General features: G+C 72.7%; 92 protein-coding genes and 3 pseudogenes (2 of these 95 only partly in view). 48 read left to right on the top strand and 47 right to left on the bottom strand.

Annotation, left to right across the window (positions count from 1 at the left end):
- Positions 1-637, top strand: partial view of a response regulator gene (locus ACLJT4_RS14555; protein WP_411122724.1) — the 3' portion only. The gene continues 89 nt to the left of window position 1, outside the view; 637 of the gene's 726 nt are visible here — the last part of the coding sequence; its start codon lies off the left edge, out of view; its stop codon occupies positions 635-637.
- Between the two features lie 142 nt (positions 638-779).
- Here the strand turns inward: ACLJT4_RS14555 and ACLJT4_RS14550 are convergent, their stop codons facing one another.
- Positions 780-2438, bottom strand: a complete 1659-nt coding sequence (locus ACLJT4_RS14550) for a GAF domain-containing protein (RefSeq protein WP_411122815.1) — start codon at positions 2436-2438, stop codon at positions 780-782.
- A 416-nt stretch (positions 2439-2854) separates the two neighbouring features.
- Here ACLJT4_RS14550 and ctaD point away from each other — a divergent pair, with 416 nt between their 5' ends.
- Entirely contained in the window at positions 2855-4504 is a 1650-nt protein-coding gene (gene ctaD, locus ACLJT4_RS14545; RefSeq protein ID WP_411122814.1) for a cytochrome c oxidase subunit I, read from the top strand.
- A 13-nt stretch (positions 4505-4517) separates the two neighbouring features.
- The gene (locus ACLJT4_RS14540) at positions 4518-4964 is read left to right on the top strand and encodes a hypothetical protein (protein WP_411122723.1); all 447 of its coding nucleotides are present in this window, start codon (positions 4518-4520) and stop codon (positions 4962-4964) included.
- Positions 4965-5041: 77 nt separating this feature from the next.
- Here the strand turns inward: ACLJT4_RS14540 and ACLJT4_RS14535 are convergent, their stop codons facing one another.
- Positions 5042-5482 carry a GNAT family N-acetyltransferase gene (locus tag ACLJT4_RS14535; RefSeq protein WP_411122722.1) on the bottom strand — a complete coding sequence of 147 codons (441 nt, stop codon included), beginning with the start codon at positions 5480-5482 and terminating at the stop codon, positions 5042-5044.
- Positions 5483-5638: 156 nt separating this feature from the next.
- Here ACLJT4_RS14535 and ACLJT4_RS14530 point away from each other — a divergent pair, with 156 nt between their 5' ends.
- Positions 5639-6316, top strand: a complete 678-nt coding sequence (locus ACLJT4_RS14530; RefSeq protein ID WP_411122721.1) for a TIGR00266 family protein — start codon at positions 5639-5641, stop codon at positions 6314-6316.
- 94 nt (positions 6317-6410) lie between these two features.
- Here the strand turns inward: ACLJT4_RS14530 and ACLJT4_RS14525 are convergent, their stop codons facing one another.
- Positions 6411-7313 (bottom strand): LysR family transcriptional regulator, encoded by a 903-nt coding sequence (locus ACLJT4_RS14525; protein ID WP_411122720.1) that lies wholly within the window; start codon positions 7311-7313, stop codon positions 6411-6413.
- Between the two features lie 99 nt (positions 7314-7412).
- Here ACLJT4_RS14525 and ACLJT4_RS14520 point away from each other — a divergent pair, with 99 nt between their 5' ends.
- Positions 7413-8156 carry an SDR family oxidoreductase gene (locus tag ACLJT4_RS14520; protein WP_411122719.1) on the top strand — a complete coding sequence of 248 codons (744 nt, stop codon included), beginning with the start codon at positions 7413-7415 and terminating at the stop codon, positions 8154-8156.
- Between the two features lie 76 nt (positions 8157-8232).
- On the opposite strand, the gene ACLJT4_RS14515 is transcribed toward ACLJT4_RS14520, so the two are convergent.
- From ACLJT4_RS14515 to nsrR, 4 genes are all read right to left on the bottom strand, one after another.
- On the bottom strand, positions 8233-9501 hold the full coding sequence (locus ACLJT4_RS14515) for an MFS transporter (RefSeq protein WP_411122813.1): 1269 nt from the start codon (positions 9499-9501) through the stop codon (positions 8233-8235).
- A 274-nt stretch (positions 9502-9775) separates the two neighbouring features.
- Positions 9776-10156: a hypothetical protein gene (locus ACLJT4_RS14510; RefSeq protein WP_411122812.1), complete on the bottom strand. Its 381-nt coding sequence runs from the start codon at positions 10154-10156 to the stop codon at positions 9776-9778.
- A 115-nt stretch (positions 10157-10271) separates the two neighbouring features.
- Positions 10272-11501: a globin domain-containing protein gene (locus ACLJT4_RS14505; RefSeq protein ID WP_411122718.1), complete on the bottom strand. Its 1230-nt coding sequence runs from the start codon at positions 11499-11501 to the stop codon at positions 10272-10274.
- Between the two features lie 105 nt (positions 11502-11606).
- Positions 11607-12059 (bottom strand): nitric oxide-sensing transcriptional repressor NsrR, encoded by a 453-nt coding sequence (gene nsrR / locus ACLJT4_RS14500; RefSeq protein ID WP_411122717.1) that lies wholly within the window; start codon positions 12057-12059, stop codon positions 11607-11609.
- 168 nt (positions 12060-12227) lie between these two features.
- Between nsrR and ACLJT4_RS14495 the strand changes: the two genes are divergently transcribed.
- A complete protein-coding gene (locus ACLJT4_RS14495; RefSeq protein ID WP_411122716.1) occupies positions 12228-12641 on the top strand; it encodes a cupin domain-containing protein in 414 nt (137 codons plus the stop codon).
- 9 nt (positions 12642-12650) lie between these two features.
- On the opposite strand, the gene ACLJT4_RS14490 is transcribed toward ACLJT4_RS14495, so the two are convergent.
- The 4 genes from ACLJT4_RS14490 to ACLJT4_RS14475 all read right to left on the bottom strand — a co-directional run bounded on the left by ACLJT4_RS14490 (position 12651) and on the right by ACLJT4_RS14475 (position 16886).
- Positions 12651-13316, bottom strand: a complete 666-nt coding sequence (locus ACLJT4_RS14490) for a carbonic anhydrase (protein WP_411122715.1) — start codon at positions 13314-13316, stop codon at positions 12651-12653.
- Between the two features lie 48 nt (positions 13317-13364).
- Entirely contained in the window at positions 13365-14858 is a 1494-nt protein-coding gene (locus ACLJT4_RS14485) for a sensor histidine kinase (protein WP_411122714.1), read from the bottom strand.
- A complete protein-coding gene (locus tag ACLJT4_RS14480; RefSeq protein WP_411122713.1) occupies positions 14851-15528 on the bottom strand; it encodes a response regulator in 678 nt (225 codons plus the stop codon). The genes ACLJT4_RS14485 and ACLJT4_RS14480 overlap by 8 nt, the downstream gene beginning before the upstream one ends.
- 176 nt (positions 15529-15704) lie before the next feature.
- Positions 15705-16886: a permease gene (locus ACLJT4_RS14475; RefSeq protein WP_411122712.1), complete on the bottom strand. Its 1182-nt coding sequence runs from the start codon at positions 16884-16886 to the stop codon at positions 15705-15707.
- Between the two features lie 148 nt (positions 16887-17034).
- Between ACLJT4_RS14475 and ACLJT4_RS14470 the strand changes: the two genes are divergently transcribed.
- Entirely contained in the window at positions 17035-17616 is a 582-nt protein-coding gene (locus ACLJT4_RS14470) for a GNAT family N-acetyltransferase (RefSeq protein ID WP_411122711.1), read from the top strand.
- A gap of 107 nt (positions 17617-17723) precedes the next feature.
- Positions 17724-18578, top strand: a complete 855-nt coding sequence (locus ACLJT4_RS14465) for a DUF4344 domain-containing metallopeptidase (RefSeq protein WP_411122710.1) — start codon at positions 17724-17726, stop codon at positions 18576-18578.
- Between the two features lie 77 nt (positions 18579-18655).
- On the opposite strand, the gene ACLJT4_RS14460 is transcribed toward ACLJT4_RS14465, so the two are convergent.
- Positions 18656-19249, bottom strand: a complete 594-nt coding sequence (locus ACLJT4_RS14460; protein ID WP_411122709.1) for a TetR/AcrR family transcriptional regulator — start codon at positions 19247-19249, stop codon at positions 18656-18658.
- An 81-nt stretch (positions 19250-19330) separates the two neighbouring features.
- Here ACLJT4_RS14460 and ACLJT4_RS14455 point away from each other — a divergent pair, with 81 nt between their 5' ends.
- Complete coding sequence (locus ACLJT4_RS14455) at positions 19331-20158, top strand: class I SAM-dependent methyltransferase (RefSeq protein WP_411122708.1); 828 nt, start codon at positions 19331-19333, stop codon at positions 20156-20158.
- Between the two features lie 93 nt (positions 20159-20251).
- Here the strand turns inward: ACLJT4_RS14455 and ACLJT4_RS14450 are convergent, their stop codons facing one another.
- The 4 genes from ACLJT4_RS14450 to ACLJT4_RS14435 all read right to left on the bottom strand — a co-directional run bounded on the left by ACLJT4_RS14450 (position 20252) and on the right by ACLJT4_RS14435 (position 23842).
- Entirely contained in the window at positions 20252-20632 is a 381-nt protein-coding gene (locus ACLJT4_RS14450; RefSeq protein ID WP_411122707.1) for an SH3 domain-containing protein, read from the bottom strand.
- A gap of 170 nt (positions 20633-20802) precedes the next feature.
- Entirely contained in the window at positions 20803-21462 is a 660-nt protein-coding gene (locus ACLJT4_RS14445) for a DUF3558 family protein (protein WP_411122706.1), read from the bottom strand.
- An 11-nt stretch (positions 21463-21473) separates the two neighbouring features.
- On the bottom strand, positions 21474-22097 hold the full coding sequence (locus ACLJT4_RS14440) for a hypothetical protein (protein ID WP_411122705.1): 624 nt from the start codon (positions 22095-22097) through the stop codon (positions 21474-21476).
- Complete coding sequence (locus tag ACLJT4_RS14435; RefSeq protein WP_411122704.1) at positions 22094-23842, bottom strand: hypothetical protein; 1749 nt, start codon at positions 23840-23842, stop codon at positions 22094-22096. The genes ACLJT4_RS14440 and ACLJT4_RS14435 overlap by 4 nt, the downstream gene beginning before the upstream one ends.
- Positions 23843-24378: 536 nt before the next feature.
- Here ACLJT4_RS14435 and ACLJT4_RS14430 point away from each other — a divergent pair.
- The 6 genes from ACLJT4_RS14430 to ACLJT4_RS14405 all read left to right on the top strand — a co-directional run bounded on the left by ACLJT4_RS14430 (position 24379) and on the right by ACLJT4_RS14405 (position 31296).
- Positions 24379-25362, top strand: a complete 984-nt coding sequence (locus ACLJT4_RS14430) for a thiopeptide-type bacteriocin biosynthesis protein (protein ID WP_411122703.1) — start codon at positions 24379-24381, stop codon at positions 25360-25362.
- A complete protein-coding gene (locus tag ACLJT4_RS14425; protein WP_411122702.1) occupies positions 25359-28247 on the top strand; it encodes a lantibiotic dehydratase in 2889 nt (962 codons plus the stop codon). Before ACLJT4_RS14430 ends, ACLJT4_RS14425 begins: the two co-directional genes overlap by 4 nt.
- A complete protein-coding gene (locus ACLJT4_RS14420; protein WP_233656058.1) occupies positions 28226-28396 on the top strand; it encodes a hypothetical protein in 171 nt (56 codons plus the stop codon). Before ACLJT4_RS14425 ends, ACLJT4_RS14420 begins: the two co-directional genes overlap by 22 nt.
- Positions 28397-28527: 131 nt before the next feature.
- Positions 28528-29805, top strand: coding sequence for a lanthionine synthetase LanC family protein (locus ACLJT4_RS14415; protein ID WP_411122701.1), 1278 nt, complete (start codon positions 28528-28530; stop codon positions 29803-29805).
- Positions 29806-29856: 51 nt separating this feature from the next.
- A complete protein-coding gene (locus ACLJT4_RS14410; protein ID WP_233656056.1) occupies positions 29857-30051 on the top strand; it encodes a hypothetical protein in 195 nt (64 codons plus the stop codon).
- A 75-nt stretch (positions 30052-30126) separates the two neighbouring features.
- Positions 30127-31296 carry a macrolide family glycosyltransferase gene (locus ACLJT4_RS14405; RefSeq protein ID WP_411122700.1) on the top strand — a complete coding sequence of 390 codons (1170 nt, stop codon included), beginning with the start codon at positions 30127-30129 and terminating at the stop codon, positions 31294-31296.
- A gap of 53 nt (positions 31297-31349) precedes the next feature.
- Here ACLJT4_RS14405 and ACLJT4_RS14400 read toward each other — a convergent pair whose 3' ends face one another.
- The 6 genes from ACLJT4_RS14400 to ACLJT4_RS14375 form a co-directional block, all read right to left on the bottom strand.
- A complete protein-coding gene (locus tag ACLJT4_RS14400; protein ID WP_411122699.1) occupies positions 31350-32234 on the bottom strand; it encodes an RNA polymerase sigma factor SigF in 885 nt (294 codons plus the stop codon).
- A 131-nt stretch (positions 32235-32365) separates the two neighbouring features.
- A complete protein-coding gene (locus tag ACLJT4_RS14395; protein ID WP_411122698.1) occupies positions 32366-32755 on the bottom strand; it encodes an anti-sigma factor antagonist in 390 nt (129 codons plus the stop codon).
- Between the two features lie 271 nt (positions 32756-33026).
- On the bottom strand, positions 33027-33398 hold the full coding sequence (locus ACLJT4_RS14390; protein ID WP_411122697.1) for an ATP-binding protein: 372 nt from the start codon (positions 33396-33398) through the stop codon (positions 33027-33029).
- A gap of 121 nt (positions 33399-33519) precedes the next feature.
- Complete coding sequence (locus tag ACLJT4_RS14385) at positions 33520-33891, bottom strand: STAS domain-containing protein (RefSeq protein WP_411122696.1); 372 nt, start codon at positions 33889-33891, stop codon at positions 33520-33522.
- A complete protein-coding gene (locus ACLJT4_RS14380) occupies positions 33888-35015 on the bottom strand; it encodes a B12-binding domain-containing protein (protein ID WP_411122695.1) in 1128 nt (375 codons plus the stop codon). The genes ACLJT4_RS14385 and ACLJT4_RS14380 overlap by 4 nt, the downstream gene beginning before the upstream one ends.
- Positions 35012-36655, bottom strand: coding sequence for a PP2C family protein-serine/threonine phosphatase (locus ACLJT4_RS14375; protein ID WP_411122694.1), 1644 nt, complete (start codon positions 36653-36655; stop codon positions 35012-35014). Before ACLJT4_RS14375 ends, ACLJT4_RS14380 begins: the two co-directional genes overlap by 4 nt.
- Before the next feature lie 283 nt (positions 36656-36938).
- Here ACLJT4_RS14375 and ACLJT4_RS14370 point away from each other — a divergent pair, with 283 nt between their 5' ends.
- Positions 36939-37289, top strand: coding sequence for an STAS domain-containing protein (locus ACLJT4_RS14370; protein WP_233656049.1), 351 nt, complete (start codon positions 36939-36941; stop codon positions 37287-37289).
- Positions 37290-37350: 61 nt separating this feature from the next.
- Here the strand turns inward: ACLJT4_RS14370 and ACLJT4_RS14365 are convergent, their stop codons facing one another.
- Positions 37351-38409 (bottom strand): helix-turn-helix transcriptional regulator, encoded by a 1059-nt coding sequence (locus tag ACLJT4_RS14365; protein ID WP_411122693.1) that lies wholly within the window; start codon positions 38407-38409, stop codon positions 37351-37353.
- Positions 38410-38514: 105 nt separating this feature from the next.
- On the opposite strand from ACLJT4_RS14365, the gene ACLJT4_RS14360 reads away from it, so the two are divergent.
- Positions 38515-38913, top strand: coding sequence for a VOC family protein (locus ACLJT4_RS14360; protein ID WP_411122692.1), 399 nt, complete (start codon positions 38515-38517; stop codon positions 38911-38913).
- A gap of 84 nt (positions 38914-38997) precedes the next feature.
- Here ACLJT4_RS14360 and ACLJT4_RS14355 read toward each other — a convergent pair whose 3' ends face one another.
- Positions 38998-39600: a TetR/AcrR family transcriptional regulator gene (locus ACLJT4_RS14355; protein WP_411122690.1), complete on the bottom strand. Its 603-nt coding sequence runs from the start codon at positions 39598-39600 to the stop codon at positions 38998-39000.
- A 67-nt stretch (positions 39601-39667) separates the two neighbouring features.
- Between ACLJT4_RS14355 and ACLJT4_RS14350 the strand changes: the two genes are divergently transcribed.
- The 6 genes and pseudogenes from ACLJT4_RS14350 to ACLJT4_RS14325 all read left to right on the top strand — a co-directional run bounded on the left by ACLJT4_RS14350 (position 39668) and on the right by ACLJT4_RS14325 (position 44274).
- Positions 39668-40576, top strand: coding sequence for a carboxylesterase family protein (locus tag ACLJT4_RS14350; RefSeq protein ID WP_411122689.1), 909 nt, complete (start codon positions 39668-39670; stop codon positions 40574-40576).
- A 208-nt stretch (positions 40577-40784) separates the two neighbouring features.
- Positions 40785-41114, top strand: coding sequence for a hypothetical protein (locus ACLJT4_RS14345; RefSeq protein WP_411122688.1), 330 nt, complete (start codon positions 40785-40787; stop codon positions 41112-41114).
- Positions 41115-41385: 271 nt separating this feature from the next.
- Positions 41386-42030: a TetR/AcrR family transcriptional regulator gene (locus tag ACLJT4_RS14340; protein ID WP_411122687.1), complete on the top strand. Its 645-nt coding sequence runs from the start codon at positions 41386-41388 to the stop codon at positions 42028-42030.
- Positions 42027-42740: a VC0807 family protein gene (locus ACLJT4_RS14335; RefSeq protein ID WP_411122686.1), complete on the top strand. Its 714-nt coding sequence runs from the start codon at positions 42027-42029 to the stop codon at positions 42738-42740. The genes ACLJT4_RS14340 and ACLJT4_RS14335 overlap by 4 nt, the downstream gene beginning before the upstream one ends.
- A pseudogene (locus tag ACLJT4_RS14330) lies at positions 42698-43719 on the top strand (FAD-dependent monooxygenase); the annotation flags it as partial. The gene ACLJT4_RS14335 and the pseudogene ACLJT4_RS14330, both read left to right, overlap by 43 nt.
- 48 nt (positions 43720-43767) lie before the next feature.
- Positions 43768-44274, top strand: a complete 507-nt coding sequence (locus ACLJT4_RS14325; protein ID WP_411122811.1) for a hypothetical protein — start codon at positions 43768-43770, stop codon at positions 44272-44274.
- 41 nt (positions 44275-44315) lie between these two features.
- On the opposite strand, the gene ACLJT4_RS14320 is transcribed toward ACLJT4_RS14325, so the two are convergent.
- Positions 44316-45662 carry a DUF2254 domain-containing protein gene (locus ACLJT4_RS14320; protein WP_411122685.1) on the bottom strand — a complete coding sequence of 449 codons (1347 nt, stop codon included), beginning with the start codon at positions 45660-45662 and terminating at the stop codon, positions 44316-44318.
- A 307-nt stretch (positions 45663-45969) separates the two neighbouring features.
- Positions 45970-47604 (bottom strand): ribosomal protection-like ABC-F family protein, encoded by a 1635-nt coding sequence (gene abc-f, locus ACLJT4_RS14315; protein ID WP_411122684.1) that lies wholly within the window; start codon positions 47602-47604, stop codon positions 45970-45972.
- A gap of 307 nt (positions 47605-47911) precedes the next feature.
- Between abc-f and ACLJT4_RS14310 the strand changes: the two genes are divergently transcribed.
- Positions 47912-48724: a class I SAM-dependent methyltransferase gene (locus tag ACLJT4_RS14310; RefSeq protein ID WP_411122683.1), complete on the top strand. Its 813-nt coding sequence runs from the start codon at positions 47912-47914 to the stop codon at positions 48722-48724.
- Positions 48725-48825: 101 nt separating this feature from the next.
- On the opposite strand, the gene ACLJT4_RS14305 is transcribed toward ACLJT4_RS14310, so the two are convergent.
- Positions 48826-50196 carry an MFS transporter gene (locus tag ACLJT4_RS14305; RefSeq protein WP_411122682.1) on the bottom strand — a complete coding sequence of 457 codons (1371 nt, stop codon included), beginning with the start codon at positions 50194-50196 and terminating at the stop codon, positions 48826-48828.
- 388 nt (positions 50197-50584) lie between these two features.
- On the opposite strand from ACLJT4_RS14305, the gene ACLJT4_RS14300 reads away from it, so the two are divergent.
- A complete protein-coding gene (locus ACLJT4_RS14300) occupies positions 50585-51682 on the top strand; it encodes a PP2C family protein-serine/threonine phosphatase (protein ID WP_411122681.1) in 1098 nt (365 codons plus the stop codon).
- A gap of 462 nt (positions 51683-52144) precedes the next feature.
- Here the strand turns inward: ACLJT4_RS14300 and dmpG are convergent, their stop codons facing one another.
- The 8 genes from dmpG to ACLJT4_RS14260 all read right to left on the bottom strand — a co-directional run bounded on the left by dmpG (position 52145) and on the right by ACLJT4_RS14260 (position 59377).
- Positions 52145-53158, bottom strand: a complete 1014-nt coding sequence (gene dmpG, locus ACLJT4_RS14295) for a 4-hydroxy-2-oxovalerate aldolase (protein ID WP_331246176.1) — start codon at positions 53156-53158, stop codon at positions 52145-52147.
- Positions 53155-54081, bottom strand: a complete 927-nt coding sequence (locus ACLJT4_RS14290; protein ID WP_411122680.1) for an acetaldehyde dehydrogenase (acetylating) — start codon at positions 54079-54081, stop codon at positions 53155-53157. The genes dmpG and ACLJT4_RS14290 overlap by 4 nt, the downstream gene beginning before the upstream one ends.
- Positions 54078-55145: an amidohydrolase family protein gene (locus tag ACLJT4_RS14285; RefSeq protein WP_411122679.1), complete on the bottom strand. Its 1068-nt coding sequence runs from the start codon at positions 55143-55145 to the stop codon at positions 54078-54080. The genes ACLJT4_RS14290 and ACLJT4_RS14285 overlap by 4 nt, the downstream gene beginning before the upstream one ends.
- A 107-nt stretch (positions 55146-55252) precedes the next feature.
- Positions 55253-55831, bottom strand: a complete 579-nt coding sequence (locus tag ACLJT4_RS14280; protein ID WP_411122678.1) for a 3-hydroxyanthranilate 3,4-dioxygenase — start codon at positions 55829-55831, stop codon at positions 55253-55255.
- 51 nt (positions 55832-55882) lie between these two features.
- On the bottom strand, positions 55883-56314 hold the full coding sequence (locus ACLJT4_RS14275; RefSeq protein WP_411122677.1) for a RidA family protein: 432 nt from the start codon (positions 56312-56314) through the stop codon (positions 55883-55885).
- The gene (locus ACLJT4_RS14270) at positions 56311-57066 is read right to left on the bottom strand and encodes a 2-keto-4-pentenoate hydratase (RefSeq protein WP_233655980.1); all 756 of its coding nucleotides are present in this window, start codon (positions 57064-57066) and stop codon (positions 56311-56313) included. The genes ACLJT4_RS14275 and ACLJT4_RS14270 overlap by 4 nt, the downstream gene beginning before the upstream one ends.
- Positions 57063-57914: a 2-keto-4-pentenoate hydratase gene (locus ACLJT4_RS14265; protein ID WP_411122810.1), complete on the bottom strand. Its 852-nt coding sequence runs from the start codon at positions 57912-57914 to the stop codon at positions 57063-57065. Before ACLJT4_RS14265 ends, ACLJT4_RS14270 begins: the two co-directional genes overlap by 4 nt.
- A gap of 5 nt (positions 57915-57919) precedes the next feature.
- Positions 57920-59377: a 2-hydroxymuconic semialdehyde dehydrogenase gene (locus ACLJT4_RS14260; protein ID WP_411122676.1), complete on the bottom strand. Its 1458-nt coding sequence runs from the start codon at positions 59375-59377 to the stop codon at positions 57920-57922.
- A 157-nt stretch (positions 59378-59534) separates the two neighbouring features.
- Between ACLJT4_RS14260 and ACLJT4_RS14255 the strand changes: the two genes are divergently transcribed.
- The 3 genes from ACLJT4_RS14255 (at position 59535) to ACLJT4_RS14245 (ending at position 62485) form a co-directional block, all read left to right on the top strand.
- Positions 59535-60473: a LysR family transcriptional regulator gene (locus ACLJT4_RS14255; protein ID WP_411122675.1), complete on the top strand. Its 939-nt coding sequence runs from the start codon at positions 59535-59537 to the stop codon at positions 60471-60473.
- A 111-nt stretch (positions 60474-60584) separates the two neighbouring features.
- Entirely contained in the window at positions 60585-62069 is a 1485-nt protein-coding gene (locus ACLJT4_RS14250; RefSeq protein ID WP_411122674.1) for a carboxylesterase/lipase family protein, read from the top strand.
- A 146-nt stretch (positions 62070-62215) separates the two neighbouring features.
- On the top strand, positions 62216-62485 hold the full coding sequence (locus ACLJT4_RS14245) for a response regulator transcription factor (RefSeq protein WP_411122673.1): 270 nt from the start codon (positions 62216-62218) through the stop codon (positions 62483-62485).
- Between the two features lie 7 nt (positions 62486-62492).
- On the opposite strand, the gene ACLJT4_RS14240 is transcribed toward ACLJT4_RS14245, so the two are convergent.
- Positions 62493-63764 carry a cytochrome P450 family protein gene (locus ACLJT4_RS14240; protein ID WP_411122672.1) on the bottom strand — a complete coding sequence of 424 codons (1272 nt, stop codon included), beginning with the start codon at positions 63762-63764 and terminating at the stop codon, positions 62493-62495.
- A 74-nt stretch (positions 63765-63838) separates the two neighbouring features.
- On the opposite strand from ACLJT4_RS14240, the gene ACLJT4_RS14235 reads away from it, so the two are divergent.
- From ACLJT4_RS14235 to ACLJT4_RS14220, 4 genes are all read left to right on the top strand, one after another.
- On the top strand, positions 63839-64264 hold the full coding sequence (locus tag ACLJT4_RS14235; RefSeq protein WP_411122671.1) for a hypothetical protein: 426 nt from the start codon (positions 63839-63841) through the stop codon (positions 64262-64264).
- A gap of 131 nt (positions 64265-64395) precedes the next feature.
- Positions 64396-65574: an acyl-CoA dehydrogenase family protein gene (locus ACLJT4_RS14230; RefSeq protein ID WP_411122670.1), complete on the top strand. Its 1179-nt coding sequence runs from the start codon at positions 64396-64398 to the stop codon at positions 65572-65574.
- Positions 65575-65647: 73 nt separating this feature from the next.
- Positions 65648-66232: a short chain dehydrogenase gene (locus ACLJT4_RS14225; protein WP_411122669.1), complete on the top strand. Its 585-nt coding sequence runs from the start codon at positions 65648-65650 to the stop codon at positions 66230-66232.
- 405 nt (positions 66233-66637) lie between these two features.
- Entirely contained in the window at positions 66638-68032 is a 1395-nt protein-coding gene (locus ACLJT4_RS14220) for a M14 family zinc carboxypeptidase (protein ID WP_411122668.1), read from the top strand.
- A 43-nt stretch (positions 68033-68075) separates the two neighbouring features.
- Here the strand turns inward: ACLJT4_RS14220 and ACLJT4_RS14215 are convergent, their stop codons facing one another.
- The 5 genes from ACLJT4_RS14215 to ACLJT4_RS14195 form a co-directional block, all read right to left on the bottom strand.
- A complete protein-coding gene (locus ACLJT4_RS14215) occupies positions 68076-68714 on the bottom strand; it encodes a TetR/AcrR family transcriptional regulator (RefSeq protein WP_411122667.1) in 639 nt (212 codons plus the stop codon).
- Between the two features lie 298 nt (positions 68715-69012).
- Entirely contained in the window at positions 69013-69744 is a 732-nt protein-coding gene (locus ACLJT4_RS14210) for a polysaccharide deacetylase family protein (protein ID WP_411122666.1), read from the bottom strand.
- Complete coding sequence (locus ACLJT4_RS14205; protein ID WP_411122665.1) at positions 69741-71069, bottom strand: MGDG synthase family glycosyltransferase; 1329 nt, start codon at positions 71067-71069, stop codon at positions 69741-69743. Before ACLJT4_RS14205 ends, ACLJT4_RS14210 begins: the two co-directional genes overlap by 4 nt.
- Before the next feature lie 288 nt (positions 71070-71357).
- Positions 71358-72371 carry a M56 family metallopeptidase gene (locus ACLJT4_RS14200; protein WP_411122664.1) on the bottom strand — a complete coding sequence of 338 codons (1014 nt, stop codon included), beginning with the start codon at positions 72369-72371 and terminating at the stop codon, positions 71358-71360.
- 4 nt (positions 72372-72375) lie between these two features.
- Positions 72376-72801, bottom strand: coding sequence for a BlaI/MecI/CopY family transcriptional regulator (locus ACLJT4_RS14195; RefSeq protein ID WP_411122663.1), 426 nt, complete (start codon positions 72799-72801; stop codon positions 72376-72378).
- Positions 72802-73323: 522 nt separating this feature from the next.
- Between ACLJT4_RS14195 and ACLJT4_RS14190 the strand changes: the two genes are divergently transcribed.
- Positions 73324-73557: a cold-shock protein gene (locus ACLJT4_RS14190; RefSeq protein WP_411122662.1), complete on the top strand. Its 234-nt coding sequence runs from the start codon at positions 73324-73326 to the stop codon at positions 73555-73557.
- Between the two features lie 526 nt (positions 73558-74083).
- Positions 74084-74794, top strand: a complete 711-nt coding sequence (locus ACLJT4_RS14185; RefSeq protein ID WP_411122661.1) for a transglycosylase SLT domain-containing protein — start codon at positions 74084-74086, stop codon at positions 74792-74794.
- Between the two features lie 98 nt (positions 74795-74892).
- Here the strand turns inward: ACLJT4_RS14185 and ACLJT4_RS14180 are convergent, their stop codons facing one another.
- Positions 74893-76851 carry a glycoside hydrolase family 5 protein gene (locus tag ACLJT4_RS14180; RefSeq protein ID WP_411122660.1) on the bottom strand — a complete coding sequence of 653 codons (1959 nt, stop codon included), beginning with the start codon at positions 76849-76851 and terminating at the stop codon, positions 74893-74895.
- A 437-nt stretch (positions 76852-77288) separates the two neighbouring features.
- On the opposite strand from ACLJT4_RS14180, the gene ACLJT4_RS14175 reads away from it, so the two are divergent.
- The gene (locus tag ACLJT4_RS14175) at positions 77289-77942 is read left to right on the top strand and encodes a hypothetical protein (protein ID WP_411122659.1); all 654 of its coding nucleotides are present in this window, start codon (positions 77289-77291) and stop codon (positions 77940-77942) included.
- Between the two features lie 27 nt (positions 77943-77969).
- On the opposite strand, the pseudogene ACLJT4_RS14170 reads toward ACLJT4_RS14175, so the two are convergent.
- Both ACLJT4_RS14170 and ACLJT4_RS14165 read right to left on the bottom strand, forming a co-directional pair.
- A pseudogene (locus ACLJT4_RS14170) lies at positions 77970-78406 on the bottom strand (dienelactone hydrolase family protein); the annotation flags it as partial.
- 129 nt (positions 78407-78535) lie between these two features.
- Positions 78536-79213, bottom strand: a complete 678-nt coding sequence (locus tag ACLJT4_RS14165) for a TetR/AcrR family transcriptional regulator (RefSeq protein WP_411122658.1) — start codon at positions 79211-79213, stop codon at positions 78536-78538.
- A gap of 94 nt (positions 79214-79307) precedes the next feature.
- On the opposite strand from ACLJT4_RS14165, the gene ACLJT4_RS14160 reads away from it, so the two are divergent.
- The gene (locus tag ACLJT4_RS14160; RefSeq protein ID WP_411122657.1) at positions 79308-80273 is read left to right on the top strand and encodes an NAD(P)-dependent alcohol dehydrogenase; all 966 of its coding nucleotides are present in this window, start codon (positions 79308-79310) and stop codon (positions 80271-80273) included.
- Positions 80274-80390: 117 nt separating this feature from the next.
- Here the strand turns inward: ACLJT4_RS14160 and ACLJT4_RS14155 are convergent, their stop codons facing one another.
- Both ACLJT4_RS14155 and ACLJT4_RS14150 read right to left on the bottom strand, forming a co-directional pair.
- Positions 80391-80543, bottom strand: a complete 153-nt coding sequence (locus ACLJT4_RS14155; protein WP_411122656.1) for a hypothetical protein — start codon at positions 80541-80543, stop codon at positions 80391-80393.
- Between the two features lie 96 nt (positions 80544-80639).
- Positions 80640-81248: a helix-turn-helix domain-containing protein gene (locus ACLJT4_RS14150; RefSeq protein ID WP_411122655.1), complete on the bottom strand. Its 609-nt coding sequence runs from the start codon at positions 81246-81248 to the stop codon at positions 80640-80642.
- An 87-nt stretch (positions 81249-81335) separates the two neighbouring features.
- Between ACLJT4_RS14150 and ACLJT4_RS14145 the strand changes: the two genes are divergently transcribed.
- The 3 genes and pseudogenes from ACLJT4_RS14145 to ACLJT4_RS14135 all read left to right on the top strand — a co-directional run bounded on the left by ACLJT4_RS14145 (position 81336) and on the right by ACLJT4_RS14135 (position 84111).
- On the top strand, positions 81336-81962 hold the full coding sequence (locus tag ACLJT4_RS14145) for a class I SAM-dependent methyltransferase (RefSeq protein WP_411122654.1): 627 nt from the start codon (positions 81336-81338) through the stop codon (positions 81960-81962).
- Between the two features lie 41 nt (positions 81963-82003).
- Positions 82004-82493 (top strand): annotated as a pseudogene (locus ACLJT4_RS14140) (DinB family protein).
- Positions 82494-82698: 205 nt separating this feature from the next.
- A complete protein-coding gene (locus tag ACLJT4_RS14135) occupies positions 82699-84111 on the top strand; it encodes a DEAD/DEAH box helicase (protein ID WP_411122653.1) in 1413 nt (470 codons plus the stop codon).
- 162 nt (positions 84112-84273) lie between these two features.
- Here ACLJT4_RS14135 and ACLJT4_RS14130 read toward each other — a convergent pair whose 3' ends face one another.
- Positions 84274-86550: a protein kinase domain-containing protein gene (locus tag ACLJT4_RS14130; RefSeq protein WP_411122652.1), complete on the bottom strand. Its 2277-nt coding sequence runs from the start codon at positions 86548-86550 to the stop codon at positions 84274-84276.
- A gap of 871 nt (positions 86551-87421) precedes the next feature.
- Between ACLJT4_RS14130 and ACLJT4_RS14125 the strand changes: the two genes are divergently transcribed.
- The 9 genes from ACLJT4_RS14125 to ACLJT4_RS14085 all read left to right on the top strand — a co-directional run.
- A complete protein-coding gene (locus ACLJT4_RS14125) occupies positions 87422-87952 on the top strand; it encodes a VOC family protein (RefSeq protein WP_411122651.1) in 531 nt (176 codons plus the stop codon).
- Between the two features lie 581 nt (positions 87953-88533).
- The gene (locus ACLJT4_RS14120; protein WP_411122650.1) at positions 88534-88836 is read left to right on the top strand and encodes a hypothetical protein; all 303 of its coding nucleotides are present in this window, start codon (positions 88534-88536) and stop codon (positions 88834-88836) included.
- Between the two features lie 321 nt (positions 88837-89157).
- Positions 89158-89454, top strand: a complete 297-nt coding sequence (locus tag ACLJT4_RS14115; protein WP_411122649.1) for a hypothetical protein — start codon at positions 89158-89160, stop codon at positions 89452-89454.
- Positions 89455-89894: 440 nt separating this feature from the next.
- A complete protein-coding gene (locus tag ACLJT4_RS14110; protein WP_411122648.1) occupies positions 89895-92627 on the top strand; it encodes an AAA family ATPase in 2733 nt (910 codons plus the stop codon).
- Positions 92628-92810: 183 nt separating this feature from the next.
- On the top strand, positions 92811-95531 hold the full coding sequence (locus tag ACLJT4_RS14105) for an ATP-binding protein (protein ID WP_411122647.1): 2721 nt from the start codon (positions 92811-92813) through the stop codon (positions 95529-95531).
- Positions 95532-96097: 566 nt separating this feature from the next.
- Positions 96098-103945, top strand: a complete 7848-nt coding sequence (locus tag ACLJT4_RS14100; RefSeq protein WP_411122646.1) for an amino acid adenylation domain-containing protein — start codon at positions 96098-96100, stop codon at positions 103943-103945.
- Complete coding sequence (locus tag ACLJT4_RS14095; RefSeq protein WP_411122645.1) at positions 103942-114369, top strand: amino acid adenylation domain-containing protein; 10428 nt, start codon at positions 103942-103944, stop codon at positions 114367-114369. Before ACLJT4_RS14100 ends, ACLJT4_RS14095 begins: the two co-directional genes overlap by 4 nt.
- 82 nt (positions 114370-114451) lie before the next feature.
- Positions 114452-114661 (top strand): MbtH family protein, encoded by a 210-nt coding sequence (locus ACLJT4_RS14090; protein WP_411122644.1) that lies wholly within the window; start codon positions 114452-114454, stop codon positions 114659-114661.
- A 106-nt stretch (positions 114662-114767) separates the two neighbouring features.
- Positions 114768-115343: the 5' end (the start) of an MFS transporter gene (locus ACLJT4_RS14085; protein ID WP_411122643.1), read on the top strand. Its footprint extends 708 nt past the window's final position; 576 of the gene's 1284 nt are visible here — the first part of the coding sequence; the start codon lies at positions 114768-114770; its stop codon lies beyond the right edge, outside the window.

Genomic DNA, 115343 nt, shown 5'->3' with positions numbered 1-115343 from the left:
GGTGGTCCGCCGCGGCGTGCGGGACCTCCTGGAGGCGGAGGAGGACATCGAGGTCGTGGGGGAGGCGGGGGACGCCCGGCAGGCCCTCGCCCGGGTGCCGGCGGTCCGGCCCGACGTGGCGATCCTCGACGTCCGGTTGGGCGGCGCCGACGACGACCACGAAGGCATCGAGGTCTGCCGGGAGTTGCGGGCCCGGGTGCCGGAGCTCGGCTGCCTGATGCTGACGTCCTTCGACGACGACGAGGCGCTGTTCGACGCCATCATGGCCGGGGCGGCCGGTTACGTGCTCAAGCAGATCGACGGCACGGCGCTGGTCAACGCGGTGCGCACCGTCGCGGCGGGGCAGTCGACGCTGGACCCGCGCACCGCGACGCGGGTGATGGAGCGGTTGCGCGGCCCCGGCCGGGACGAGGCGGTGGACGAACCGTCCGAACTCGACCGGCTCTCGCCGCGTGAACGCGAGGTGCTGGACCTGATCGGCGAGGGACTGACGAACCGTCAGATCGCGGACCGGTTGTTCCTCGCCGAGAAGACGGTCAAGAACCGGGTGTCCGCGATCCTGGCGAAGCTGGGGGTCGGGCGCCGGGTCCAGGCGGCGATGGTCGTCGAACGCCTCAAGGGGCAGCCGCGGCCGTGAGCGGGACACCGGGCGCACGGCGGGCCTGATCCGCCGCGCCCGGACCGGTCAGCGGGCGCACGGCGCCCCGCGGCCCGGAGCGCCCGACGCCCCCGCGGCCACGCCGCCCCGCACCGGCTCATCGACCCGGGACCGGGCCGGCTCATGCGGGCAGCGGCACGCACCAGACGATGCGCGTGCCGCCGCCCTCCGGCGCCCCGACGGCGAGTCGGCCGCCGAGCATCTCCGCCCGGGCCCGCATGTTGGCCAGGCCCCCGGTGTGCGGTGCGGCCCCGACCCCCACCCCGTCGTCCGCCACCGTCAGCGTCACCGTGTCGGCGGTCACCGACAGCGCCACGTCCAGACGGCGGGCGTCGGCGTGGCGGGCGGCGTTGCTGAGCGCCTCGGCGGTCACCGCCACGAGGTGCTGGGCGACCTCGTCGGGGACCGCGGCGTCCACCGGGCCGTCGATCCGCAGTGCCGGGGCGAAGCCGAGGGAACCGGCCGCCCGTTGCACCGTCTCGGTGAGGTCCCGGCGCAGCCCCCGCCCGTCCTTGCCGTCGCCGGTGGTGCGCAGGCCGAAGATGGTGGACCGGATGATCTTGATGGTGGTGTCCAGGTCGTTGACCGCGCGGCCGACCCGCTCGACGGCCTCCGGGCGCTCGATCAACCGGGTCGCGCTCTGCAACGTGATGCCGGTGGCGAACAGCCGCTGGATGGCGAGGTCGTGCAGGTCCCGGGCAATCCGGTCGCGGTCGTGGAGGACCGTCAGCTCCTCCGACTCGGCCCGCCGACGGGCCAGTTCCAGGGCGATCACCGCCTGGTCGGCGAAGCCCGATATGAGCCGCACCTCGGCGTCGTCGAACGCCGGCCGCCCGGCCAGGCGGATCAACCGCAGCGCACCGCAGCCGGTGTCCACCTGGAGCGGCACGGCCACCGCCGGCCCGTAGACCTCCCCGGCGTCCCCGCCCGGCGCGGCACCGTCCACCGCCTCCCCGGGCACCGCGGCGGCACCGTCCGGTCCGAGCGGATACGCCCGCGGATCGGCCCGCAGGTCGGCGCTGACCACCGGCCGGCCGCTGCGGACGGCCATGCCGGGCAGCGAAGCGTCCGCCGGCACGCGCAACCCGGTGATCCGGCTCGCGCCCGTCCCGCACGCCACCGTCACCGTCAACTGGTCCGGGGACGAGGCCGACGGCAGCAGCACCGCCGCACAGTCCGCGCCGGCCACCTCCCGCGCCCGGTCCGCGATCAGCCGCAGCACCTCCTGCGCGTCCGTCCCCGACAGCAGGCTGCGGGTGATCTCGCCGAGCGCCTCCAGCCAGCGCTCCCGGCGGCGGCTCTCGTGGTACATGCGGGCGTTGTCGATCGCCACGCCCGCCGCGGTGGACAACGTGGTCAGCACCGCCTCGTCGTCCGCGTCGAACGAGCCGCCGCCCCGCTTCTCGGTGAGGTAGAGGTTGCCGAACACCTCGTCGCGGACCCGGACCGGCACCCCCAGGAAGGTCCGCATCGGCGGATGGTTGGCCGGAAAGCCATAGCTGTGCGGATGCCGGGTCAGGTCGGTCAGCCGCAGCGGCTCCGGGTTGCGGATCAGCTCCCCGAGGATGCCGTGGCCGCACGGCGTCCGGCCGATCAGCCCGATCAGCTCGTCGGACATGCCGACGGGCAGGAACTGCGACAACTGCCCGTCGCCGACGACGCCGAGCGCGCCGTACTCCGCGTCGGTGAGGGTGACCGCCGCCTCCACGATGCCCCGCAGCACCTGCGGGAGTTCGAGGTCCCGGCCCAGGCCCATCACCGCGTCGAGCAGGCCGCGCACCCGGTCCGGCTCGTGGAGCTGCGGCCCGTGGACACCGTTCGCGGTCGGTGCGTACTGCTGCGATTCGGACATGACCGTGCTGCTCCCAAAGATCCCGTACGTCTGCTCGGCAGCGTACGTGATCACCGCCCGGACGCCGGCGGGTACCGGTGCCGTCCGGCCATCCGGAACGGGCCGGCGCCGGGCCGGCCGTCCCCGCACGAAGGGGCCGCTCGCGGTCCGGGGAAGGGCTGTTCGGCCCTGCGGACCGCACCTCCCGCCGGCCGACGATGGATGCCGCCGGGAAGGGCCGGTCTCCCCCGTGCCGATGGCTCTTCCCGGTCCTGGCCGCTTCCCGGCCCAGTTCACGTTTCCGAGGTGGAGGACACAGCACCGTGGATGGTTGGGAAGTACGGACAACGGCGGTCAGGGAACCGGTGCGCGGCCGGGCCTCGGCCCGGCCGCCACGCCGCAACAAGGCGGTGCAGTGGCTGACGACCACCGACCACAAACAGATCGGAACGCTCTACCTCGTCTCGGCGTTCGTCTTCTTCCTGATCGGCGGGCTGATGGCCCTGCTGATGCGGGCCGAACTGGCCCGTCCGGGCACGCAGATCCTCTCCAACGAGCAGTTCAACCAGGCGTTCACCATGCACGGCTCGGTGATGCTGCTGCTCTTCGCCATGCCGCTGTTCACCGGCTTCGCCAACTGGTTGATGCCGCTCCAGATCGGCGCCCCCGACGTCGCCTTCCCCCGGCTGAACATGCTCGCCTTCTGGCTGTTCCTGTTCGGCTCGCTGATCGCCGCGGCCGGCTTCCTCACCCCGCAGGGCGCCGCGGACTTCGGCTGGTTCGCCTACGCACCGCTGTCCGACGCCGTCCACTCGCCAGGGGTGGGCGCCGACATGTGGATCATGGGGGTGGCGTTCTCCGGCTTCGGCTCCATCCTGGGCGCCGTCAACTTCATCACCACCATCATCTGCATGCGCGCCCCCGGCCTGACGATGTTCCGGATGCCGATCTTCACCTGGAACGTCCTGCTGACCGCGGTGCTGATCCTCATGGTCTTCCCGGTCCTCGCCGCCGCACTGTTCGCCCTGGAGATGGACCGCAAGTTCGGCTCCCACGTCTTCGACGCGGCCAACGGCGGCGCCCTGCTGTGGCAGCACCTCTTCTGGTTCTTCGGCCACCCCGAGGTGTACGTCCTGGCCCTGCCGTTCTTCGGCATCGTCTCCGAGGTCATCCCGGTCTTCGCCCGCAAGCCGATGTTCGGCTACGTCGGCCTGATCGCCGCGACCATCTCGATCGCCGGCCTCTCGGTGACGGTCTGGGCGCACCACATGTACGTCACCGGCGGCGTGCTGCTGCCGTTCTTCGCCTTCATGACGTTCCTCATCGCGGTGCCCACCGGGGTGAAGTTCTTCAACTGGATCGGCACCATGTGGCGCGGCTCGCTGTCCTTCGAGACCCCGATGCTGTGGGCGACCGGCTTCCTGGTGACCTTCGTCTTCGGCGGTCTGACCGGCGTCATCCTGGCCTCCCCGCCGCTGGACTTCCACGTCTCCGACACGTACTTCGTCGTGGCGCACTTCCACTACACGCTGTTCGGCACCGTGGTCTACGCGATGTTCGCCGGATTCCACTTCTGGTGGCCCAAGTTCACCGGCAAGATGCTCGACGAACGCCTCGGCAAGATCACCTTCTGGACGCTCACCGTGGGCTTCAACCTCACCTTCCTCGTCCAACACTGGCTCGGCGCCGCCGGCATGCCCCGCCGGTACGCCGACTACCTCGCCGCCGACGGCTTCACCACCCTCAACACCCTCTCCACCATCGGCTCCTTCCTCCTCGGCCTCTCCTTCCTCCCGTTCTTCTACAACGTCTGGAAGACCGCCAAATACGGCGCCGAGGTCCGCTGCGACGACCCCTGGGGCTACGGCCGGTCCCTGGAGTGGGCCACCTCCTGCCCGCCGCCGCGCCACAACTTCACCTCGCTGCCCCGGATCCGCAGCGAATCGCCCGCCTTCGACCTCCACCACCCCACGGTCGCCGCCCTCGCCGAGGCCCGGCCCACCGCCGACCACTGAGGAAGGAGCGGTCATGCCGTCTCCCGCCGTCCTCGCCCTCGGGACGACCGCGCTCTGCGCCTCCGGCTGCGTCTGGTACCTGCCCGCCGCGGCCGACCTACGGGCCGGCGCCGACCGCCCCGTCTCCCGACGGCTCGCGGCCGCCGCCTGCCTGACCGTCTGGGCCACGGTGGCGCTGTCGGCCCCGCTGCTGCTGGCCGCCGCCTCCTGGACCACGCTCGGAGCGGTCACCGCCGTCGGCACCGGCACCGCGGCGCTCCTGGCCGCCCTCGCCCGCGCCCGCCGCGGCCGCGAGGAGCGGACGACCCGGCGGACCTGGGTCGCCCTGCGTCTGCGGCCCCCGGCACGGGCCCGGCCGTCGGGCGCCGCCCGCTCGACCCGGGTCTTCCTCTGCTGGTTCCTCCCCGGTTACGCCGTGGCCGCCGGTGCGCTGACAGTGGTGCTGGTCGGGGGACGGTAGGCGGCGGGAGGAAACCGCGCGTGCTCCGGCGCGGGCCGCGGCGCCGCGGCCCGCGCCGGAGCACGCGCAGCCCGTGGTCAGCGCAGCCGCAGGTCGATCCACGGAACGGTCTCGCCGGGCAGCACGTAGCGCTCCCACTCGACGAACCCGCGCCGTTCGGCGAACCGCAGGCCGTCCCCGTTCGACGACAGCACGACCGTCTCGATCACCCGGGCACCCAGCGCGCGGGCCCGGTCCAGCCCGCGGGCGTAGAGCTCGGTCCCGAACCCCTGCCCGCGGTGGGCGGGGAGCACCCGGGCGATCACGGTCGCGGTGCCGGTGTCGTCGACCGGCGGGCGCACGGTGCTGCAACCCACCAGTGCGCCGTCGAGATGGGCGACCTCCAGGTGGTGGCGCCGGGACCGGTCCGCCACGTCCTCCAGGGACAGGACGTGGGTGGGGATGATGGTGTTGTGGACGTGTTGCCAGTCGCCGAGTTCGGCCTCGGTGACCGGCCGGGTGAAGTGCAGGGTGGACATCACCGAAGGAAATCCCGGGCGTCCGCGTTCGTCAATCGTGTTTGCGGGCCGAGGGCCGACACCGCACGCGTGCGGGGACCACCAGGTGCAAGGCCGCGCATCCCGGCCCCCGTAGCATCGACCCGTTGGGAACGGTCCGTCGAGAGAAGGCCGAAGATGCAGATCGAAGTCCGACACGCCCCGTCGTTCGCGGTGGCCCGGGTGCAGTTGGGTGCGGGCGAGGTCGTCCGTGCCGAGTCCGGGGCGATGATGGCCACCTCCGCGGGCATCGGTGTCGAGGCGAAGGCCGAAGGCGGCCTGTTCAAGGGGCTCAAGCGCAGCGTCCTGGGCGGCGAGTCCCTCTTCATCACGCGGTTCAGCGCGGGCCCGGCCGGCGGCTGGGTCGACCTCGCGGCGCAGTTGCCCGGCGATGTGACCGCCATCGACGTCGACGGCGGCGTCAGCCTCGCCCGCGGTGCCTGGCTGTGCTCGTCGGAGGGCATCGACCTGGACACCAAGTGGGGCGGGTTCAAGAACCTGGCCGGCGGCGAGGGCGGCTTCCTGGTGCGGGCCGAGGGCCGGGGCCAGGTGCTCGCCGCCTGTTACGGGGCGCTGGACGAGGTCGAGTTGGCGCCTGGTGAGCAGATGGTCCTCGACTCCGGGCATCTGGTCGCGTTCGGCGACGGGGTCTCCTACACGACCCGCAAGGTGACCAAGGGGCTGATGCAGACCCTCAAGTCCGGCGAGGGCCTCGTCTTCGAGTTCACCGGCCCCGGCCGACTGTGGACCCAGAGCCGCAACCCCAACGAGTTGGTCACCTGGCTGACCGTGAAGCTCCCCTTCAGCCGGGGCTGATCAGTCCCCGTCCTCCCGGTGGCGCACGGCGCGTCCGTGCGGCGTGACGAGGTACGACTGCCGCACCACGCAGAGGCAACGGAGTCAACGGGACTCAGTTGACGGCCCGTTGGTGGTTCTCCCGTCGGGAGGCCGTGCCGAACACCGTACGTGCGATGCCTTCCAGCGATCCGAGCAGCGGGTTGGTGTCGTCGGCGCGCGTGACGAGCACGAGCTCGCAGGGATCGACGTCGATGACGGGGACCAGGGCGATGTCGTCGCGCACGGCAGCGCGGCGATCGCCGGCAGGGAAGAGCGCGACGCAGTGGCCGGTGGCGATGAGCTCCAGCTTGTCCTCGTAACCGTCGTCGACCGTGGGCGGGGGCGGTGCCGGGAGGCCGCCGACCGGCTTGGGCGTGCTCCAGACAACCGGAGTGCTGGCACAGGCCACCCACTCCTCGTCCGACAGGGCCCGCAGGCTGACGGCGTTCTCGTGCGCCAGACGATGACGCGCCGACATGACGAGCACCCGCGATTCCTCATGGAGCTTGGTCACCCGGAGGCCCTCCGTGGGGAACGGCAGGGGCCTGTACACGACGAGGGCGTCGACTCGCCCCTCGGCGAGGGCGCGCGTGTCCCGCCAGTCCAGGTGCCGGGTGCGGACCTGGCCGTCGGGGTGCCGGCGGCGCAGTTCCTGCACACAGGCGGTGATGACCAGTCCTCCGGCGCAGCCGACGGTGACGGCAGGGGGCCGGACGGCGGCTCTGGCCGTGCGAGCGGCTTGCTCGGCCTCTTGCAGCAGTGTCCGGGCCCTGGGAAGGAATGCCTGACCGGCGCCGGTCAGGCTGCTGCCCTGCGGCGAGCGGTCGAAGAGCCGGACACCGAGTTGAGACTCCAGCCGTTGGATCTGGCGGCTCAGTGACGGCTGCGCCAGGTGCAGCCTGGTGGCGGCCCGGCCGAAGTTGCCGTACTCCGCCACGACCGTGAAATAGCGCACGAGCCGCAGATCGACGTCCATCCGCTCAGGGTACGTCGCGTGTCGTCATACGCCTGGGACATGGCGGCATGCGGAACAGGTCTTGGACAGGGGATGCGGGTGGGCATTTGGCTTGAGGGCATGACCACTTATGACGGCAAGAAGATCGTGATCACGGGCGGAAGCCGCGGGATCGGCCTGACGACGGCCCGGTTGTTCGCGGCCGGTGGGGCGCACGTACTGATCACCGGCCGCGACCAATCCGCCCTGGACGCCGCGCTGGAGCAGTTGGGGGACAGGGCCGTCGCCGTCCGCAGCGACGCCGCGTCCCTGAAGGACATCCAGGCACTGGCCGGCACCGTCCAGGAGCGGTTCGGCGCGGTGGACGCGCTGTTCGTCAACGCCGGTGTCACTGCGTCCGCGCCGTTCGACTCGACGACGGAGGAGCTGTACGACGCGCTGTTCGACATCAACGCCAAGGGCCCGTACTTCACGGTGCAGGCGTTGGCGCCGCTGTTGCGCGAGGGCAGCGGCGTGGTCCTCACCACGTCGGTGGTGAACGTCCTGGGCCTGGACGCGCTCAGTGTCTACTCGGCGAGCAAGGCAGCCCTGCGATCGATGACGCGGACCCTGGCCCGCGAACTGCTGCCGCGCAAGGTGCGCGTCAACGCCGTGAGCCCCGGCCCCATCGACACGGGAATCCTGGACCGCTCCTTTCCCGCCGACGCCGTCGAGACGATGAAGGACACCTACCGGAGCACCAACCCTATGCAGCGACTGGGCACTTCCGAGGAGGTGGCCGCCGCGGTGGCGTACTTGGCGTTCGACGCGACCTTCTCGACGGGAACCGAGCTCCCTGTCGACGGAGGGGGTTCGCAACTCTAGGCGTGCTGACCGCATTGGGGCGCCGGGGCGTTGGGGCCGCGGTGGTGAGGGGCGCCCGCCCCGGCAACCGCGGTGCTCAGCGCTCACGACCCGACGCGTGCCCAGGCTCGCGCTCGTGCAGTGCGGCGGTGTCGGGAGCGGGTCGGCGGGGCCGGCGCAGGGCTGTCACCGCGGATGACACGGCCGGGGCCGCGACCAGGGCGAAGCACACCGGCAAGGGGAGGCGGCCCACCAGCAGTCCGGTGGCGGCCGTCGCCCCCACTGAACCGGCGTTGTAGGCCGTGTTGACCCACGCGCCCGCTGTGGTGCGGGTGGCCGGACCGGCGCACTCATCGGCGATCAGGTAGGCGGTGGTGAGGGCCGGGGCGACGAACAGTCCGCCGAGCCCTGCCCACACGACGAGCACGTAGGGATGGGGGGAAAGCCCCGATACGGCCAGGGTCAGTCCCATGACCGCCGCAAGGAACGCCAACCGCAGTCTGCTTGCGGCGCGCCAGGGGACGGCACCGTAGACCAGGCCGCCGATCGCGCTGCCACCGGACAGTGCGGCCAGGATCCAGGCGACCGCCTCCGGCTCGTCGAACGCGTCGGCGAAGGCGATCACGAGGAGATCGAACGCTCCCAGACACATGCCCGCCGCCGCGGAGACGGCGATCGCCTGCCGCAGTCCGGGGGCGCCGTGCAGCAGCCGCCGGCGCAGCGGGGCAGGTGGGAGATCGGAGACGAGTCCCTCTGGCGGCGCCGACCCGGCGGGAGCCTTCCTGCGCCCCACCCAGCCGTGGACCGCCGGAGACGAGACCAGGGCGAGTGAGCCGGTCGACACCAGTGCGGCGCTCGTTGCGATCCCGACCGGTGGTGCGGCGACCTGCACCAGCAGGCCCACCAGCAACGGTCCGGTGACGAAGAGGAGTTCCTCGGCGACCGTGTCCAGACTGTAGGCGCGCTGCAGCAGCCGCCGGTCGGGAACCAGGTCGCTCCACAGCGTCCGCATCACCGGGCCGAGCGGTGGCGTACAGGCGCCGGCGGCCACCGCCAAGACGCCCAGCAGAATCCCTGAGGTGCCTGGCTGCGCGGTCGCGAAGGCCAGTGCGGTCAGCAGCAGCGCGTAGGCGGCGGCCATGGGGAGCAGGGCCCGGCGCGGCCCGTGACGGTCGATCAGACCGGCACGGGTCGGCGAGAGGAGGACACTGGTCAGCCCGAAGAGGGCCATGACGGTGCCGGCCACGGCATAGGAGTGGGTGGTCTCCTTGATCGCCAGCACCAGCGACAAGGAGACCATTCCGTAGGAGAGTCGGCCCAGCAGCGCCGCACCGAACGTGCGGCAGGCGTAGCGGGTGCGCAACACGGCCGCATACGAAGGGGCCATGGAAGACACAGGCATGTTCGTGTTCCTCGGAGACAGCGCCGCGCTGAGGGCGCTCCAACGTGCAGGGGCAGCGAGGGCCGCGCCCGGTGGGCGCGGTCGGCACGGGCTCCTATGCACGAGGGAGGAACATGCGGGCACCGTAGCAGAGCACGAGGTCGGCCGGACCGCGCCCGCCCGGTGATCGGCGCCGACCTGCGTGAGCGCGGCGTCCGACTGCCTGCGCGCGAACCGTGCCCCGATCGGTCGGCGGATCCTAGGCGCCCGACCCCAACACCGTGACGCCGAGCGCGAGCAGGGCGATGACCTTGGCGAGCTCGCAGGCGACGTAGTACAGGTGGGCGCGGGACCGGGGGAGCTGCTCGCCGGCGAGGACGCGCTCGGAGCGGCGGTTCAACACGGGGCGTACGGCGGCGAGTTGGGCGGCCAGGAGGAGTACCGCGAGTACTGTCAGGACGATGACCGGCACGGTGGGGGAGGCGAGCGCGACCGCGGTGACGAGCGCCACGGCCAGCACCGCCTCCACCGCGTTCAGCGCGCGGAAGACGATGCGGCCGATGCCGAGCCCCAGCGGGAGGGTGACGCCCGGGGCGCGAAACTTCAGTGGCGCCTCAAGGAACGAGATCGCCAACACCATCCCGAGCCACACGAAGGTGACGGCGATGGCGGCCGCGGTGCCGGTGCCGTGGAGGTGGTTCACGGGCCTGGGGTCCTTTCGTCGGGTGGTGCGTCCGTGCTGTCCGGGGGGCTGGTCACGACTGCCCGAGCCAGAGGTCGGGGCCGAACACCTCGTAGTGGATCGTCTGCGGCGGCAGGCCGCGGTCGAGCAGCGCTCCGCGGAGCGTGCGCATGAACGGCAGGGGGCCGCAGAGGTAGGTGGTGACGTCGGAGGGGAGCGGGAGCGCGCTGACGTCCGCCCGGCCCGCGGAGACCGTCACCCGTGCGGACGGGGAGGACGGGGCCGGCGTGGGCGCCGCGTGCCCCGGGTCCTCGTACCAGAGGTGGAGCGCGGCCTGCGGCAGTTCGTCGACCAGTGCGCGGAGTTCGCCGCGGTGGGCGTGGTCGGCCGGGGTGCGGTCGGCGTGGACGACGACGACCGGGCGGGACGATCCGCTGGCGACCAGGTGGTTGAGCATGGCGAGCATGGGGGTGCCGCCGATGCCGGCCGAGGCCAGCAGCAGCGGTCCGTCGCCGGCCGGCAGGGTCAGGTCGCCGAACGGGGCGGAGACGGTGAGCACGTCACCGACGCGCGCCTGCTCGTGCAGCCAGGAGGACACCTCGCCCGCCGGTCCGTCGCCCGCGCGGACGCGCTTGACGGTGATCCGCCAGTCGGGGTGGCCGGGCGCGGAGGAGAGGCTGTACTGGCGGATCTGTCGTGCGCCGTCGGGGAGTTCGACCTGCACGCTGACGTACTGGCCGGGGCGGAAGGCGGGGGCGGCGGTGCCGTCGGCCGGGCGCAGGGTGAGCGCGAGGGCGTCGGGGGTCTCCTCGTGCCGGGCGACGACGGTCATCGGCCGCCATGTGCCGCCCTCGGGCGTGCCCTGCTGCTCGTAGAGGCGGGCTTCGATGGCGATCAGGGCGTTGGCCATCAGCCAGTAGACCTCGTCCCAGGCGTCCGCGACCTGCGGGGTGACGGCCTCGCCGAGGACGTCGGAGATCGCCGCGAGGAGGTGCTCGTTGACGATCTTGTACTGGTCCGCGGTGACGCCGAGGGAGGCGTGCTTGTGCGCGATCCGGGCGAGCATCGCGTCGGGGCGGGCGTCGGGGTGGTCCAGCAGCATGCCGGCGAAGGCCGCGATCGAGCCGGCCAGGGCCTGCCGCTGCTGACCGTTGGCCTGGTTGCCGCGGTTGAAGAGGTCGCGCAGGAGGTCCGGGTGGGCGCCGAAGAGCTTGCGGTAGAAGACGGTGGCGATCTCGTCGATGGCGGCGCCCACGGCGGGCAGGGTGGCGCGGACTATGGGTGTGGACTGCTCGGAGAGCACGGATCAGCTCCAATAATTCGTAGATGATCTACCAATTTAAGGATGTGGTGGATCTTCGGGCGGCGCCCCGCCGTGGGTGGGCGAGGTGCCGGGGTGGTCAGTGGGTCAGTCGGGGGTTCGGCTGATCGGGCCGGTGAGGCTGAGCAGTACCGGGCCGGTGGGCGCGGCCACCACGTCGGACACGGTGAGCGGATCGAGCGTGGCGTAGAACGCCTCCTGCGCCTCGCGCAGGGCGCGACGCAGTCGGCAGGCGGCCCGCAGGGGGCAGGGCGGATCGCCTTCGCAGGCGACGACCTCGTCCTCGCCCTCCAGCTCGCGCACCAGCCAGCCGACCGATGCCCGATGCCCCAGTCCGGTCAGTTCGAGTCCGCCGCCACGTCCGCGCCGGGCCTCGACCACGCCGAGGTGCTGGAGCCTGCTGATCGCCTTCGCCATGTGGGTGTACGGCACGTCCATCACCTCGGCCACCTCGCGCGTCGTCAGGGTGGTGCCCTGCTTCGCGACGGCCAGCCGCATGACGGCGCGCAGCGCCAGGTCAGTGAACTTCGTCAACCGCACGCCACGACGGTATCAAATGTGCATGCTAGGTTCGCATTCAGGGGGTGGTTCGGTATTCAAGAGGGCGAGCCCCGAGCCCGGCGGCCGGACACAGGAGTAGGAATGGACCCGCAAGGCCCAGCACGACCCGCAACAACCGCGTGAACACGCATCGGACGGTGACCCTTGATGGCTGACACCCCGCACACCGGGGGCGCCGGCGCCCCCGAGCCCGCCGCCGACCCGGTTCCGCGGCTGCTCTGCGACGCCCGGGAGCTCGCCGCGGACGACCCGGCCCGGGCCGGAGCGCTGTGGCGGCTGGCCGAGGCCGGCCGGCAGCTCGACGCCAACCTGATCCGACTGCCGCCTGAGGGACGCGTCGAGGAGCACGTCGAGCCCGACCTCGACGTGCTCCTGTACGTCGTGTTCGGCGACGGTGTCGTGGACACCGCGCAGGAGCGACGGCCGCTCACCGAGGGCGGCGTGCTGTGGCTGCCCCGCGGGTCCCGCCGGAGCCTGACCGCGGGCCGGAGCGGCCTGGCGTACCTCACGGTCCACCGTCGCCGCCCCGGACTGCAGATCAAGAGCCGCCGCGACTCCTGACCCGGTGCGTCAGGCGGTCGACGCCAGTGCCGCCGGCAGGGCGGGACGGAGCGGGCGGAAGGTGCGGGACGCGGCGTCCCAGCCGAGCGTCTGACCGCTGCGGTCGTCGTACTGCCAGGCGTGCACGCGCAGCCGGCGGGTGGCCAGGCGCCGGGAGACGCACGGGTAGGTGCGCAGGTGGTGGAGCTGGGCCAGCAGGTGGCGCTGCTCGGGCGTGTGGCCGCCGCCGGTGGACTGGTGGTCGTGGTCGGGGCCCGGGCGGTGGGCGGCGCGGGTGAACCAGTTGCGCGCGAGGGGCAGTTCGACCGGGGGCGGGTCGTCCTGGAGGGCCTTGAGGGCGGTGCAGTCGGTGTGCCCGCACAGGATGACGTCCGGGACGTGCAGCGTGCCGAGCGCGAATTCGAGGGTGGCGGCGATCGCGCAGTGGGCGTCCGAGCGGTAGCGCGGGACGACGTGTCCCGCGGTGCGCAGTTCGTGCAGTTCGCCCGGTGCGGTGCCGGTGAGCAGCGTGGGCACGACCCGGGAGTCGGAGCAGGTGATGAACAGCGCCCGGGGCGTCGCTCCGGGCGCCGACGCCTCGACGGCCGCCCGGTCGTCGGCGGTGCGGTCGTCGACCGCACGGGTGTCTGCCGGGGCGGGGGAGAGGGTGCGGGCGGAGTGGATGAGGGTACGCATGATGGACCTCCGATGGGTTGAGGTGGCAGGGAGAGGGGTGGAGTTCCCCTAGGGAGCGGCCGGGACGGGCTCGGTGGGGCGGGGCGCCGCGGGCAGGGTGACCGTGAAGCGCGCGCCGCCCCCGTCGGCGTCGCCGACCTCGATGCGGCCGTCGTGCCGGTGGACCACGTCGCGGACGATGGCCAGGCCCAGCCCGGCCCCGCCCTCGTCCCGGGTGCGGGCGTCGTCGAGGCGGATGAAGCGGGTGAAGATGCGTTCCCGGTCGGCCGGGGGGACGCCCGGACCGTCGTCGGTGACGTCCAGGACGACGCTGTCCGCCGGGCCCCGGCGCACCGCGACGCGGACGACCGAGCCGGCGTGGCGCTGGGCGTTGTCGAGGAGGTTGCCCAGCACCCGGGTGAGCTGGGTGCGGCTGGCGCTGACCGGGAGTGGCGCGTCGGGCAGGTCGGCGGTGATCGGGAGGCGGTCGCCGGAGCGGTGCGCCAGTTCGTCCCGGACGAGTTCGGGCAGGTCCAGGCGCTCGGCGCGGGGCCGTTCGCCGGCGTCCAGGCGGGCCAGGAGCAGCAGGTCGGTCGCGACGCGTTCCAGGCGGACGGTGTCCTCGATCAGGCCGTCCAGTTCGAGCAGGTGCGGATGGGCCCGGGCCACCTCCAACTGGGTGCGGAGACTGGCGATCGGGCTGCGCAGCTCGTGCGAGGCGTCGGCGACGAACTGCCGCTGGCGTTCCGTCGACTTCTCCAGGGCGGCGAGCGTGGCGTTGGTGGTCTGTGCGAGGCGGGCGACCTCGTCGCGCGAGGCGGGCTGGGGGACCCGTCGGGACAGGTCGCCGCCCATGATCTCGGCGAGTTCGGCCCGGATGCCCTCGACCGGGCGCAGGGCCCGGCGGGTCACCAACCAGGTCACCGCGGCCACCACCAGCAGGAGCGCCGGCAGGCCGATCAGCATCGCGTCGCGCACCCCGTCCACCGCCTGCTGCTCGGTGTCGAGGGAGGCGCCGGCGTAGACGGTGACGGTCTGTCCGGTCGGGGAGGTGGCGAGCAGCCCGGCGACCTGGAAGTCCTGGTCGGAATGGTCGTCGTGCAGCTTCAACGTGACCGTGCGGAACGCGGCGTGCTCGCTGGCCGAGCCCCGCGCAGGGGTGTCGTCGTCATCGTCGTCGTGGTCATCGTGGCCGTCCGGCCGGTGCGGCGCGCGGGCGAAGTCGGCCAGCGGCGGGGCGTGGTGGAGGCCGTCGCCGGCGGCCAGCACCTTGCGGTCGGCGTCGACCACCTGCACCGGCCGGTCGTCCTCGTCGGGCATGTTGAGGTGGTCGAAGGGCGTGCCGACCGCGACCTGGGTGGCGACCTCGCGGGCGACCACCTCCGCCTGGAGGCCGGCGCTGTCGACGAGGTTGCGCTGGAGCACCCCGAGGACCGCGGCCCCGGCGGCGACCAGGGCCAGCGCCACCACCACGGTGGAGGCCGAGGTGGTGCGGGCCCGGACGGACCCCCACCAGCGGGGCTGGCGCGGCTGCGACGGCGCCGCGGCGGTCTGCTCAGCCACGGTCGGCCGCCAGCCGGTAACCGGCGCCGCGCACGGTGGTGATCGAGCGCCGGCCGAACGGGGCGTCGATCTTCCGCCGCAGGGCGCTGATGTAGACCTCGATGATGTTCGGGTCGCCGTCGTAGGCGAAGTCCCAGACGTGCTCCAATATCTCTGCTTTAGAGACGACATGTCCGGATCGCGACGCCAGGTACTCCAACACCGCGAACTCCTTGGCGGTGAGCGGGATCTCCTCCTCGCCGCGGGCGCAACGGTGACCGCTCGGGTCCAGCACCAGGTCACCGAGGCGCAGGACGGGGCTGCCGCCGCGCGTCCGGCGGCGCAGCAGCGCCCGGACGCGGGCCAGCAGGACCACGTAGGAGAACGGCTTGGTGAGGTAGTCGTCGGCGCCGGTGTCCAGCCCCTCCGCCTCGTCGTACTCACCGTCCTTGGCGGTCAGCATGAGGATCGGGGTTTCGTCACCGGCCGCGCGCAGGGCCGCGCAGACGCGGTAGCCGTTCATCCCGGGCAGCATGATGTCCAGGATGAGCAGGTCGTAGCCCTGGGTGGTGGCCAGGTGCAGACCCTCCCGGCCATCGTGTGCCACGTCCACGGCGAAGCCCTCCGCCGCCAGCCCCTTGGCCAGGGTGGTGGCGAGGCGTTTTTCGTCCTCCACGATCAACAAGCGCATGACGTCAGACTGCCAGAACGTTCCTGAAGGGCTCTTCAGGTAGCTTCAGGTGGGCTTCAGCTCGGGAGCGTCACGGCGGTGGCCGCGCCCCTGACGCACCGTCGGTCGGAGCGGCACCGGCCGCCGGCGCGACGGTCCTGACGGCGCGCACGACGGGCGGCCGGTGGCACGCCCTGTCACGGGCCGCGCCGACCCGCTGGGTCCCCCTGCCCGTCGTCGCGCCCACCGGCGAGGGCGCCGCCCATCGTGCGGAGCATCTCCCGGCCACCGGTGCGGAAGAACCGCACCAACAGGGCCGCGGCCAGCGCGAGGAAGGCCACGTTGAGCCAGGTGGTGTAGTTCAGGGTGACGCCCTCCTGCGGGATCCGCGCCCGGGCCTGGTCCGGGACGAGCCCGAGCCCACCGAAGACGAACTCGACCACGTACCCGGCGACCGCGCTCGCGACGTAGAAGGTGCCGAGCAGCAGCAGCGCCATCCTGGGGCCGTAGTACTTCCGGTAGATGCCGAGGATCGGCAGGATCAGCAGATCCGCGAAGACGAACGCCACCACCCCGCCGAAGCTGATCCCGCCCTTCCACAACACCACCGCGAGCGGAACGTTGCCGATGGAGCAGACGAACGACGCCATCGCGACCAGGGGACCGACGAGCGGCCCCCAGAACTTGGCGGCGAGCGGATGGCCGTCGAAGAAGAAGGACCGCCAGAAGGCGTCGGGCACCCACGCCGCGATGGCACCGGCGACGAGCAGACCGGCCACCAGGTCCCGCAGGATCGCCGCCCACTCCATGACGAAGACGTGCGCGGTGGCCGTGACGCCCTCGGGCGAGCACAGCCGGCGCAGGAAGGAGCCGTCGCGCCGGACGGACATGTCCATCGCGGCGTGCCCCTCCATCGAACCGGCCAGGCCGCGGTCGGCCTGCGCCCGGGCCGCGCGCAGCAACGCCGGCGTCAGGAAGGCCCGCAGCAGCAACGCCAGCACCACGATCATGACCGGCCCACCCACGAACTCGGCGGCGGTGAACTGCCACCCCATCAGCAGCGCCAGGATGATCCCCAGTTCCACGACCAGATTGGTGGAGGCGATCTGGAACGCCATCGCGGCGGTGAAGTCCGCCCCCTTGCGGAACAGCGAACGGGCCAGCGCCACCGCGGCGTAGGAGCACGAGGACGAGGCCGCACCCAGCCCGGCGGCGAGTGCCAGGGTGCGCGGGCGGTCGTCACCGAGCGCCGCGACCACGGTGGACTTGCGGACCACCGCCTGGACCACCGCGGACAGGCCGAAGCCCAGGATCAGCGCCCAGGTGATCTCCCAGGTCATCGAGCCGGTGAGGGACAGTGCGTGGAGGACGGCGGACATGCCGGCATCCTTTCCCGGGCGTCCGGCCCCGCCGCGGACGGACACGCGCGGGCCCCGAGCGGCCGCCGGCCCGTCGCCGCCGGGCCGGCCCGGGCCACCCGGGACGATCCGTCGTGCCGCCCGCACCCCGCTGGTACACAATCGGCGGGTGCAGATCCTCGTGTTCCCCGAAGCCGCCACCCCCGCCGAACTCCGGACCCAGGTGCGGGAGCTCCAGGAACAGGCGTGGCCGTCGGCGCGGGGCACGGCCCCCGGGCCCACCGAGCCGGTCCACGACCCCGCGCTGCGGCCGCGGTCGATGCTGCTGGTCGACGACGGGACCGTCCTCGCCGCGCTGGACGTCCTCGCCAAGGAGCTCCGGCACGCCGGCTGCGACTACACCGCCGGTGGCCTGAGCACGGTCGTGACGCGCCTGGAGGCGCGCGGCCGGGGGCACGGCCGGCGGCTGGTGACCGCGGCTCGGGAGGCTCTGGCCACTGGGGGTTACGACCTGGGGTTGTTCACCTGCGACCGACCGTTGCGCGCCTTCTACGAGAGCGCCGGCTGGCACCACCTCCCGGGCACCGTCCTCATTGGCGGAACCCCGCAGGCGCCCTTCCCCAGTGATCGGCCCGGGTTCGACAAGGTCACCATGGCGGACTTCTTCTCGCCGCGCGCCCGGCAGGCCCGGGCCGCGTTCCGCGACAGCCGCATCGCGCTGCACCCCGGGAACATCGACGCGCTGTGGTGATTCCCGTCCGATCCGCCGCCGGCGTGGAACCTCCAGCTCCGCACACGCCTCTTCCCAGCTCGGACGGACCGCCGCGGTGCGCGGCCCAGGCAGTGAGGAGCAGGCGGATGGGCCGCTGGACGGGGCACACCACACGGGCGTTGCTGGCCTTGGCCCTGGCGGCCGCGGTGACCGGCTGCACGGCCGGGCGGGACGCGGCCGAGCCGACGGACGGCGCGGGCCGCCAAAGCCACGGCAAGGGCGGCTCGAACGGCTTCGTCGTGCAGTACCGCACCGGCGGCCGGGCGGCGACCGCCATCGGCTACCTCCGCGCGCACCGCATCCTGGACGCGGCCGCCGACCGGTTGAACGCCACCCTCAAGGTGCCGCAGCGCATCCCGTTCGTGGTCCGCTCGTGCGGTGCGGCCGAACCCGCCTACGACCCGGAGGCCGGCACCATCGACTTCTGCGCCGAGCACGTCGACGAGATACGCGAGCGCTTCCGGCAGGCCGGCCCGAGCCCCGACCGACCCGGCGGCACGGTGGCCGCCGAGGCCCATGTGGCCGCCGTGCTGGAGGAGACCGCCTACCACGAGGGCGCCCACGCCCTGATCGACCGCCTCGGCCTGCGCTTCACCGGCCGGGAGGAGGACGTGGCCGACCAGTTCGCCGCGGTGCTGCTGATCGGCCAGGGCCGTCCCGGCGAACGCAAGGCCCGCGCCGCGGCGGACGACTACGCCCTGGCCGCCGAGGAGACCCCGTTGGACGCGGCCGACCTGCGCGACGAGCACAGCCTCGACGGCCAGCGCGCGGCCAACTACGCCTGCTACGTCTACGGTGCGCACCCGGATCGGCACGAGGACCTCGTGGGGAGCGACGCCCGGCTTGACGCGGAGCGCGCCGAGGGCTGCCCCGACGAGTGGGCGCAGGCCAGGGACGGTTGGCGGCAACTCCTCACCGCGCACCTCAAGCGCCCCCTGTGACGTCGTGGGCGCACGGGCGCTGATGTCCGGCCCCGAGCCCCCGCCCAGGCGCTACGACACCCTCCGCCGGGCCCGCGTCACGGTTCGCGCACCACTCCGGCGATGACCGCGGTCACGACCCGGTGAACGGCCGGCGCGTCGGGCGCGGTGCCCTCCCGGTCCGCGAACAGCAGGTGGCCGGCGCCGATCAGGGTGGGCGCGAGGACGTCGACGTCGGCGTCCGCGGCGATCCGGCCCAGTGCGCGCTCGGCGGTCAGGTAGGAGGCCAGCATCGCGGTGGCTTCGGCGAGGAGCGGGACGCCGGTCGAACCGCCGGCGCGTAGTTGGGCGCGCAGGCCGTCGCGGGAGATCACGAGCGAGACGATCGCCACGGCGACCGGCCCGAACACGTCGAGCAGCGCGGCGGTGAGGCGGTCGGCGACGGAGCCGGTCCCGGCGGCCGCGCGCAGCGCGGTGGCCTGGTCCTCGATCCGACCGATCCGGTCCCGCACCAACTCGGCGAGGAAGGCGTCGAAGTCGGCGAAGTGCCGGTGCAGGACGCCCTTGGCGCAGCCCGCCTCGGTGGTGACCGCGCGGCTGGTCAGCGCGTTCGGCCCGGCCCGCAGCAGGATCCGCTCGGCGGCGCCGAACAACTGCTCCCGCACATCGCGGATGGCCACTCCTGTCGGCACGGGTGCGCCCCTTCCCTCGGTCGGATCCCGCAATCCTCCCATCCGGTTGACGAGTGGGCATGCGCCCACCATAGTGGGCGCATGCCCACTATGCCGCCCTCAGGGCTCCCCGAAGCGCGTCAACACCGGCAGGTGGCGGAGTCGTTCGGCACCGACGCCGCACGTTACGACCGGGCCCGGCCCCGCTACCCCGACGCCCTCGTGCGACGGATCGCGGCCGGCCTCCCCGACCCCGACGTCCCCGACGTCCTCGACGTCGGCTGCGGAACGGGCATCGCCGCCCGGCAGTTCCGCGCGGCCGGCTGCCGGGTGCTCGGAGTCGAACCGGACGCACGGATGGCCGACGTGGCCCGCGCACTCGGCACGGAGGTTGACGTCGCGCGGTTCGAGGACTGGGACCCCGCCGACCGCACCTTCGACGCCGTGGTCGCCGGCACCGCCTGGCACTGGATCGACCCCGTCGCCGGCGCCGAGCGGGCCGCACGGGCCCTGCGCCCCGGCGGCCTCCTGGCGCCGTTCTGGAACGTCTTCCGGTTCCCCGACGATGTGGCGGACGCGGTCGTCGGTGCCTGCCGGCGGGCGCTGCCCGACGCGCCGTTCGACGTCACCGCGCTGACGAAGGGTGCCCTCGACGCCTACCGGCAGGTGTGTGCCCGGGCCGCCGACGGCATCCGGGACGCGGGCGGCTTCGACGAGCCGCAACAGTGGCGCCACGACTGGGAGTGGACCTACACCCGGGACGCCTGGCTGGACCAGATGCCCACCCTGGGGGCTTTCACCCGCATCCCGCCGGCCGCCCTGAGCGACGTGCTGGCGGGCGTCGGGGCCGCCATCGACGCGCGGGGTGGCAGCTTCACGATGGGCTACGCGACGGTGGCGCTCATCGCCGTGCGCACCGAGACCGCCTGAACCGCGCTCCGGAGCACGGCGGTTGCCCCGGCCGGGCGGAGCGGCGCGGTTCCGTCCCGCCCGCACGCGGCCGGGACGGAACCCGCCGACGGATCAGCGGTGCCGGTCCGCGCACCAGCGGGGTGCGGTGCCGAGGGTCTCGACGTAGCGCGCCGACAACCAGGTGACCCGGCCCTCCCCGACCTCGTACCAGCGCGGATTGCCGTGCACGTTCTCCCCGTTGACCTTGCAGCGGAGGGTGACGACGGTGCCGTACGGCAGCGAACCCACCGCCCGGTACGCGGTCCCGGGGCCGTCCCGCAGCTCCAGGCCGTTCTTGGCGATCACGCGGCCCTTGGACGGGCCGTGGCCGCCACCCGCGGTGACCCCCGCGGGGCTTGCGGCGGCGGCCGTGCCGGTGCCGAGGACACCGCAGAGGAACCCGGCGCAGGCGAGTACGGCGGCGCCGCGGCGGAACGGGGACAGGTGTGTCATGACCGACCTCCCGATCGCGATCCATCCGGCTGTCCGGACGGTTCGATGCCAGGCGAGAATGCCCCGACCGGCGTCCGGATCCTTCGTCGGGCGAGCGAATTCACCGGCACGGGACCGCCTCGAATACCTGCCCGGAGCGGCGGCCACGGCCTCCGGCGTGCGAGGGAGCGTCAGGACGGCACCCTCGGGGCAACCTGGGTGGCGAAGGTGGCGGCGGAGTCGCACAGGTTCGGTTGTGTCCCGGCGTCCGCCTTGACGTGCACGAACACCTTCCCGAACGAGGTGGGCCAGACGATCGCGCACCCCTGGTCGTTCCCGAGCACCGACGCGGACGGAACTCCGGTGACGCTGGTCGGTGTGGGTTCCGGCGACACCGGGATGTCCTTGGCGTAGATCAGCGTGTAGGTGAGGGCTGCGCCGCCTGCGGTTCCGGTTCCGCTCCAGCTGCATGCCTTCAGCCCGGCCTGCGGATCGCTGGGGTTGTTCGGGCGGCCCGCGGACAGGCCCCAGGCCGCGGCCGTGTTCGCGTCGAGTGCCGCGCACGGGTCGGGAGCCGCGGCCAGACCGTCCGAACCCGGCGAGGAGACCGACCCGCCGCCGGGACTGCTCGACCAACCGCCGCCGGGCGCGGAGGGCGGGGCGCCGCTCCACGCCGGGGAGTCCGGTTGGCCGTCGCGTGCCAGTTGCCACAGCCCGACCACGGCCGCCGCGACGAGCACGACCGCGGAGCCCGTCACGATGAGCATGCGCCGGGACCTGCCGTCGGGCGGCGCACCGACCGGTCGCGCCGGCTCCAGCCAGTCCTGCTTGTCCTCGTCCCACTGGTCCATGCCGGCCCCTCCTAGCCCTGGCCGCCGAGGAGTTGGGTGATCTGCTGGACGACCGCCGTCGCCGAGGCGAGCCCCGCCACGGCCGTCGCGCCGAGGTCGAGGCGGTCGCGCAGCCACTGCAGACGGTCCCGACGCACCTGCCCGGTGCCGTCGATCTCCTCTTCGGCGTCCGCCAGTCGGGCATCGATCTCCGACGTCTCGTCCGTCGCGGTGAGCAACGGCAGGTGCTGACGCAGGGTGCCCAGTGCCGCCCGGAGTTCGGGCGGCGCGTCGAGCGCCGGTTGCGTCGAGGCGTCCAGTGCCCGGGCATCCGCCCCCGCGGCCGCCGCGCCGCCGGTCATCACGCCGATACTGATGCCGCCGGCGGCGCTCGTCGGTACGGCGGGCGCCTCGGGCCCGCCCGCGGGCGGGAGCGCCGGTGCCGGGCGGCCGTCGCGCACCGAGCGGTCCTCGGCGGCGGCCCGCTCCCCGGCCGCGACCGCGCCGCCGGTCAGTACGCCGATGCTGATGCCGCCACCGGCCCGGTTGCCGCCCGCCGCGTCACCGGGCGGGGCGGCGTCCGTCACGTCGTCACCGACCTCCCGGCCGTGCACCGGCTCCTGCTCCTGCTCCTGCTCTTGCTCCTGAACCGTCATCCTCGACCGCCCCCCGTCTCCGTCGACCCGTCCGTGTGCTTCGCCAGGGCGCGCTCGCCGGAGGCGACCGCACCGCCGCTCATCCCGCCGATGAACACCCCGCCCTCACCCACGTTGATGATGTACTGGTCGAACACGCCCGTTTCGTAGCCCTTGTTGCGCAGGGCCTCCTGCACCCCGTTGGCGATCCGGTCCTGGAGCGTCTTCACGTACCGGCTGATGTCCATCTCCTGGAACAGCGAGAGTTCCGGCACGCTCCCCAACTCCCGTACGGACGCGACCGGTGCGTCCGGCAGGGCGTGTTCCGGCATCGTCAGCCACGTGCGCATCAGGGACACCGCCGTCTGGCACAGCGAGACCGCGGCGGCGCATCCCGCCGAGGGGCTGGTCAGCACGCTCCTGATCACGTCGCGCAGCGGGCCGTCCCCGCCGTGCGCCGCGACCACGTCCACCGACTTGAACTCCGGGCGCACCGGCGTCAGGACGTGCGGGGCGACCTCCAGGACCAGCATCCCGCCCTGGGTGTGGATGCGGACCAACAGGCAGATCGCCACCTGCTCGTCCCAGGCGCCGACCCGCACCCGCAGGAAGTGGCGGCGGGCCTCGGCGCCCTCGCCGACGGCCCGTTCCAGGTGCTCGCGGATGACGTCCGGCCCGTAGTCCACCTCGTCGCGCGCCAGTCCGACCGGCAGGTAGACCAGTTCCTCGACTTCGAGGGAGCGGAGGCGGTCCCGGCTGGTGGCCGCGGCGGAGGTGCGCAGCGCCTCCAGCCGGGGCTTGATCAGATCGACCACCTCCCGGCCGGTGAGCGGGGCGGGGACGCTCCCGGGCCGCCGCTTCGTGAAGGAGGGCGGCGCCGGGCGCGACGGGGACTCCGGCGCCTCCTGCTCCGGTGACCCGGCCCAACTCTGCTGTTTCAGTTCCATGGCGACCGACCATGGCTTGTACGGCGTGCCGGCGCCGACGAAGGGCCGGAACGGGTCGTAGATGGCCAGCCGGGCGTGCTGCTCGCGGGCGATGGCCGCCCCGATGCGCCGGTACTGGGCGGTGGCCGGCAGCGCCGCCCGCCGCCCCCCGGCGAAGGTCTCGCGGCCGAGTTGGTGCCGCATGACGGAGACGACGTGCGCCCGGTGCGCCCAGATCGGCGGCACCAGCAGGACCGGGAACACCACGGCGATCCAGGCGTCGCCGCCGCGGAACAGGGTGGTGAGCACGGCCGCCCCGTACACCACCGCCACCACGAACGGCAGTACCGGCAGCACTGCCTTCAGCCGGCCGCGGGTGGCTTCCTTGAGCACCGAGCGCCCGAGGGCGAAGAGGGAACTCCTGGTTCCGCGCACGAGCCAGGACACGACGCAGACCGCCCCGTAGGCCACGAACCACGGCACGGGGAGGAGCGACTGTGCACCGACGTCGGCCAGGTCGAGCCCGATGAACACGGCCCAGACGGCCAACAGCAACAGCCCGGTCTGCGCCTCCCGGCGGCGCGCCGACAGCGCGTGGGCGAGGACCGGCAGGGCGTCGAAGCCGAGCGAGGGCGCTATCGGGCGCTCCTCGTGCTCGACCAGTTCCTGGATGACGCGGCGACGGAACTGTCCGTCGAAGTAGACCCCCGCGCACAGCAGGCGGGTGGCTTCGCTGAGGCCCTGCTCGGAGGGCGGTCCGTCGGATGGCGAGGAGGGGTCCGTCGGCGATGGAGTGTTCGACGGAGCGGTCGCTGGTTTTTCGGGGAAGGACAAGATCATGCACCCCCGTGATCGAACTCGTCCCCTGTTGCGAGGTGTTGACGGAGTTGCTATGGGGGCAGTATGACTCCCGGTCGTCGGACCCGGAAGGGGTTCCGTCGGCTTGGCAACTCCTTTGCTGTGACGATGAGTTGACACCCAAGACGGCCGTTGCTCCCGGCGCCTGCGCCCGCGCGTGCGCCGGGAGCCACCCCTGGGGCGCGAGGGGCGGTACGGCCGGAGGCGCGGGCGGTGGCGGGGAAGCCGTGCGGACCGGGCGGGAGGTCCGTCGCGTCAGGGAGCCCTCGGCGGGCGGGACGATGTCGGGGCCGGTGGGAACTCGCCTTGCGGTGCCGTGCCGTCGTGCACCACGGCGCAAGCCAGCGGTGCGAGACCTCGGACCTCCGGCGCACAACTGCTCAATATATGAAGAATGCGGATAATGACGTTATCGGTGAGCGGGCCGGGAAGTCGTCTGGGCGGGGCGATTCGGGCCCCGCATTCCTGTGCCCCGGCCGACCGGCGGGGCTTCGGTGCTCGGTGCCGGAGGAACGTACATGCTGATGGTCACGGACCTGCTCGCGGACTGTCTCCGCAACGCCGGAGCCCTGGAGATATCCGCCCTCCCCGCCTGTGCGGACGCTTCCGAACTCCCCGGGGCCCGCACCGCGTTCCTGGCCGCCGGCCTGGCCGCCGTGCGGCAGCGGACCGCGGGGACGTCCTGGGTCCAGTTCAACCTCGCGCCCGCGCCGGACGGTCACCTCCCGGCGTACGACTGGCTGGGCGCCGTCGCCCGGGAACTCCTCGACACCGGCCGCGCCCAGAACTTCTTCTTCATGCACAAGGAGCCCGGGCTGCGGGTGCGGTTCGAGGCGCCGGACGGTGAACGGGAGGCGCTGCGGGCGGAGTTGACGCACCACTTCGCCGAACGGGGCGGTTGGCGGCAGCCGCCGTTGGGCGTGGTGTACGAGCCCGAGCAGTACCTCTTCGGCGGCCGGGCGTCGATGCCCTACGTGCACCGGCTGTTCACGGACGACTCGTTGGCCTGGTTGGACCACCACGCCCGCCATCCGTGCCCCGAGGGGGAGGCCACGGCCTGGCGGCGCTCGCTGTTCATGCTGCGGGAGGTGTTCGCGGGGCTGGGAGTGGTCGGGTGGGAGCACCGGGGCGTGTGGGACGTCGTGCGCGAGGACACCGGACGCCGGCTCACCGCCGCCGCCCGCGACAGGCACGGGCCCGGAGGAGGGGCGGCGTGGCGGCGGGCCGCCGAGGGCATCCGGGAATTCTGGACACGGCCCGGCGAGCGGATGCTCGCTTCGTTCCCCGAGGAACAGCGGGCGTCCCTGGCCGAGGGTGCCGCGGCCCTGGGCGAGACGGCCCGACGATGGCGCACCGGCTACTTCGAGTCGGGCGCCGCCACCACCGGCCCGCGACGCGCCGCCGCCTACGCGGTGGTCTTCCACTGGAACCGGGCGCGGATGTCGTTCGCCCGGCAGTGCCTGCTGGCCGAGGCGCTCGCCGATGACGGGGAGCCCCGATGACGCGCCGCGCGCCGGACGCCGCCGACGCCCGCCCACCGGCCGCGGCGGCACCCCCGCCCGGCACCGTCGGGCCGACCGCACTGGTCCGCATCGCCGGACTGCCGGGCACGCTCTGGGCGTCCGCCGGCAACGAACCGCTCTTCACCTGGGCCGCTGACCTGGCGGAGCGGGACGCACGCCACACCGCCCGCGCCACGGCACTGGGGGACCGGCTCGGGACCGGCGTCGTGCCGCACCCGCGCCTGGCCGACGCCGCTCGCGGCGCGGTGCTCGCCCTGCGCCGCAGACTGCACGCCGGGACCGCCCCCGGACCCGCGGACCTCCCCGTCCTGGAGACGGTGGCCGGCGTCGACCCGTTGCTGGCCGACGCCCTCACGGAGCTGGCCGACCGGGCGGCGGACCTGGCCGCGGCGCGGGCCGCATGCGCCGCCGCGGTCGCCACCGACCGCGCACGGGTGGGCCGGCTGGCCCTCGACCTGCTGCACCACGACCCGGTCCTGCGCGGCCACCTCGGCGCCACCGCACCCCGGATCGCCGCGGACTTCCCCCGGCGGGCGGCGGCCGGCGAACCCTGGCACGGCAAACGGCTGCGCAAGTACACCGGCTACGTCTGGCGGGTGGCCGCCCGAGCCGCCGCCAAGACCACCCCGCGCGACTGGCTCGGCCAACTCGCCGCCGTCCCCGTCTTCCCCGCACCCGCACTCGGCGCCGCCGCGGCCGGTGATTCCCTCGTCGCGCCGCCCGCCCGGGCCGGGGCCGGCGCCACCAGCAGCATGGAGAACGTCCACCTGCTGTGGGAACGGCTCCGCGACGCCGGACCGGCCGCCGCCGGCCCCGGCGGCCTCCTCGCCCTGACGCCCCTGCACTGCCCGATGCCCACCGGCGTGCTGCGCTGCGCGGTCGTCGACACCGGCTCCCGGGGCTCCCGCCTGCGCCGGATCGAACTGCGCCGCACACCGGTCCTGGACGCGGTGTTGGCGCTTCTCGCGCCCGGCCCCCGCCCGTTCGCCGAGGTCGAGGCCCTGATCGCGGCGCGCCTGACCACCCCGGCGAACGTCACCCCTGAAGGGCGGCGGCGGGCCACCACCGCGCTCCGCGGGTTCCTCCAGCACCTCCTGCGGCTGGGCGTCCTGCAACTCTGTGCCGCGCCGGCGCAACGCCGCACGCACTGGACCCCCGCCGCACGGATCCACCCGCCGCACCACGCCCTCGACGACCATCCGGCCCCGGCGACCGCAGCGGCCCCGGACGCTCGCGACGGCATCGGCCCGCACGCCACCGACGCCGCGCCGCCCCACCAGGACGCCACGTGGTTCGTCGACTCCTACCGCACCCTCGACGCCCGCCTCGACGCCCTCGCCCTGGCCCGGATCACCCGCGGACTGCGGCTCGCCACCCGGCTCGCCGCCCTGCGCGCCGAAGACCGTCCCCCCACGGACCCCACCGGCACCACCCCGCAGCCGTACCCGGGGCCGGCGGACATCGGCCCCGAACCGCGCTCGGTCGCCGACCTCCTGACCGCCCCGCCCGCCGACCCCTCCGCCGAGACGGACCGCCCGACCACCGCCACCACACGCCGCCGCTACGAAGGCTGGCACCCCGCCAGGACGCCCGGTTCCGGATACGCCCACCTGCTCGCCCACCTCGCAGCCCACCTCGACGACGCACGGATCGACCTCGACGGCCCGCTGCTGGACGCCTGCCACGCCCCGCCCGAGGCCCCCGAACTTCTCGCCGCCTGGCCGGCGGACTGCCTGCTGCGCCCGCTCGACGCCGAGGGGCCGGTCGCCGTCCTGGAGACGGTCTCCCCGGCCGGCGTGCTCGACGCCCGGTTCGCCGAGGCACTGCACGCCCTGCACGCCGGCCGGGGCGGCTACCCCCAACCGGCCGCCTACCGGGCCTTCCTCGCCGCCCTCGAACGGGCCGCGGACGTCCGCTTCGTCGAGGTGCTGGTCCCCCCGTTGGACGCCCGCGCCGCCAACGCCGTACGGCGTCCCGTGCTCACCGACTGGTCCACCGGAGACGCCAACACCGCGCTGTACTACGGGAGTTGTGGCGAAGATGGTGTATGCGGAGCGGTGGCGACGCCCCGGCCGCCGGGCGGGAACGCTCCCCGCCCCGTCCACCACCTCCCCCTCGACCGGCTCACCCTCCGCTCCGACGGCCGCCACGTCCTCGCCGAGGTCGACGGGGCGCGGGTCTTCCCCGTCCACCACGCCACCCGGAACCCCGCCCCGCCCTACGACCGGCTCACCCGCCTGCTGATGGCGGCCGCCCACCCGGCCACCCAGCACGTGGTCCAACTGGGCGGCCTGATCGGGGCGTTCCCCACGGCAGGGCGGGTGCCCCGGCTGTCGGTGGGCGGGGACCTGGTCGTCAGCCCCGCCGCCTGGCGGGTGCCCGTCGCGGAACTGTGGGAGCCCGGAACCCGGGAAGCCGACAAGGTGACGTCCCTCGCCGTCCTCCGGCGCACCCGGCAGCTGCCGCGCTTCTGCTTCGCCCGCCCGGCGCCCGGTGCCAAACCGGTACCCGTGGACCTGGCGGCGCTGCCCGCCCTGCACGTCCTGGAACGACTGCGGGCCGCCACGCCCGACGGGGCGTTGATCGTCGAGGAGGCACTGCCCGCACCTGGCCGCTCGCCGGTGCGCGACGCCGTGCACGGTGGGGCACCGGTCGCCGCCCAGGTGCAGCTGCGGACGCCGTACGACGCCCACCCCGAGGAGTTGGCGGCCCGCGCCGCCGCGGCCCTGCGGCACTGGTCCGCACCGCCCCCGCCTCGACCGAGGCCCCAGACCACCCCGGACGCCCCTCCAGAGGGACGACCCCCGGGGCGGAACCGCACACCGAGAAAAGGAGGGCAGTCATGCCCACAACCATCGAACTGACCGACCTCGACAACCTCATCGGCGACCTGGACGCCCGGATCACCGAGTCCGAACTGCCCAGCGCCGAGGCGTACACCGGCGGCTGCTCCGGCGTCTGCACGGTCGTCGTCTGCGACACGGTGCTCTTCTGTTCCGGGGTCGTCTGCTGACCGGATGATCCACCCGCCGCGGAGGAGAGCCGCGGCGCGACGGACCGTCAACCCAGTTCGCAGCAGACGAGGTTGAACGAGCCGTCCGGCATCCCGCCGGACGGCTCCCTGCCCTGGAGGACGCCGCACCCATGCCCCTGCACTCCCGCACCGGACACACCGCCGCCGTGCACCCGCGCCCCTCACCCGCTCGGGAGGCCCGGTGGCGGGCCCACGCCCTCCAGGACGCGGTGCTGCTCCTCGACCGGTACGTCGAGCGGGCCGGCACCGGCCAGGCACCGGGCGCCGGCGGCCACCCCTCTGACCCGGGCGTCCCGGTCCTCGCCCGACTGGTCGCCGACCGCGGCGACCCCGTCGCCACGGCCGCGGCGAGCCGCGCCACCGCCGTGTGGGCCCGCACCGCCGGACGCGGGGCGGGCCACCCGGGCCTCTACGACGGCGGGCTCGCCGGAACCCTCGTCGGGCTGCGCCAGGCGGCCACCCTCCACCCGGCCCTGCACCAGGTCGCCGACCGCCTCGCCGACCGGCTCCCCGCACGCATCCTGGCCGGCGCCGAACGCACCACCCCCGGAGCGGTCACCTTCCGGGACTACGACCTGATCCTCGGCCCCGCCGGCACCCTCCTCGCACTGAGCTCCGCCGCCCCTGAGCGGCACCGCGTGCTCGTCCGCCTCGGCCGGTGCCTGGCCGCGCTCTGCGCCGCCGACGGGCTCGACGGACTGCGCACCCACTATCCGGAGCATCCGCAACTGAGCTGGCTGGACGGGCGGATCAACACGGGCACGGGCCACGGCGTCGCCGGCGTCCTGACCGCCCTCGCGGTGGCCGCCCGGCAGGCGGAGGAGGGCGATGCGAGCGCGGCGCCGGAACTCGCCGCGGCCCTGCGGCGGACGAGCCGTTGGCTGCGAGGCCAGTCGTTCGTCGACGCGCGGGGCATTCGCTCCTGGGACGGCGCGGGGCCGGAAGCCGCCCCGCCCGGCGGGGCCCGCCGCCGACAGGCGTGGTGCTACGGAGCCCCCGGCGTCAGCTGGGCGCTGTGGGACGCCGGGGACACCCTCCGGGACCCCGCGGTCCGGGACCTTGCCGGCGCCGCCTTCGACACCCTCGCCGCCGGCTACGACGAGGACTTCCACCTCTTCGGCGACCACCTCGGCGACCGCCTCGGCCTCTGCCACGGCGCCGCCGGGGTGCTTGCCGTCGCCGACGCGCTGCACCGGCACGCCCGGCTGCCGTCGGCCACCGCACTGCGCGCCCGTCTCCTGGCGCACCTCGACGCCCACCGGGCCGGCACCCGCGCGCTGGGGGAGGAACGGATGAGCCTCCTGGGAGGCGCCGGCGGCACCCTGAGCGCCGTGCTCACCGCCACCGGCGGCGCCCGCGACTGGCTGCCCTGCCTGGGCCTGCGCTGACCCCCGCCGTAACCAGCGATGTGAGTGGCCGTTAACCCGTCCATGAGCGATATGAACGACCGCCTCCTCAGCCTCGTCGACGGTGTGGTGGATCTGGACGAGGAACGACTGCCCCTGCTCACCTTGCGTGAGGCACGGGCCGCGATCGAGCTGCTGCGTCTGCTGGCGGCGGGCGACGGCGAAGGGTCGCACGCCGCACGGCACTTGGCACGGAACCTCGGGCGCCGGATGCCCTCCGAACACTGACCGCGGCCGGTGCCGGCGGGGCGCCGGCGAGGGGCGGACAGGAGGCGAGAATCCACGATCGATAGGATTTTCGCCATGGCGAAACACCTGTTATTCGTGGCCCTGCTCGGTCACGGGCACATCAACCCCACACTTCCGCTGGTCGAGGAACTCGTCCGCCGCGGCCACCGCGTGGACTACGCCACCAGCGCGGAACACGCCGAGGCGGTCACCAGGTCCGGGGCCCACTGGGTGGAGCTGCCGCCGCTCCCGCCGATCGACCGGCCCACCGAATTCGGCCCGGAGACCTTCGGCCTCTTCATGCGCCACCTCTTCGCCGGAATGCGCACGGCCTACCCGGTGCTCCGGGACTACTGCGCCACCACGCCGGTGGACGCGATCTGCTACGACGCCATGAACTGGTCCGCCCGGGTGCTGGCCGAGGAACTGGACCTGCCGGCCGTCCGACTCATCCCCAACTTCGCCTCGAACGAGACGTATTCGCTCTTCGCCCAGTTCATGACCGGCACCGACGGGGCGCACCCGATCACGGCGGCCATCGGCGCCGACTGCGCGGAGTTCGCCGCGGAACACGGTGTCGCGCTCGACCCGGCGCACCTGCTGGACGTCACCGAAAAGCTCAACCTGGTGTTCATACCGAGGGAGTTCCAGCCCGCCGGCGACTCCTTCGACGAGCGGTTCCACTTCATAGGTCCCTCGCTCGGCAGCCGCGCGGACGAACCGTGGTCGCCGCCGGACCCCGAGGCCCCGGTGCTGTTCGTCTCGCTGGGCACGGTCTTCAACGACCGCCCCGAGTTCTACCGCACCTGCATCGACGCCTTCGCCGACGAGCCGTACCACGTGGCGATGTCGGTGGGTGGGCTGGACCCGGCCGCCCTGGGGCCGATCCCGGCGTCGTTCGACGTCCGTGCGCGGTTCCCGCAGCCGGCAGTGCTCCAGCGGGCCACCGCCTTCGTCTCGCACACCGGGATGAACTCCACGATGGAGGCCCTGTACTACGGCGTCGGCCTGATCGCCGTCCCGCAGATGCCCGAACAGGCCGCAAACGCCGGACGGGTGCAGGAGCTCGGGCTCGGCGAGCAGCTCGACGCCCGCACGGTGACCGCGGAGGCGCTGCGGGCCGCGGTGGCCAGGGTCGCGTCCGACGACGCGGTCCGCGCCAACCTCGACCGGATGCGGAAGGTCGTCCGGGAGAGCGGCGGCGCCGTGCGCGGCGTCGAGGTGATCGAGGAGTACCTGCGCTGAGCTGAGCGGCCGGCCGGTCCCCCCACAGTGGTGGGGCGGACCGGCCACCGCCTTCAGGAGCCGGACGACGGGGCCGGCGCGCCGTCCTTGAGCATGCCGGTGCGCAGCCGGCTCAACGTGCGGTTGAGCAGCCGGGAGACGTGCATCTGCGACACGCCGAGCTCGGCCCCGATCTGCGACTGGGTCATCTCCTGACCGAAGCGGAGCTCGATGATGCGCCGTTCACGGGCGTCGAGTTGCCGCAGCAGCGGCGCGAGGGTGTGGAGGTCCTCGACGGTCTCCAGGGCCGGGTCGTGGGCACCCAGCACCTCCGTCAGCGCGCGCCGCTGGTCGCCCGGGTCGGGGTCGGCCGGGGTGTCCAGGGAGTCCGCGGAATAGCCGTTGGCCGCGACGAGTCCCTCGATCACCTCCTCCTCCGACAGCTTCAGGTGCGCCGCGAGCTCCGCGACGGTGGGGTCGCGGTCGAGCGCGGCGTGCAACTGCTCCTTGGCCTTGGCGAGTTCGGTGCGCAACTCCTGCAACCGGCGCGGCACGTGCACGGCCCAGCCGGTGTCCCGGAAGAACCGCTTGATCTCACCGAGGATGTACGGGACGGCGAAGGTGGAGAACTCCACCTCGCGGGAGAGGTCGAAGCGGTCGATCGCCTTGATCAGACCGATGGTGCCGACCTGGACGATGTCCTCCATGTCGTCGCCGCGATGGCGGTAGCGACGGGCGACGTAGCGCACCATCGACATGTTCATCTCGATCAGGGTGTTCCGTGCGTACTGGTACGCGTGGGTGCCCTCTTCGAGCTCCTGCAGCCGGTCGAAGAACTGCTTGGAGAGCGCGCGGGCGTCCCGCGGCGCCACGGCACGCGGCCGCCTGACCTCCGGGAGACCGTCGTCGCGTGCCGTGGTCTGCGCCGGATCCGCGGTGTCGTTCACGACGATGGTCATCACGTCTCCCTCCGTGCCCGACCCCCGCGGGCATCCTTGCCGGCGCTTACCCCGTTCGTGCCGAGGAATGCGTGCCGCGGAGGAATCCGGCCAGAACGGGGTCCGGGCACCGCGAGCGCCGGTCGGGGGCCTCAGGAGGACGACGCCGGGCCCGGCAGGGACGCGGTGGCCAGCGCGAACAGCGCCTCCTCGGGGGTGTCCTGGACCGGCATGCTGACACTGATCCCCGTCAGGTGGAGCAGCCGCCGGACGACCGGGGAAGCGGCGGCCAGTTGCACGCTTCCGCCCACCTTCTTGGTGTCGTTGTGCACCCTGATGATGACGCCCAGCCCCGAGGAATCCATGAACGGCACGTCCCGCAGGTCGAGTACGAGATGGCGTCGGCCGTGGGCGAGTTGATTGGCGAGCTGGTGGTGCAGGGCGGTTCCGGTTGCGGTGTCGAGCTCACCGCACACGGCCGCCACCGCCGTCCGCTCGTCGATGACGGTGACTTCCACGCTCAGCAGATCGGCATGCGACATGTGTCGGCTCCCTTGTCGTGGATCGACCCCGTGGTGGACCGACGGTGCGCCGGGCGGCTCGTGCCGCCGGAAGGCGCAGGTCACCGGGGCAGACCCGGTCGTGCAGTCCGTCCGTGCCGGGCCCGAGCGGAGCGGTTGCGGCAGACCGGGCCAGGCGTCGGCCGGCTCCGGGCGGACCTCGTTCTTGATCCGTGACGAGGGGGCGCCTGCCCCGATGATCTCCAACTATTCCTGGTGCTCGCCAAATGCCCGGACGCGCGCCCGGCACTGCTCACCGCAGGCGCAGCGTGACGTGGATGCCCTTGCCGAACACCGTCGAGGTGATCACGACGGAGGTGGCGAGCCGGCCGACCAGCGACCAGCCGTAGCCGCCGATCCGGCCGTCACGGGTGTCGGACGGCACGAACGGGCGGACCGGGCTGGCGTCTTCGACGGTCACTTCGAGCCGATCGCTGCTGATGCGGGCGGTGAAGCCGGTGACTCCACCGGCGTGCCGCAGGGCGTTGGTGACCAGTTCCGAGGTGATCAACAAGGCGTCGGCCACCACGACGTCGTCGACCTGCCGGTGGCCGGCGCGCAGCAGGGCGAGCACGCGGTCACGCGCTTCGCCTGAGGTAGCGGGCAGTTCCGCGGTGAGAGCCACCGTTCACCTCCTTGGTGGTGCAGGGTCCGGCCTCGGGTGTGCGTCTACCCGCCGTACTGCGATTCGTGCATCAGAGGGTCACTCTGCCACACGGCCTGGTCACGCCCCGGCCGTTCCCGCTTCACGACGACGGCGGAGTGGACGTGGCGGCAGCGGGCGGAGCCGTCAGATGGGCCAACGTGCCGGTCACGGCCAGTAGCCGGTCGAGTGCGGGTGGGCGCTCCTCCAGATGCAACGACACCCCCAGCGCGGTGGTGCGACGGTGGACCATCAGCAGCGCGGACAGGCCCATGGAGTCGCACAGCACCAGCCCGCCGCAGTCCACGCACAGGGCCCGCAGGCCGGTGCGGGCGGCGAGGTGCTCGGTCACGGCGTCCTGGAACTCTGCGGCGCTGTCGACGTCGAGTTCGCCGCGCACCGTGATCCGCAGCACGTCGGGACCGACGGCCGTCGAGGAGAGGTGGAGTATCCGGGCGGGGGACGGATCGGTCATGCGGGCTGCCCAGGGTCGAGCTGTTCGGTGGCGGGCGGCCCGGAGGCGCGCCGGGCGCGGGAGAGGGTCCGCCGACTGCGGGTGATCAGTCCCACGGCCCGGGGGAAGTCCCGCAGCGCGCGCTCCAGCAGGTCCAGGGCGGGCAGCAGCGATTCCGGGGGCACCGCTCGGGCGCGCAGGACGTCCGCCGTCCACACCAGGAAACCGCTGAACAGCTCGGTGTCGTCGGTGTAGAGGGCGGCGGTGAGGAATTCCACGAGGTGCGCGACGTCCTGCGCGGTGTGGTCCCGTTGCACGTCGTCGTAGTCCAGCAGCGCGGGGAAACGGGTCTCCAGACCGGCCAGCACCTCCCGCACCAACTGCCGGGAGCCCCTGGCGACCAGCGCGTATTCCTGGTCCGCCAGGTGCGGCAGGTCGTCGATCGCCTGGTGGTCCGCCTTCCGGCGGGTCAGGGGGCGCTGCAGCCGCTGCGCCGCCTGCCGGGCGTCCGGCGCCCAGGCATCGGCACCCAACTGCCGTGCGTGACGGCCGTCACTCCCGAAGGCCGCCCCGCCCACCAGCACCGGCACCCCGGTGGCCTGGCAGGCGGTGATCGTGGCGTGCGCGGTGGGCAGCCGGGTGACCAGGGAACTCGACAGCGCCACCAGGTCCGGGTTGGTGAGGTGGAGGTGGGCGATCAGGTGCGGAGCCGGGACCTGCGCGCCCAGGTAGTCCACCCGCCAGCCGCGCAGCCGCAGCACCTCGGCCAACAGCCGGGCCGGCAACGCGTGCCACTCGCCGTCCACGCAGGCCACGGTGATCCGGCCGCGCGCCGGCGGTACGGGCGGGACCTCCGGGTGCTGCGCGAGCAGGGCGATGACCCGCTCGTTGATCGCGGTGGCCGCGTGCTCCTGCGCCACGCTCAGCCGGTTCGCCGCCCACTCCACGCCGACCCTCCGCTGGACGCCGCCGATGACGTCCAGCAACAGGGTCTCCGGCGGCACGCCGTCCGTCAGCGCGTCCCGGACGCCGGTGCCGGCGGCGTGCTCGTCACCGGCACGGACCGCCTCCCACAACCGGCTTGTGCAGGAGGGGACTTGGTCCCCGGCGGTGAGTGGGGCAGGGGGCACCGAGGACGTCGTCATGCACCGTGTCCCTCCGTCGGGGTGCCGCCCGGCGCCCGGCGCGAAGAGCCCCGCGGCGCGGTGACGGTCACCACGGCCATGTCGTCGTGCTTGTTGACTCCGACCCACTCCGTCGCCAGCATCTGGACGTGCTCCGCCACCGCCTCGGCGGGCATCCCCGCACAGTGGGCGAGCGCCCGTCGCAGCCGTGTGTCGCCGAAGAGTTCGTCGCCCAGCGGGCCGCCCTTGGACTCGGTGATGCCGTCGGTGAAGAGCACCAGGGACTCGCCGGGGGCGAGGGTGAGCGGGGCGGTCACCGCATCGATCTCCGGGAGCACGCCGACGAGGTTGCCGTGGGTCTCGACCTCCGCCACCCGGCCGTCCGCCCGGACGACCAACGGAGCGGGGTGCCCGGCACACGTCACCCGCAGCTCCACCCGGTCCGCCCGGCGGCGTGCGGAGGCCACGACGAGCGTCGCGAACCGGGTGTGGTGGGAGCTGAGCAGTGCGCCGTTGAGCAGCCGGAGCATCCGCACGTGGTCCCCGGACAGCGGCAGCAGCGCGTGCAGGGTGTTGCGGATCTTGCCGGTGAGCACCGCGGCGTCCAGCCCCTTGCCGCAGACGTCGCCCAGCACCACCAGTGATTCGTCCTGCGGCGCCGCGGCCGGATGGATGTCGTAGAAGTCGCCGCCGACGCGCTCGCCGTCCTTGGCCGCGCGGTAGCGGGCCGCGAACTCCACGCCGCCGACCTGGCCGACGCGCGGCGGCAGCAGCTCGCGCATCAACGTCTCGGTGATCTGCGCCTGTTCCGCGTAGAGCCGGGCCGCGGACATCGCCGCCCCGGCCCGGGCCGCGAAGAGCCGCGCGAAGGACTCCTCGCTCTCGCTGAACGCGGCGTGGTGGGCCCGCCGCAGCAGGACCAGCGCACCGGCCGGTACGCCGTGGCCGGGCAGCGGGGTGACGACCATCGCCCCCACGGGGCCGAAGTTGTCGGGCACCAGCCACTCGGGGGCCGCCGCGGGATCGATCCAGCGGGACGGCACCGGCGGGAACCCGCGCAGCGCCTCGGCGAGGCCGGGCACCGACTCCGGTGCGAAACCGGTCAGTTGGCGGTTGTGCGCACCTGTGCTGTCGGCGGACACCACCGACAGCACCCGGCCGCGCGGGGGAGCGATGACGACGGCCGCGTCCGCGAGGTGGGCGGCCGCCAACCGGCCGGCCACCTCCATGCACCGGTCCAAGTTCAGCGACGACAGCAGTTCGTTGGAGGCCCGGGCCAGGAAGGCGGTCCGGTTGCGCTCCTGGAGCAGTCGGCGTTCGGCCAGTCGGACGTCGGTGTCGTCGGTCAGCCACCACACCACCTCGCCCTCGGGCAGGCGGGTCGCATGGGCCTCGAAGCTGCGGCCGGCCACCTCGCCCCGCGGCGGCGGCGCAGGCGGTTCGGGTGCCGCGGACAGCCGGTCGTGGGCCAGCAGGAGCCAGCCGGGCAGCACCTCGCACAGTGCGCTGCCCTCGATGGCGTCGGGCACCAGCAGGCCGAACGCCTCGTTGGCCCGACGCACCGTTCCCACGGGGTCGGCCACGAGGACCGGGTAGGGCGCAGCGTGCAGCGCCGCGTCGCTCCAGGCATTGTCGGCCGAGCGTTTTGCGGGGTTCACCACGTGTCGGGCCCCGGGGCCGTCCGGAGCCGCTCACCTTTCCTGGTCGTGCCGGCGGGGGCTGCGGCCCACCATTCCACCGCCCGGCTTCCGTGCGCAATCCGCCCCCGGCCAATTCCTCCGCGCCGCTGCGTGTGCCGATCATCCGGTGGCCCTGCCGCCCGCCGCGGGGGCCGGCCGACGGTCCCCGGCCCGGCCGGCCGGACGCGTCACGTGCACGCTCATTTCGGCCGGACCCGTGATCTCCGGGAGTGCCTCGACCACCATCCGTGACATCCTGTCACCCATGCACGCACCCACACCGGCCGTGGTCACCCACGCAGTTGAGGATCAGGTGTTCGTCATCCGCGTCACCGGCTCCCTCGACCACGAGAGTGCCGCTCTCCTGGAAGAGGCGTGTGCGTTGGCGGAGTCGCACGCGGCCCGAAGGACGGTGGTCGACCTCTCCCTCACCGACTTCGCGGACTCCACCGTCCTCCACGTCCTGCTCGGCGCGCAACGGGCCCACCATCGCCGGCAACGCAGGCTCCTGGTGGCCGGCCCCTTCCAGCCGGTGGTGCGCCGCCTCTTCGAAGTCACCGGTACGACCGACTACTTCACCCTCGTCGACAACGTGCCGACCGCCGTGCAGGAGTGACCCCGTCCGGGCCGCCGGGGCCCGCGGACGTCGGCGGGCGCGCCCCGGTTCGACCACGCCCTCACTGATCCGCGCAGGCATCCAGGCGCCGGGCCAGTGCACGCACGAGGTCGCGCAGTTCCGCGGGGTGCTCGATGACGAACGGGCGGTCCAGTGCGGCCAGTACGGGCGGAATCCAGTCCAGCCGCTCGGCGCGCATCCGGACCCGCACCCACCCGTCCCGGTCCGCTTCGGGCGTTCCGCCGGGTTCGCCGTCGCGTTCGGCCGGATCCGCGTCGTCGGTCCCCGCCGCGGCGGCGATCGGGGACACCGTGGCGAGGTCGGCCGGGAGGTGCCTGCGGAGGTGCGGCACGTCGGCACGGACGCGCACGGACACCTCGTGGGCCCAGGGCGTCCGCGCGAGGCCGGTCAGCACCCGTGTCACCGGATCGAACGTCGCCGGGACGACGAACGAGCCGGAGCGCACGCTCAGGGCGGAGATCCGGTCCAGTCGAAAGGTTCGCACGGCCCCCTCCCCGTCCCCGTCCCCGTCGCCGGCGGCCGGGTCCGCGCCGGCCAGGTACCAGCGCCCGGCGTGCGCCACGAGGCCGTAGGGCAGGACGGTGCGGTCGGTGCGGCGGCCCTTGCGATCGGTGTAGGTGAGCGCCACCGGCCGTTGCTGGTGCGTGGCCTCCGCCAGGCCGAGCAGCACGGCCGTCTCCGGAGCGGCGCCGGGGCGCGGCCGTGCGGTGACGTCGGCCGTCTCCAACAGCGCTGCCAGGCGCCGCGCCAGGGGCTTGGGCAGCACGCGCCGCAGTTTCGCCGCGGCGCTCTCGCTCGCCGCGGCCGAGGTGGTGACCAGTCCTGCCGACTGTGCGGCCAGGAGGCCGAGCACGACGGCCAGCGCCTCCTCGTCGGTGAGCATCAGTGGCGGCATCCGGTAGCCGGGGGCGAGTCGGTAGCCGCCGTACCGGCCGCGGACCGCGTCGACGGGCACGTCGAGATCCAACAGGTGGCCCACATAGCGGCGGACGGTGCGTTCGTCGACCGCCAGGCGAGCGGCCAGGTCGGGGACGGGGTGGATGCCGCCGCCCTGGAGGATCTCCAGCAGGGCGAGCACCCGAGTGGTCGTAGTGGTCACCCGGACAAGTCTGCCGCCCATACCGGGCGGATCCTGTCCGCTATTGGTTCTAACGTTCAGGCGTCCGTTCGCCGCATCCGGCGTCGCCTCTCCCTGGAGCCGTTCGTGAACCTCGTTTCTCTCCGCATGATCACCCATGACGTGGCCCGTCTCGTCGCGTTCTACGAAGGGGTCACCGCCGTCCCCGCGACGTGGTCCACCCCTGAATTCGCCGAGTTGGCGACGGAGGCGTGCACGCTGGCGATCGCCAGCGACCGCACCGTGGCGCTGTTCGGCGCCGACTCCGCCCGACCGGCCGCCAACCACACCGTGATCACCGAATTCCGCGTCGCGGACGTCGATGCCGCGTACGCGCGCCTGACGTCGCTGGACTGCGTGTTCGTCCAGCGGCCGACGACCATGCCGTGGGGCAACCGCTCCCTCCTCTTCCGGGACCCGGACGGGAATCTGATCAACTTCTTCACGCCCGTCACCCCCGAGGCCGTGCGACGGCAGGAGCGGTAGCAGCCCGTCCGGGACAGCGGCGCGCTCTCCGTCGGTCCTGCGGGCCGTCCGTACCGGAACGTCACCGCCGGCGCTGGTGCGGGGTCAAGTTCCTTTTCCAAACAGCTGGTTGAGGTGCTGGTCGACGGCGGTCAGGGCCTCCTGGGGCTCGATCACGCCCAGTTCGACGAGCGGGGTCAGGCCGGTGAGCGCCAGGAGCAGGTTGGTCTCGGTAGCCGGGTCGCGGTCGGCGCTGAGGTGGCCGTCGGTGACGGCCTGGCGGACGATCCGCTCGACGAGGTCGCGGCCGTGCGCCAACCCGTCGCGTGCGCGGGTGCGGATGTTCGCGTCGTGCAGTGCCTCCAGGACGTAGGCGGCGCTCATCCGGCTCGTCGTGCGTGCGTCGGGACGGAGGGGGAGCATCTCCACGAGCATCACGCGGAGCAGGTCGCGGGGGTGCGGTGGGTCGCCCAGTCCGCTGACGCCTTCGGCGACGCGCAGCGACGTCTGTGCGGACGCGAAGTCCATGGCGAAGACCACCATCTCTTCCCGGGTGGCGAAGTAGTGCTGCACCGCGCCGTGGGAGATGCCCGCTTCCTGGGCCACCTCGCGGACGCTGGCCTGCGCGATGCCGCGTTCCTCCACTACGCGCCACAGCGCTCGGGCGATGGTCTCGCGGCGTTCGCGGTGATCCACCTGCTTGGGCATGGTCGGCCTCCCCTTTTCCATACGATTGACATATTACAGCGGACCGGTAAAAGCTGGGAGTCCGATCGTGGGGGAGGGATTCCGCCGGGCCATCGTCCACTCGGTGCCCGGAACGCTGTGCACCCGCGCGCTGGCGGAAGAAGTCACCGCCGCACTCGCGGGCCGGGGCGGTGCGGCACCTGACGCCGAGGCCCTGTCCGGCATCGCCCCCGCGCGCCTGGCCGGCGAACTCACCGCCCTCGGTGCCGACCTTCCCGGCCGCCGCACGAGGTGGGGTCGGCTCTCGCAGAGAGGTGTCCCCGTGTGCCCGGTCCTCGACGGCGCGGTGCTCACCGAAACGCCCTGGGGCGCGCTGGCCGGCGGCCGTGCCGGCGGGATCGAGCTCCTCGTCGGCCACACCCGCGATGAATTCCGGCTGTTCAGCGTCATGATGGGGCGGCTGGGCACCTTCACCGAGGACGAGGTCCGTACGGCCCTGGACCTGTTCGCCCCGGCACCGGGCGGCGCCGACGCCTACCGTGCCGCCTACCCGCGGGCCGCCCCCGAAGAGCTGCTCGAACTGGTGCACTCCGACGCCCTCTTCCGCATGCCCTCACTGCGCCTGGCCCAGGCGAACCAAGCGGCCGGAGGCACGTCGTTCCTCTTCGCGCTGCACCTGGCGGCTCCGGCGTCCGGCGGCGTCCTGGGCGCCTGCCACAGCCTCGACGTGCCCCTGGCGTTCGGCACATTGGACAGCCCCGTCGGCCGGCACCTCTTCGGCGACCGGCCGACGCCGGAGGTCGTGGCAGCGTCCCGGGAACTCCGGCAGGGATGGGTCCGCTTCGCCACGACCGGCGACCCCGGATGGCCCGCCCACCGGCCCGAGCGACGGCTGACTCGCGTCCTGGACGTCGAGTCGAAGACCTCGCCCTACCCGGAAGAGGCGTCCCGCCGGATCTGGGAGCGGCACGACCCGACCCCCTTCGACCTCGCGTAGACGGGGATCCGGTGCGGGGCGAGGCCCGCCGACCGTGGGTCGGCGGGCCTCGCCCCGTGCTCAGCTCGTGGCGGGTTCCGCGCGTATCCGGGTCGTCTCCCCGTGGAGGAAGCCGCTCATCAGGTGATTCGCGGTCCCGTACCGGGCGATCCCGGGTGCGGGTGGACAGGCTTCCAGTGTCTTGGTCGATCACGAAGGGACTCCACCCATGTTCAACCCGTCTCGCATCGGCGCGGCCGCGCTGCTGGCCGTGCTTCCCGCCGTGGGGCTCGCGGTAGCGGCCGCCCCGGCCCACGCCGCCCCACCGGTTCCCGCCCAGCAGAACGCCGGCGGCCCCTCGGACGGCCCGGAGGACGGCATGTTCGGGGGCGAGGGAAGCCTGAGCGGCCTGCCCGGCATGGGGGACCGGTACTCCGGTGGCGCCGGCGACGGCGGCAGGGTGATGGACGGCCTCGGCACCGGCAGCGGGCCGATGGGCGGCCTGGGCAACAGCAGCGGACTGGGCAGGGGTGGCGGCCTGATGGGCGGACTCGGCTGACGTACCCCTCGGCCGGTCGTCGACCCAACGGCGGCTGGTCGCCGGCCCCGACCCACGGCGCGCGCGGGAAGGCGCGCCGTGGGTCGGCCCCAGGGCGCAGCGGAAGGGCCGGTCGGCGGACGACGCCGGCCGGCCCTTCGGCGTGCTCGCGCGGCCGAAGTCCGGGCCCGCTCCATGACTCGCCTGTGGGCGTCCGATGTCCGCCCCGTCCCCGATGCCGTCCCGTCGTGCCGTCTTGCTCGGGTGAGCAAACCCCGCTACCGTCTTGCTCATGCAAGCAAAGAACAGCGCAGGTAAGCAAAATGCCGGGAGCAGGGCCCGCTCTTCGTTCACCGAGACGGGGCGCCGCGCTCAGATCGTCGCCGCGGCGATCGACGTCATCGCCGAGGTCGGGTACCACCGGGCGTCGTTCGCGAAGATCGCGGAGCGCGCCGGGCTGAGCAGCACGGGGATGATCTCCTACCACTTCGACGGGCGGGACGACCTGATGCGTGAGGTCGTCGCCGAGGTGATGCGGGTGGCGGAGGGGTACGTGCGGCCCCGCATCGAGGCCCACGAGAGCTACGCCGGCCGGTTGCGCGCCTCCATCGAAGGCAACCTCGACCTGTTCGCCGAGTACCCGAACCACCTCTCGGCGATCACCGAAATCCTCTCCAACCTCCGCGGCGGCGACCCCGGCATGGTCGCCTTCCTGGAGACGACGGAGGCGAACCTCGCCGTCCAGGTGGAGCAGATCCGCAAGGCGCAGCGCGCCGGCGAGTTCTGCGACTTCGACCCCTGGGTGATGATGCGGGCGATCCGCGCCGCCATCGACGACGTGGTGCGCCGCGCCTCCCACGAGCCCGCCCTCGACGTGCGGGCCGCCGGCCGGGAACTGGCCGATCTGTTCGACCGCGCCACCAGAAGCACGTCATGACCACGACGAACACGGGGGAACGCACCATGGCGACACACTCGGCACCACAGACCGCAACGGACCCGGTCGGCGCGGCCGACGCCCGGCGCCGCACCAGAGCACTGCGCCGCCGGCTCGCCGCCCAGTTGCTCTTCGAACTGGCCCTGCCGCTCGGCTCCTACTACGGGTTGCGCGCGGTCGGCGTCGGCCAGTGGCTCTCGATGGTCGTCGGCGGCCTGTTGCTGCTGCCGTGGATCGTCTACGGCGTCGTGCGGCAGCGCCGGGTGGAGGCCATGGCGGTGTTCACGCTGAGCCTGGTGGTGGTCGGCACGCTGCTGTCCCTGATATCCGGCAGCCCGCGGGTCCTGCTGGTCCGGGACAGTTGGTTGACCGCCGCGATCGGGATCTGGGTGCTCGGCACGCTGCTCACCCGGCGCCCGTTCATCATGACCGCCTCGCGCGGCATCGTCATCGCCAAGGTCGGCGAGGCCGGCCTGGTCGAATGGGAGGCGCGGTGGGAAGCGGAGCCGACGTTCCGTCACCACCTGCGGCTGGTCACGGCGGTGTGGGGCGCGGTCTTCCTGCTGGACGCGGTCGTGCGGGTGGTGCTGGCCTACACGATCCCGGTGGACGCCTTCGCGCTCACCAGCACCCTGCTCTGGCTGGCGATGCTCGGCGGACTGCTCACGTGGCACAACTGGTACATCACCCGGCACGGCATGAAGCTGTAGGGGGAGCCGTGGACACCGACTTCGAGGTGCTGATCGCGGGGGCGGGCCCGACCGGCCTGCTGCTCGCCAACGAACTGGGCCTGGTCGGGGTGCGGACCGCCGTCGTGGAGCGGCTGCCCCGCCGGACGGGCTGGTCCAAGGCGCTCAACCTCCAGCCGCGCACCGCGGAAGTGCTGCACTGCCGGGGCTGGCTGGAGCCGGTCCTGGACCGAGCGCTGACGCTCCTGCCGGCCGGGCACTTCGCCGGGCTGCCGCTGGACTACGGCGCGCTGGACACCGAGTTCCCCCATCAGGTCGGCATCCCGCAGGCCAGGGTCGAGGAGTTCTTGGAGGACCACCTCGCCGGGTACGGGGTCCCGGTGCTGCGGGGGCGGGAGCTGACGACGTTCCGGCAGGACGGGGAGGGTGTCACCGTCACCCTGCGCGGGCCCGAGGACGCCGAAGAAACCTTCCGGGCACGCTACCTGGTGGGTGCGGACGGCGGGCGCAGCACGGTCCGCCGCGCCCTGGGCATGCCGTTCCCGGGACGTGACGCGCGGGTCGGCATGGCCGTCGCCGACATCGAACTCCGTGATGGGGAAGGGGAGTTGCGCATGCCGGGGGACACCTGGCGGCTCCCCGACCTCAGCCCGAACGCCGCGGGGAGCGCCTTCCTGCTCCCGCTCGGCGACGGGGTGCACCGACTCTTCCTCGGCGGCCCGGAGCAGCAGGGCGTCGACCGCGACGCCCCGGTCACCGAGGACGAGGTGCGCACGGCGCTGGCCCGCTGCCCGGGACCGCCGCGCGCACTGGGTGCCGTCCGGTGGGCGTCGACGTCTCCCGGCAGGTCGAACGGTACGTCGACGGCCGGGTGGTGCTGGCCGGAGACGCCGCCCACGTCCACGCCCCCGCCGGCGGGCAGGGCCTCAACCTCGGCATGCAGGACGCCTTCAACCTGGGCTGGAAACTGGCCGCCGTGCTCCGCGGGTGGGCCCCGGACGGACTGCTGGCCACGTACCACGCCGAACGGCACCCGGTCGGTGCGCGGGTGCTGGCCAACACCCGCGCCCAGATGGCGCTGACCCTGCCCGACCCGGACGCCGTGGCGGTCCGGGAACTCCTCGCCGACCTGCTGGCCGCGCCGGACGCCAACCGCCACGTCGCAGCCATGATCGCCGGCACCGACATCCGCTACCCGATGCCGGGCGCGCCGGACCACCCGCTGCTGGGGGCGCGGGCGCCCGGCGTCCGACTCGACGCCGGCCGGGGACTCCTCCTGGCCGACGCCGGGACGGCGGTCGCCGTCGCGGCGGACGGTTGGCGCGACCGGGTCGACCGGGGCGAGGCTTTCGACCCCTCCGATCGTCTCGGTCGCACCGCCGCCACCGACGGCACCGGGGCGTTGCTGGTCCGCCCGGACGGCCACGTCTGCTGGGCCGGTCGAGGCGCCGACGCGGACGACGCGTGCGCCGCCCTCGCCCGTTGGTTCGGCGCACCCCGAACCCCGGTCACCCACCGCGGTGACCCCCGCCGCACGGCCGCACCAACGAGCTGACGGGGGCACCCAACCAGGCACGCGGGCCGGGCCGGTGGGGCTCAGTGCCGGTGCGCCAGGCCGTTGCGGGTGTCGCCGGTCTCCGTACCGAGGCCCTGCGAGTCGGGGAGACGGGCCAGACGACCGTCCAGTTCCTGCGGCCACTGCGCACCGACCTCGGCGTCCATCGTCGCCAGTCGAGCACGCAGCGGCGCGACCTGCTCGGGAGTGCAGACCTCGGCCGCGGTGGCGTAGAGGGCCCGCAGCCGCCGCTGCACCTGCATCGACGCACTGCCGAAGTGCCGGATCTCATCGGTGGCGATGCAGACGTAATCGGCCCAGGAGCGGGTGCGGTGCCGGAACGCGGTCGGTGCGGCCGCCCGACGGCCGGCGATCCTGGGGGCGATCATCACCAACAGGTCCTCGATGTGGTCCAGGCACTGCACGGCCCGCCCGGGGTCGTTGACGGCCGGGGACAGTGCCTTGAGCGCGATGTCGACGAACGCGCGCAGCGCCCCGGCCGGGTCGGTGCCCGCACTGTAGGTGGTGCCGAACAACAGGTGGCGCGTCAGGTCCCGCCGGACCCACGGGCCCGCCCCCGGACGGACCAGGAACAGCGGCGCCTCCTGCGCGACGAAGTCCCCGACGACCGGGACGAGTTGGATGCGCGCTCCGGTGCGCCGGGCGACTCGTTCCAGGCCGCGGTCGTCGTAGGCGATGAGGGTCTGGCCGTGCCGGGGCGGGGTCCCGAGCCGGATCACCACGGGCTCGGCGTGGTCCGGCGCGGGCGCGGTGGCGTCCTCCGCGGGTCCGGCGGTGCGCCCGCCGTTCGGGTGCGTACGGTCCACGGCCTTGCGGCCCTCGGAGGCCAGGTAACGCAGCAACAGCCCCGAGTTCAACACCGTCGTCACCCGCCCGACCAGGGCGAAGAACAGCGCGGCGCACACCACGGCGAGCAGGATCGCGAAGAACATCGAGATGACCGGCCGGTAGTCCTCCTGGCTGACGGCGAGCCGGACCGAGATCATCAACGTGTAGACGAACGTCGCCATGAACGTGCCCATGGCCCAGCGCATCACGGCGTCCTGCCCGAGGAGCGGCACCACGCGCACCGACAACTGCGAGGCGCCGAACTGCATGGCCAGCGTGATCGCCGTGAACACCAGGCCGGTCAGGGTGATCATGCCGCCCGCGACGGCGGAGAGCAGGGTGGCCATCGAGCCGCTGTCCAAGTGGGCGAAGAAGCTCTCGCCGAGCTCGTCCCCGTAGTAGGTGACCTCGCGGTCGATCAGCGGGAACAGCCAGGACAGGAACAGGCCGGCCCCCAACAGGGTGACTGGCAACGGCCAGAACCGGGGAGCACGCAGCCTGTGGCGCGTGAGGTACCACTTCCAGCGACCACGGGTCATGCGGCAAATGTACCGATATTCGCCGAATCGATGTAGCTCCGCACCCCCGGAGTCGCCTCGTGATGCGTTCGATCCGACGGTCCGTGGTCGGTAGGAGGGTGACGGACGGTCGTTCGCTCGCCGGGGGAGTCGGCGGGTTTTGTCCGTCGTGGGTGTCGTGTCCCTCGGGGGGGGCGGGGGCGGCCCCGAGTCCGAACCCCAGGCCGGCCCCAACTCCGGTTCCGCAACCGGCGGCACCGGCGCCGCGATCTGAGGACCCGCGCGCCGGGCCCCGGCTTTGGTCCGGGGCCCGGCGCCGCGCGGCGGGTCACGCCTGGGGAGCCCCCGTCTCCGTCAGCGCACCGTCGGCCAGTCGCAGCCACCGGGCGACGCCGATCTCGCGGAGGAACCGCTCGTCGTGGCTGACCACCACGAAGGCCCCCCGATAGGAGTTGAGAGCGCTCTCCAGTTGGCCCGCGCTCACCAGGTCGAGGTTGTTCGTCGGCTCGTCCAACAGCAGCAGGTGCGGCGCCGGTTCCGCGCACAGCACGCAGGCCAGGGTGGCGCGCAGCCGCTCTCCGCCGGAGAGCACGCCGACGGGGAGGTGGGCGCGGGCCCCGCGGAAGAGGAAGCGGGCGAGCAGGTTCATCCGCTCGGCCTCCGGCCGGTCCGGGGCGTACGCGGCGAAGTTCTCTGCGACCGTGCGGTCCACGTCCAGCAGGTCCAGCCGCTGCGAGAGGTACGCGATGCGCCCGTCGGCCCGCCTGATCTCGCCGCCCTCCGGAACCAGGTCGCCCTGGAGCAGGCGCAGCAGCGTGCTCTTGCCGGCGCCGTTGGGGCCGGTGAGCGCGATGCGCTCCGGGCCCCGGATGGTCAGGTCGAGGCCCTGGCCGGCGAACACGTCCCGGTCGCCGAGCCGGATCCGCAACTGTTCGCCGAGGAAGAGGGTGCGGCCGGCGGGCACGTCGGTGTCCGGCAGTTCCAACGTGATCCGCTGGTCCTCGCGCAGTGCCCGCCCGGCCTCGTCCAGGCGGGCCTTGGCCTCGCCGACCCGGTTGGCGTGCGTCTGCCCGGCCCGCCCGGCGGACTCCTGCGCACCGCGCTTCATGTTGCCGGCGAAGATGCGGGGCAGGCCGGCGCTCTTGAGGTTGCGGGCGGCGTTGCTCGCACGGCGTTCGGCGCGCTCGCGGGCCTGCTGCATCTCCCGCTTCTCGCGCTTGAGTTGCTGCTCGGCGTTGCGGACGTTCTTCTCCGCGACGTCCTGCTCGGCCCGCACCGCCTCCTCGTACGCGGTGAAGTTGCCGCCGTGGAAGCGCAGTTCGCCGCGGTCGAGTTCGGCGATCCGGGTCATGCGGTCGAGCAGCGCCCGGTCGTGACTGACCACGAGCAGACAGCCGTTGAAGTCCTCCAGCACGTCGTAGAGCCGGTGCCGGGCGCCGAGGTCGAGGTTGTTCGTGGGTTCGTCGAGCAGCAGCACGTCGGGGCGCTTGAGCAACTGCGCCGCGAGGCCGAGGGAGACGACCTGGCCGCCGCTGAGGGTGTGCAGCCTCCGGTCCAGGGTGACGTCGGTCAGACCGAGACGGTCCAACTGCGCGTGCGTGCGCTCCTCGACGTCCCAGTCGTCGCCGATGGTCGTGAAGTGCTCCTCGCCCACGTCCCCGGACTCGACGGCGTCCAGGGCGCGGATCACGGCGGCCACGCCGAGCACCTCGGCCACGGTGAGGTCGCCCGTCAGGGGCAGGCTCTGCGGGAGGTAGCCGAGGGTGCCGGCCACGGAGACCGAACCGGTGCCGGGCCGCAGTTCCCCGGCGATCAGCTTGAGCAGGGTGCTCTTGCCGGAGCCGTTGGGTGCGACGAGGCCCGTGCGGCCGGTGCCGACGGTGCAGGAGAGGTCCTGGAAGACGGGGGTGTCGTCGGGCCAGGCGAAGGACAGGTTCGAGCAGATGACGGCAGCGTCGGACATGGTGGTGACCTCGTGGGAAGCGGCCGGGGAAGAGAAGGCTCAGCCCCGGCAGACGTGAAGGGGAAAGCGGGAACGACGAAACGGCCACTTCGGCGGCGCTCCTGAGCACCGGCCGGTGGCCTGTGGGGCCCGGGCCTCACCCGGAGATGTCGTCGTCCGCCACCATGTCTGGGCTCCTCACCACACGATCAACGTCCGTTCCAGGCTAGCAGTCGCACATGCGGAACCGGCCGGCCGCCGCGGGGCCGCCGTCGGCGGGCACCCGCGCCACCACCTCGGCCCGGAGCGCCCCTGTTACTTTCGGGCGGTGACGGACCACGAAGCGGCCGCGGCGCGCGGCGAGGGATATCTGCTCGACAACCGGCAGGCCGAGGCCGGCGAGCGGTTCGCGGCGCTGGCCGAGTTGTTCGATCCGGTGACGTTCCGGCGCCTGCGGGCACTGGGCATCGCGGACGGCTGGAACTGCTGGGAGGTGGGGGCGGGCGGCCCGAGCGTGCCCGACTGGCTGGCCGAGCGGGTCGGGACGGAGGGCCGGGTGCTCGCCACCGACCTGGACACGTCATGGATGCCGGCGGCCGGCGTGCCGTACGAGGTGGTACGGCACGACGTGGGCGCCGACGAGCCGCCGGAGGGCCCCTTCGACCTCGTGCACGCCCGACTCGTCCTGGTGCACGTGCCGCAGCGCGAGGCCGCACTGCGGGCCATGGTGCGGGCCCTGCGCCCGGGCGGCTGGCTGCTGGTGGAGGACGCCGATCCGGCGCTGCAGCCGCTGGCCTGCCCCGATGAGCACGGCCCCGAGCAGGAACTCGCGAACCGGATCCGGCGCGGGTTCCGCACGCTGCTCGCCGAGCGGGGCGCCCAACTCGCCTTCGGACGGACGCTGCCCCGGCTACTGCGCACCGCGGGACTGCTCGACGTCGAGGCCGATGCGTACTTCCCGATCACCTCGCCGGTCGGGAGCGCGTTGGAGGCCGCGACCGTACGGCAGATCCGTGACCGGCTGATCGAGGGCGGACTGGCGACGGCCGAGGAGATCGAGGAGCACCTGGCGAACATCGGCGCCGGTCACCTCGACACCGCGACCGCGCCGTTGATCTCCGCTTGGGGCCGCAAGCCTTAGGTCGAGGGCCCCGGTCCCGGTGCCCGGTCCCGATGCGGTGCGACTCGGGCCCCGACCGACCGCGTCGTCGTGCCGTGCTCCGCAACGGAGGGCGGCGGCACTCACGTGCGCGGCGTGAGGCGGATCAGGGCAGCCGACGCCAGCGCGAGGACGCCGCACATGCCCCACAGCAACAAGTAGGCGTTCAGCGACGGCTGCTGCGTGGAACGGGTCAGCAGGCTGCTGAAGACCGCGGCCGCCGCGGCACCGGCGATGCTGCCGCCGGCCGTCTTGAGGTTGTAGTAGACGGCGGTCGAGGCCGCCGCCCGGTCGCGCGGACTGCCCTCGGTGATGACCGTCGGCAGCCCGCTGACCGCGAGACCGATGCCCGCGCCCGCGAGCATGTGCCCGGCGTACCAGGTCGCCATGACGGCGTGCCCCGCGATCTCCACCCCGAAGCCGGCGGCCACCAGGAGGAACGCCACAGTGAGCATGGCGCGGTAGCCCAGCAGCCGGCCCACGGCGGCCGAGGCGCCCGCGGTCAGGAAGCTGATCAGGGCCGGGACGGCGATCCACAGGCCGATCTGCCAGTGCGGCAGCCCGAAGCCGTACCCGGCCTCCTCGGGAACGGCGTCGAGGAAGGCGACCGTGACGCCCTGCCCGCCCAGGACCACGACGCCCGCGGCGAAACCGCAGGCGAACGCCGGCGAGATGGCGCGGCTCGCCATGGCCCGGACGTCGACCAGCGGTTCACGGCTGCGCAGCGAGGAACGCACCCACAGGCCCAGGGTCACCGGTGCCAGCAGCAGCCCCCCGAGGACCAGGGGGGAGAGCCAGCCGCGCTCGGTCCCCTGGGACACCGAGCCGAGCAGCAGGGTGAGGCCCAGGCCGAGCAGGACGGCGCCCGTCCAGTCCATCCGGCCGCTCGCCAGCCGCAGCGTCTCCGCGATCCGCGGGGTGAAGGCCAGTGCGAAGCCCGCGGTGGCCAGCACCGCCAGGTTCCACAGCACCGTGCGGCCGCCACCGGCAACGGACGCCAGGGGCCCCGCCGTCGCCGTACCCGCCGTCGCCCCCAGGATGAGGGCCGCGGCGAGGAGGCTGATCGCGCGACGGCTGCCCGCGGTGTCCAGTCGGTCCCGCACCAGCCCGACGGACAGGGGAAGCAGGGAACTGAGCGGGCCGAGCAGGACGCGGCCGGCGAGGAAGACCTCCAGAGTCGGCGCCAGGGCGCACAGCAGCGAGCCGACGGTGACCGTCCCGAGCGCGATCCGCAGTATGCGGCGGTGGCCGTGCAGATCGCCCAGGCGTCCGAAGGCCGGTACGCACACGGCGGCGGACAGGAACTGCGCCGCGGTGATCCACATGGCCTGGCCGGTGCCGATGTGCAACGCGTCGCGGATGACGGGCAACAGGGACACGACACTGCCCTGGAGGAAACCGTCGAGCAGGACGAAGGCCAGGAGGGGGCCGATCAGGGCTGAGGGAACGGACACGGACACACTGGGGGCAACAACCGTGCTCATGGCACTCCAGGGCAGTTCACAACCGACGGTCGCGGCGGACCGGTCCGCGGCCCCGAAGGCATTGCCGGCGCCACGACGGCGAAACCCGACCACCCCACAACACCGCACTCCCGGGCGAAGCGATTGCGCTGTGTGAGGGACGGCCCCGTGCCGTCGGGCCCCCGTTCGGCACGTTGCCCGTTGGGCCGACCCGGTGTTCCCGAGCGTTTCGCCGCGGGGCCCGCCGTCGCCGGTGACCGCGCCGGGCGGTCGAGGGCCGTTGCGGTGCGGGGCCGGCGATGCGCACGCCGTGCTCCCGGACGGCCGCCTATGATCCGTTTTCGGACACGGCACGGGTTGGCGGGTTTCGGGATCGGGGATGCGGATGGGCCCTTCCTCCACGCGGTGGCCCCGGTACGTCTCGTTCCTGCCGACCACCATGATCGTCTGCGGGATCCTCTGGAACCTCCTGTCGCCCCGCGAATACTGGGGCGACTACCTGCTGGTCGCCGCCGTGACGGTGGCCGGAGCACTGCTCTCGCTGCGGCACACGATCGTGGCCGTCGTCGCGGTCGAGGCGGCGCTGCTGTTCGCCGGCGGCTACCTCCGCAACGTCACCGCAACGGCGATCGAACTGGCCAACCTGGCGTTCACCGGCCTCATCGCCGTCGGCGTGAACCGGGTGGTCGCGCGGCACGGACGCCGCCTGGCGACCGTGCGGTCCGTCGCGGAGGCCGCCCAACGGGCCGTGCTCCCTCCACCGCCCGCACGGGTCGGCCCGTTGGCCGTCGCCGCGCTCTACAAGGCCGCACAGATCGAGGCACTGATCGGTGGTGACGCCTACGCGGTGCAGGACACCCCCTACGGCACCAGGCTCCTGATCGCGGACGTGCGGGGCAAGGGCATGGGCGCGGTCGGCGTGGTGGCCGTACTGATCGGCGCGTTCCGGGTGGAGGCGGACCAGGCACCCGACCTCGCGGCGTTGGCCCGCCAACTGGAGCGCGCCCTGTTCAAGGAGGGCGCGCGGCGCGAGGAGGAGATCCAGTTGGAGGGGTTCGTCACGGCGCTGCTCGGTGAGATCCCCCCGGACGCCCACGAGGTGCGGCTGCTGAACTGCGGCCATCCCGCCCCTTACCTCCTCGACGGCACCACCGTCGCCACGCTGGATCCCGGCGAACCGGGCCACCCCCTGGGCATGAGCGGCCTCGGTGTGCCCCAGGCAGACCCCGAGACCTGGCCGCTGCCGCCGGACAGCACCCTGCTGCTGGTGACGGACGGGGTCACGGAGGCCCGGGATCCCTCCGGGGCCTTCTACGAACCGGCCGATCGGTTCCGCGGCCGAGGTCCGTTCCGGCAACCGCACCAGGTGATCGACGCTCTGGTGCGCGACGTGGAGCGCTGGACCGGTGGCCCGCGCGACGACGACATGGCAATCCTCGCCCTCACCCGCACCGCCGACGGCCCGACCGGTCGGTGAGCGTGCCTGGGCCGGACGGCACGTCCGCGACCGGCGGCGGAGGCCGACGAACTTCCGGGAACCAGCGTCGGCGCGCGGCCGTTGAGACCGACTACCACGGCTTCGTGATCGGGATCCTGGCGGGCGAGGTCGTGCGACGGGTGTCCGGCCGCTCGATCCAGGAGCACTACGGGACCGGATCCGGGCGCCGTACGGGCTCGACTTCCACCCGGGTCCGCCGGAGGCGCTCGAAGCCCGCTACACCGCGGTGTCCCCGATGCGGCCCACGCCGGAGGGGGCGGCGCTCCTCGTGGCGAACGAGGCAGGGACGGACAGCGTCAAGGGCATGGCGTTCAACGCCCACGCGCCGCCGCCGACCCAGTCAGCGGCAACGACGACGTCCGGCCACCCCGCGCACGACCGCGACCGATCGGCTCGCGGCGTCCCGAGTCCGGTGCCGCGTACTCCCGCACCCCGTCCGGCTCAGGACGGCCGTCGGGACAGGTCCAGGGCGATGTCCACGATCAGGTCCTCCTGGCCGCCGACCAGGCCGCGGCGGCCGGCCTCGACCAGGAGGCTGCGGGTGTCCAGGCCGTAGCGGGCGGCGGCGTCCTCGGCGTGCCGCAGGAAGCTGGAGTAGACGCCGGCGTAGCCGAGGGAGAGGGTCTCCCGGTCGACCCGGACCGGTCGGTCCTGGAGCGGGCGGACCAGGTCGTCGGCGGCGTCCATCAAGCGGAAGAGGTCGCAGCCGTGTCGCCAGCCCATGAGGTCGGCGACGGCGACGAACGCCTCCAGGGGGCAGTTGCCCGCTCCCGCCCCCATGCCGGCGAGGGAGGCGTCCACGCGGCGCACGCCGTGCTCCACGGCCACCACGGAGTTGGCGACGCCGAGCGCGAGGTTGTGGTGGGCGTGGATGCCCAGCTCGGTGCCGGGGTCCAGGACGTCGCGGTACGCGCGGATCCGGTCGCGCACCCCGTCCATGGTGAGGCGGCCGCCGGAGTCGGTGACGTAGACGCAGTGCGCGCCGTAGGACTCCATCAGCTTGGCCTGCGCGGCGAGGGTCGGCGGGTCGGCCAGGTGCGCCATCATCAAGAACCCCGCGACGTCCATGCCCAGTTCGCGGGCGGTGGCGATGTGCTGGGCGGCGACGTCGGCTTCGGTGCAGTGGGTGGCGACGCGCACCGAGCGCACGCCCAGGGCGTGCGCGCGCTTGAGTTCGGCGAGGGTGCCGATGCCGGGCAGCAGGAGGGTGGTGAGGGTGGCGTGCCGTACCACCTCGGCGGCGGCCGCGATCCACTCCTCGTCGGTGTGCGCGCCGGGGCCGTAGTTGATGCTGGAGCCGGCCAGACCGTCGCCGTGGGCGACCTCGATCGCGGCGACGCCCGCGGCGTCCAGGGCCCCGGCGACGGCCCGGACGTGGTCGATGCCGTACTGGTGCCGGATGGCGTGCATCCCGTCCCGGAGGGTGACGTCCTGCACGTAGAGGTCGTGGTTCATCGGGTGGTCAGCCTCTCCGCGACCCGCAGCGCTGCGGACGTCATGATGTCCAGATTGCCGGCGTAGGCGGGCAAGTAGTGGGCGGCACCCTCGACTTCGAGGAACGTCGAGACCACCTGCCCGGTGCCGCCGGCGAGGGCGGTGAGCGGGTCGTTCGGGGCGATCGGGCGGATCTGGACCTCCTGCTTGAGCCGGTACCCGGGCACGTAGGCGGCGACCTCGGCGACCATGGAGTGGATCGCCTCGGTGAGGGCCGCGCCGTCGGCGGACGCGTCGACCACGCAGTGGACGGTGTCGCGCATCAACGGTGGCGGATCGGCCGGGTTGAGGACGATCACGGCCTTGCCGCGGGCCGCGCCGCCGACGACCTCCAGGGCGCGGGCGGTGGTCTCGGTGAACTCGTCGATGTTGGCGCGGGTGCCCGGGCCGGCGGAGCGCGCGGAGATCGAGGCGACGATCTCGGCGTAGCGGACCGGGGCGACGCGGGAGACCGCGGCGACGATCGGCACGGTGGCCTGGCCGCCGCAGGTGACCATGTTGAGGTCGGGCGTGTGCAGGTGCGCGTCGAGGTTGACGGGTGGGACGACGAACGGGCCGAGGGCGGCCGGCGTGAGGTCGATCAGCTGCTTGCGGTGGGGCGCCAGTACCGCGGCGGTGCGCCGGTGGGCGGCGGCGGAGGTGGCGTCGAAGACGAGCGCGATCTCGTCGAAGTCGGGTCGGGCGAGGAGGCCGTCGACGCCGTCGTGGGTGGTGGGGACGCCCAGCCGGCGGGCCCGGGCCAGGCCGTCGGAGGCCGGGTCGATGCCGGCCAGCGCGGCCACCGTCAGCACGTCGGAGGTTCGGAGCACCTTGATCATCAGGTCGGTGCCGATGTTGCCGGACCCGACGATTGCGACCTTCGTGCGGAGCTGGTCGGTGCTCATCGGGCGTCCGCCCCCGGCTCCGCCGGGCCGAAGAAGCGGCGGGCGTTGCCGCCGAGCAGGGCCGCGCGGTCCGCGTCGGTCAGGCCGGCGCAGGCGCGGATGGTCGCCCCGGGCTCCTGCTCGCCGAGCGGGAACGGGAAGTCGCTGCCGAGCATGACCCGTTCGGTGCCCATCACGTCCAGCAGCAGCCGCAGCGCCCTGGGATCGAAGACGGCCGAGTCGACGGAGAAGCGGTCGGTGTAGAAGGAGGGCGGGTGCGGGGAGTCCGCGCGGACGATGTCGCGGCGGTGCCAGGCGTTGTCGGCCCGGCCGAGGAGGTACGCGAAGCTGCCGCCGCCGTGGCAGAAGCACATCCGCAGCGAGCGCGGGAGCCGTTCGAACCCGCCGGACAGGATCAACGACAGGAGCGAGAGCTGCGTTTCGGCCGCCATGCCCACCAGCCACGGCAGCATGTACCCGCGGGCCGTCCGGTCGGCGCCGAGCATGTCCCAAGGGTGGACGAGGACGGGCATGTCCTCGTCGGCGCAGTGCGCGAGGAACGCCAGGAGGTCGGCGTCGTCGAGGTAGCGCTGCCCGACGTGGTTGCCGATGTGCACGCCGCGGTGGCCCACGGCCTTGGCCCTGGTGACCGTGGCGGCGGCCGCCGCGGCGTCCTGCAGCGGGACTTGGCACAGTGGCAGCAGGCGGTCCGGGGCCTGTCCGCAGAAGTCCAGGATCCGCTGGTTGACCAGCTCGCACCAGTCGACGGCGCGGGCCGGGTCGGCGGCGTAGCCGAAGAGCAGGGGAGTGGAGGAGACCGCCTGGACGGCGACGCCGGAGCGGTCCATGGCGGCGAGCCGGCTGCCCACTTCCCACAGTTCGGCGCGGACCGGCCGGTACGCGTCGGTGCCGCTCATCATCATGCCGGTGCCGTCCCCCGTCTCCCGCAGCCAGGGCTCGCCGGCGCCGGCGAGGATACGGCTCTCGGCACGGGAGACCCGCGGGAAGAAGTGGGTGTGGACGTCGAAGACCGGGGGCGGTCCTGGGGGGGCCGTGGGGGTGCGGGGGTGCGCGTCGTCGGTCACGGGAGTCCGTTTCGAGAGGGCCCGTGGGTGGGCCGGCCAGGGGGTTCCGGCCCACCCACGGGGCATGGCGGGCCCCTACAGGGGCGGGAGGGAGAGCGCTCCCCGGGTCAACCGCGGGCGCGGCGGACGGTCTGCGGGCGCTGGTGCGCCGGCCATTCCGCACCGGGGTGCCGGGCGCCGCAGCGCGGGCAGGTACGTTCCCCGGCGTAGAAGCCGCGGAAGACCGGCGGCAGGTCGTCGACTATCGACCGGAGCTGCAACTCCGCCCGGTGGACGAGGTGGAAGCACTCCGTGCAGTACCACTCGAAGGCGTCCTTGCTGCCCTTGGGACGGGCGAACTCCACCACCAGGCCGATCGAGCCGGGCTCCGGCCGCTGTGGGGAGTGCCGGACGTGCGGGGGCAGCAGGAAGACGTCGCCCTCGTTGATCTGCACGTCGACGGGGGGCCGGCCCTCCGCCTCCATGACGCGCAGCACCATGTTGCCCTTGAACTGGTAGAAGAACTCCTCGGTCGGGTCGTCGTGGAAGTCGGTGCGCTGGTTGGGGCCGCCGACGACGGTGACCATGAGGTCGCTGTCCTGCCAGACCTGCACGTTGCCGACCGGCGGCCGGAGCAGTTCGCGGTGCTCCTCGATCCACCGCTCGAAGTTGAACGGCACACCCGACGCCAGCTGGGGCAGGGTCATCTCTCGCGCTCCTCGGGACTCGTGGTCGGTGACGGACGGGACGCGGCGCGGTCAGTCCGGGCGGTCCGCCCGGCGCGGGAGGTACGCGGTGCACGCGATCTCGATGAGCAGGTGCGGATGGGGCAGTTGGTGGACCGCGACGGTGGTGCGGGCCGGCCCCGTCTCGTCGAAGTACTCGGCGTAGACCTCGTTGTAACCGCCGAAGTCGTGCATGTTGACCAGATAGGTGGTGACGTTGACCACGTCGCCGAGGTCTCCGCCGGCCGCCCGCAGCAGATCGCGGAGGTTCTCGATGACCGCGCGGGTCTGCTCGCGGACGTCGACGCGGGTGACGCCCAGGTCGTCGGCGTCGGCACCGGCGAAGGTGCCGTCCGGCCGCCGGGAACTGGTGCCGGAGACGAAGACGAAGTCGCCGGCCCGCCGCAGGTGCGGGAACCGCCCGCGCGGTGCCGCCTTCCCCGCGACCACGAGAGCCTCGCTCATACCGTCGTCACCGCCACGCTGCCCAGGCCCGCGCCGGAGACCCGGACGTGGGCGTCGCGGGGGAGCGGTACCGCGGCGGTGGCGGCGCCGGCCAGCACCACCCAGCCTGGTTCCAACGGGATGCCGGCCCGTTCGGCGAGCCGGGCGGCGGCGCGCAGCGAGCGCATCGGGTCGCCGAGGATCGCGGCCGACGAACCGGTCTGGGTGAGCCGCCCCTCGATCTCCAGCACCAGGCCGATGTTGTCGATGCCGCCCACCTCGCGGGGGTCGTGCCAGGCACCGACGCCGAAGGCCGCGGCCGAGGCGTTGTCGGCGATCACGTCGGGCAGGGTGAACGCGAAGTCGCGGTAGCGGGAGTCGAGCACCTCGTAGCCGACCGCGACGCCCGCGACCGCGGCGTCCGCCTCGACCGCCGAGCGGACCCGGCGCCCGATCAGGAACGCGATCTCCGGCTCGATGCGCGGTTGGATCAGCCCGCTCAGGTCCAGCGTCGACTCCACCAGCATGCTGTCGGTCAACAGCCCCCAGATGACGTCGTCGACGCCCATCTGGGCCATCTTGGCGCGGCTGGTGAAGCCCATCTTCACACCGATCAGCCGCTCGCCGCGGGCCGTGCGACGGGCCAGGACCGCGCGCTGGACCCGGTAGGCGTCCGCGACGCCGAGCGGCCCGCCGTCGGTGAGCGGGGCGATCGCCCGGACGCTCCGCTCGGCGTCGTCGAGCGTCGCGGCCAGCTCCTGTACGTCGGTCATGTGGTGGTGCCTTCCTCGCTGGCGGCCCCGTCGTGGGCCGGCTCCTCAGGGGCGAACGCGACCCGGACGTTCCCCAGGCCCGCGATCCGGGCCTCCAGCACGTCTCCCGGGGCGGTGCGGACCATCGGGCCCAACGCGCCGGTCAGTACGGTGTCCCCGGCGCGCAGCGGCTGCCCGCACCGCACCAGGGCGTCCGCCAGCCAGAGCGCGGCGTTCAGCGGATGGCCCAGGCAGGCCGCGCCGGTCCCGGTGGACACCTGCTCGCCGCGGCGTTCCAGGACCATGCCGCACAGCCGCAGGTCCACCTCGGTCAGCCGGGTCGGACGGTTGCCGAGCGCGTACATCCCGCAGGAGGCGTTGTCGGCGACGGTGTCGGTCAGGGCGATGTCCCAGTCGCGGATGCGGCTGCCCACCACCTCGATGGCCGGCAGCGCGAAGGCGGTGGCCCGCAGCAGATCCGCGACGGTGTGCCGTTCGTGGGTCAGGTCCCGCTCCAGGACGAGCGCGACCTCCGCCTCCGCCCGGGGCTGGAGGACCGCGCCGGCCGGGACCTCGCCGCCGTCCGGCACCGCCATGTCGCTGAACAGCACCCCGAAGTCCGGGCTGGAGACGCCGAGTTGGTTCTGCACGCCCTGCGAGGTCAGACCGATCTTGCGGCCCACCGGTCGGCGACCGGCGGCAAGCCAGGAGCGGGTCACGATCTCCTGCACGGCGTACGCCTCGTCCGGGCCGTCGATCAGCTCGCGCACCGGTGCGCAGGGCGTGCGGCTGGCGTGTGCGGCCAGCAGTCGACGGGCGGCGGCGCCGACACCGGTCTCGGTGCGGGGGTTCGCCGGGGCGACCGGCACGGCACTCACCGGCCGATCCGGACGCAGACGTTGGTGGGTTCGGAGAAGAAGTCCAGGGAGTGCTCGCCGCCCTCGCGGCCGATCCCGGACGCCTTCCGGCCGCCGAACGGGGTGCGCAGATCGCGCAGGTTCCAGCAGTTCACCCAGACGATGCCGGCCTCGATGCGCGGCGCCACCCGGTGGGCCCGGGACAGGTCGCGGGTCCACACGGTCGCCGCCAGCCCGTAGGGGCTGTCGTTGGCGAGCCGGACCGCTTCCTCCTCGGTGTCGAACGGCGCGACGTGGCAGACCGGCCCGAAGACCTCCTCGCGGACCGCCCGGGCGGTCGGCGGCAGTCCGGTCAACACCGTCGGCTCCGCGTAGAACCCCCCGTCCCGCTCGTCGCCGAAGACCGGGGCGCCGCCGCCGGCGACGACCGTGGCGCCCTCCTCGACGGCGAGCCGGAAGGACGACAGCACCTTGTCGCGGTGGCGCGCGGAGATCAACGGCCCGTAGTCGGTCAGCTCGCGGGCCCGGGCTCCCAACGCGGCGACGAACGCCTCGAAGACGGGGCGCTCGACGTAGACCCGCTCGGTGCACAGGCAGATCTGCCCGGAGTGCGTGAACGCGGAGCGGACCGTGCCCGCCACCGCGTCGTCGAGGTCGGCGTCGGCGAAGACCACCGCGGGGTTCTTGCCGCCGAGTTCGAAGGAGACCGGGGTGACGTGGTCGGCGGCGGCCCGCATGATGGCCGCGCCGGTCGCCGACTCACCCGTGAACGCGATCGCGTCCACGTCCGGATGCGCCGTGAGGAACTCGCCCGCGGCGCCCGGACCGTGCCCGTGCACCACGTTGAACGCGCCGTCCGGCAGCCCCACTTCGTCGATCACGTCGGCCAGCAGGGTCGCGGTGGAGGGGGTCTCCTCCGACGGTTTGGCGACCACCGCGTTGCCGGCGGCCAGGGCCGGGGCGACCTTCCAGGTGAGCAGCAGCAGCGGGAGGTTCCACGGTGCGACGACCGCGACCACACCCAGCGGACGGCGGACGGTGTAGTTGAGCGCCTGGCCGGCGCCGTCGCTCCAGCCCGGCACCTCGGTGAGGTAGGCCCGCTCCGCCTGTGCGGAGAGCAGGTCGGCGTAGGAGCGGAAGTTGCCGATGGCCCGCGGGACGTCGACGGTGGCGGCCAGTTCGCGGGACTTGCCGGTGTCGGCGGACTCGGCCGCCACGAACGCCTCGAAGCGCCGCTCGATGCCGTCGGCGATCATCCGTAGGGCGGCTGCCCGGTCCGGCGCCCCGGTGGCACCCCACGGGCCCCGCAGTGCCCGGCGTGCCGCGTGCACCGCGGCGTCGACCGTCGCGCGGGACGCCTCGGGGACGCGTCCGACGACCGTCCCGTCCGCCGGGTCGACGAGCGGGAATCCGCCCTCGGACGCCTCGGACTCCGGGGGCAGGAAGGCCCCGTCGATGTAGTGAGCCGGCTGCATGCCGATACCGCTCCTCTCGCTGCGTCCCGGGCCGGTGGGCTGCCGCCCCGGGGAGCCATCCTTCGTCCTCGGAGATATGCTCGTCCAATACCAATTCGCGTGACCGATATAGCCGTTTGGTTATTCCTTGCGCGCCGAGCGGGTGGGAGAGTGCGGGATGGAGTTGCTGGACGGACGGCTGAAACTGCGGCAGCTGGTGCTGGCGGTGGCCATCGAGGAGCACGGCAGCGTACTGCGCGCCGCCGAACACCTGCGGCTGGCGCAGCCCGCCGTCACCCGGAGCCTGCGCGAACTCGAAGGGATCCTGGGCGTGGAACTGTTCGTCCGCGGGCCCCGCGGCGTGACCCCGACACTGTTCGGCACGGCGTTCACCGAACACGCCCGGTCGGTCCTCGCCGAACTGCGGCGGGCCGGCGAGCGGATCAGCGGCCTGGCCGACGGCGCGGTCGGCACGGTGACCGTCGGCACCCTCGTCGCCGGTACCAACGTCCTACTGCCCAGGGCCATCGCGGCACTGAAGGCGGCCCGGCCCGGCATCACCGTCGTCGTCCAGGAAGCCACCTTCGACGCCCAGGTACCGCGGCTGCTGGACGGCGAGGTCGACCTGGTCCTGGGCCGCCTGAACCCCATCGACGACCAGCCGGCGCTCCGTCAGATCACTCTCTGCCGCGAGCCGGTGCTGCTGGTCGCCCGGCCCGGCCACCCGGCCCGCTCCCGCCCCGGCCTGACCCTCGCGGACCTGCTCGACCACCCGTGGGTGGTGCCACTGCGTCAGACCGCCCTGCGGCAGGAGTTGGAGCAGGTGTTCCACGACGCCGACCTGCCGCTGCCCGGCAACCTGGTCGAGTGCAGCTCGGCGCTCACCGTCCGCACGCTGGTCCGCGACACCGACATGATCGCGGCCCTCCCGGAGCTGGTGGCCCGCACCGACGGCGAGATCGCCCCACTGCCCGTGGCACTGGAGCCGGTGCGGCGCACGGTGGGCGTCACCCTGCCCGACCGACGGCCGCTCACCCCCTCCGCCCGACTGATGCTCGACCACCTGTGGGAACAGGCCGCCGAACTGACCGGCCCGCGGGGAGCCGCGCCGGCCTGACCCGCCCGCCGCGACCCGAGCGCACGTGGGCCGCTGGTGCGGATCGCCGCATCCGGGATAGAACGTCCGGAGCAGGTGACCGGGAACGCACACGCGGGGAAGGTGAGTACGATGACGCAGGGCGACGAGCACGTGGTGACCACGGACCGGGGCCGGATCCGGGGCCGGGGCGAAGGGCCGGCGGTGGCCTACCGGGGGATCCCCTACGCCGCGTCCCCCGTCGGCGCCCTGCGGTTCGCCCCGCCGCAGCCCGCACCGCGGTGGTCGGGGATCCGCGACGCCGCGCGCACCGGACCCGCCGTGCCCCAGGGGCCGTCCCGGCTGGAAGCGGTGATGGGGCGCCGCACCCCGGACTGGGACGAGGACGGCTGCCTGACCCTGAACGTCTGGGCCCCGTCGCCGCGCGGCGCGCAGCCCGCGGGCCGCCCCGTCCTGCTCTGGTTCCACGGCGGCGGGTTCAGCAGCGGCTCGGCCGGCTGGGAGTGGTACGACGGCGCCCGGCTCGCCGCCCGCGGCGACCTGATCGTCGTCACCGCCAACTACCGCCTCGGGCCGCTCGGTTACCTCCGACTCCCGGAGATCGGCGCGGACAACTCCGGCACCCAGGACCAGATCGCGGCGCTGGGCTGGGTCCGGGACAACATCGCCGCGTTCGGCGGCGACCCGGACGCGGTGACCGTCGGCGGCCAGTCCGCCGGTGCGCTCTCCGCCCTGGCGCTCGCCACCGAGCCGCGCACCGCCGGACTCGTCCACCGCGTCCTGCTGCAGAGCGGCCCGTGGGCCCTGCCACCGCAGGACCCGGAACTGGCCGCCGAACACGCCCGGGCGTACCTGCGCCTGCTGGACCTGGCCGACGAGGCCGACCCCGGCCCGGCCCTGCGCGCCCTCCCCGTCGAGCGACTCCTCGCCGCCTACGGCACGTTGGCGGCGCAGGTCGCCCGGCCCGGCGCCGTCGCCCCGGCGATGTACCCGGTGCTGGGCGGCGCGGGCGTCACCCGTGCCTGGCGCGACGCCCTCGCCGCGGGTGCCCTGGACGGCAAGGACCTGCTGATCGGCACCACCCGCGAGGAGATGACCGCCTTCATGGGACTCGATCCGAACGTGCGGTCCCTCAGCCGCGCCGACGCACTGGCCCTCCTCGCCGACCAGGCGAGCGGCGAAGGGGCGGCCGAGCGTCGCTACCAGCAGTACGCCAGGCAGCTCCCCGGTGCCACACCGGGCCGGGTCGCCATCGCCGCCAAGACCGACGCGGAGTTCCGCAACGGCGCGTTGGAGATCGCCGAGCACCATGCCACCGCGGGCAACCGCACCTACGTCTACCAGTTCGACTACGCCGCGCCCGGTGCCGACAACCCGCTCGGCGCCTGTCACTGCAGCGAACTGCCCTTCCTCTTCGGCACGTTCGACGACTATCCCGACAGTCCCATGCTGGGCCGCCCGGACGCCGCCGCCCGCGCGCTGGGCGACGCCTTCGCCGACGCCGTCACCACCTTCGTCACCAGCGGCACCCCGCACGGCATCCCCGCCTACGCCCCCGCCGCCCCGGACCGGATCCGCCACTTCGCCCCGGCCGCCGACGGGCCCGCGGGACCCTGAGGGCGCCCCCGAACCGCCGCGGCGGGCCGCCCCGGTCATCGACCGGCCAGGCCGGCCGTGGCGGCCCGCCGCACCAGCACCAGCTGCTGCGCCAGCCGCCTGCTCCCGCGGGTCAGGGGAGTGGAGCGTGGAATACCGGGTGCCCTATGAGTGCCCGGCCGGTCCGCGTGCTCGTCGCCGACGACCAGGCCGCGGTGCGCGACGGGTTGGTGACCATCCTTGAGCACGAGCCCGACGTTGAGGTGGTCGGCTCCGCCCTCGGCGAACGACGCACCCACCGCGCCATCGCCGAGTCCCTCCACGTCCCCGTCGCCACCGTCAAGTCCCATGCCAACAACCCCTTCGGCAAGCTCCGGGTCGGGAATCGGGCGGAGGCCGCGGCCCTGGTCGAGCGGGTCCGCGACCACGGCCTCTGACCCGGCGTCACCCAGCCGGCCCCGACACCGCCACCGGAAGCCGCCGCAGCGCGTGCGAACGGAACGACTGCCGCCACTCCAACTCCCCCTCAGGCACGGCGAGCCGGAGGCCGGGGAACCGTTCGAGCAGCGTGCCCAGCGCGACTCCGATCTCCATCCGGGCCAATGACGCCCCCAGGCAGTAGTGCAGGCCGTGGCCGAGAGCGAGATGGGACTTGTCGGCCCGGTGGACGTCGAAGAGCTCCGGCTCGGGATAGCGGTCCGGGTCGCGGTGGGCCGAGGCCAGTCCCAGCAGTACGGTGTCCCCGGCCGGGATCCGGACACCGGCGATCTCGACGGAAGCGGTGGGGAACCGCCGGACGGCCATCTGGTTCGGGTGGGCGTAGCGCAGCAACTCCTCGACGGCGTCCGGCATCAGTTCCGGCCGGTTGCGGAGCGCCGCGAGGTGCTCGGGGTGGCGCAGCAGGGTGAGCAGCCCACCACTGATGAGGTGCTGGACGTTCTCGGTGCCGGCCATCAGCAACAAGAAGGCCAGCGACACCAGTTCGTCCTCGCTCAGCCGGTCGTCGGCGTCCCGCGCGGCGATCAGCGAGGACAGCAGGTCGTCTCCGGGAGCGGCCCGGCGGGCGCGGATCAGCTCCAGCAGGTAGCGGTGGATGTGCTCGATCGCCTCGGCCGTGTCGCCGGGGCGCGCGGGCGCGTGCATGGCGGCGACCCAGCGGGAGAACGCCCTGCCGTCGACCTCGGGCACGTCGAGGAGGTGGCCGATGACGACCAGCGGCAGTGGGTTGGCGAACTCGGCGAGGAGATCGGCCGTCCCGTGTTGCGCGAGGCGCTCGGCCAGGCGGTCGGCGTAGTGCGCGGCCGCCGTCCCGACGCGGTCGCGGAGCCGTTCGACGTGCCGGGGCGTGAACCCTCGGGAGACCAGCCGCCGCAGCCGGAGGTGGTCGTCCGGGTCGATGTTGAGGAGGTTGGCGTCCAGGGCGGGCGGCAGGGAGAAGCCCTGGTAGCCGTTGCGGGAGCGTGCCTTGTTCACCGACAGGCGCGGGTCGGTGAAGGCGGCCCGGACGTGTTCCTCCCGGCTGACGAGCCAGGCGTGCGACCCGTCGGGCAGGACCACCTTCAGGACGGGGCCCAACGTCCGGAGCCGGGCGTAGACCGGGTACGGATCGCGGAAGAACCCGGCGTCGAAGGGCCGGTGGACATCCGCGGCGGATGCGGGGTCGGGGCGTCCGGGGGCTGCGCTTCGCGGGGTCCGCTCGGTCGCGGGTCGGTTCATGGTGACGGGCTCCGAGTGCTGTGGGGCGGTGGTCGGCATGGCCTTGGCCGGGTGCCGGACAAGGGCCGACGGCGATGATCGCAGAAGGCAACCCGCGGGCCGCCGCCTGCGTCTTCTTCTTGAGGCCCGCCGCGCCCGGCGGCCACCCGGTGACGGCCGACCGACGCACCGTCAACGGGCGGACCTACCCGAACGGTGGGACCGCAGGTACCGTCGCGCGCAACGAAGACGAAGGAGAGTACGTGACCGACAAGCAGTCCGACGCCCAGGAGCAGGCGCCGGTGGAGGACGTCCCGTGGTGGGCGACGCTGGGTCCGATAGGCGGCGGGGTGCTGATCCTGCTCGGACTGGGGCTCGGGGCGTTCGTCCTGCTCCGCGACTCCGACGGGTCGGACGACTGGCCGCACCTCTACGGGGCCGCCAAGGTCGTGGCCTTCGGCTGCGTGGCCGGCGGCACGGCGCTGCTCGCGCGCCGGCGCGGCCGCAACGAGGTCGAGTAGGCGCGGGCTCGACGCGGTGGCCCGGAACCGGTACACCGGCCGGTGCCATGTCACTACGAGGAGGGACCTGCGGGCCGCCGCGACCGTTGAACGGTCCGGGGACACCGCACCCACCGAAGGAGCGTCACCGCATGAGCACCCTCGACATCCTCTCCGCGGACGAGCGCCTGATCGTCGGCACCGTACGCGACTTCGTCGACGACCACGTCCGGCCGGTCGTCCGGGAGCTGGAACACGCCGACACCTACCCGGGCGCGCTGATCGAGCTGATGAAGCAGCTCGGCGTCTTCGGGCTGGCGGTCCCCGAGGCGTACGGCGGCACGCCGGTCTCCACCCCGTGCTTCGTCCTGCTCACCGAGGAACTCGCCCGCGGCTGGATGAGCCTGGCCGGCGCGATGGGCGGGCACACCGTGGTCGCCAAACTCCTCGTGCACTTCGGCACGGAGGAGCAGAAGCAGCGCTACCTGCCGCGGATGGCCACCGGCGAGGTCCGTGCCACCATGGCGTTGACCGAACCGAACGGCGGCTCCGACCTCCAGGCGCTGCGCACCGTCGCCCGCGCCGACCGCAGCGGCGGCGCCGACCAGTACGTCGTCAACGGCACCAAGACCTGGATCACCAACTCCCGCCACTCCCAACTGATCGCGCTCCTGTGCAAGACCGACCCGGCCGCCACCCCGCCCCACCGCGGCATCTCCGTCCTCCTCGTCGAGCACGGCCCCGGTCTGACGATCTCCCGCGACCTGCCCACACTCGGGTACAAGGGCGTGGAGAGCTGCGAGCTGGTCTTCGAGGACTACCGGGCGCCGGCCGACGCCCTGCTCGGCGGCGTCGAGGGCAAGGGGTTCGGGCAGATGATGAAGGGCCTGGAGACCGGCCGGCTCCAGGTCGCGGCCCGGGCGCTCGGCGTCGGGCGCGCGGCGCTGGCGGACGCGCTCGCCTACGCCCAGCAGCGCGAGGCGTTCGACAAGCCGATCTGGCAACACCAGTCGATCGCCAACTACCTTGCCGACATGGCCACCTCGCTCACCGCCGCGCGTCACCTCACCCTCCATGCGGCGCGGGAAGCGGACGCCGGGCACCGGGTGGACATGGAGGCCGGCATGGCCAAGCTCTTCGCCTCCGAAACGGCCCTGCAGATCGCGATCAACGCCGTCCGCATCCACGGTGGTTACGGCTACTCCACCGAATTCGACGTCGAACGCTACTTCCGCGACGCACCGTTGATGATCGTCGGCGAGGGCACCAACGAGATCCAACGCCAGGTGATCGCACGCGAGTTGGTCCGACGCGGCGGACTCGACGGCTGACCGCCCAACGGCGAGAACCGGCCGGCGCGAAATGCCGGTGCCGACCGCCGACCCCGCTGACATGATCGGCGCCATGAAGGTACTCGTCATCGGGGCGACGGGAACGATCGGCAGCGCCGTCGCCCAGGCACTGGAAGCTTCGCACGAGGTGGTCCGGGCGTCCCGCCGCGGACCGTTGCGCACCGACCTGGAGGACCAGTCCTCCCTGGACGCGCTCCTCGACGCCGTCCCGGACCTCGACGCGGTGGTCTGCTGCCCCGCCAGCGGCCCGTTGGTGGACTTGGCGACGGTGACGGACGACGCGTTCGTCGACGGCATCCAGGGCAAGCTGCTGGGCCAGGTGGCGCTCGCCCGGCGGGCCGTGCGCCACCTACGGGACGGCGGTTCCGTCACCCTGACCGGAGGCACCTTCGCCGCGCCACTGGCCGGCGGATCGCTGGGCGCCCTGGTCAACTCCGGCCTGGCCGGCTTCGTCCGCAACGCCGCCGGCGAACTGCCCCGACGCCTGCGCATCAACCTCGTCAGCCCCGGCTGGATCAAGGAGACCCTGGAGGGCATGGGTGCGGACGGCGCCGCAGGCACCCCGGTGGCCGAGGTCGCCCGCGCCTACGTCGACGTCGTGGAGGGCACGATGCGCGGACAGGTGGTCCGGCCGTGAGCCGACCCCTGACCGCGGACCGCGCGCCGCACCGGCCAGGTCGCCGAGCAGCGGACCGAGCGGCCCACCGGCGGTGACGGCCGGGCGTGGGCTCGACGCTGCCCGCCCGAAGGCCGCCGCGGCGGGAGCCGGCAGCAAGCCGGAAAGGGAAGCCGGTCGACCGGACCGACTCGACCGAACTCCCGTGCACCGCTGCTGACTTCACTTCCAAGGATGTCCGGGAATCCCCCTTCGCGACGGGGCCTCGGCAGGGCATCATGCCTGCGATTTGCCCCGTGGCATCAGCCGAGGCGTCCGGAGGGCCGCATGGTCCGGCCCTCCGGGAGCCGCCGCGGGCGAGACGTGCGCGAAAGCCGTGTCCCGCCCGTTCGCCGATGCCGACCACCCCCCACGGAAGGCCATGTCATGCCCCGGAAAGCCCTGGTGACCACGGCTGCGGCCGCGATGGTCCTGGCGCTCACGGCCCTGTCCCCGATGTCCCCGTCCGCCCTCGCCCGGGCCCCGCAACGCACCGACGCGTCCGGTGAGCGCACCGCCGTCGTCTACCGCGTCCCCACCCACGACCGGCAGGACGCCCAGAAGCTGATCTCCTCCGGATTCGACCTGATCGAACGGCGCCAGGGCGACGACCTGTTCGTCATGGGCGACCCGTCCACGGCGACCGGGCTCCGCCGGCTCGGCTTCACCCCCACCGCCGTCGAGACGATGCAGCAGCCGCTGGCCCACCAGCCCCGCGCGACCGGCGGCGGCGTCGACGACACCTACGACGGCGGCTACCACACCGTCGACGCGCACTACGCCCACCTCGACCAAGTCGCCGCCCAGCACCCGGACATGGCCAAGGTCGTCACCTACGGACAGTCCTGGCTCAAGCAGAAGGGACGCGGCGGACGCGACCTCAAGGCCATCTGCATCACCAAGATGAAGCAGGGCGACTGCCAGCTCAACCCGAAGGCGCCCAAGCCGCGCTTCTTCCTGATGAGCCAGATCCACGCCCGCGAACTCACCACCGGGGAGGTCTCCTGGCGCTGGATCGACACCCTGACCAACGACTACGGCAAGGACCCCAAGATCACCGCGCTGATGGACTCCACCGAGATGTGGGTCGTCCCGATCACCAACCCGGACGGCGTCGACATCGTCGCCCAGGGCGGTGACGACCCCATCCTCCAGCGCAAGAACGCCGACGACGCCAAGGGCAACTGCGGCCCCAACGGTCAGATCGGCGTGGACCTCAACCGCAACGCGGGAACCCACTGGGGCGGCGCCGGCACCTCCACCCAGCCGTGCAGTGAGGTCTACCGCGGCTCCGCCGCCGACTCCGAACCGGAGAACACCGCGCTGGAGGGCCTGTTCCGGAAGCTGTATCCGGCCGTGCGCACCGGCACCGGCGACAGCGATCCGGCGCCGGCCACCGCCAAGGGCCTCATGATCAGCCTGCACAGCGACGCGAGCATGGTCCTGCTCCCCTGGGAGGCCGACCACACCCTTCACACCGGCAACGACGCCGCACTGCGCGCCCTCGCCGGACGCCTCGGCTCGCTCACCGGCTACCAGTCCGGGCAGGCCGGCGAGATCCTCTACGACGCGTCCGGCGGCACCGACGACTGGACGTACGACAAGCTGGGACTGGCCAGCTTCACCATCGAGATCGGCGACAGCGACGGACGCGGCTGCTCCGGCTTCACACCGGCCTTCTCCTGCCAGGACAGCTACTTCTGGCCGAAGCTGAAGCCCGCCCTCCTCTACGCGGCGCAGCAGGCCACGGCGCCGTACCGGACGTCGGCCAAGGGCCACTGACGCCCTGTCCCGAGCGTGCTGTGCCGTCGACGTACCGACGGCATCAGCCCGCACGGATCGCGTAGTCGAGCGCGAGTTCGCCCAGCGTCTCCTCGACGACGTCGAGGAGCTCCAGCAGGGCGGCGGCGATCGTGGCGGGCTTCTCGCCCGCCACGATCCGCCGGCCGATCTCGCCGTAGACCAGCGAGTGGAACCAGCCGATCTGACTGGCGACCACGCGCGGCGTCTGGTCCCCGGGCGCCGCGCCGGTCTCCTCGGTCAGGACCGTGACGAGGGCGTCGGTCATCTGCCGGCCGAGGTCCTCCAGCCGGGCGGTGAGCGTGGGCGCGGCCCGCATCATCTCGAAGACGGGGCCGAAGCCCGCGGTCAGGCCCACCTTCCGGTCGCGCCGCCGCAGTTCGTCCCGCAGCCGGTCCAGCACCGCCCGCGCGGCGGACTCGCCGGGCTGCCGGTCGCGCACGATGTCGGCGAGCCGTTGCGGGGAGGCCTCGTCCGGCGGCAGGACCAGGTCTTCCTTCGCCGCGAAGTAGTTGTAGAGGGTGTTGACCGAGACGTCCGCCGCCGCCGCGACCTCGGCGATGGTGACCTTGTCGAAGCCCCGCGCCACGAACAGACCGAGCGCCACCTCGGAGATCCGCTGCCGCGTCTGCCGCTTCTTCCGCTCCCGCAGCCCTTCCGTCACGACACGTCCTCGGGCAGCCGCCTGGCGGACCCTCGCGCACACGACTCTTTCACTGTCTTCCACGTTCCCGCCGGCTCGTGCAGTCGATTCTCCCCAGGCCCTGCCCAGCGGCTCGGGGCGCTCCCGGGCACTCTCCGGACTCGCCGATTCCGAAGGTGTTTCGGATGCCTGATCTCCCGTCGGTGGTTCGTCGTGCCGGAGGAGAGCAGGAGAACAGGCACGCAGATGACCGGTGAACCGACGGAACGGAGGGCATGAGCAGGAGGAGTCTAGCCTCCGGCGGGTCCGTCCTGGCGCGTCACGTGGGGAGTCCGTGTTCGCGTAGGGGCCCGACGTGCCAGTCGTGAGCCTGGCAGGCGTCGAGTATCCCCGGCAGCGCCCGGAGGGTGGTGCGCCAGGAGCCGGTGGCGGAGGTGCAGTCGGAGTCGTGGAGCAGGATGGTGCCGCCGCCGCGCAGGTCCCGCAGAACGGTGCTCCGGACGGAGTGCGGGGTGGCCCGTTTGCGCCAGTCCTCGCCCCAGCAGGTCCACAGCACCGGGGTCAGCCCGAGGCGGCGGCAGGCGAGATGGGTCGCGGTGGTCATCACCCCGTACGGGGGCCGGAAGAGCGTCGGTGCTCGGCCGGTGACGTCGGCCACCGCATCGCGGGCGCGGGCGATGTCGTCCCGGGTGGCGCGGGGGCCGCGGAGCAGCAGGGGACGGTGGTCCCATCCGTGGACGGCGAGCTCGTGCCCGGCGTCGGCCATCTCCTTCGCCAGGCCGCGCGAACGGACCAGCATCGAACCGAGCAGGAAGAAGGTGGCCCGGATTCCGCGTGCCTCAAGGAGGCGGAGGAAGTGCGGGGTTGCGAGGTGGTCGGGTCCGTCGTCGAAGGTGAGGGCGACGTGGTCGGGATGGCCCTGTCCGGCCAGGCGGGGCATGGTGGCGTTGCGCAGCGGTCCGAACGTGGAGAGCACGGGTGCGGCGTGCAGGGCGGCGAGCCCCGGCAGGACCGTGGCCGAGGCGAGGAGCGCGGGGCGGGCCGGGGTCACCGGTCGTCCCGGTCCAAGTAGTGGGCGACGGTGGTGAAGTGGGCGGGGGCCTTGGCGTACGCGTAGGTCAGGGGTGCCGCGACGCCGAGCGAGAGGGTGGCTGCTGCGGTGGTGGCGGCCAAGGCGAGCCGCCGCCTGCCCGGCTGGCGCACCGCGGGCGACGGCGCGGTGGGTCTGGGCCGGCGTCCGATGCGGGCGGCGATGGCGGAGACCGGGCCGGAAGCGGCTCGGTGCAGGGCGATGCCTGCCTCGCGTTGGGCCGTGCCTCGTGGCCCGTGCAGAAGCTCGGTGAGCACGGGGCGCAGCCCTTCGGCGGTACGGATCCAGGCCGCCAGGCCCGCCTCCTCCAGCGCTCGGGCGTTGGTGCGGCCGTGGCCGGGGATGCAGCGGTAGCTGGCCACCGGTAGCCCGGAGGCGAATGCCTCCAACGAGGTCAACCCGCCGGCGTTTTGGACCAGCACGTCGCAGGCGTGCATCAGGCCGGGCATGTCGTCCACCCAACCGAAGGCGTGGGCGATGCCGTCCTGCCGCAGCTGCTCGGCGAGGGCCCGGTTTCGTCCGCACACCACCACCGGCATCGCGACCTTCGTCGCCCGTATCTCGGCGGCGGCCTGCCGTACCGCTCCGACGCCCCAGGACCCGGCTACCAGCAAGGCCAGGGGGGCGTGCTCGGGAAGGCCGAACCGGGCCCGCGCGGCGGATCGTTGCCCGCCGATGACGGGGGTGAAGCGGGCATCGGTGACCGGGCCGACGACGCTGACGGCGGCCGCGCCCTGGACGTGGGCCTGGGCCGCGGGTATCGGGTGCACGGCCAGGTGCGCGTCGATGCCGGGGGCGACCCAGAGGGCGTGGACGGAGAAGTCGGTCAGGAAGGTGAAGGCCGGCACCTCCAGTGCGCCGCGCCGTCGCAGCGTGCCGAGGACCTGGCTGGCTCCCGGGTAGGTCGAGACGACCGCGGTCGTGTCCTGCGGGATTGCGGCCAGGGTGCGGTGTTCGGCGCTGCGCAAGAGCGCTCGCCAGATCGCGCCGGGACGCGAAGTGTGCTCCGTGGCCTGGTAGAGGCGTTGGTAGCCCTCCGGTGCCCGGGTCAGCAACCGGAGGTAGGCGCCCCGCAGCAGCTGGCCGAGGTGTGCGGGCAGGAGGTCGAGGAAGTCGTACCGGTCCACCCGGTACCCCTGCGCGGTCAGCCGGGCGGTCAGACCGTCGGCCGCCCCGTCATGGCCTGCGCCGACGCTCGCGGAGATGACGACGATGCGGCGACTGCCCGTCTCCTGCGGTCCTGCGGGGGGAGGCGAGCCCGGCAGCAGTTCGTGACGCTCGGGCACGGTCGATCAGCCTCCTGACGGAATACAGGGCGCGAGGCGGGCACGCCCCGGTCGGGCGGCACCAGGCGCAGGCCGAGGCCGCGCTCATCGCGAATCCGAGCCATGACTGATCGCGACAGTGCCGAGGACCGAAGCTACTACATGATGTAGAAGTTGGGGAATGGGAGCCCTGTCCGAGGGGGCAGTGCACTCTCGAAGGCCGGGGCGTCGGGTCGCCGGACCGGGCAAGCGACCGGAGTGCGTGGAGCAGGACCGGCGGCGGGTGGGTGAGCGCGGCCGCGGCGCCGGCTACGACTGGTGCTCTGTGTGCCCTCGTCGATCCCGGTCCGTGCAGCACGCCCCCGGCCGGACGCCGTGGTCAGCCGGCCAGGGGCGCACGATGTCGAGGTACGCCGCACACCGTGCCCACTCTGCGTTGTCCAGCATCCGGTCGTTGTCGGATGCGGCATTGGCCAGGCTCGCGCAGCAGAGAACCAACAGCAGGCCGCCCGCCGCGAACGGCAGTCTCCGACGGGCAGGAGGCGGCGAGAGCAGGGCCTTCACCCGTTGCGGCACCGCCCCGCCGGTTACGGCCAGTGCCGGGGGGCGGGACGCGGCCGCCGAGGCGAGCGCGGCGCGCCCGACAGCCTGCGCGACGACCCTGCGGTCACCGACCCGCGCCGCGGCGTCCTCGTCGGCCCAACGCTCCAGGACGAAACCACCGGTGGAAGCCAGCGGCCACAGCAGCGGATTCAAGGCCGCGGCAAGCCGCCAGAGCACCTGGAAGGCATGGTGCCGCCCAGCCAGATGCGCCCGCTCGTGCGCGAGCAGGGCCGCACGTTCACCGTCGTCCAGGCAGCGCAGCATCCCCCGGGACACCACGATCCGCCCCGGCTTCCCAGGCAGCGCGAAGGCCAGCGGAACGTCGTCGTCGACGACGGCCAACTCCGCCCGCCCGGGCAGGTCGGCGCACTCCTGCCGGGCCCGCACCAGGTGGCGAACCTGGCGTACCGCGGCCACGCCCAACGAGACGACGCCCGCCGCCAGTGCCAGGGCGCTGCCGGCCGCGACGGCGAGGTAGACCGGGTCCTCGGCGCGCAGGACGGCCACGGACCAGTGCCCTTCCCTCGCGATCTGCGGAATCTGTGCCACGCCGGTGAACGCCAGCAGGGCGAGCGATCCGGTCCAGCCGACCGCGGTGACGAGCGCCACGCAGACCAACGCCCAGGCGGCCGGGCGTGGCCGCAGCCGACGCGCGAGGGGCGGCGCCAGCGCCGCGAGTGCGGCGGTGACGAGGACCGGGACGTAGACGCTGACCAGCACGGGGTCACCGATTCCTGGCGGAGCGCCCGCCCTCGGCGGGTGGTTCCCCGTGCCCGGTCAGCAACTGTTGCAGCAGGTTCTCGTCCTGCACGGACAGCTCCGAGACGAAACGGGCCAGCACCGCCTCACGGTCGGAGCCACCCTCCAGCAGCGAGTGCATGCGTTGGGCCGTATGAGACGCCTCGTCGCGGGCCGGCTCGTAGGCGTACCCGCGACCCTCGCGGTGCCGAAGGACCACGCCCTTGTCGTGCAGCCGCGACAGGATGGTCATGACCGTCGTGTAGGCCAGGTCGCCCGGCAGTCGCTCCTGCGTCTCGCGCGCGGTCAGCGGACCGTGAGCGGCCCAGAGCGTGGCGAGCACGTCGCTCTCCAGCTCACCGCGGGCCCGCCTGCCGGATCCCTGACGGGCCTCCTCGCCTCTTCCGCTCACCGCTATCGCCTTCCCTCGCCATCCGTCCGCACAGGCTACTCGGCCACCTTCCGGCCGCGATCCGCCTCCCGCGGTGACCAGGCAAGTGGGACAGCGGCCCTCCCGTGTGACGATGGCCGGCCTCGGTCCAAGGCACGGGCCGTCCTCTGCGGCTGAGGTCAAGCGGGAGTGCCGGGCATGGAGCCTCGGCGCAGGGCGGGGCCATGCTCCCCGCTGCCGCGAGTGTTCGTTCCGCATCCGGCCGCCCCGGGACCCAGGAGAAGAGGGGCGCTTCCAATCCTCCTTTGATGGCCTCGCGCATGTGCGGAGCAACGGCTCCGGAGGGCCGGATCGCCGGTGCCTGCAATTGACCGTTCCGCACGCTCTCGCATGCGGCCTGAGAGAGGTCCGGGGCCGCCGGGCAACAGTCGGCGGTCGTAGCGAACTTGATACGTCGGAGCAGGGTCCTCGCGGTGTCAGGAGGGGAAGGAACCCTCGTGAAAGTCAACGAGTTGCGCAATTGGGAAAGTCGGGGGTGAGCAGATGGCTGACAGGGGCAGCGGCGTCGTCCGGTGGTACAACCAGGCGCGAGGGATGGGGTACATCGACGGGGACGACGGCCGCGAGCTCAGGGTGGACGGTCGCGCCATCGAGGACGGAACCTTCGTCGTCGAGGGGCTGCGCGTGACCTACGTTCCGGTGGAAGACGAGAACGGCTGGCACGCGGAACACCTGAACATCGTCCGCCATCCTCCGGGAGCCACCGAGCGCGAGTGACCTGGACGAGTCGCCGCCTCGGGGTACGCGGGGGAGTCCGTTGACCCCGAGACGGCGACGGGCCGGCCCGAGTCCGCGTCCGGAGCCCGACCGCTTCGTGCGCGCTGGTCTTCGGGGTGGGCCGGGCAGGATGGACGAGCTCGCGGGCCACCGTGCCGCCCGGAGGTCGGTCATCGCCTCTCGCAGGTGGGAGGGGGTGCCGAGGCTCCGGCGATCGCGTTGGGTACGGTGCACCCCTGTGTACCCCCGTGCGCTGCGGGGTCGCCCGTCGTGCCAAGCCGAGGTTCGGTGAGGTGCCCCAGGCGGCGAACAGGGCTCTCGGCGGCCATCCCGGGTCGTGGTCGTCGGGTCTGCGGCGCTGGTGGCGGTATCGCGACGGGTGGGCGGGTGCGGTCGGTTCCCTCCTGTGGGAATCCTCACAAACGCTTGCTCAATTGCGCGATCATGCAACTATTGCGTGATTCAGCGCGTCCCATCCGTCATCGACACATCACTTCCGGATGAACCGACCAGACGGACTGGGCACATGCAAGAACAGCAAGCCGGAGCGACGGACCGCGGCCGGGTACGGCGGCAGGATCAGCAGCCCGCGTACCCCTCGTGGGACGCGTCGTCGCCCGCCACGGTGTACGGGGCTTCACCGGCGAGGCGGAGGGGCAGGCGCTCCGGCCGCCGAAGGGGTCGGGCGGCGCTGGCCTTCGGGGTCGTACTCCTCCTCGCCGCCGTCGGGGTCGTCTGGTGGCTGACCCGGCCGCCGACGCTGCCCACCATTCCCCCTCAGTACCTGGCGACCGTCCAGTCCGCCGCGAAGACCTGCCCGGAGTTGAGCGTTCCGATGCTCGCCGCGCAACTCGACGCGGAGAGCCACTGGGACCCGCGGGCGGATTCCGGCCAGGCCCAGGGCATCGCCCAGTTCCATCCGTCGACCTGGGCGGAGTGGGGCAAGGACTTCACCGGCGACGGCAAGGCCGACGTGTGGAACCCGGCCGACGCCATCCCGGCCCAGGGCGCCTACATGTGCCACCTGTTCAAGCAGGTCAAGGGCGTCCCCGGTGACCCCACCCAACTCGCCCTCGCCGCGTACAACGCGGGCCCAGGCGCGGTGCTCAAGGCCCGGGGCATCCCGGAGATCCCCGAGACGCAGAACTACGTCAACCGGATCGAGGCGCTGATCCCCAAGTACACCCAGACCTACACCAAGCAGATCAGCGCCTCGCCCAGCCCTCCGGGCAACTGACGACCACACGGTGCCGAGCGCCTTCCGGCTCCCTCCGGGGCGGCGACCTCCGCTCACAGCATGCCGGGGTGCCCCCGGGCCGGTCGGTGCGGGACGGATCAGGTGAGGGGGCGGCAGAGCAGGGCGTCGGGTCGGCCGAGTTGGAGCGACTTCCAGGTCATGGCGACTCCGGCGACGTACTCGTCGTCGGCGCACTGGCCCTTGTAGTCGTTCTCGGCCCAGTCACTGCCGTGGGCCCCGCCGGTGGCGGGACGGTTGTCACCCTGGTCGAACCACACGCTGTGGCCCTTGGTGGGCAGTGGGGCGGCGGAGGGCGCGCAGAGCAGGGAGGCCATGGCGGGGCCCTTCATGCCGTAGCCGACCGCGAAGCTGTTGACCGGGCACTGGAGCTTGTCGTAGCCGTTGGCCCAGTCGCCCTGCTTGACGTAGCGCTCGTCGTTGACCGTCTCCCACGCGCCCGCTGCCTTGGGCGGCTCGGCCACGTCGGTGCACAGGCCGCGGCCGTGGCTGCGGCTGAGTCCGATCAGCCGCTCGGTGTCGGGGCAGTTGCCCTTGGAGTTGCCCGGGCTCCAGTCGGCCTTGGCGAGCATGGTGCGGGAGAGGTTCCAGTCCCCGTGATCGATGTCGACGATGTTCCAGTGGTTCGCCGGGGCGATGCGGCCGGTCTTGGCGGGGGCGTTGACGAGCTTGTTCCAGTCGGTGGCCCGCCAGTCGCCGTCGTCCTCGACGCCGAGCTTCTTCCCGGACGCGTCGTAGGAGAGCAACGCCCAGTTGTCGTTCGGCGTGCCCTTGTCGTCGCTCCAGCCCACCAGCGGCCACTGGGCGAAGTCGGTGTCGTTCTTCACCAGGATGTCGGTGAAGTTCTTGAACCAGGACTTTTCCTTGGCGTCGGTGGAGCCGCGCCCGGCGGCGCCGAACTCGCTGACCCACACCGGGGCGGTGAAGTGCTTGCCTTGCTCGGTGACGAACAGCCCCTCGTCGTTCACGACCTGGGCGAGCTGGTCGGGGGTGAAGTCCTCGTAGCGCGGATCGCCGGTTGCTCCCGGACCACTGCCGGCACCGGTGTTGGCCGGCCCGGTGTAGCCGTAGAAGTGCACCGCGTAGACCAGCTTGTTCGAGTCGATCAGGGTGTGGGAGAGGGTGCGGACCGGCTTGAGGTCCGGACGTTGGTGGGGGAAGGGGGCGGCGGGGATGCCCTGCCAGTTGATGCCCTCCATGAAGATCAGCAGGTCGGGGTCGGCTTGGAGGATCTCGTTCCCGGCCTGCTCGAAGGCGGTGTACTCGTCGTGCTCGTCGCCCCAGCCCCAGTTGGCGTCGTTCCAGGTGTCGCGGCGGACCTCGTTGCGCAGATCGGCTCCGACCACGCGCTTGTTGCCCTGGTAGCGCTTGGCCATGAACACCCAGTCGTCGATCCACTGCCGGGTCGACTGGCCGCTGTTCCAGCGCTCGTTGCCGTCCAGGCCGCAGCAGAAGCGGTAGCTGGTGGTGTGGTTGTTGAGGATCACCGCGAAGCCGTCGGTGGTCAGCGCCGCAATGACGGCGTCGAACACCTCCAGCGGCGTCTTCCCCTTGAGCTGCGGGTTGGCGGCGACCGCGCTGTCCGGGACCACGGACTTGTCGTGCAGCAGTGCGTTGGCGAACGGCAGCCGGATGCTGTTGATGCCGAGGCGGTGGAAGTCGGCCATGATCCGGCCGATCGGGGTGCGGTCCAGGCCGAGGGGGATGTTGTTCGACTTCTGGTGCGCCTGGTGGTTCGCGACGTCGTCGGCGTCGCCGCTTCCCACGTAAGTCCCCTGCGCGCCGGCCCAGTTGCCGGATTTGAGTTTGAAGCGGTCGCCGTCGGCATCGACGACGTACCGACCCCGCGTGCTGAGCGGGCCGGTCCACGAGGCCGCGAGCTCGTCGCCCGTCAACGCGACCGGAGCCGAGGCGGGAACGGTGCCTGGAGCGGCCACGGTCTCCGGAGCCGCCGCGGCCCCGGGGACGGCCACGGTCAGCAGCGCGATGGCGGCGAGCAGCGCGGGTATGCCACGCCTGACGGATCTGACGGTTCTCATGCAGCCCTCCGGGTGTGGTGGGGGGAAGGGAAGGGGCCGTGCGGGCCCTGGTCGTCGGCCCGGGCCGTGGCCTCCACCAGCCGGGACGTGTGCCCACGGCTGGCCGTGGACGATGGCACGGCCGTCGACGGTCACGGCCTGGCGTGGTCCACCACCCGCTCCTGGAGCCACAGTTGGCGGATCACCGTACACCGCGGCACGGTCGGTCGCACCACCCGGGACCAGGGTGGCCCCAACCGGAATGCGCCGACTCCAAGCTCCGGGTCTCTCCTCCAACCTCCGGGGCAAGTCCCATCCTGCAGGCCCTCGTTATGGGGGGCTTGTGTCAGGGTGCGCGAGACGACGAAGCCCGGGGCCCGCGATCACAGGAAGCGGGCCCCGTCGGCGCTGTACGTTCGACCAGTACCCCCGTAGCCGCTGCCGAAGGACACGCCATCGTGAGTGATCAGATCGGGATTGCCTGGATAGGCGCACACAGCACCACGGACACTGACGGCAGTGTGCCGGGAATGCTCGGCGGGATCTCGCTGACCTGTGCCCGTGGCATCGAGCAGGACGAATTCCTGATCAACCTGGGCGCCGACCTCGATGAGCTTGCCGAACGGACCCCGTACCGGGAACGCGTCGCGTCGGGGGGCGGACGACCGGACCGCACGAACTACGCGATGTACGGGACGTGTGGGGAGTGGGTGTACGTGCTGGAGGACTGGGGGATGTCGACGTGGTCGATCGGCTTCCATGAGGTCAAGTCGATGTGGCCGGCGCCGGGCGAGGAATTCGTCTGCGTGACGATGAACCGGTGGAGCCCGCCGTGCATGACCCTTCACGTGCCGGGCGACGAACGCGTCCTGCGTGCCGAGTTCGGGGAGGACACCGGCGAGGGGTCAGCCCTGGATGCCGCGCTGCGTGAAGCGGGCGCGTTGATCGGGCCCAGGCCGCAGGGCGACGCGGCGGAGGCGGAGTACGAGGAGCGCAGGGAGTTGCTGCCTGCGGCGGTGTTCAGAGCGGTCGGCGCCTATTGCGGGTTGTCGATCGACCGGTCGGCCGTGGAGGCCGGCGACCTCCCGGCGGTTTTGATCCCCATGGCCTGAGACACCGGCACGGGACGAGACCGGCCCTCAAGCCCCCAGCACCGCACCCCCCAGATCCTCCGTCACGGGCAGGCACTCGGCGAGCAGGTCGACGACGTCGCGCCAGGCTCGCTGCGCGTGCCGTGGGTGGTAGCCGACGCCGGGGACCACGGGGTGGCTGACCGGCGGGTGGTGGAAGGCGTGCAGGGCGCCGCCGTAGACCGCGAGGCGCCGGTCGACGCCCGCGGCCTGCATCTCAGCGGTGAACGCGTTCCGTTGCGCGGGCGGCATGATCGGGTCTTCCGACCCGACGCTGCCCACACCGGGCAGCGAATGCGCGCCGCCTCGCCCGGTCGGCCCGTGGTAGTCGCGTTGACCGTCCCGATCGCGCGCAGGCTGACGCCGTCGTGCCCGAGTTCCAGCGCGATGGCACCCCCGGTGCCGTAGCCGACGGCGGCGATCCGGTCGGGGTCGGTCCGCGGTTCGGTGCTGGGAGAACCGGTTGAACGACTCGACCTTGTTGGTCGCCGCGGTCACCCGTCGGCGAAGCGGCGCGTCCGACGGGCGCTCAGGGCTTCAAGATCATCCCGTTGCCCCTTTGGCGCGTATCTCGGTCATACCGAGCGCCGCTGTGCCTGGGAGCCGTCGGCCGCGAGCGGAAGGTTCCGCAGCGAGAGTGCGCTCGGCGGCGGCAGCGGTTCGCGGGCCGCCTCGGCGCGGAACGACTGGAGCAGGTACGCCACCAGACGCCGGGACGCGGCACGGTCATCCGGCAGTGCGGTGACCAGACCGCAGTGGGACAACAGGGCCACGGCGAGGTCGGAGGGGTGGAAGTCGGGTCGCAGTGCACCCGCCGCTTGGGCCTTGCGGACGAGGGTGGTGAAGTCCTGCTCGACCCGTTCCCGTACCCGTGCGTGTTCTCGCCTGCTGTGGGGAAAGGCCGCGACGAACGCGGCCGGGAAGCCCCGTTCCTCCCGTTGCAGTGCGCAGACCGTCTCGACCAGGTGTTGGAAGCCCCGCCACGGATCGGGATCTGCGAGTGCCTCGGTCAGTGCCTGGGCGCAGGTGTCCATCTGTTCGGCGAACGCGGCCCGCACCAGGGCGTCCCGGGTCGGGAAACGCCGGTACAGCGTCGCCACACCGACCCCCGCCCGTCGGGCCACGGTCGCCATGGGCGCGTCGATGCCGTGGTCGGCGAAGACCGCGCGGGCCGCCGAGAGGATGCGCTGCCGGTTGCGCCGGGCATCCGCCCGCAACCCGTGGTCATCCGCGATCCGAGAGGATTCCCCCACCGCTTTCTCTCACCTCCGACTCAAGTGGACGATCTCGTCCGCTTGGCAGCCTACGCTCGGCGCCCAGGATCAGGCCGCTGCGAAGGTGAGAACGATGAACGACCGCACGATGAGAGCCGTACTCCTCGACCGCTTCGGCGGCCCCGAGGTGCTCTACGTGGGCCGGGTCCCACGTCCCGAACCGGCACCCGGCGAGGTCCTGGTGCGGGTGCACGCGTTCAGCGTGAACGGCGGTGAAATGGCGGCCCGTTCAGGCCGGGCCCAGCTTCTGACCGGCCGGAAGTTCCCGCAACGCAGCGGGCAGGACTTCGCCGGCGAGGTCGCCGCACTCGGCACCGGCACGACCGGCGTCACGGTCGGCGACCGGGTGTGGGGCATCGTGGGCCGCTCCGCGTTCCGCAGCGCCGCCGAGTACGTGACGGTACGACCCCGACGGCTGGGCCGCGTCCCGGACGGCCTCGACCTCGTGGCTGCCGCCGCCCTGCCCGCGACCGGCACCACGGCCGTCACCGCCCTGCGCGACAAGGCTGCGCTGCGCCCCGGTGAACGGCTCCTCGTGCGGGGCGCGGCAGGCGGCGTCGGCAGCGCCGTCGTCCAGCTCGGAAAGGCATACGGTGCCCAGGTCACGGGCCTGGCGCGGGCCGCCAACCTCGACTTCGTCCGCACGCTCGGCGCCCACGATGCCCTCGACCACCGGACCGTGTCCCCGGCGGAACTGGGCCCGTTCGACGTGGTCGTCGACGCAGCGGGTACCGACCTGCGTACCTTCCGGCGACTGCTGAACCCCGGCGGACGGATGGTCGCCCTCGCGCTCGACATGACGCGACCCGCCGCCTCGCTGGCCTCCATCGCGGGCAGCGCCGTACACGGACCCGGCCGGGTGCGCTACTTCATGGGCAATCCCGAACGTGCGCACTTCGACGACCTCGCCCGCCACGTCTCGGAAGGGAAGCTGCACCCTTCGGTGGACACGGTCTTCCCGCTGGAGGAGACGGCGGCGGCACACCGGGCGTTGGAAGCGGGCGGGGTACGGGGCAAGTTCGTCGTCAGGGTCGACTGAGGGGGCACCCCGCTCGTGATCTGCCCGGTTGGGGCGGAGCGGCTTCCGATGTCCCGATCGGTTCGCATCGAACCGCGGCTGGCCGACCGCGGTGCTGGAGTTCCCGGCCGCGCTCCCTCACGATCCGGTGGATGATCCCATCATGGACCTCGGTGTGGGGAGGGCGGCGTCCCGCCGGCTGAACGTGATCAGGTCACGCGTGCGCTCGCCGTAGAGCTTGGCGGCCATGTCGTGCACCGTGGATCGCACACCCCCGAGCGTTATCGTCATGGCGACGATTGTTGTACGGGGTCGATCCTCTTCGGGCCGGCCACTTCGGCCCGGTACGGAGCGCCGCCGACGCGACCGCGGCACCCCTCGCCGCGTTCATCGCCGGCGCTCGGACCGGGACGACCGGCTCGGCTCGCTACGTACGTGCGCCCGCAGTCCCTGTGGGCCGAACAGGACGAGCACCTCGACCGCGCCACCGTCGGCGCTGCCCAACCAGTGCGGCAGGGACGTGTCGAACTCCGCCGCCTCACCGGGCGGCAACGTCAGGTCGCGCTCGCCGATCACGAGCCGCAGGCGACCGTTGAGCACGTAGAGCCATTCGAAGCCCTCATGGGTCTGCGGGGTCGGATCGAGCGGTTCCGGCCGGGCGGGGATGATCATCTTGAAGGCGTGCACCCCGCCCGGCCGCCGGGACAGAGGTACGAACGTCATTCCGTACCGGTTGATCGGCTTGAGATGGATCCGGGGGTCGCCCGTGCGCGGCGCACCGACGAGGTCGTCCAGCGGAACGTCGTAGATGCGGGCCAACGGCAGCAGCAACTCCAGGCTCGGCCGGCGCTGCCCGCTCTCCAGCCGGGACAGGGTGCTCTCCGACACACCAGTCGTCGTCGCCAGGCCGGCGAGGGTGATGCCGCGATCACGACGCAGCGCACGGAGCCGCGGGCCCACCGCGTCGAGGACCTCGTCGTCCGTTGTGCGTTCCATGAGGCCACCTTGCCATTACCGCAAGATTCCGTGCCAGACCGTGGGGCGCCTGACAACACTGAACTCCTTCCGACACAAGGAGACTTGATGAGCACCACCGATGCGTTCTCGTTCTGGGACGGCGTCTACGCGGCCCGACCGGCGGCCGACGCCCCGCGGCCGAACGCTCGCCTCAGGGAGGCGGTGGGGAGCCTGCCGCCCGGTGCCGCGCTGGACCTCGGATGCGGCGACGGCGGCGACGCGCTGTGGCTCGCCGGCCAGGGGTGGCGCGTCACCGCCGTCGACATCTCGGCCGTGGCGGTCGAACGGCTCGCCGCCCTCGCCCGCGCCCACGACCTGGGCGACCACGTCCGCACCGCACGGCACGACCTGCACGAGTCCTTCCCGCACGGCGCATTCGACCTCGTCTGCGCCCACTACCTGCACACCCCCTGGGACCTGGACCGGGCATCCGTCCTGCGTTCGGCCGCACACGCACTGCGCCCCGGCGGACGGCTGCTGGTCGTCGACCACGGCTCGACCGCACCGTGGTCGTGGGACCAGGACCACGACACCCGGTACCCCAGCCCGCAGGAGGTCGCGGCCGACATCGCTCTGGACCCGGAGCGCTGGACGGTGGAGCGTGCCGACGCACCCCGCCGGGTCGCGACCGGACCGGACGGCCGCACCGCCGAGGTCACCGACCACGTCCTCCTCATCCGCCGCACCGCCTGACTCACCCGACCGACGCCGTGCCCGACGAAGGAAGGCCCCCCATGCCCGACACCACCCGCCGCGACCACCCCGCCGCCCCGCACCGGAAGCAGCGAGACCGAGGTCCTGCGCGGATTCCTGGACTACCTCCGGAACTCGATCGTCGCGAAGGTCGAAGGCGCCCCGGAACCGCGGGTGCGAGCAGCCGCGGTACCGGCGGGCACGAACCTGCTCGGTCTGCTCAACCACCTGACGGCCGTCGAGCGTTGGACGTTCCTCGGGGACGACGTCACCGACTGGCAGCCGACGTTCCAGGCTGTTCCTGAACACGGCGTGGCCGATGTCGTGGCCCGCTACCGCGACGCGGTCGAGTGTGCGAACGCCATGCTCGACGGGTGCACCGACCTCAATGCACCGGTCCCCGGGCTGCGGCGGGGCCGTCCAGGGCCCAGCGTCCGCTGGGCGCTGACCCACATGATCGAGGAGACCGGCCGCCACGCCGGCCACGCGGACATCCTCCGCGAACTGATCGACGGCTCGACCGGTCGCTGATCCACCCGCGGCCCCAGCGACTTGAGCCGGCGACTCGGGCGTGGTCGGGAAACCATGACGCCGGCCGAAATGTCACTTTGTGTTAGGCTCACGCGTTTGGACGGTGGTGAGGGCCGGCGACTCCGTTCGTGCGGTTGCCCTTGTTCGTCGGCTGCTCGTTGCTGCCGGGCCTTCCTCGGTACGTTCCCCCTGCGGAAGGCTCTTCATGAACCACCCGGACCACGTCGGCACCTCGCACGGCGACCTCGACCAGTCAGCGGCCCTGACCCCGACGGTGCCCCCGGTCGCCTTCGCCGACATGGGACTGCCGGCCGAGGTGCTGCGCACGCTCACCGAGTTCGGCGTGCGGGAGCCCTTCCCGATCCAGGCGGCCACGCTGCCCAACGCCCTCGCGGGACGCGACGTCCTGGGGCGCGGGCGCACGGGATCGGGCAAGACCCTCGCCTTCGGCCTGCCGCTGCTCGCACGGACGGCCGGGCGGCGTGCGGAGCCCAAGCAGCCCCTCGCCCTGATCCTGGTGCCCACCCGGGAGCTGGCCCAGCAGGTGACCGAGGCGCTCGCACCGTATGCCGACGCGCTCCGGCTGAGGATGGCCACGGTCGTCGGCGGCCTGTCGATCGGCCGGCAGGTCGCTGCGCTGCGCGACGGGGCCGAGGTCGTCGTCGCCACGCCCGGCCGCCTGCACGACCTCATCGAGCGGAGGGCCTGCCGCCTGGAACGGGTACGGATCACCGTCCTCGACGAGGCCGACCAGATGTGCGACATGGGCTTCCTGCCGCACGTCACCGAGGTACTCGACCAGGTGCACCGCGACGGTCAGCGGATGCTGTTCTCGGCCACCCTGGACCGCGACGTCGAGCACCTGGTCCGCCGCCACCTCCACGACCCGGTCGTCCACTCGGTCGATCCCTCCGCGGGCGCGGTCACGACCATGGACCACCATGTGCTGGTCGTCCACGGCCCCGACCGGTACGCCGTCACCACGGAGATCGCCGCCCGCGACGGTCGCGTGCTGCTGTTCCTGGACACCAAGCACGCCGTCGACCAGCTCACCAGGCATCTGCGGGCCAACGGGGTGCACGCCGCGGCCCTGCACAGCGGCAAGTCCCAGCCGCAGCGCACACGCACCCTTGCGCAGTTCAAGAACGGCCAGGTCACCGTTCTGGTGGCGACCAACGTCGCGGCCCGTGGGCTGCACGTCGACGACCTCAATCTCGTGGTCAACGTCGACCCGCCCACCGACCCCAAGGACTATGTGCACCGTGCCGGCCGCACTGCCCGGGCCGGCGAGTCCGGCAGCGTCGTCACGCTGGTGCTGCCGGGCCAGCGCCGGGAGACGAGCCGGTTGATCGCCGAGGCCGGCATCGCGCCGACGATCACCAAGGTGCGCTCGGGCGAGGCGGAGCTGAGCCGGATCACCGGCGCCAAGGCACCCTCCGGCACCCCTCTCGACGGCGCGCCCGCCACACCCCGCCCCAAGAACACCCATGCCCCCTTCCGCGGCCTGGGCAGCAGCAAGGGCGCCTCCCGCGGCACCGGCGGCAAGTCCCGCAAGGCAAGCGAGGCCCGCATGCTCGCCGAGGCCCGCAAGGCGGCCCGGGTGCGGCGCGGCGACTGAGCCACAGGGAAGTTCCGGGGCGCGGTCGTAGTGGACGGCGACGACGTGGTCGAAGGAATCCCCGAGCGGCTCGCGCCGGCCCAGATCTTGGTACGTGGTGCCGGCCGGGGGCGTCCCGCGGTGCTCCACGGCAAGGGTGCAGCCGCCGTCCCGTCACCCGGGTCAGCCCGACTTCGGCGGCTTCTGCGCGTCGAAGGCGAAGAGAGTGTTCTTGGCCGCGGCCACGACCACCGCACGCCCCGCAAGGGTCACCCGCGGGCTAGCGCCCGTCCCGCCCGTCAAACCGTCGGCCTGCGGATCTGTTGTCCACAGGGGTTTTCCGTCGTGCGGCGACAGCGCGACCACCCGGCCGGTGGCCGAGCTGAAATACAGTGCGTCGGCTCCCGCGACAGGACCCGAGGCGCCCTCCACGCCAGTCTGCCGCGACCACTTCTGCCGGCCGGTCTCGGGGTCGAGCGCGGTGACGAGACCGGTCTGCCCGCTCACGTAGACGGTGCCGTCCGCCATGCCGGGCGTCCCCGTGTACGTCTTGGCCAGTCGGGAGTAAGTGACCTTGCGCGAGGCCGGGTCGACCTGCGCCACCCCGTCGTATCCGGCCGACTCCGGTCCCTCCATGTGTACCTGCAGCAGTACGAGCCTGCCGTTGGCGACGCCCACCGGCACGGCGGGACCCTTGACCGCGAGGGGCTTGCCCAGCGTCCCCGAGGTCTGTTCGACCGGGTACAGGGCGGAGTGGCGCACCGCCAAGGCGTTCACCTCCGCATTCGTCGCGCACATCGCGACGAACCGCTGGCCCATCGGGACGGGAGCGCACTGGGTACCCGCAGGGAACGGCGACGTCCACCTGACCCGGCCGCTGTGTGCGTCGCGGGCCTCGAAGCGGGAGTTGGAAGCGTCGACCGTCACGACGTCGGAGCCGACCACGACGGCGTCCTGAGTCCGCCCCGTGACTGCCGTCGACTGGGCGCCGGACGGTACGGACCACAGTTCCCGGCCGGTGTTCGCGTCGAGGGCCACCACCTCGCTGGGAGGGCCCTGCGGGGCGTTCTGGGCGGCGAAGCGGTAACCGAGCACCGTGTCGTCGGTGGCGCCCACCAGGTACGTGTTGTTGACGGGGACGCCGGGGCTCTTCGCCGTCCACACCCGTGAGCCGTCCCCGGCCCTGATGCGGGTCGCGACGACACTGCCGCCCCCGCAGAACAGCGCGTCGCCGTGCGCGACGCAGCGCAGTTCGTCGGGGATGTCCGGGCGACCGCCCGGCACGGTCTCGTGCCACGGCGTGAAGCCGTTCGGAAGTGCGGCACTCGGGGCCGCGGCGCTGTTGCCCTTGTCCCCGCCGCTGTTTCCGCCGAAGCCGCCCGCCGTCAGTGCGGCGACTCCGCCACCGATCGCCACCACCGTGACCGCGACCGCGGCCGCGAGCACGGGACGCCATCGGCGAGGCAGCCGACGGCCGGTGGGGGTGTCGACGCTCCCGGTATCGGGATCGGCCGGGGTGGTGGTCGGGGCGGCCGGTGCCGCGGTGGCGGTCGGGGCAGTCGGCGCCGGGGTCGCCGGCGTCGCGACGTGATGTTGGGTGATCATGTCGCGGGTGCGGCCCGTGCCGACTCCCCCCGCGTCGGTCTGGCCGAGGTCGGCCGGCAGGTCCCTTAGCAGCACGAGGAGTTCGTGCGCCGAGGGACGCCCGTCGGGCTCCTTGGCCAGGCACGACTCGACGACCGTGCGCAAGGCAACCGGCACGTCCTCCAGCGACGGCTCCTCGTGCACCACCTGATACGCAGCCAGGTACGGGCTGTCCGCGTCGAAGGGCCCGTGGCCCGTCGCTGCGTACGCCAGCAGCGTCCCCAGCGAGAAGACATCGGACCGCGGCCCCACATCACGCGGCGCCTGCAACTGCTCCGGGGACATGAAGGGCGGCGTCCCGATGACCCGCCCTGTGATCGTCAGGGTCTGCTGGTTCACGGCGCGCGAAATGCCGAAGTCGATGACGCGTGGACCCTCGGGCGAGAGCACGACGTTCGAGGGCTTCAGGTCACGGTGGACGACCTCCACCCGGTGGATGTCCCGCAGCGCCTCCGCCAGCCCGATGGCGAGCCTTCGCAGTTCCGCCCCGGTCACCGGGCCCTTCGTGGCGATGCGCCGGGCGAGCGTGTGCCCCTGGATGTACGTCGTCGCCATCCACGGCTGCTCGGCCTCGGTGGCCGCGTCGACCACGGCGGCGGTGAACGCGCCGCTCACCCGCCGCGCCGCCGCCACCTCCTGCCGGAAGCGGATGCGGAACTCGTCGTCCGCCGCGAGCTGCGGGTGGATCAGTTTGATCGCGACAGGTCGCCCCGAACTCGTACGGGCCAGGAAGACCGTGCCCATGCCACCCGAGCCGAGCCGTGCCTCAAGCGGATAACCGCCGATCTCGACTGGATCACCTGCGCGCAGCGACACTCTTCCCGACCTCCCGTCCCCCGTGCACCTCTGTCGCCACGGGCCCGCGTACCTGTCCTGCACACAAATTAGCCGCAGGGCAGTACAGCAGAGCACAGCGGGTGACGAACAGGGGCCCCTGGGCCGCTCCCGTGCCGCACCCGCCGAAGCCCCGCCAAGAGGAGGGCGTCACTCTCGTCGGCGGCCCGTTCGGTCGGTCGGTGGGGGAATTCCGTCGGGAGCCAGTGGGTGGAGGCTGCGGCTCGGGCCGTGAGGCGGGTGACGTAGGCGTCGCGGAGGTCTGTTCGGCCGCGAGCAAGCCTCCTGTGCGCTCACGGTGGGGCTGGAGGCGTGCCGTGACCGCGCCCACGTGTGGCACTCGCGCCGCCGCGGTCAACTCGTTGCGGAGTCGGACACCCGAGGCGGCCGGTCGCCGGGGTTCGACGGGACCGGCTTCCGCGAACGCCGTGCTGCTGAGTGCGGATTCAACCGCCTCAGAGGTCACCGGGCGGAATGGCACACCTCACATAGGTTCATTATTCAACGGTTTTTCGCCACCGCTCGCCTCCGAATCGACACCGGTCAACTCGCACCCGGGCAGGGTGAACGGGGCGATGTGAGCACCGCATCGGCCCAGGCCGGAGCCCCCGGGTGCCGAGACGCCACCCGCGCCGGGCAGATGGCCGGTCAGGGTGTACGCGAAGCCCCCCGGCGCCGGCCGCCTCCTGACACCCGCACCGATCAGGGGGTGGGCGGCAGCCGCCTCCGGCCGTGAACATGGCCCAAATTGATTTAACATTCAACCTACTTCGGCGGCATGCTGGTCAAAGCTTCGGCGGCCGCCCAAGGTGTCCGACCCAACACCCCCCATACATAACGGAGATGACTCGACATGACGCACACCCTGCCCCTCCGCCTGCACCACCACGCCTGGATCACTGACGACCAGGAAGCCAACCGGCGCTTCTACGAGGAGGTGATCGGCCTGCCCCTGGTGGCCACGTGGACCGAGCGCGAGGTGATGTCCGGGGTCGAACGCGCCTACAGTCACGCCCTCTACGGCCTGGCCGACGGCAGTGCCCTCGCCTTCTTCCAGTTCGCCGACGCCAAGGACCAGCAGGAGTTCAGGACCAGCATCAACTCAACTCCCCTGCGCCACATCGCCTTCAAGGTCGAGGCCGAGACGCAGGAAGCCATACTCAAGCGCATCGATGCGGCCGACTATGCGGAGGCGAACGCCCACGTGATCGACCACGGCTTCTGCGTCTCGCTGTACATCACGGACCCCAACGGGCTGATATTGGAGTTCGCCGTCGACCACCCCGACGCGGACAAGATTGACGCCGAGCGGCGCGCCACAGCACACGCCGACCTCGCCCGCTGGCTCGCCGGGGACCACAGCAGCAACAACCGCTGGCGCTGAACGCAACTCTGGCCGTCGGCCGAACTGGCCCCCCGCGGACTGGCTTCTGCCCGGCGGCGGCGCGTAACCCTGATAGGTGAGAGCGAATCATCTCGGTACGACTCCCACTCGGCGATCGCCCCGTGCAACCGGACCGGCATGTATGCCAAGGTGCACATCGAGGTCGACCGCACGGGCAGCTCCTGGAACCGTCGCCGTCTGCCTGGCCGGACTCCACATCGCCGGCATCTTCCTGGGGTCTGTCGGTGATCCACGGGAAACAGTCTGGCCTCCGCCGCGGACTCAGGCCGCGAGGACCGCATCGCGCCCGTGAGCAGCGGCCTGCCGCGAGCGCTCCACCGGCATCGGATGGTGCCCTCGGCCGAAGCAGTGCACGACCTCGTGGCCACTTGAGAATCGCCAACTTCCCTTTGGCAAGGCACGCCAGACGCAGATACCCCACATTGGCGACTTCTCCGCTAAACGCGCATCAATGTGGGCATCTGTCCTGCGGCTGGTTCGTAAGAAGCACCCAGGTTCCGTCGAGTGCGGGCACGTCAGCCAGGCCCGGACCGGCGGTCGTTGAGTGAAAGGCGGGAGCCATGAGCATGGTTCAGACCGGCAAGCTTCAGTTGAGTTCGACCAACGCCACGGCGGTAACAGGCGGGGACACCTCGACCTTCACCCAGGTCACCTTCCCCTCACCCTTCCCGGACAGCGCAGCAGTGATTGTCATTCCCTTCCTCCAGACCTTCAATGGCCCCGACACCCCAGGACTGCGTATCGCCGACGTCACCACGACCGGCTTCAAGATCCGTATCAACGAACTCGTGAGCAACGGCAAGGCACTCGCCGACGGCCTGCACACGTCAGAGACCGTCGGCTGGATCGCGAGCACCGTCTAGCCTCCGAACTGCCGTCCCGGACGCGGCCCGAGTCGGGCTCGACCCGGATCTGACCTTCCCTGGGCGGCCGGCCGCGTCGATGGTCAACGTGGCCGCTGCGGACACGTTCGGCACCCACTGTCACTTCCCTGACAGCGATGAGGAAGCCGTCCGGCTGGCCCTCGGGCGGGCCGAGTATCCGTGATCGAAGTCCAGCAGGCACGCACGACTCCGCGTCGCCATCGGCGACGCGGAGATCGTGGAGGAAGCGGCGGTCAGTCATCGGCTCGCGCCCGGCCGTGCCCTTTCTCCCCTGCGTCCGCAAGCGGTGGCTCCGGCCTCGTGATCGCGAACGCATCCTCGGACGGGGCTGTCAGCCAGTACATCCGGCCGCTCTCGGGGACGTGGGGTGCCGGCGTCAGGACCGAGCCGCCGCTGTTCTGCGCTCTGGTGTCGGTCTCGCCCACATCGTCCACCGAGAAGTACGGGATCCAGAGCGTCCCCTCCGCGTCGCCCTGCAGCCCGGCGAGTCCGCCGAAGGTGTGTTTGCAGCACTTCACCACCCGGGCCGGCCACTTCATGGCGGAGGAGGATCCGCAGGGCATCGCCGCGCTGATCCTGGAACTGGCGCGGAGGTGACCGCCGCGGCGCCCGGACATCCGGCAGCGGCCGGTTGCCGTGCGTGGGCGCCCGCTCGGACGACCACGGCCGTCGCCGTTCAGTTCAGTCGTTCGACTCAGGCTCACCGTGCACTCCCGTCACTAGGGTCCGGATGACGGACACGGGAGAAGGAAGCTCCTCGGAGGGCCATACGGGCCGGGAGGGCGGCCGGACAACTGCCCGGCGCGCGGCCCGTCTTGGAGCAGGGCCGGGGTCGACCGGCCCCCGTGCAGCGGGAGGTGCCGCTGCACGGGTGGTACGGAGTGCGCCCCGGAGCGGGGCTTCCTGCCGCCGTCGGGTTTCGCGTGGGCTGTGACTGACAGGACGCGCCCTTCCTCCGGCTGGAGGGCGGTGGTGCCGGTGCCGGCTCTCCCTCCCGGGCACGCTACGAGACGGAAGACTCAGTGGGTGGACCAGTGGTGACGACGCAACTCCACGGACGCGACGACGAACTGCGCACGCTCCGGGAGATGATCGGACGGCTTCCCGGGACGGGCGGTGTGCTGACCGTTCTCGGTGAGCCCGGCATCGGCAAGACCACCCTCCTACGAGCCGCCGTGGCGGCCGCGGAAGAGTCCGGAGCGGTCGCCCTGGAGACCACCGGGGTCGAGGCGGAGGCCAGGGTGCCCTTCGCCGGACTGCACCAGCTGCTGCGGCCGGTGATGGCCGGCGTCGGGCGGCTGCCCGCTCCCCAACGAACCGCGTTGCAGTCGGCCTTCGGTGTGGTGGACGGCCCGGTACCCGAGGTCTCCATGGTCGCGTTCGCCGTCCTGAACCTGTTGGCGGAGGCCGCCGAGGACGCCCCGCTGCTCCTGGCCCTCGACGACGCGCAGTGGCTGGACGCCCCGACTCAGGAGGCGCTGGCGTTCGTGGCCCGGCGGGTGAGCAGGGACCCGATCCTGGTGGTCGCGGCGCTGCACAAAGGGCATGCCGGCCCGTTCGCCTCGCTCGGGGCGGCCGACCTCGACCTGGCCGGATTGGACGACTCCACCGCCCGGCACGTGCTGGCCCAGGAGGCCGGCGACCTGAGCCTGCCCATGCGGGAACGGATCCTGAGGGAGGCCAGGGGCAACCCGCTCGCGCTGGTCGAGCTGCCGGTCGCGTGGCGGGACCAGCAGGAGGCGGCACAGCAGGCGACACCGGGCTTTCTGCCGCTCACCGCGCGCCTGGAGCGTGCCTTCGCCGGCCGGGCCGCAGAGCTGCCGGCCGACAGCAGGGACGTGTTGCTGGTCGCGGCCGTCGACCACGCCGACGACCTGTCGGAGATCCTGGCGGCGGCGTCGGTACTGGCCGGACGGACGCTCACGGTGGAGGCGCTGGATGCGGCGGTGGCGGCCCGGCTGCTGCGGCTGGAGGGATTACGCCTGCTGTTCCACCATCCGCTGGTGCGTTCGGCTGTGCAGATGTCGGAGACGTTGACCCGGCGGCTGTCGGCGAACGCGGCGCTGGCCGAAGTGCTGGCGGACGAGCCCTACCGCCGGACCTGGCACCTGGCGCAGTCCATCATCGGCCCCGACGACGACATAGCCGACGAGCTGGTGGCCAATCGCGCGATCTCGCTGCGCCGCGGTGGTACGGCCATGGCGGCCTGGGAGTTGGAACGGTCCGCGCAGTTGACCAGCGACCACGCCAAACGCGGTCGTCGGCTCCTGCTGGCCTGCGAGCACGCGTTCGGCCTCGGCAGGGCCGACCAGGTCGAACGGCTGCTGCGGGCCGCCGAGCGGTCCGGCCTGACCACGCTCGATCGAGCCCGGCTGGAGTGGCTCAGGGAGCTCTCCGACAACGGGGGGCCCGACGACGCGCTCCGGGTGCCGCAGCTGTGCGAGACCGCGCGGGAATCGGCGGACGAGGGCGACGTCCAACTGGCGTTGAGGTTGCTGTTGAGCGCGGCCCTGCGGTGCTGGTGGGCCGATGCCGGCCCGGACGCCAGGGCCGTGGTGGTCTCGGCAGTGGAGTCGTTGGAAGGGACCGAGAACGACCCGCGCCGTCTCGCGATCCTCGCCGTGGCGGAACCGGTACTTCGCGGACGCGTCGTGCACGACTGGTTGTCCGGCACGGCCTCGGCGGCCTACGCCGACGTCGAGGGGTTACGGATGCTCGGTATGGCCGCCCACGCGATCGGGGACCCCGTCCGCGCAGTGGGCCTGCTCGGCCGGGCCGAACTGAAGCTCCGTGAACAGGGGCGGCTCGGGCTGTTGTCGCACACGCTGATCCTTCAGATCGGTCATCTGCTGTGTACGGGAGACTGGGAGCGGGCCGCGACGGTCTCCGAGGAGGCACACCGCACGGCCGGAGAGTCCGCGCGCGCGATCTGGAGCAACGGGGCACTGGTGCTGGAGGCGGTCATCCGCGGACTGCGCGGCGAGGTGGACGAAGCGCTGGGGCTGGCCGCCTCCGTCGCGACCACCGCCCACCGTGGCCGCCTCGTCCACCTGCTGGCCTGCGTCCAGTTGGCCAAGGGGGCGGCGTTCGTGGCCACCGGACGGCATGCCATGGCCTATGACGAGCTGTGCAGTCTCTTCGACCCCGACTCCCCGAACTACCACCAGCGTGCGAGTTTCGACGGGGTGTTGCTGTTCGCCGAGGCCGCCGTGCACTCCGGTCACGAGGAGCAGGCCCGGGGGGTGCTCGCGGACCTGGAGAGGGTCGCCTCGGTCACGCCGTCCCCGCTCCTGCACACCCATCTGCTCTACGCCCGTGCCGTACTGGCGGAAGAGCAGGATGCCGAGCATCTGTTCCGGACCGCGCTCGCGGAGGACCTGTCACGCTGGCCGCTGGTCCGGTCCAAGCTGGAGCTGGCCTACGGGACGTGGTTGCGCCGCCGTCGCCGGGTGGCCGAGTCGCGCACGCTGTTGCGTTCCGCCCGGGCAACTCTGGAGCTGATCGGCGCCACCGGATGGGCCGAGCAGGCGAGGGCCGAGCTGCGGGCCGCGGGGGAGCGGGCCCTGTCGGTGGCCCCGGCGGCGCACGCGGTGCTGTCTCCGCACGAGTTGCAGATCGCCCGCCTGGCAACCCAGGGTTTGTCCAACCGGGAGATCGGCGAACGCCTCTACCTGTCGCCCCGTACCGTCGGTTGGCACCTCTACCGGATCTTCCCCAAGCTCGACATCACCTCCCGGGCCCAACTCGCCTCCCGCCTGGCCCCGTTCTGAGCGCGGTCGAGCCTTCGCGCGCCGGGCTGATCCGACACCCCCGCAGTCCGCTGTCGAGGCCGTCCGCACCGCAATGCGACCGGGGGCGGGGAGACACGAGGCAGCGCTACCTTGATCGGTTAGGCTCGCTTCCGGCCGTTCCGCCACGGCCGGGTGAGCGTCGCCTACGGTGAGGGGCAGGGCGTGGACGAGGGAACGGTCCTGGTGGGGCGTGAGACGGAGCTCGCCACGATCGTCGGTTTCCTCGACGCCATCGCGGCCCGGGGCCGCTCCCGTGTCTTCGTCGGGGAACCGGGCATCGGTAAGACGGCGCTGTTGGCGGCGGCGGCCGACGAGGCCAGGGCGCGGGGACTGGCCGTGCTGTCGGCTCGGGGCGCGGAGTCCGAGCGGCACCTGTCCTTCGCGGGACTGCACAGCCTGCTCTATCCCGTCCGGGCGTGCCTGGACCGACTGGAGCCGGTCCACCAGGAGGCGCTGCGCGGAGTCTTCGGCCTCTCACAGACCCCGGTCGAGTTGTTCCTGGTGGCGCTGGCCGCGCTGGAGTTGCTCGCCGAGGCGGCCGAGCAGCGACCGCTCCTGCTCCTCGTGGACGATCTTCACTGGCTGGACGCCGCCAGCCGCGACGTCATCGAGTTCGTGGCCAGACGCCTGGACTCCGAGCCGCTCGTCCTCCTGGCCGCGAGTCGGCCGCACCGGGCGGTGAGCGGCCAGAGCCTGGACGCCCTCGGCCCGGACGCATCGCGGACCCTGCTGCGGAGACGTGTCGACCTCCCGCCCGACCTGGAGGACAAGGTGCTGGACGAGGCGGCGGGCAACCCGCTGGCCCTGCTGGAACTCCCGGTCGCTCTGCGGTCTCAGGGGATACAGGGCGGCGCGCTGCCACTGACCGCCCGCCTGGAGACCGCCTTCGCGGCCCGCCTGGCCGAGCTGGACGAACGGCCCCGACTGCTCCTGCTGTTGGCCGCCGTGAACGACGGTGAGCTGCTGACCGAGGCCGTGGCCGCCGCGGCGAACCTCACCGGCTCCGACGTTGCGGCCCGCGACGCTGAGCAGGCCGTGCGCCTGCACCTGGCCGCAACCGACGGCACGACGGTGACCTTCCGCCACCCGCTGGTGCGCTCCGCCGTGTTGCAGACGGCATCCGAGGCGGAACGGCGGCGCGCTCACCAGTCGTTGGCGCAGGTACTCACCGGCTTCCCCGACCGGTACGCCTGGCACCTCGCGGCCGCCTCCGACGGACCGGACGAGGACGTGGCCCGCCTGCTGGACCAGGCGGCCGACCGGGCCCTGCAGCGCGGCGCCCCCTCGTCGGCCGCGACCTGGCTGGAACGTTCCGCCGACCTGTCGCAGACCGAGGCGGGCAGGGACCACCGGCTGCTGCGGGCCGCCGAGGTCGCCTTCCAGCTCGGCCGTCCCCGGACCGTGCACCGCTACATGGAGCGGATCCAGGCGGCCATGTTGGACCCGGCGGACCGAGGCACACTGGCCTGGTTACAGGGAGCGTTCGTCGACGGGGTCACCAGCGACTCCGAGATCGTGCGGCAATTGGCCGCGTCGGCCAGACAGGCGCTGGACGACGGGGAGCCCGAGATCGCCGCCGACCTGCTGTCGGGGACGGCGACCCGCTGCTGGTGGGTCGAACCCGGCCGGCAGATCCGCGCCGACCTGCTGGCCTTGACCGATCGGCTGGCCGCCGGCGGCCAGCTCCGGCATTCCGACCGTGATCCGCGGCTGCTCTGCGCCTGGGCGGCTGCGGGCGGCCTGGAGCGGCACGGCACGGTGGTCGAGGAGCTGGCCTGGTGGGCATCGGAGGGCGACCTCTCCGACCCGGGGACCCGGATGCTCCTCGCCCGCGCGGCCTTCGTCTCCGGGGAGTTCGAGCGGTGTCTGCTGTTCTGCCGGCCCGCCGTCGACAGGCTGCGTGCTCAGGGCCGGCTGGGGTTATTGACGGCCATGCTGGCGACCCAGACGTTCTCGGCGTTCTACCTGGGACGCTGGGACTTGACCGAGGCCACCGTCGACGAGGTCAGCCGGCTGGCCACCGAGACCAGACAGCCGATCTGGGAGGACAGCGCGGCACTCGCGTCGGCCCACTTGGCGGGCCTGCGCGGTCAGGCCGCGCGTGCGCGGGAACTGCTGGCCCCGGTGGAGCGGGTCGCGGTCACAGCCGGCAACCAGGCCATGCTGAACAGCGTCCAGCTGTCCAAGGGCTTCACCGAGCTCGGCCGGGAGAACTACTCCGACGCCTTCCTCGAACTGCGCCGGACGACGGATGAGACGGACCACGCCCACCACCCGGTCCTGCAGTTCTGGGGGCTGGACTACCTGGCCGAGGCGGCCGTCGGCGGCGGCCACCAGGCCGAGGCACGGGAGATCCTGGACCGGCTCAGACCCGCGCTGGGCCGCTCGCCGGGAGCGGGCGCGGTGCGGGCCGTGCGGTTCGCCGAGGCGCTGCTGGCGAACGACCTGGATGCCGAAGCCGCTTTCGCCCGGGCGTTAGCACTGAGCCGGGCGGCGTTACCGTGGTATCGGGCCAGGCTGGACCTGGCCTTCGGTACCTGGTTGCGGCGCCGCCGCCGAGTCACCGAGTCGCGGACCCCGTTGCGGGCGGCCCACAGTGTCTTCACGGTGCTGGGGGCCGGCGCCTGGGCCGAGCGTGCCGCCCGCGAACTACGGAGCTCGGGAGTGAAGGACAAGGTCGCGTCGGTACGCGGAGCGTCGCGCCTGTCGCCGCAGGAATGGCAGATCGCCAGGCTGGCCGCCAAGGGGCTGTCCAACCGCGACATCGGCCAGCAGCTGTACCTGTCGCATCGCACGGTCGGCTCGCATCTCTACCGCATCTTCCCCAAACTCGGCATCACCTCGCGCGGCCAGCTGCACGACGCCCTGCCGCCGGAGCAGTAGGAGTCTCCCGGCCGGTCGCGGCGAAGACAGCGGTCACCGCGGGATGCGCGTCGTGGCCGGAATGGTGTCAACTCCCCTTCCGAAGAACGCTGTTCGTGGACCTGCGTCACTCTAGGACAGCAGCGGGACCCCAGGCCACCATCGCCGACAACGCCCGTCGTCCCACCAGTCGAACTACCGGTGGGACGCCGAGTCCGTCCGGGCACAGCGGCAGAGCGGGCGGCCGGTGTGACGTACACGTGTCACGGTGCCGGCCGGCGTTGCGACGTGCCGTCCGGGCCGGAGCGACGAGCCCCGGGCGCGGTGATGGGGCACCGGACACCGCAGAGCAGGTGCCCAGTCATCTGACTGGTGCCAGTGGCCTTCCCCTGTGCACAGAGTTGTGCCCACAGCCGACCGGACGGACGCCCTGTTCCGCAGGATCCGGACCGCATCGCGAGTCATGGGCCGGCCTCCTGCGTGCCTGTGGGCCACGGACGGAGGCCGGGGACCACGCCTGGGGGGATGGCGACTTCCGCGATGTCGGCTGCTCTTGTCGCAACTACCACGAGAGGTTGGGAAACGCCATGGCTGCCGCCGAGCCCGCCGGCCTTCCGCTGTCGTCCGCCCAGAACGGAGTGTGGGTCGCGCAGCAGCTTGACCCGACGGGCGTCGCCTACGACCTGGGTGAATACCTCGACATCCGTGGCGATGTGGACCCGGAGCTGTTCGAAACGGCGCTGCGGCACGTAGTGGCGCACACCGAGTCGCTGCACGTCCGGTTCGACGCCGGGGGCGAGGACGTCAGACAGGTCGCCGCCGATCCACCCGCGTGGGAGCCGGCCACCGCCGACTTCCGCTCGCACCGGGACGCACCGGTGGTCGCCGAGGAGTGGATGCGGGCCCAGATGGCCCGGCCGATGGATCTGCGTACCGGGCCTCTCTTCAGGCACGCCCTGCTCAGGGTCGGTGACCAGCGGTACTTCTGGATGCACCGCTACCACCACCTCGTCATGGACGGGGTGGGCATGGCGCTCAGTGCGCGCCGCGTCGCCGAGACGTACACGGCGCTGGCCGAGGGAGCGCCGCTGTGGCCGGGCGGCGACACTCCGTTGAGCCGGATGCGTGCGGAGGAGGCCGCCTACCGGGCGTCGGAGGAGTTCGCGCAGGACCGGGCGTTCTGGCTCGCGCGCATGGCGGACCGGCCCGAGCCGACCGGATTCGCCCCCCTCCGCCATGCCAGGAGCGGTGACGTCGTGCGCTGCCACCGCAGTGTGTCGGCGCGGGGCACGGAGGGCCTGCGGGCCGCCGCCCAGCGGGCCGGTACGACGTGGAAGGCCGCCGCGCTCGCGGCGACGGCGGCGTATCTGCACCGGGTCAGCGGCGCCCGGGACGTGGTCGTGGGACTGGCGGTGACCGGACGGCCGCGCACGCCCGAGGCCCTCAACGTGCCCGGGATGTTCGCCAACGTGGTTCCCCTGCGGGTGTCCGTGCGGGAGGGGATGTGCGTGGACGAGCTGATCCGGACCACGTCCCGGGCCCTGCGCGAGGCCCTGCCCCACCAGCGCTACCGGATCGAGGACCTCCAGCGCGACCTGGGGATGTCTGCGGTCGACGGGAAGCTGTTCGGTGTCGCGGTCAACATCATGGCGTTCGACTACGACGTGACCTTCGCCGGATGTCGCACCTTCGCGCACAACCTGTCCACCGGTCCGATCGACGACCTCGCCGTCAACGTCTACGACCGTGGCGAGGACGGCGCCGTCGCCTTCGGCTTCGAGATCGACGCGGCGCGCTGCGGGTCGGACGAACTCTCGGTGCAGCAGCGCCACTTCGTGAGGTTCGTGGAGGAACTGGCCACGGCGCATCCGGACACCCCCATCGGTGAGCTCGCCCTGCTGTCCCCGGAAGACGTGTCCGGTCTGCTGGAGTCGGGGGCCGGAGCCGCGCTCCCGCCCGTGGACCGCTGTCTGCACGAGCTCGTCGAGGAGCAGGCCCGACGCACCCCCGAGGCGGTGGCGGTCCGCTGTGGCGGCGACGAGATCAGCTACCGGGAACTCGACACGTGGGCGGACGAACTGGCCCGGCGACTGCGGGCCGTGACCACCCGTGAACAGCGGGTGGGAATCTGTCTGCGTCGCTCCGTGGCTCTGGTCCCCGCCACGCTGGCGGTGCTCAAGGCGGGGTGCGTCTACGTCCCGATGGACCCCGGACTGCCGGGGCGCCGCTTGGAGTTCATCGCCCGGGACGCCGGCGTCGGGCTGGTGGTGAGCGGACCGGAGAGCGAGGGGCGACTGTCGTCGCTCGCGGTGTCCCAGATGCCCGTCGGCCGGGTGCCCGACGGCCGGGGCGGCGCGGGGCCCGCTCCCGTCCCGACCGTCGTGCCGGGCCAGGGCGCCTACCTGCTGTACACGTCCGGGAGCACCGGCCGCCCCAAGGGTGTACTGGTGGAGCACCGGGCGGCCGTCGACTTCGTCACCCAGAACGTCAGGGCGTACCGCATAGCCGCGACGGACCGGTTCCTCGGCTTCGCCGCGCTGACCTTCGACGTCTCGGTCCTGGAGATGTTCGGTGCCCTGGCCTCCGGCGCGACGCTCGTGCTGGCCACCGACGAGGAGCGGGTGGACGCCGAGCGACTGCAGTCCCTGCTGGTCGCCCAGAACGTCACCGTGGCCGACCTGCCGCCGGCCCTGATGCCGTTGCTCACCCCGCGCGAACTGCCGGCGCTGCGGCTGGTGTCCGTCGGCGGGGAGGCGCCTTCCGGGGAGCTGGTGGACCGCTGGGCGGTGGAGGGACGAGAGTTCTGGAACTCCTACGGCCCCACCGAGACCACCGTGTCGGTGACGATGAAGCAGTGCCTGGCCCCATCTGGAGGACAGTCGCCGTCCATCGGCCGACCGATGGCCAACCACCGGGTCTACGTGGTCGATCCGCAGCTCCGACTGCTGCCCCCCGGCCGGCCGGGCGAACTGTGCGTCGCCGGTGCCGGGCTGGCCCGCGGCTACCTGGGCCGCGGTGGTCTGACGGCGGACCGGTTCGTCCCGGACCCGTGGGGGAGGCCGGGGGAGCGGATGTACCGGACAGGGGACCTGGTGCGCTGGACGCCCGAAGGCGAGCTGGAGTTCCTGGGGCGGGTGGATCACCAGGTCAAGATCAACGGGCATCGCATCGAACCCGGCGAGATCGAGACGGAGCTGCTGCGCCATCCGGACGTCGCCCAGGCGACGGTGGTGGCCCGGCAGACCCCGGGCACCGGCCGCAGCCTGGTCGCCTACGTGGTGGCGCGGCACGGCCACGGGGTGCACGACGATGCGCTGCGCGCCCACTTGGGCGAGGCCCTGCCCGGCTACATGGTTCCGCACGCCTACGTCGCCCTCAACCTCCTTCCGCTGACCGCAGGCGGGAAGGTCGACCGCGCGGCGCTGCCGGAGCCCGAACGTCCCGAAGCGGTCGGCCGCGATCCCCGCACGGCGCGCGAAGCGGCCCTGTGCCGGCTCTTCGCCGAGGTGCTCGGACTGCCCGCGGTCGGCGCCGACGACGCGTTCTTCACGCTGGGCGGAGACAGTATCACCGCCATCGCCCTGGTCAGCCGGGTGCGCGAGACGGGCCTGGAGATCGCGCTGCGCGACGTCTTCGCCCACAAGACGCCCGCCGCGCTGGCGGCCGCGCTGCGCGAGAGCGAGGAGGGCGACCGGCCGACGGACGAGGAACACGGCGCCGCGAACGGTGAGTTCCCGCCGACTCCGATCATGCACTGGCTTCGGGAGACCGGCGGCCCGGTGAACAGGTTCAGCCAGTCGGTGCTGCTGCAGACTCCCGCAGAAGCGGATCAAGAGCGCCTCACCGCCGCCGTCCGGACACTCCTCGATCACCACGACGCACTGCGGATGCGGATGACCTTCGAGGACGACCCGGCCACCCCGTGGTCGGGCACCGTGCAGCCGCCCGCATCGGTGGACGCGGCTCGGCTGTTCTCCCGGATCGACATCTCCCGGGCCGACGAGGCGACGGCGCACGCCATGATCGCCGAAGCCCGCGATACCGCGCTCGGGCGGCTCGACCCGGCCGCCGGGGTGATGCTCCAGGCCGTGTGGTGCGATGCGGGATCCGAGCGCCCCGGGCGCCTGCTGCTGGCCGTGCACCACCTTGTCGTCGACGGGGTGTCCTGGCGCATCCTGCTGCCGGACCTCGCCACCGCCTGGGAGGCCGTGACGGCTGGCCGGCGGCCCGAACTTCCCGCGGTCGGTACATCCTTCCGCACGTGGGCGCACGACCTGGCCCGGCTGGCCCAGTCGCCGGACATCACCGGGCAACTGCCCTGGTGGCGTGGGGTGCTCGACGCCTGCGAACCCGTACTGGGCGAGCGCCGGCTCGATCCGGTACGCGACACCGCCGGCACGGCCCGCCACCTGACGCTGTCCATGCCCTCGGAGCTGGTGCGTCCGCTGCTCTCGACCGTCCCCGCCGCCTTCGGCACCGGAGTCAACGAGATCCTGCTCACCGCGCTCGCCCTCGCCGCCGACCACTGGCGTGCCCGACGTGGACTGACCGGCTCCACGCCGTTGTTGCTCGACCTGGAAGGGCACGGCCGCGACGCCGGTACCGGCCGGCTCGACGTCTCCCGAACCGTCGGCTGGTTCACCAGCCAGTTCCCGGTCCGCCTGGACCTCGGCGGGATCGATGCGGCCCGGGCATGGGAGGACGAGGCCGTCCTGGCGCGGGCGGTGGAACAGGTGGCGGCCACCTTCGGCGAACTGCCGCGGGGCGGCTGGGGGTACGGGTTGCTGCGCTACTCGAACCCGCGCACACAGGCCGAGCTGACGGGGCGTGCCCGCCCGCAGATCCTCTTCAACTACCTCGGCAGGTTCACCGCCCACCACGACGGCGACTGGGCCATCGCCCCCGACGCCGAGCAACTGCGCGCCGACACCGACCCCGGCATGTCCCTGGAACACTGCCTGGAGGTCAACGCGCTCGTCCGCGACCACGCCGACCACGCCGAACTCACCGCCACCTGGAGCTGGCCGGATGCGGTGCTGTCCGAGGCCGAGGTCGGAGAGCTGGCCACCGCCTGGACCCGGGCCCTGGAGCTCGTGGTGACCGCGGCCGCACGCCGGGACGTCGTCCGGAACACACCGGAGGACTTCCCGCTGGCCCGCGTCAGCCGGGCCGAGCTGGACCACCTGGTGGGCAGCGTCCCCGGCATCGAGGACATCCTGCCCCTCTCCCCCCTGCAGGAGGGAATCTTCTTCCACTCCTCCTACGACGAGCGGGACGTGGACGCCTATACGGGGCAGCTGATCCTCACCCTGGACGGCCCGCTCGACACCGTGGCGCTGCGCCGTGCCTGCCACCGGCTGCTCCAACGGCACTCCGGCCTGCGGGCCGGATTCACGGACCACGGAGTCTCCGAGCCGGTACAGGTGGTCCTCGGCGCCTGCGAAATCCCCATGGAGGAGCTGGACTTCCATGCGCTCGGCGAGGAGCAGCGCCGGACCGCGCTGGAGGAGTTGCTGGCTGCGGACCGCGCCCGGCGATTCGACCTCGCCCGCCCACCGCTGCTGCGCTTCACCCTCGTCCGGATGGGCGCCCGGCGCCACCACCTCGTCATGACCAACCACCACATCCTGTCGGACGGCTGGTCGACCGCGGTGCTGCTGGAGGAGCTGTGCACGGCCTACCGCGATCACGGCGCGGAGGGTGGTGGCACGCCGACCGCCCACGCGGAGGTTCCGTACCGCGCCTATCTGGCCTGGCTGGCCCGGCAGGACCGGACCGCGGCCCTCGACGCCTGGCGGCGGGCGCTCGGCGGTCTGGCCGAGCCGACCATCCTGGCCGCTGTCGACCGCAACCGGCTCCAGGCGGTGCCCGAGCGCGTGACCGCGGAGCTCACCGAAGAGCTGACAGCGCGACTGGTGGCGCGGGCCCGGAGCGCCGGAGTGACGCTGAACAGCGTCGTGCAGGGCGTGTGGGCCGTCCTCCTGGCCCGACTGACCGGGCACGACGACGTGGTCTTCGGCGGGACGGTATCCGGACGCACGCCGGACATCCCCGGGGTGGAGACCATGGTCGGCCTGCTCATCAACACGCTCCCGGTGCGCTTCGCCGTCCGGCCCCACGAGCCGCTCATCGAGGCGGTGGCCCGTCTCCAGGACGAACAGGCCCTCCTGTTGGACCACCAGCACCTGGGTATGGCGGAAATCCAGCGCGAGTCCGGCCTCGGCACGCTCTTCGACACCACGGTCGTCTTCGAGAACTATCCCCTGGACCGGGCGAAGCTGGCGGACCTGGCCAGCGGCCTTCGGCTGACGGACATCAAGGCGACGGACGCGACCCACTACACCGTCAACCTGATCGCGGTCCCCGGTAGGCGGCTGCGACTCCACGTGGACCACCGCGCCGACGCGATCGCACCCGAGGCGGCGGATGCGATCGCCCGATTGCTGGAACGCCTGCTGTCCGTCGTCGTCGACGCCCCCACCACTGCGGTCGGCCGGATCGAGTTGCTCTCGGACCAGGAGCGCGACCGGGTGCTGGGGGAGTGGAACGCCACCGACCATCCGGTGCCGGACGCCACCCTGCCCGAGCTGTTGGCGGCACAGGCCCGACGGACTCCGGACCGCACGGCCACCGTCTTCGAAGGCGAAGCGCTCTCGTACGAGGAACTCCACGCGCGAGCCAACCGCCTGGCGCATCTCCTGATCGCGCGGGGCGCCGGGCCGGAGAAGACCGTGGCACTGGCACTGCGGCGCTCCACGCAGATGGTCGTCGCCATCCTGGCCGTCCTGAAGTCGGGGGCCGCGTACCTGCCCGTCGACCCGGACCTGCCTGCCGGCCGGATCGCGTACCTGACCGAGGACGCGAGGCCGCACCTGCTGCTGACGAGCACCGACACCGACCCGTCCATGCCGCAGCGCGCGGCGACGCCGCGGCTCGTGCTCGATGATCCGGCCCTCCTGGGAGAACTCGACCGCCTCAGCCCCCGCGACCCCGCCGAGGCCGACCGCACGGTCCCGCTGCTGCCGCAACACCCCGCCTACGTCATCTACACCTCGGGCTCCACCGGTCGTCCCAAGGGCGTGGTGGTGACGCACGGCGCGATCGTGAACCGCCTGGCATGGATGCAGGAGTCGTACCAACTGGACGGCACGGACCGGGTGTTGCAGAAGACGCCGTTCGGGTTCGACGTCTCCGTGTGGGAGTTCCTCTGGCCGCTGCTGTACGGCGCGACGCTGGTGGTGGCCCGGCCCCAGGGACACCAGGACCCGGCCTACCTCGCCCGTGTCATCCGGCACGAGGCCGTCACCACCGTGCACTTCGTGCCCTCGATGCTGCGTGCCTTCGTCGACGAGCCGTCGGCGGCAGACTGCCGTTCGCTGCGCCGGGTCGTCTGCAGCGGCGAGGCGCTGCCCGTCCGTCTCCAGGAGGACTTCTGGCGGGTGCTCGACGTCCCGCTGCACAACTTGTACGGACCGACCGAAGCCGCGGTCGACGTGACCAGTTGGAAGTGCCGGCCCGGCTCCGCCACCGTTCCGATCGGCCGGCCCATCTGGAACACCCGTCTGTACATACTCGATCCGCAGCTGTCGCCGCTGCCGGTGGGGGCCACGGGCGAGCTGTACCTGGCGGGAGCGGGCCTGGCCCGCGGCTACGCCGGCCGCGGTGGACTGACCGCGGACCGTTTCCTTCCCGACCCCTTCGGGCCTCCGGGCACGCGGATGTACCGCACGGGAGACCTGGCCCGCTGGCGCACCGACGGCGCCGTCGAATACCTCGGACGCACCGACGACCAGGTCAAGATCCGTGGTTTCCGTATCGAACTGGGGGAGATCGAGGCGGTGTTGGTGCGGTGCCCGGAGGTGTCGCAGGCCGTGGTCGTGGTGCATGAGGACGGGGACGGTGACCGGCGTCTGGTGGCGTACGTCGTTGGTGCTGTGGGTGCCACGGTGGATCCGGGTGTGGTGCGTGGTGAGCTTGCGGTCGCGCTGCCCGATTACATGGTGCCTGGTGCTCTTGTGGTCCTGGATGTGCTTCCGTTGACGCCGAACGGGAAGCTCGATCGCCGGGCGTTGCCCGCGCCGCCGGTGGCGGAGTCCAATGTGGTCCATCAGCCTCCGGTGACGGCCACCGAGGAACTCGTCGCCGAGATCTGGTCCGCCGTGCTGGGTACCGACCGCATCGGGCGGTTGGACAACTTCTTCACCCTGGGCGGGCACTCCCTCAAGGCCACCCGCGCCATCTCCCGCCTCAACACCAGGCTGGACGCGGCACTGCCGCTGCACATCCTCTTCGACCACCCCACCGTCGCCGATCTCGCGGCGGCCATCGAGACCCTTCTGCTCGACGACATCCTCGCGTCGGGTGACGAGCACGAAGCCGCTTCCGTCGAGAGCGACGGAAGCCGTTCCTTCGAGAGCCAAGGAGAGACCGCGTGAGCGCCCAGCAACCGGAACAGTCCGCCCCGGGAGACCACCGCGCGACCGCGCGTCAACTCCTCGAACGCCGCATCCGCGCGGCCCGGGAGGGCGCATCCGCCGGCTCCGCTCCCGCTCGGATCGCCCGCGGTCGCTCCGCCGAGCCCGTCGCCTCCTTCGCACAGGAGCGCATGTGGCTGGTCGACCACCTGCTCGACGGCGCCCCCGGCTACGCCGTCCCCACGGTGCTGCGGCTGCGCGGCCCCCTCGACGCCGACGCCTTCCAACAGAGCCTGACCGAGGTCGTACGGCGGCACCTCGCACTACGCACGGTTTTCGAGGAACGCGACGGACGGCCCCACCCCGTAGTGCTGCCCGCGCAGACCGTTCCGCTGCCGATCGTGGATCTGCGGGAACTGCCGTCCGCGCAGCGGGAACGGCGGGCGGCGGAGCTGGCCCGCGAGGCGGCCCGGACGCGCTTCGACCTGAGCGCCGGCCCGCTGCTCCGGGCAAGCCTTCTGCGCATCGAAGACGAACATCACCTCCTCGTCCTCGTCGTGCACCACATCGCCACGGACGGCTGGTCCATGGCGCTGCTGTGGAAGGAACTGGGAAACGGCTACCGGTCGTTGCTCCACGGCCGGCCGCCGGAGCACCCCGACCTGCCTGTCCGGTACGAGGACTACGCGCACTGGCAGCGCGAGCGCTCCGCGCACGGCGAGCTCGACGGACAACTGCGGTTCTGGGAGGAGCGGTTGGCCGACCTCGTCCCGCTGGAGCTGCCCACGGACCGTCCGCGGCCCGCGCGGCGCACCGGGCGGGGAGGGAGCGTGGAGTTCGCCCTGGACGCCGAGCTGGCGACGGGACTGCGCACGCTGGCCGAGCGGTGCGGCGCGACGATGTTCATGACCCTGCTCGCCGGGTTCCAGGCCGTCCTCGCCCGCTACACCGGCCGGCACGACGTCGCCGTCGGAACGCCGATCGCAGGGCGGGACCGGGAAGAGGTAGAGGACCTGATCGGGTTCTTCGCCAACACCCTGGTGCTGCGAACCGACCTGTCCGGCGACCCGTCGTTCGCCGACCTGCTCGGCCGGGTGCGGCAGGTCACCGTGGAGGCGTACGGGCATCAGGAAGTGCCCTTCGACCGGCTCGTCGAGCGACTGCGCCCGGAGCGGTCGCCGAACCGCAATCCGCTGGTCCAGGTGATGTTCGCAGCGGCCGAGGACGAGACCGCGACACTCGACCTGCCCGGGATCGACGCCGAACCCGTCGACGTGGACTTCCAGGTGTCCCTGTTCGACCTCACCGTCTTCGTGACGGACACGGGCTTGCAGGTCACCGGCTCGGTCACGTTCGACCGCGACCTGTTCGACCGCGACACCGCGCAGCGGCTGATCGGACACTACCTGCGGTTCCTCGCACAGGTCGCGGCCGACCCGGGCCGCCCGGTCTCCGACGTCGGCCTGCTCGACCCGGCGGAGCGGGAGCAGGTCCTCGCCCGGTGGAACGACACGGCCCGGGAGCTGCCGTCGGCTTCCCTGCCCGACCTGTTCACCGCTCAGGTGCTGCGCACTCCGGACGCGGTCGCGGTCGAGTGTGCGGGGACCTGCTGGACCTACGCCGAGCTCGACGCCCGCGCCGACCGGCTCGCGGGACGGTTGGCGGCCGCCGGGGTCCGGATGGAGAGCGCGGTGGGCCTGCTGCTGGAGAGGTCCGCCGACCTCGTGGTGGCCGTCCTGGCCGTCCTCAAGGCCGGTGGCACCTATGTGCCGCTCAACGGCCGGTTCCCGGCCGAACGACTGCGCGGCCTGCTCGAACAGGTCGATGCCGCACTGCTGATAACCGACTGCGCCTCGTCCGCGCACCCGGTCGTCGGCGCCTGCCCGGTGCCGGTGATCGACGTCGCGGCGGCCGGCGCTCCCGGTGGTCCGACCGCGCCGCGGACACCGTGCCCGCCCGAGCAGGCGGCGTACGTGATGTTCACCTCGGGGACCACCGGTGTCCCCAAGGGCATAGTCGTCACCCACGCCAACGTCGCGGCGCTGGCCCTGGACTCCGAGTGGGGGCCGGCGCACCGCACCGTCCTCGCGCACTCGCCGCACTCCTTCGACGCGTTCACCTACGAAATGTGGGTTCCCCTGCTCTCGGGGGGACGGGTCGTCCTGGCACCGCCCGGCCACCTGGACACCGCGGCACTCCAACGACTGGTCCGGGAGCACCGGATCACCTCCGTCTTCCTGACCACGGCCCTCTTCAACCTGGTGGTGGAGGAGCGGGTGGAGATCCTCGCCGGGCTGCAGGAGGTGTGGACCGGCGGCGAAGCGGCCTCCCTCACCGCGTTTCGACGGGCCGTCGAGACCTGCCCGGACACCGTGGTGACCCATGTCTACGGCCCGACCGAGACCACCACGTTCGCCACCCGCTGGAAGGCGGACACCGCGTCCCTGGCCGACGGGCGGGTGCCGATCGGCAGCCCGATGGACAACACCCGGCTGTATGTCCTGGGCGCGGGGCTGGAGCCGGTGCCGCTCGGCGCCGTGGGGGAGTTGTGCGTGGCGGGCGCCGGCGTGGCCCGTGGCTATCTCGGTTCCGGCGCCGCGACGGCCCAACGATTCCTTCCCGACCCCTTCGGGCCTCCGGGGACGCGGATGTACCGCACGGGAGACCTGGTGCGCAGGCGGGCCGACGGGAACGTGGAGTTCGTGGGGCGCGTCGACGGTCAGGTCAAGATTCGTGGTTTCCGTATCGAATTGGGGGAGATCGAGGCGGTGTTGGTGCGGTGCCCGGAGGTGTCGCAGGCCGTGGTCGTGGTGCATGAGGACGGGGACGGTGACCGGCGTCTGGTGGCGTACGTCGTCGGTGCTGTGGGTGCCACGGTGGATCCGGGTGTGGTGCGTGGTGAGCTTGCGGTCGCGCTGCCCGATTACATGGTGCCTGGTGCTCTTGTGGTCCTGGATGTGCTTCCGTTGACGCCGAACGGGAAGCTCGATCGCCGGGCGTTGCCCGCGCCGCCGGTGGCGGAGTCCAATGTGGTCCATCAGCCTCCGGTGACGGCCACCGAGGAACTCGTCGCCGAGATCTGGTCCGCCGTGCTGGGTACCGACCGCATCGGGCGGTTGGACAACTTCTTCACCCTGGGCGGGCACTCCCTCAAGGCCACCCGCGCCATCTCCCGCCTCAACACCCGTGCCGACACCGACGTCCCGCTGCGGACCCTCTTCGAAAACCCCACGCTCAGCGGTTTCGCGGCAGCCCTCGACGGCGGCCGGGCCACCGGCGCGACCACCATCGCCCGCCGGGCGGCCGACACCCCCGCGCCGCTGTCCTACGGCCAGCAGCGGCTGTGGTTCCTCGACCGACTCCGGCCCGGCCGGGCCGACTACACCATCCCCGTCGTCACCCGACTCCGCGGCGGGCTCGACGACCGGGCTCTGCTCCACGCGCTGACGGAGGTGGTACGCCGCCACGAGGTCCTGCGGTCCCGCTACGAACACGACGGCGACCTGCCCGTCCAGATCGTCGAACCCGTCACCGCCTTCGTCCCCGTGGTCACCGACCTGAGCGATCTGCCCGAGGGCGAGGCCCGGGCCCGCGCGCACGAGCTGGCGACCACCGACGCCGCGACCCCGTTCGACCTTTCGGAGGCGCCACTGATCCGCGCCCGGCTGATCCGCGTCACCGAGCACGAACACATACTGGCTCTGGTACTGCACCACACGGTCGCCGACGGCTGGTCGATACCGGTGCTGTGGGACGAACTTGCGGCCGGGTACGCCGCAGCCGCTCGCGGGACCCGGTTACAACTCCCCGAACTCCCGCTCCAGTACGGCGACATCGCGTCCTGGCAACGGGACCGGATGGCCGCCGGCGCACTCGCCGACCAACTCGACCACTGGCGCCACCGGCTCGCCGACGTCCCCCCGTTGGGACTGCCCGCCGACCGCCCTCGGCCGCCGGTGCGCTCCGGAGCCGGTGACGTGGTCTCCTTCCGCCTTCCCGCCGAACTCCACACGGGCCTGGTCGCGTTGGGACAGCGCGAGGGCGCCACGCTGTTCATGACCCTGCTCGCCGGATTCCAGGCCGTCCTCGCCCGCTACACCGGCCGGCACGACATCGCCGTCGGCACCCCGATCGCCGGCCGCAACCGTGCCGAGCTGGAGTCGTTGATCGGCTTCTTCGTCAACACCCTGGTGCTGCGCACCGACCTGTCCGGCGACCCCGCCTTCACCGAACTGCTCGCCCGCAGCCGGGACACCGCCCTGACCGCCTACGCCCACCAGGACCTGCCGTTCGACACGTTGGTCGAGGAACTGCAACCGGACCGCGACCCCAGCCGCAACCCCCTCTTCGACGTCCTCTTCCAGCTCCACCCGGACCTGCCGGACGCCCTGCGGATCGACGGCCTGGCCGTGGAACAGCTGGAGGTGGACAACGGCACCTCGAAGTTCGACCTGAGCCTGGCACTGACCGAGCGCCCCGACGGCCTGACGGCGACCATCCACTACGCCACCGACCTGTTCGACCGCGCCACCGTCGAGCGCCTGGCGGAGCATTACGTCAGGCTGCTCACCAGCGCCGCCTCCGACCCGACGCGGCCGCTCTCCCAGCTGGAGCTGCTGAGCCCGGCCGAGCGGCACCAGGTACTCGACGCCCCTACGACCACCGCCGACTTCCCCCGTGACCGCCTGCTGCACGAACTCGTCGAGGACCAGGTCCGCCGGCGCCCGCACGCCATCGCCGTCACCTGCGGCACCCGGCAGCTCACCTACGCGGAGCTGAACGCCCGAGCCAACCGCCTCGCCCGGTACCTGCGCGCGAGAGGGGTCGGGCCCGGTCACACCGTCGCGGTCGTGCTGGACGCCACGCGGGAAGCGGTGGTCGCCGTACTGGCCGTACTCAAGGCGGGCGGCGCATACGTCCCCGTGGACCCTGGTTACCCCGCCGACCGCCTCGCGCTCATCCTGGCGGACAGCCGGGCACGGCTCGCCCTGACCCAGGACTCCGGTACCGCGACCCCGGCCGGGCTCAGCGGCGTACCCGTGCTGGACCTGGCCCGGGAGCGGTCCCGCATCGCTGCCCAGTCCGGCGAAAACCTGCCGCCGGCCGCCTCCTCGGCCGACCTCGCCTACGCGATCTACACCTCCGGCTCCACCGGTCGTCCCAAGGGCGTTGCCGTGCCGCACCGCGGAGTGGTCAACTACCTCACCTACCTCACCCGCACCTTCGAGATCGACGAGCACGACGTCGTCCTCGCCCGCACCGCGCTGACCTTCGACCCTTCGGTGCGCGACCTGTTCGCACCGCTGTCCGTCGGCGCGCGGGTCGTGGTGATGCCTCCCGACGAAGCCAAGGACCCCCACGCGCTGCTGGCCGCCATCGAGGAACAGCAGGTCACCGCCGTACTCTCGATCGTCCCCTCGATGCTCGACGTCCTCGGCGCCACCGCTGTACGGCCACCGGGGTCCGCGCTGCGCCTGGTGATGACGACCGGCGAGGCGCTGACCCCCGCCCACGCACGCCGAGCCCGCCGTCTGGGCGCGGAGTTCGTCCTGGTCAACCAGTACGGGCCGACCGAATGCACCAACACCTCGGCCTTCCGTTCGGTGACCGACCGGGACGTCGAGGACGGCCGAATCCCCATCGGGCAGCCGATCCCCAACGCCCGGTGCTACGTCCTGGGCGAGCACCTGGAGGTGCTGCCGCCGGGAGCGGTGGGAGAACTGTGCATCGCCGGGCCGGGGGTGACTCGCGGATACCTCCATGACCCGCGGCGCACCGCCGAGCACTACGTACCCGACCCGTTCGGGCCGCCGGGGGAGCGGATGTACCGCACCGGCGACCTGGCCCGCTGGCGGGCCGACGGCACCCTGGAGTTCCACGGCCGACGCGACAACCAGGTCAAGGTCCGCGGGCACCGGATCGAACTCGGCGAACTGGAGGCCGTGTTGGCGCGCCACCCCGACGTCGCCCAGGCCGTCGCTGCGGCCCGCGGCGAGGGACTGGAGCGCACGTTGGTGAGCTACGTGGTGTGGCGCTCTCCCGACGGGCGACAGCCCTCCCCGGAGGACCGCAGGTCCGCCCTGCTGGACTTCCTGCGTGCGACCCTGCCCGCCGCGATGGTGCCCTCGGCCGTGGTGGAGCTGGGCGCGTTGCCGCTCACTCCCAACGGCAAGGTCGACCGCAAGGCCCTGCCGGCGCCCGACATCGAGCAGCAGCGCCGCGCCTACCGCGCTCCCGCCGACGCCGTCGAGCGCACCATCGCGTCCGTCTGGGAGGAGGTACTGGGCCGCGAACGCGTCGGGACGCACGACGACTTCTTCGAGCTGGGCGGCCACTCCCTGCGTGCCACCCAGGTGGCCGCGCGGCTGCGGCACCGACTCGGCCGGGAAATCCCCCTGCAGATGGTCTTCACGTACCCCACGATCACCGCGTTCGCCCGGGCACTCGACGACACCGCCCGCGCCGGCGGGGCGATCGGGCACCGGGAGACCGACACCGCCCCGGTCTCCTTCGGCCAACAGAGGCTGTGGCTGCTCGACCAGCTCCAGCCGGGCCGCCCCGACTACAACATGCCCTCCGCAGTCCGGTTCCGCGGTCCACTGGACCAGGACGCCGTCATCGCCGCGCTGCATGCCGTCGTCGCCCGCCACGACGTGCTGCGTTCGAGCTTCGTCAACCGCGGGCCGAGCCTCGGTGGCGGGGGCCTGTGCCAGGTCGTCGCCCCCGTCAACGCCTTCGCCCCGGCCTGCACCGACCTCTCCCACCTGCCTCACGCCCAGGCCCAGCGGCGCGCCGGGGAACTCGCCGAGCAGGACGCCAAGGCCCCCTTCGACCTCTGCACCGCGCCGCTGATCCGAGCCCGGCTGATCCGCCTCGCCACCGAGGACCACCTGCTGGTGGTCGTCGTCCACCACGCCGTCTTCGACGGCTGGTCGGCCCGCCTGCTGTGGGACGAGGTGTTCGCGCACTACCGGGACCTGACGGCCGGACACCGACCCGCCCCGCCCCATCTCGCCGTCACCTACCGCGACTTCGCGAGCTGGCAGCGCGGGCGGATGACCGGAGCGGCACCGGAGGGGGACCTCGCCTACTGGCGCGACCGCCTGACCGGCCTCGCCCCCCTGGAGCTGCCGACCGACCGGCCACGCCCGCCGGCCCCCTCCGGCCGCGGCGACCACGTCGACTTCACCCTCCCCGGGCCGGTGCTCGACCGGCTCCGGGACATCGGCAAGGAGAACGGCGCGACGCTGTTCATGGTCCTGCTGGCGGGCTTCCAGACGCTGCTCGGACGCTGGGCCGGCACCGACGACGTCGCGGTCGGCGCCCCGATCGCCGGCCGTGACCACGCGGAACTGGAGCCGCTGATCGGGTTCTTCGTGAACACCCTGGTGCTGCGCGGTGACCTGTCCGGCGACCCGACCTTCACCGAGCTGGTGGCACGGGCCCGGGACACCGCCCTGGCCGCCTACGCCCACCAGGACGTGCCCTTCGAACGCCTGGTGGAAGCGGTCCGGCCGGAACGCGACCTGAGCCGCAATCCGCTGTTCCAGGTGATGCTGGTGCTCAACGACGACACCGCCTCTCCCGTCGAACTGCCCGGCCTCGACGCGGAACCGGTCGAACTGGGCGGTGGGGCTGCCAAGTTCGACCTGAGCCTCTACCTGTCCGAGGAACCCGGCGGGCTCGGCGGCCGGGCCGTGTACGCCACCGACCTCTTCGACCGGGCCACCATCCTGCGCCTGATCCGCTCCTTCGAGCGGGTCCTGACGTGCGCCGCGGCCGACCCCGGCCGGGCGGTCGCGGAACTACCGCTGCTGGACCCGACCGAGCGGCACCGGGTGACCGTCGGGCGGAACCGCACCAGCCGTGCCCTCCCCCGGAGCACCCGCCTCCACGAGCTGATAGCCGACCGGTGCGAGCGCTCGCCGCACGCCGTCGCGGTCAGCGACGCACGGCAGTCGCTGACCTACGACGCCCTGGGCCGTTGCGCCAACCAACTCGCCCACCACCTCCGCTCCATGGGGGTGGGACCGGACATCAGGGTCGGCGTGTGCCTGGAGCGCTCGATCGACCTGCCGCTCTGCCTGCTGGCGGTCCTCAAGGCCGGCGGCGCGTACGTCCCGATCGACCCGGACCATCCGAGGGAGCGCAACGCCTTCATGGTCGGCGACAGCGCGGTGCGGGTGGTCCTGACCTCCGGAGCCGCACGCGATCGGGTCCCGGCAGCCGAGGGCGTGCGCGTCGTGGACGTCGCGGCGGAGCGGGCGTCGATCTCGAAGCAGCCCGAGACCACTCCCGTCCTCGGCCTCGGCGCCGACCACCTCGCCTACGTGATCTACACCTCCGGCTCGACCGGTGTCCCCAAGGGCGTCATGGTCCCGCACCGGGGACTGGAGAACTTCGCCCTGGACATGGCCGAGCGGCTGGAGCTGACCACGGCGGACACCGTCGCCGCCCTGACGACGGCCTCGTTCGACATCTCGGTACTGGAGCTGCTGGTGCCGCTGACCCGCGGCGCGACGGTCCACGTCGTGGACCGGGACACCGCGCGCGACGGCTCCCTGCTCACCGAGCGCCTCGACGACGCGGGGGTGACGGTGGTGCAGGCGACACCGGCGACCTGGTACCTGCTCACCGAGGCCGGCTGGAAGGGCGGCCCCGGCGTACGGGCCCTGACCGGCGGCGAGGCGCTGCCACCCGCGCTCGCCCGTCGACTGCGCGAGCGCGTCGGCCCGGTCTGGAACGTCTACGGGCCCACGGAGACCACGATCTGGTCCACCGCCCACCCTCTGCACGGCACACCGGACGCCGGACCTGACGTGGGTGCCGTGCCGATCGGGCATCCGCTGACCAACACGCGCGTGTACGTGCTCGACGAGCGGATGCAGCCCGTTCCGGTGGGCGTCGAGGGCGAGTTGTACATCGGAGGCGAGGGCGTCGTCCGCGGCTATGCGGGACGGCCCGGCCTGACCGCGCGGTGCTTCGTCCCCGATCCGTTCGGCACCGGTACCCGCCTCTACGCTACCGGCGACCTGGTCCGGTGGCGTGCGGACGGTGCCCTTGAGTACCGCGGCCGCGGGGACGACCAGGTCAAGATCCGAGGCCACCGCATCGAACTCGGCGAAATCGAGGCGGCGCTGGCGCACTGCGAGGGCGTGGCGGAGGCGGCGGCCGCGGTCCACGGCGAGGGGGTGGACGCCGTGCTCGTCGGCTACGTCGTGCGGGACCCGGGCCACCTCGAACCGGTCCAGCCGACCGAGGCCCTGCACGAACGGTTGCCGGGCTACATGGTGCCCACCCGCTTCGTGGACCTGGAGGAGCTGCCGCTGACCGTCAACGGCAAACTCGACCGCAAGGCACTGCCCGCCCCCGACCTGCCAGGGAACCGTGGCCCTCGGCAGGCCCCCCGCGACCGGACCGAACTTCGGATGGCCCGCATCTGGGAACACGTCCTGGGGGTCACGCCGGTCGGCGTGCGAGACGACTTCTTCGCCCTCGGCGGGCACTCCCTCAAGGCGTTCGCCCTCATCGAGGCGATTCGCCGGGAGATGGACGTCGCGCTCCCGCTCCACGTGGTCTTCCGCAAGCCGACGGTAGAGCTGATGTGCGAGGCCCTGCCGGCGGGCGCCGGGGACCGGCTGCTGGTGCCGCTCGCCGACGGCGACCCTGCACAGCCGCCGCTGTTCCTGGTTCACCCGCAGGGCGGCGATGTCTGCTGCTACCTCGAACTGGCCCGGGGCCTGGGGAGCCGACGGAAGGTGTACGGCATCGAGTCGGTGGGCTACAACACCGACGAGCCGCCGCTGCACCAGGTGCCCGACATGGTCGACCGCTACCTCTCCGAGCTGCGATCGGCCGCCCCGCACGGACCGTACCTACTGGCCGGGTGGTCGTTCGGCGGCCGGGTCGCCTTCGAGATCGCGGCACGTCTGGAGGCCGAGGGCGAACAGGTCGCATTTCTGGGCCTGATCGACACCCGGGCCCCCGCACGCGGGCCCGTCCGGCCGCAGGAGGAGAACATCAGCGGGGCCACCGGACTCCTCCAGCTCGGCATCGCCGCCGGCCTGGACGCCGAAGACCTGCGTGGGCTCGACGAGGAAGAGGCCATCGCGACCCTGCTCCGCAAGGGACACGAGGACGGCCGGCTCCCGCACCGCGCCGAGACCGCAGCCATGCGGCGCATGGTCCGGGTCGCCGCCGCCAACGAACGGGCAGCCGCCCTGCACCGCGTCACCGGGCAGGTCCGCACCGACCTCCACGTCTTCGCGGTGGCCGAACAGCACCCGGTGCTGCGCACCCCGCTCATCGACCCCGAGGAGTGGACCGTCCGCACCGAAGGCTCGGTGCACACGATCGGCATCCCCGGCAACCACCAGACCCTGGTGGACCCGCCACACGCCGCTGAACTGGCCGCCCTGATGGCCACGGCTCTCGAAGGGCCATGACCGGAATGCACCGACCCCACCCGGCCCACCACCCACCCACCGATTCACCTTCACACGATTCACCGTCACGAGGAGACCGCACATGAGCGAGGACAAGGGCACCCAGGAATGGAGCGTCGTGGTCAACGACGAGGAGCAGTACTCGATCTGGGCGGTGAACCGGCAGATCCCCGACGGCTGGAAGGAGACCGGCGTGCGCGGCACCCAGGAGGAGTGCCTGAGCCATATCGACCGGGTCTGGAGCGACATGCGGCCGCTGAGCCTCCGTCTGGCCATGGACGCCGCCGGGTGATCTCGCGGCACCAGTGACCGCCGACCCGGCCGAGGACGGGAGCCCGCACCGCACGCCGGTGCGGGCTCCCGTCCACAGGGCCGAACACCACGGAAACGGAGCAGCCGTGAACAGACGGGCCCCCCTTGTGGCACTCGTCGGCGTATCGGGCATCTCGGCGCTCGGGCTCGCCATGACGTTGTTGGCCATCCCCTGGTTCGTCCTGCGGGTGAGTGGCAGCGGTACCCAGACAGCGCTCGTCGCCGCGTCGGAGACGCTCGGACTGCTGGTTTCGGCCGTCTTCGGCGGACCGGTCGTGGACCGCGTCGGTGCCCGCCGGGCGAGCATCGGCGCGGACGGGCTCACAGCCGTGGCGGTTGCCGCCATGCCGGTCGCGCACGCGACGCTGGGCCTGTCACTGCCCGCCGCGGTAGTCCTGACCTTCGCCATGGGGCTGACCCGCGGCCCCGCCGACACCGCCAAGCAGGTGCTCGTGGCCGAGGCGATCGCGCTGGCCGGGACCTCGGTGGAACGCGGAACGGGCTCCTTCGAAGGCGGCAGGCGAATCGGCACGATGCTCGGTGCGCCACTGGCCGGCGCCCTCATCGCGACCATCGGTCCGGTACCGGTGTTGTACGTTGACGCAGCCGCCCTCCTGCTGTCCGCCGTCCTCGTCCTGACCCTCGTCCCACGTCCGCCCACC

Source organism: Streptomyces sp. x-19 (genome assembly GCF_046549115.1).
In the GTDB taxonomy this organism is placed as follows: Bacteria; Actinomycetota; Actinomycetes; order Streptomycetales; family Streptomycetaceae; genus Streptomyces; species Streptomyces albulus_C.
This window is presented reverse-complemented; position numbering and strand designations above follow the sequence as displayed.

What these genes read in the sequence shown, in the direction of transcription:
- ACLJT4_RS14280 (WP_411122678.1), bottom strand. Translation starts at nt 55,831, where the DNA reads ATGACCCTGCCCCAGCTGGCGTCGGGTGTGCCGTTCAACTTCGAGCGG.
- ACLJT4_RS14345 (WP_411122688.1), top strand. Translation starts at nt 40,785, where the DNA reads ATGTTCAACCCGTCTCGCATCGGCGCGGCCGCGCTGCTGGCCGTGCTT.
- ACLJT4_RS14125 (WP_411122651.1), top strand. Translation starts at nt 87,422, where the DNA reads ATGACGCACACCCTGCCCCTCCGCCTGCACCACCACGCCTGGATCACT.
- ACLJT4_RS14160 (WP_411122657.1), top strand. Translation starts at nt 79,308, where the DNA reads ATGAACGACCGCACGATGAGAGCCGTACTCCTCGACCGCTTCGGCGGC.
- ACLJT4_RS14380 (WP_411122695.1), bottom strand. Translation starts at nt 35,015, where the DNA reads ATGACGACGTCCTCGGTGCCCCCTGCCCCACTCACCGCCGGGGACCAA.
- ACLJT4_RS14435 (WP_411122704.1), bottom strand. Translation starts at nt 23,842, where the DNA reads ATGATCTTGTCCTTCCCCGAAAAACCAGCGACCGCTCCGTCGAACACT.
- dmpG (WP_331246176.1), bottom strand. Translation starts at nt 53,158, where the DNA reads ATGAACCACGACCTCTACGTGCAGGACGTCACCCTCCGGGACGGGATG.
- ACLJT4_RS14425 (WP_411122702.1), top strand. Translation starts at nt 25,359, where the DNA reads ATGACGCGCCGCGCGCCGGACGCCGCCGACGCCCGCCCACCGGCCGCG.
- ACLJT4_RS14490 (WP_411122715.1), bottom strand. Translation starts at nt 13,316, where the DNA reads ATGCGTACCCTCATCCACTCCGCCCGCACCCTCTCCCCCGCCCCGGCA.
- ACLJT4_RS14260 (WP_411122676.1), bottom strand. Translation starts at nt 59,377, where the DNA reads ATGCAGCCGGCTCACTACATCGACGGGGCCTTCCTGCCCCCGGAGTCC.
- ACLJT4_RS14270 (WP_233655980.1), bottom strand. Translation starts at nt 57,066, where the DNA reads ATGACCGACGTACAGGAGCTGGCCGCGACGCTCGACGACGCCGAGCGG.
- ACLJT4_RS14355 (WP_411122690.1), bottom strand. Translation starts at nt 39,600, where the DNA reads ATGCCCAAGCAGGTGGATCACCGCGAACGCCGCGAGACCATCGCCCGA.
- ACLJT4_RS14255 (WP_411122675.1), top strand. Translation starts at nt 59,535, where the DNA reads ATGGAGTTGCTGGACGGACGGCTGAAACTGCGGCAGCTGGTGCTGGCG.
- ACLJT4_RS14385 (WP_411122696.1), bottom strand. Translation starts at nt 33,891, where the DNA reads ATGACCGATCCGTCCCCCGCCCGGATACTCCACCTCTCCTCGACGGCC.
- ACLJT4_RS14145 (WP_411122654.1), top strand. Translation starts at nt 81,336, where the DNA reads ATGAGCACCACCGATGCGTTCTCGTTCTGGGACGGCGTCTACGCGGCC.
- ACLJT4_RS14275 (WP_411122677.1), bottom strand. Translation starts at nt 56,314, where the DNA reads ATGAGCGAGGCTCTCGTGGTCGCGGGGAAGGCGGCACCGCGCGGGCGG.
- ACLJT4_RS14395 (WP_411122698.1), bottom strand. Translation starts at nt 32,755, where the DNA reads ATGTCGCATGCCGATCTGCTGAGCGTGGAAGTCACCGTCATCGACGAG.
- ACLJT4_RS14340 (WP_411122687.1), top strand. Translation starts at nt 41,386, where the DNA reads ATGCAAGCAAAGAACAGCGCAGGTAAGCAAAATGCCGGGAGCAGGGCC.
- ACLJT4_RS14155 (WP_411122656.1), bottom strand. Translation starts at nt 80,543, where the DNA reads ATGACGATAACGCTCGGGGGTGTGCGATCCACGGTGCACGACATGGCC.
- ACLJT4_RS14120 (WP_411122650.1), top strand. Translation starts at nt 88,534, where the DNA reads ATGAGCATGGTTCAGACCGGCAAGCTTCAGTTGAGTTCGACCAACGCC.
- ACLJT4_RS14400 (WP_411122699.1), bottom strand. Translation starts at nt 32,234, where the DNA reads ATGACCATCGTCGTGAACGACACCGCGGATCCGGCGCAGACCACGGCA.
- ACLJT4_RS14180 (WP_411122660.1), bottom strand. Translation starts at nt 76,851, where the DNA reads ATGAGAACCGTCAGATCCGTCAGGCGTGGCATACCCGCGCTGCTCGCC.
- ACLJT4_RS14530 (WP_411122721.1), top strand. Translation starts at nt 5,639, where the DNA reads ATGCAGATCGAAGTCCGACACGCCCCGTCGTTCGCGGTGGCCCGGGTG.
- ACLJT4_RS14100 (WP_411122646.1), top strand. Translation starts at nt 96,098, where the DNA reads ATGGCTGCCGCCGAGCCCGCCGGCCTTCCGCTGTCGTCCGCCCAGAAC.
- ACLJT4_RS14235 (WP_411122671.1), top strand. Translation starts at nt 63,839, where the DNA reads ATGATCGCAGAAGGCAACCCGCGGGCCGCCGCCTGCGTCTTCTTCTTG.
- ACLJT4_RS14150 (WP_411122655.1), bottom strand. Translation starts at nt 81,248, where the DNA reads ATGGAACGCACAACGGACGACGAGGTCCTCGACGCGGTGGGCCCGCGG.
- ACLJT4_RS14495 (WP_411122716.1), top strand. Translation starts at nt 12,228, where the DNA reads ATGGCTGACACCCCGCACACCGGGGGCGCCGGCGCCCCCGAGCCCGCC.
- ACLJT4_RS14535 (WP_411122722.1), bottom strand. Translation starts at nt 5,482, where the DNA reads ATGTCCACCCTGCACTTCACCCGGCCGGTCACCGAGGCCGAACTCGGC.
- ACLJT4_RS14415 (WP_411122701.1), top strand. Translation starts at nt 28,528, where the DNA reads ATGCCCCTGCACTCCCGCACCGGACACACCGCCGCCGTGCACCCGCGC.
- ACLJT4_RS14190 (WP_411122662.1), top strand. Translation starts at nt 73,324, where the DNA reads ATGGCTGACAGGGGCAGCGGCGTCGTCCGGTGGTACAACCAGGCGCGA.
- ACLJT4_RS14320 (WP_411122685.1), bottom strand. Translation starts at nt 45,662, where the DNA reads ATGACCCGTGGTCGCTGGAAGTGGTACCTCACGCGCCACAGGCTGCGT.
- ACLJT4_RS14510 (WP_411122812.1), bottom strand. Translation starts at nt 10,156, where the DNA reads ATGGTGTTGGCGATCTCGTTCCTTGAGGCGCCACTGAAGTTTCGCGCC.
- ACLJT4_RS14410 (WP_233656056.1), top strand. Translation starts at nt 29,857, where the DNA reads ATGAACGACCGCCTCCTCAGCCTCGTCGACGGTGTGGTGGATCTGGAC.
- ACLJT4_RS14440 (WP_411122705.1), bottom strand. Translation starts at nt 22,097, where the DNA reads ATGACGGTTCAGGAGCAAGAGCAGGAGCAGGAGCAGGAGCCGGTGCAC.
- ACLJT4_RS14245 (WP_411122673.1), top strand. Translation starts at nt 62,216, where the DNA reads ATGAGTGCCCGGCCGGTCCGCGTGCTCGTCGCCGACGACCAGGCCGCG.
- ACLJT4_RS14185 (WP_411122661.1), top strand. Translation starts at nt 74,084, where the DNA reads ATGCAAGAACAGCAAGCCGGAGCGACGGACCGCGGCCGGGTACGGCGG.
- ACLJT4_RS14225 (WP_411122669.1), top strand. Translation starts at nt 65,648, where the DNA reads ATGAAGGTACTCGTCATCGGGGCGACGGGAACGATCGGCAGCGCCGTC.
- ACLJT4_RS14540 (WP_411122723.1), top strand. Translation starts at nt 4,518, where the DNA reads ATGCCGTCTCCCGCCGTCCTCGCCCTCGGGACGACCGCGCTCTGCGCC.
- ACLJT4_RS14090 (WP_411122644.1), top strand. Translation starts at nt 114,452, where the DNA reads ATGAGCGAGGACAAGGGCACCCAGGAATGGAGCGTCGTGGTCAACGAC.
- ACLJT4_RS14405 (WP_411122700.1), top strand. Translation starts at nt 30,127, where the DNA reads ATGGCGAAACACCTGTTATTCGTGGCCCTGCTCGGTCACGGGCACATC.
- ACLJT4_RS14300 (WP_411122681.1), top strand. Translation starts at nt 50,585, where the DNA reads ATGCGGATGGGCCCTTCCTCCACGCGGTGGCCCCGGTACGTCTCGTTC.
- abc-f (WP_411122684.1), bottom strand. Translation starts at nt 47,604, where the DNA reads ATGTCCGACGCTGCCGTCATCTGCTCGAACCTGTCCTTCGCCTGGCCC.
- ACLJT4_RS14290 (WP_411122680.1), bottom strand. Translation starts at nt 54,081, where the DNA reads ATGAGCACCGACCAGCTCCGCACGAAGGTCGCAATCGTCGGGTCCGGC.
- ACLJT4_RS14250 (WP_411122674.1), top strand. Translation starts at nt 60,585, where the DNA reads ATGACGCAGGGCGACGAGCACGTGGTGACCACGGACCGGGGCCGGATC.
- ACLJT4_RS14220 (WP_411122668.1), top strand. Translation starts at nt 66,638, where the DNA reads ATGCCCCGGAAAGCCCTGGTGACCACGGCTGCGGCCGCGATGGTCCTG.
- ACLJT4_RS14430 (WP_411122703.1), top strand. Translation starts at nt 24,379, where the DNA reads ATGCTGATGGTCACGGACCTGCTCGCGGACTGTCTCCGCAACGCCGGA.
- ACLJT4_RS14480 (WP_411122713.1), bottom strand. Translation starts at nt 15,528, where the DNA reads ATGCGCTTGTTGATCGTGGAGGACGAAAAACGCCTCGCCACCACCCTG.
- ACLJT4_RS14230 (WP_411122670.1), top strand. Translation starts at nt 64,396, where the DNA reads ATGAGCACCCTCGACATCCTCTCCGCGGACGAGCGCCTGATCGTCGGC.
- ACLJT4_RS14465 (WP_411122710.1), top strand. Translation starts at nt 17,724, where the DNA reads ATGGGCCGCTGGACGGGGCACACCACACGGGCGTTGCTGGCCTTGGCC.
- ACLJT4_RS14445 (WP_411122706.1), bottom strand. Translation starts at nt 21,462, where the DNA reads ATGGACCAGTGGGACGAGGACAAGCAGGACTGGCTGGAGCCGGCGCGA.
- ACLJT4_RS14455 (WP_411122708.1), top strand. Translation starts at nt 19,331, where the DNA reads ATGCCCACTATGCCGCCCTCAGGGCTCCCCGAAGCGCGTCAACACCGG.
- ACLJT4_RS14240 (WP_411122672.1), bottom strand. Translation starts at nt 63,764, where the DNA reads ATGAACCGACCCGCGACCGAGCGGACCCCGCGAAGCGCAGCCCCCGGA.
- ACLJT4_RS14135 (WP_411122653.1), top strand. Translation starts at nt 82,699, where the DNA reads ATGAACCACCCGGACCACGTCGGCACCTCGCACGGCGACCTCGACCAG.
- ACLJT4_RS14520 (WP_411122719.1), top strand. Translation starts at nt 7,413, where the DNA reads ATGACCACTTATGACGGCAAGAAGATCGTGATCACGGGCGGAAGCCGC.
- ACLJT4_RS14420 (WP_233656058.1), top strand. Translation starts at nt 28,226, where the DNA reads ATGCCCACAACCATCGAACTGACCGACCTCGACAACCTCATCGGCGAC.
- ACLJT4_RS14475 (WP_411122712.1), bottom strand. Translation starts at nt 16,886, where the DNA reads ATGTCCGCCGTCCTCCACGCACTGTCCCTCACCGGCTCGATGACCTGG.
- ACLJT4_RS14450 (WP_411122707.1), bottom strand. Translation starts at nt 20,632, where the DNA reads ATGACACACCTGTCCCCGTTCCGCCGCGGCGCCGCCGTACTCGCCTGC.
- ACLJT4_RS14370 (WP_233656049.1), top strand. Translation starts at nt 36,939, where the DNA reads ATGCACGCACCCACACCGGCCGTGGTCACCCACGCAGTTGAGGATCAG.
- ACLJT4_RS14525 (WP_411122720.1), bottom strand. Translation starts at nt 7,313, where the DNA reads ATGGACGTCGATCTGCGGCTCGTGCGCTATTTCACGGTCGTGGCGGAG.
- ACLJT4_RS14335 (WP_411122686.1), top strand. Translation starts at nt 42,027, where the DNA reads ATGACCACGACGAACACGGGGGAACGCACCATGGCGACACACTCGGCA.